This is a genomic window from Tsukamurella sp. II2bb (genome assembly GCF_057815145.1).
In genome coordinates this window covers 788,405-889,115 of the sequence record NZ_JBYPZI010000001.1, presented here as the reverse complement: position 1 = coordinate 889,115, position 100,711 = coordinate 788,405, and the positions used below count along the sequence as shown (strand labels likewise).

Annotated in this window: 100 protein-coding genes, 1 tRNA gene and 2 pseudogenes (1 of these 103 only partly in view); 50 read left to right on the top strand and 53 right to left on the bottom strand. The window is 71.3% G+C overall.

Annotation, left to right across the window (positions count from 1 at the left end; translation table 11 throughout):
- Positions 1-148 precede the first annotated feature (148 nt).
- Together AC21LY_RS04665 and AC21LY_RS04660 are read left to right on the top strand one after the other, a co-directional pair.
- A complete protein-coding gene (locus AC21LY_RS04665; RefSeq protein WP_489045152.1) occupies positions 149-1,489 on the top strand; it encodes a dTDP-4-dehydrorhamnose 3,5-epimerase family protein in 1,341 nt (446 codons plus the stop codon).
- On the top strand, positions 1,486-2,724 hold the full coding sequence (locus tag AC21LY_RS04660; protein ID WP_489045151.1) for an MFS transporter: 1,239 nt from the start codon (positions 1,486-1,488) through the stop codon (positions 2,722-2,724). The genes AC21LY_RS04665 and AC21LY_RS04660 overlap by 4 nt, the downstream gene beginning before the upstream one ends.
- Here AC21LY_RS04660 and AC21LY_RS04655 read toward each other — a convergent pair.
- Complete coding sequence (locus tag AC21LY_RS04655) at positions 2,712-3,380, bottom strand: GAP family protein (RefSeq protein WP_489045150.1); 669 nt, start codon at positions 3,378-3,380, stop codon at positions 2,712-2,714. The genes AC21LY_RS04660 and AC21LY_RS04655 overlap by 13 nt on opposite strands.
- 101 nt (positions 3,381-3,481) lie before the next feature.
- Positions 3,482-4,828, bottom strand: coding sequence for a TIGR01777 family oxidoreductase (locus AC21LY_RS04650; protein ID WP_489045149.1), 1,347 nt, complete (start codon positions 4,826-4,828; stop codon positions 3,482-3,484).
- A 95-nt stretch (positions 4,829-4,923) separates the two neighbouring features.
- On the opposite strand from AC21LY_RS04650, the gene AC21LY_RS04645 reads away from it, so the two are divergent.
- The 6 genes from AC21LY_RS04645 to AC21LY_RS04620 all read left to right on the top strand — a co-directional run bounded on the left by AC21LY_RS04645 (position 4,924) and on the right by AC21LY_RS04620 (position 10,404).
- Complete coding sequence (locus tag AC21LY_RS04645; protein WP_489045148.1) at positions 4,924-6,186, top strand: NAD(P)/FAD-dependent oxidoreductase; 1,263 nt, start codon at positions 4,924-4,926, stop codon at positions 6,184-6,186.
- A gap of 14 nt (positions 6,187-6,200) precedes the next feature.
- On the top strand, positions 6,201-6,920 hold the full coding sequence (locus AC21LY_RS04640; protein ID WP_489045428.1) for a DUF1365 domain-containing protein: 720 nt from the start codon (positions 6,201-6,203) through the stop codon (positions 6,918-6,920).
- A gap of 1 nt (position 6,921) precedes the next feature.
- Positions 6,922-8,208 (top strand): class I SAM-dependent methyltransferase, encoded by a 1,287-nt coding sequence (locus AC21LY_RS04635; protein WP_489045147.1) that lies wholly within the window; start codon positions 6,922-6,924, stop codon positions 8,206-8,208.
- Positions 8,205-8,996, top strand: coding sequence for a DUF1295 domain-containing protein (locus AC21LY_RS04630; RefSeq protein ID WP_489045146.1), 792 nt, complete (start codon positions 8,205-8,207; stop codon positions 8,994-8,996). The genes AC21LY_RS04635 and AC21LY_RS04630 overlap by 4 nt, the downstream gene beginning before the upstream one ends.
- Positions 8,997-9,067: 71 nt before the next feature.
- Positions 9,068-9,634: an ECF RNA polymerase sigma factor SigK gene (gene sigK, locus AC21LY_RS04625; RefSeq protein WP_489045145.1), complete on the top strand. Its 567-nt coding sequence runs from the start codon at positions 9,068-9,070 to the stop codon at positions 9,632-9,634.
- Complete coding sequence (locus AC21LY_RS04620) at positions 9,631-10,404, top strand: anti-sigma factor (protein ID WP_489045144.1); 774 nt, start codon at positions 9,631-9,633, stop codon at positions 10,402-10,404. Before sigK ends, AC21LY_RS04620 begins: the two co-directional genes overlap by 4 nt.
- Before the next feature lie 27 nt (positions 10,405-10,431).
- On the opposite strand, the gene AC21LY_RS04615 is transcribed toward AC21LY_RS04620, so the two are convergent.
- Positions 10,432-11,892 carry a carotenoid oxygenase family protein gene (locus AC21LY_RS04615; RefSeq protein ID WP_489045143.1) on the bottom strand — a complete coding sequence of 487 codons (1,461 nt, stop codon included), beginning with the start codon at positions 11,890-11,892 and terminating at the stop codon, positions 10,432-10,434.
- A 54-nt stretch (positions 11,893-11,946) separates the two neighbouring features.
- Here AC21LY_RS04615 and AC21LY_RS04610 point away from each other — a divergent pair, with 54 nt between their 5' ends.
- A complete protein-coding gene (locus tag AC21LY_RS04610) occupies positions 11,947-12,615 on the top strand; it encodes a TetR/AcrR family transcriptional regulator (RefSeq protein ID WP_489045141.1) in 669 nt (222 codons plus the stop codon).
- Here AC21LY_RS04610 and AC21LY_RS04605 read toward each other — a convergent pair.
- The 4 genes and pseudogenes from AC21LY_RS04605 to AC21LY_RS04590 all read right to left on the bottom strand — a co-directional run bounded on the left by AC21LY_RS04605 (position 12,612) and on the right by AC21LY_RS04590 (position 17,722).
- Positions 12,612-14,009 carry an amino acid permease gene (locus AC21LY_RS04605; RefSeq protein WP_489045140.1) on the bottom strand — a complete coding sequence of 466 codons (1,398 nt, stop codon included), beginning with the start codon at positions 14,007-14,009 and terminating at the stop codon, positions 12,612-12,614. The genes AC21LY_RS04610 and AC21LY_RS04605 overlap by 4 nt on opposite strands.
- The gene (gene purL, locus AC21LY_RS04600; RefSeq protein WP_489045139.1) at positions 14,009-16,276 is read right to left on the bottom strand and encodes a phosphoribosylformylglycinamidine synthase subunit PurL; all 2,268 of its coding nucleotides are present in this window, start codon (positions 16,274-16,276) and stop codon (positions 14,009-14,011) included. Before purL ends, AC21LY_RS04605 begins: the two co-directional genes overlap by 1 nt.
- A pseudogene (gene cysC, locus AC21LY_RS04595) lies at positions 16,267-16,854 on the bottom strand (adenylyl-sulfate kinase); the annotation flags it as partial. The pseudogene cysC and the gene purL, both read right to left, overlap by 10 nt.
- Before the next feature lie 88 nt (positions 16,855-16,942).
- A complete protein-coding gene (locus tag AC21LY_RS04590) occupies positions 16,943-17,722 on the bottom strand; it encodes a helix-turn-helix domain-containing protein (RefSeq protein ID WP_489045138.1) in 780 nt (259 codons plus the stop codon).
- A gap of 106 nt (positions 17,723-17,828) precedes the next feature.
- On the opposite strand from AC21LY_RS04590, the gene AC21LY_RS04585 reads away from it, so the two are divergent.
- The 4 genes from AC21LY_RS04585 to AC21LY_RS04570 are packed head-to-tail and all read left to right on the top strand — an operon-like array spanning position 17,829 to position 21,492.
- Positions 17,829-18,995 (top strand): hypothetical protein, encoded by a 1,167-nt coding sequence (locus tag AC21LY_RS04585; RefSeq protein ID WP_489045137.1) that lies wholly within the window; start codon positions 17,829-17,831, stop codon positions 18,993-18,995.
- Entirely contained in the window at positions 18,995-19,780 is a 786-nt protein-coding gene (locus AC21LY_RS04580) for an SDR family oxidoreductase (protein WP_489045136.1), read from the top strand. Before AC21LY_RS04585 ends, AC21LY_RS04580 begins: the two co-directional genes overlap by 1 nt.
- A complete protein-coding gene (locus AC21LY_RS04575; protein WP_489045135.1) occupies positions 19,773-20,930 on the top strand; it encodes a sulfotransferase family protein in 1,158 nt (385 codons plus the stop codon). Before AC21LY_RS04580 ends, AC21LY_RS04575 begins: the two co-directional genes overlap by 8 nt.
- A 25-nt stretch (positions 20,931-20,955) precedes the next feature.
- Entirely contained in the window at positions 20,956-21,492 is a 537-nt protein-coding gene (locus tag AC21LY_RS04570; protein ID WP_489045134.1) for a SecDF P1 head subdomain-containing protein, read from the top strand.
- 38 nt (positions 21,493-21,530) lie between these two features.
- On the opposite strand, the gene AC21LY_RS04565 is transcribed toward AC21LY_RS04570, so the two are convergent.
- Complete coding sequence (locus AC21LY_RS04565) at positions 21,531-22,874, bottom strand: cation:dicarboxylate symporter family transporter (RefSeq protein WP_489045133.1); 1,344 nt, start codon at positions 22,872-22,874, stop codon at positions 21,531-21,533.
- A gap of 96 nt (positions 22,875-22,970) precedes the next feature.
- On the opposite strand from AC21LY_RS04565, the gene AC21LY_RS04560 reads away from it, so the two are divergent.
- Complete coding sequence (locus AC21LY_RS04560) at positions 22,971-24,530, top strand: sensor histidine kinase (RefSeq protein WP_489045132.1); 1,560 nt, start codon at positions 22,971-22,973, stop codon at positions 24,528-24,530.
- Positions 24,527-25,213 (top strand): response regulator, encoded by a 687-nt coding sequence (locus AC21LY_RS04555; RefSeq protein ID WP_489045131.1) that lies wholly within the window; start codon positions 24,527-24,529, stop codon positions 25,211-25,213. Before AC21LY_RS04560 ends, AC21LY_RS04555 begins: the two co-directional genes overlap by 4 nt.
- Here AC21LY_RS04555 and AC21LY_RS04550 read toward each other — a convergent pair.
- From AC21LY_RS04550 to AC21LY_RS04530, 5 genes are all read right to left on the bottom strand, one after another.
- The gene (locus AC21LY_RS04550; protein ID WP_489045130.1) at positions 25,198-26,037 is read right to left on the bottom strand and encodes an SDR family NAD(P)-dependent oxidoreductase; all 840 of its coding nucleotides are present in this window, start codon (positions 26,035-26,037) and stop codon (positions 25,198-25,200) included. The two genes, AC21LY_RS04555 and AC21LY_RS04550, sit on opposite strands and share 16 nt — an antisense overlap.
- Before the next feature lie 2 nt (positions 26,038-26,039).
- Entirely contained in the window at positions 26,040-27,926 is a 1,887-nt protein-coding gene (locus tag AC21LY_RS04545; protein WP_489045129.1) for an SDR family oxidoreductase, read from the bottom strand.
- An 81-nt stretch (positions 27,927-28,007) separates the two neighbouring features.
- The gene (locus AC21LY_RS04540; RefSeq protein WP_489045128.1) at positions 28,008-28,580 is read right to left on the bottom strand and encodes a hypothetical protein; all 573 of its coding nucleotides are present in this window, start codon (positions 28,578-28,580) and stop codon (positions 28,008-28,010) included.
- Positions 28,567-30,366: an alpha/beta fold hydrolase gene (locus tag AC21LY_RS04535; protein WP_489045127.1), complete on the bottom strand. Its 1,800-nt coding sequence runs from the start codon at positions 30,364-30,366 to the stop codon at positions 28,567-28,569. Before AC21LY_RS04535 ends, AC21LY_RS04540 begins: the two co-directional genes overlap by 14 nt.
- A 186-nt stretch (positions 30,367-30,552) precedes the next feature.
- A complete protein-coding gene (locus tag AC21LY_RS04530; RefSeq protein WP_489045126.1) occupies positions 30,553-30,747 on the bottom strand; it encodes a hypothetical protein in 195 nt (64 codons plus the stop codon).
- 297 nt (positions 30,748-31,044) lie between these two features.
- Between AC21LY_RS04530 and dinB the strand changes: the two genes are divergently transcribed.
- Positions 31,045-32,256 carry a DNA polymerase IV gene (gene dinB, locus AC21LY_RS04525; RefSeq protein WP_489045125.1) on the top strand — a complete coding sequence of 404 codons (1,212 nt, stop codon included), beginning with the start codon at positions 31,045-31,047 and terminating at the stop codon, positions 32,254-32,256.
- Here the strand turns inward: dinB and AC21LY_RS04520 are convergent.
- The 4 genes and pseudogenes from AC21LY_RS04520 to purS all read right to left on the bottom strand — a co-directional run bounded on the left by AC21LY_RS04520 (position 32,253) and on the right by purS (position 35,969).
- Positions 32,253-33,723: pseudogene (locus AC21LY_RS04520) on the bottom strand (amino acid permease). The gene dinB and the pseudogene AC21LY_RS04520 sit on opposite strands and share 4 nt — an antisense overlap.
- Before the next feature lie 61 nt (positions 33,724-33,784).
- Positions 33,785-35,059 carry a M18 family aminopeptidase gene (locus AC21LY_RS04515; RefSeq protein ID WP_489045124.1) on the bottom strand — a complete coding sequence of 425 codons (1,275 nt, stop codon included), beginning with the start codon at positions 35,057-35,059 and terminating at the stop codon, positions 33,785-33,787.
- On the bottom strand, positions 35,059-35,733 hold the full coding sequence (gene purQ, locus AC21LY_RS04510) for a phosphoribosylformylglycinamidine synthase subunit PurQ (RefSeq protein WP_489045123.1): 675 nt from the start codon (positions 35,731-35,733) through the stop codon (positions 35,059-35,061). The genes AC21LY_RS04515 and purQ overlap by 1 nt, the downstream gene beginning before the upstream one ends.
- Positions 35,730-35,969 carry a phosphoribosylformylglycinamidine synthase subunit PurS gene (gene purS, locus AC21LY_RS04505; RefSeq protein WP_489045122.1) on the bottom strand — a complete coding sequence of 80 codons (240 nt, stop codon included), beginning with the start codon at positions 35,967-35,969 and terminating at the stop codon, positions 35,730-35,732. Before purS ends, purQ begins: the two co-directional genes overlap by 4 nt.
- A gap of 140 nt (positions 35,970-36,109) precedes the next feature.
- Here purS and AC21LY_RS04500 point away from each other — a divergent pair, with 140 nt between their 5' ends.
- From AC21LY_RS04500 to AC21LY_RS04490, 3 genes are all read left to right on the top strand, one after another.
- Positions 36,110-36,754: an MBL fold metallo-hydrolase gene (locus AC21LY_RS04500; RefSeq protein ID WP_489045121.1), complete on the top strand. Its 645-nt coding sequence runs from the start codon at positions 36,110-36,112 to the stop codon at positions 36,752-36,754.
- A 77-nt stretch (positions 36,755-36,831) separates the two neighbouring features.
- Complete coding sequence (locus tag AC21LY_RS04495) at positions 36,832-37,188, top strand: YciI family protein (protein WP_489045120.1); 357 nt, start codon at positions 36,832-36,834, stop codon at positions 37,186-37,188.
- Positions 37,185-38,363: an RNA polymerase sigma factor gene (locus AC21LY_RS04490; RefSeq protein WP_489045427.1), complete on the top strand. Its 1,179-nt coding sequence runs from the start codon at positions 37,185-37,187 to the stop codon at positions 38,361-38,363. The genes AC21LY_RS04495 and AC21LY_RS04490 overlap by 4 nt, the downstream gene beginning before the upstream one ends.
- A 25-nt stretch (positions 38,364-38,388) precedes the next feature.
- Here AC21LY_RS04490 and AC21LY_RS04485 read toward each other — a convergent pair whose 3' ends face one another.
- Together AC21LY_RS04485 and AC21LY_RS04480 are read right to left on the bottom strand one after the other, a co-directional pair.
- Complete coding sequence (locus AC21LY_RS04485; protein ID WP_489045119.1) at positions 38,389-39,087, bottom strand: DUF2334 domain-containing protein; 699 nt, start codon at positions 39,085-39,087, stop codon at positions 38,389-38,391.
- A 68-nt stretch (positions 39,088-39,155) separates the two neighbouring features.
- The gene (locus AC21LY_RS04480; RefSeq protein WP_489045118.1) at positions 39,156-39,647 is read right to left on the bottom strand and encodes a glutathione peroxidase; all 492 of its coding nucleotides are present in this window, start codon (positions 39,645-39,647) and stop codon (positions 39,156-39,158) included.
- 82 nt (positions 39,648-39,729) lie between these two features.
- On the opposite strand from AC21LY_RS04480, the gene AC21LY_RS04475 reads away from it, so the two are divergent.
- The 6 genes from AC21LY_RS04475 to AC21LY_RS04450 all read left to right on the top strand — a co-directional run bounded on the left by AC21LY_RS04475 (position 39,730) and on the right by AC21LY_RS04450 (position 46,442).
- A complete protein-coding gene (locus AC21LY_RS04475; protein ID WP_489045117.1) occupies positions 39,730-40,224 on the top strand; it encodes a MarR family winged helix-turn-helix transcriptional regulator in 495 nt (164 codons plus the stop codon).
- Entirely contained in the window at positions 40,221-41,828 is a 1,608-nt protein-coding gene (locus tag AC21LY_RS04470; RefSeq protein ID WP_489045116.1) for a DHA2 family efflux MFS transporter permease subunit, read from the top strand. Before AC21LY_RS04475 ends, AC21LY_RS04470 begins: the two co-directional genes overlap by 4 nt.
- A gap of 126 nt (positions 41,829-41,954) precedes the next feature.
- The gene (gene rocD, locus AC21LY_RS04465) at positions 41,955-43,154 is read left to right on the top strand and encodes an ornithine--oxo-acid transaminase (RefSeq protein ID WP_489045115.1); all 1,200 of its coding nucleotides are present in this window, start codon (positions 41,955-41,957) and stop codon (positions 43,152-43,154) included.
- A 26-nt stretch (positions 43,155-43,180) separates the two neighbouring features.
- Positions 43,181-44,095 carry an arginase gene (gene rocF, locus AC21LY_RS04460; protein ID WP_489045114.1) on the top strand — a complete coding sequence of 305 codons (915 nt, stop codon included), beginning with the start codon at positions 43,181-43,183 and terminating at the stop codon, positions 44,093-44,095.
- A gap of 12 nt (positions 44,096-44,107) precedes the next feature.
- The gene (locus AC21LY_RS04455; protein ID WP_489045113.1) at positions 44,108-45,541 is read left to right on the top strand and encodes an amino acid permease; all 1,434 of its coding nucleotides are present in this window, start codon (positions 44,108-44,110) and stop codon (positions 45,539-45,541) included.
- 1 nt (position 45,542) lies between these two features.
- On the top strand, positions 45,543-46,442 hold the full coding sequence (locus tag AC21LY_RS04450; RefSeq protein ID WP_489045112.1) for a universal stress protein: 900 nt from the start codon (positions 45,543-45,545) through the stop codon (positions 46,440-46,442).
- A gap of 33 nt (positions 46,443-46,475) precedes the next feature.
- On the opposite strand, the gene AC21LY_RS04445 is transcribed toward AC21LY_RS04450, so the two are convergent.
- From AC21LY_RS04445 to purD, 5 genes are read right to left on the bottom strand one after another with little or no spacing between them, the layout of a single operon-like run.
- A complete protein-coding gene (locus AC21LY_RS04445) occupies positions 46,476-48,557 on the bottom strand; it encodes a S9 family peptidase (RefSeq protein ID WP_489045111.1) in 2,082 nt (693 codons plus the stop codon).
- A complete protein-coding gene (locus AC21LY_RS04440) occupies positions 48,554-49,444 on the bottom strand; it encodes a phosphoribosylaminoimidazolesuccinocarboxamide synthase (protein ID WP_489045110.1) in 891 nt (296 codons plus the stop codon). Before AC21LY_RS04440 ends, AC21LY_RS04445 begins: the two co-directional genes overlap by 4 nt.
- Positions 49,445-49,464: 20 nt before the next feature.
- Positions 49,465-50,892: an adenylosuccinate lyase gene (gene purB / locus AC21LY_RS04435; RefSeq protein WP_489045109.1), complete on the bottom strand. Its 1,428-nt coding sequence runs from the start codon at positions 50,890-50,892 to the stop codon at positions 49,465-49,467.
- Positions 50,893-50,926: 34 nt separating this feature from the next.
- Positions 50,927-51,529: a TetR/AcrR family transcriptional regulator gene (locus tag AC21LY_RS04430; protein ID WP_489045108.1), complete on the bottom strand. Its 603-nt coding sequence runs from the start codon at positions 51,527-51,529 to the stop codon at positions 50,927-50,929.
- A 56-nt stretch (positions 51,530-51,585) separates the two neighbouring features.
- Entirely contained in the window at positions 51,586-52,824 is a 1,239-nt protein-coding gene (gene purD, locus AC21LY_RS04425) for a phosphoribosylamine--glycine ligase (RefSeq protein ID WP_489045107.1), read from the bottom strand.
- A 39-nt stretch (positions 52,825-52,863) separates the two neighbouring features.
- On the opposite strand from purD, the gene AC21LY_RS04420 reads away from it, so the two are divergent.
- Positions 52,864-53,265: an HIT family protein gene (locus AC21LY_RS04420; protein WP_489045106.1), complete on the top strand. Its 402-nt coding sequence runs from the start codon at positions 52,864-52,866 to the stop codon at positions 53,263-53,265.
- Between the two features lies 1 nt (position 53,266).
- Here AC21LY_RS04420 and AC21LY_RS04415 read toward each other — a convergent pair whose 3' ends face one another.
- The 4 genes from AC21LY_RS04415 to AC21LY_RS04400 all read right to left on the bottom strand — a co-directional run bounded on the left by AC21LY_RS04415 (position 53,267) and on the right by AC21LY_RS04400 (position 56,806).
- Complete coding sequence (locus AC21LY_RS04415; RefSeq protein ID WP_489045105.1) at positions 53,267-54,658, bottom strand: sensor histidine kinase; 1,392 nt, start codon at positions 54,656-54,658, stop codon at positions 53,267-53,269.
- Between the two features lie 7 nt (positions 54,659-54,665).
- Entirely contained in the window at positions 54,666-55,349 is a 684-nt protein-coding gene (locus AC21LY_RS04410; RefSeq protein ID WP_489045426.1) for a response regulator transcription factor, read from the bottom strand.
- Between the two features lie 120 nt (positions 55,350-55,469).
- Positions 55,470-55,805: a GNAT family N-acetyltransferase gene (locus AC21LY_RS04405; protein WP_489045104.1), complete on the bottom strand. Its 336-nt coding sequence runs from the start codon at positions 55,803-55,805 to the stop codon at positions 55,470-55,472.
- The gene (locus AC21LY_RS04400) at positions 55,802-56,806 is read right to left on the bottom strand and encodes a pirin family protein (protein ID WP_489045103.1); all 1,005 of its coding nucleotides are present in this window, start codon (positions 56,804-56,806) and stop codon (positions 55,802-55,804) included. Before AC21LY_RS04400 ends, AC21LY_RS04405 begins: the two co-directional genes overlap by 4 nt.
- Before the next feature lie 18 nt (positions 56,807-56,824).
- On the opposite strand from AC21LY_RS04400, the gene AC21LY_RS04395 reads away from it, so the two are divergent.
- The gene (locus AC21LY_RS04395) at positions 56,825-57,289 is read left to right on the top strand and encodes a carboxymuconolactone decarboxylase family protein (RefSeq protein ID WP_489045102.1); all 465 of its coding nucleotides are present in this window, start codon (positions 56,825-56,827) and stop codon (positions 57,287-57,289) included.
- A gap of 51 nt (positions 57,290-57,340) precedes the next feature.
- Here AC21LY_RS04395 and AC21LY_RS04390 read toward each other — a convergent pair whose 3' ends face one another.
- The 3 genes from AC21LY_RS04390 to AC21LY_RS04380 all read right to left on the bottom strand — a co-directional run bounded on the left by AC21LY_RS04390 (position 57,341) and on the right by AC21LY_RS04380 (position 58,400).
- Positions 57,341-57,889 (bottom strand): type 1 glutamine amidotransferase domain-containing protein, encoded by a 549-nt coding sequence (locus AC21LY_RS04390; RefSeq protein ID WP_489045101.1) that lies wholly within the window; start codon positions 57,887-57,889, stop codon positions 57,341-57,343.
- A 116-nt stretch (positions 57,890-58,005) separates the two neighbouring features.
- Positions 58,006-58,179: a hypothetical protein gene (locus AC21LY_RS04385; protein WP_489045100.1), complete on the bottom strand. Its 174-nt coding sequence runs from the start codon at positions 58,177-58,179 to the stop codon at positions 58,006-58,008.
- On the bottom strand, positions 58,176-58,400 hold the full coding sequence (locus AC21LY_RS04380; RefSeq protein WP_489045099.1) for a hypothetical protein: 225 nt from the start codon (positions 58,398-58,400) through the stop codon (positions 58,176-58,178). Before AC21LY_RS04380 ends, AC21LY_RS04385 begins: the two co-directional genes overlap by 4 nt.
- A 124-nt stretch (positions 58,401-58,524) precedes the next feature.
- Between AC21LY_RS04380 and AC21LY_RS04375 the strand changes: the two genes are divergently transcribed.
- On the top strand, positions 58,525-59,364 hold the full coding sequence (locus AC21LY_RS04375) for an alpha/beta fold hydrolase (protein ID WP_489045098.1): 840 nt from the start codon (positions 58,525-58,527) through the stop codon (positions 59,362-59,364).
- On the opposite strand, the gene AC21LY_RS04370 is transcribed toward AC21LY_RS04375, so the two are convergent.
- Both AC21LY_RS04370 and AC21LY_RS04365 read right to left on the bottom strand, forming a co-directional pair.
- On the bottom strand, positions 59,365-59,853 hold the full coding sequence (locus AC21LY_RS04370; protein WP_489045097.1) for a GNAT family N-acetyltransferase: 489 nt from the start codon (positions 59,851-59,853) through the stop codon (positions 59,365-59,367).
- Between the two features lie 40 nt (positions 59,854-59,893).
- Entirely contained in the window at positions 59,894-60,772 is an 879-nt protein-coding gene (locus AC21LY_RS04365; RefSeq protein WP_489045096.1) for a crotonase/enoyl-CoA hydratase family protein, read from the bottom strand.
- Positions 60,773-60,814: 42 nt separating this feature from the next.
- Between AC21LY_RS04365 and AC21LY_RS04360 the strand changes: the two genes are divergently transcribed.
- Together AC21LY_RS04360 and AC21LY_RS04355 are read left to right on the top strand one after the other, a co-directional pair.
- Positions 60,815-60,889, top strand: a tRNA-Thr gene (locus AC21LY_RS04360).
- A 14-nt stretch (positions 60,890-60,903) separates the two neighbouring features.
- Positions 60,904-61,071 carry a hypothetical protein gene (locus AC21LY_RS04355; protein ID WP_489045095.1) on the top strand — a complete coding sequence of 56 codons (168 nt, stop codon included), beginning with the start codon at positions 60,904-60,906 and terminating at the stop codon, positions 61,069-61,071.
- Positions 61,072-61,124: 53 nt separating this feature from the next.
- Here the strand turns inward: AC21LY_RS04355 and AC21LY_RS04350 are convergent, their stop codons facing one another.
- Together AC21LY_RS04350 and AC21LY_RS04345 are read right to left on the bottom strand one after the other, a co-directional pair.
- Entirely contained in the window at positions 61,125-62,831 is a 1,707-nt protein-coding gene (locus tag AC21LY_RS04350; protein ID WP_489045094.1) for an aldehyde dehydrogenase family protein, read from the bottom strand.
- Positions 62,828-64,378, bottom strand: coding sequence for a GMC family oxidoreductase (locus tag AC21LY_RS04345; RefSeq protein WP_489045093.1), 1,551 nt, complete (start codon positions 64,376-64,378; stop codon positions 62,828-62,830). Before AC21LY_RS04345 ends, AC21LY_RS04350 begins: the two co-directional genes overlap by 4 nt.
- A gap of 174 nt (positions 64,379-64,552) precedes the next feature.
- On the opposite strand from AC21LY_RS04345, the gene AC21LY_RS04340 reads away from it, so the two are divergent.
- From AC21LY_RS04340 to otsB, 5 genes are all read left to right on the top strand, one after another.
- Entirely contained in the window at positions 64,553-65,728 is a 1,176-nt protein-coding gene (locus tag AC21LY_RS04340) for a PucR family transcriptional regulator (RefSeq protein ID WP_489045425.1), read from the top strand.
- A 103-nt stretch (positions 65,729-65,831) separates the two neighbouring features.
- Positions 65,832-67,259: a threonine/serine exporter family protein gene (locus AC21LY_RS04335; RefSeq protein WP_489045092.1), complete on the top strand. Its 1,428-nt coding sequence runs from the start codon at positions 65,832-65,834 to the stop codon at positions 67,257-67,259.
- A 55-nt stretch (positions 67,260-67,314) separates the two neighbouring features.
- Positions 67,315-67,476, top strand: a complete 162-nt coding sequence (locus AC21LY_RS04330; RefSeq protein WP_170181081.1) for a hypothetical protein — start codon at positions 67,315-67,317, stop codon at positions 67,474-67,476.
- A gap of 6 nt (positions 67,477-67,482) precedes the next feature.
- Positions 67,483-68,928: an alpha,alpha-trehalose-phosphate synthase (UDP-forming) gene (locus AC21LY_RS04325; RefSeq protein ID WP_489045091.1), complete on the top strand. Its 1,446-nt coding sequence runs from the start codon at positions 67,483-67,485 to the stop codon at positions 68,926-68,928.
- Positions 68,925-69,677 (top strand): trehalose-phosphatase, encoded by a 753-nt coding sequence (gene otsB, locus AC21LY_RS04320; RefSeq protein WP_489045089.1) that lies wholly within the window; start codon positions 68,925-68,927, stop codon positions 69,675-69,677. Before AC21LY_RS04325 ends, otsB begins: the two co-directional genes overlap by 4 nt.
- Positions 69,678-69,710: 33 nt before the next feature.
- Here the strand turns inward: otsB and AC21LY_RS04315 are convergent, their stop codons facing one another.
- From AC21LY_RS04315 to AC21LY_RS04305, 3 genes are read right to left on the bottom strand one after another with little or no spacing between them, the layout of a single operon-like run.
- Positions 69,711-70,556, bottom strand: a complete 846-nt coding sequence (locus tag AC21LY_RS04315) for a transglutaminase-like domain-containing protein (RefSeq protein ID WP_489045088.1) — start codon at positions 70,554-70,556, stop codon at positions 69,711-69,713.
- Positions 70,523-71,707: a L,D-transpeptidase gene (locus tag AC21LY_RS04310; RefSeq protein ID WP_489045087.1), complete on the bottom strand. Its 1,185-nt coding sequence runs from the start codon at positions 71,705-71,707 to the stop codon at positions 70,523-70,525. The genes AC21LY_RS04315 and AC21LY_RS04310 overlap by 34 nt, the downstream gene beginning before the upstream one ends.
- Before the next feature lie 10 nt (positions 71,708-71,717).
- A complete protein-coding gene (locus AC21LY_RS04305; protein WP_489045086.1) occupies positions 71,718-72,791 on the bottom strand; it encodes a UDP-N-acetylmuramate dehydrogenase in 1,074 nt (357 codons plus the stop codon).
- Positions 72,792-72,815: 24 nt separating this feature from the next.
- Here AC21LY_RS04305 and AC21LY_RS04300 point away from each other — a divergent pair, with 24 nt between their 5' ends.
- The 6 genes from AC21LY_RS04300 (at position 72,816) to AC21LY_RS04275 (ending at position 77,851) form a co-directional block, all read left to right on the top strand.
- Positions 72,816-73,343, top strand: a complete 528-nt coding sequence (locus AC21LY_RS04300; RefSeq protein WP_489045085.1) for a DUF2505 domain-containing protein — start codon at positions 72,816-72,818, stop codon at positions 73,341-73,343.
- 18 nt (positions 73,344-73,361) lie between these two features.
- Entirely contained in the window at positions 73,362-73,868 is a 507-nt protein-coding gene (locus AC21LY_RS04295; protein WP_489045084.1) for a DUF2505 domain-containing protein, read from the top strand.
- 3 nt (positions 73,869-73,871) lie between these two features.
- The gene (locus tag AC21LY_RS04290) at positions 73,872-74,654 is read left to right on the top strand and encodes a class I SAM-dependent methyltransferase (RefSeq protein ID WP_489045083.1); all 783 of its coding nucleotides are present in this window, start codon (positions 73,872-73,874) and stop codon (positions 74,652-74,654) included.
- A gap of 145 nt (positions 74,655-74,799) precedes the next feature.
- Positions 74,800-75,606, top strand: a complete 807-nt coding sequence (locus AC21LY_RS04285) for a carbon-nitrogen hydrolase family protein (protein ID WP_489045424.1) — start codon at positions 74,800-74,802, stop codon at positions 75,604-75,606.
- Positions 75,607-75,623: 17 nt separating this feature from the next.
- Complete coding sequence (locus tag AC21LY_RS04280) at positions 75,624-76,547, top strand: LmeA family phospholipid-binding protein (RefSeq protein WP_489045082.1); 924 nt, start codon at positions 75,624-75,626, stop codon at positions 76,545-76,547.
- Positions 76,544-77,851, top strand: a complete 1,308-nt coding sequence (locus tag AC21LY_RS04275) for a cytochrome P450 (protein ID WP_489045081.1) — start codon at positions 76,544-76,546, stop codon at positions 77,849-77,851. The genes AC21LY_RS04280 and AC21LY_RS04275 overlap by 4 nt, the downstream gene beginning before the upstream one ends.
- 18 nt (positions 77,852-77,869) lie before the next feature.
- On the opposite strand, the gene deoC is transcribed toward AC21LY_RS04275, so the two are convergent.
- Complete coding sequence (gene deoC, locus AC21LY_RS04270; RefSeq protein WP_489045080.1) at positions 77,870-78,562, bottom strand: deoxyribose-phosphate aldolase; 693 nt, start codon at positions 78,560-78,562, stop codon at positions 77,870-77,872.
- A gap of 10 nt (positions 78,563-78,572) precedes the next feature.
- On the opposite strand from deoC, the gene purU reads away from it, so the two are divergent.
- Positions 78,573-79,448 carry a formyltetrahydrofolate deformylase gene (gene purU / locus AC21LY_RS04265; protein WP_489045423.1) on the top strand — a complete coding sequence of 292 codons (876 nt, stop codon included), beginning with the start codon at positions 78,573-78,575 and terminating at the stop codon, positions 79,446-79,448.
- A gap of 9 nt (positions 79,449-79,457) precedes the next feature.
- On the opposite strand, the gene AC21LY_RS04260 is transcribed toward purU, so the two are convergent.
- The 5 genes from AC21LY_RS04260 to AC21LY_RS04240 all read right to left on the bottom strand — a co-directional run bounded on the left by AC21LY_RS04260 (position 79,458) and on the right by AC21LY_RS04240 (position 83,335).
- A complete protein-coding gene (locus AC21LY_RS04260) occupies positions 79,458-80,510 on the bottom strand; it encodes an alpha/beta fold hydrolase (RefSeq protein ID WP_489045079.1) in 1,053 nt (350 codons plus the stop codon).
- Between the two features lie 23 nt (positions 80,511-80,533).
- Positions 80,534-80,833: a DUF2516 family protein gene (locus AC21LY_RS04255; protein WP_489045078.1), complete on the bottom strand. Its 300-nt coding sequence runs from the start codon at positions 80,831-80,833 to the stop codon at positions 80,534-80,536.
- Between the two features lie 77 nt (positions 80,834-80,910).
- Positions 80,911-81,528 (bottom strand): heparin-binding hemagglutinin, encoded by a 618-nt coding sequence (locus tag AC21LY_RS04250; RefSeq protein WP_489045077.1) that lies wholly within the window; start codon positions 81,526-81,528, stop codon positions 80,911-80,913.
- Positions 81,525-81,905 carry a helix-turn-helix domain-containing protein gene (locus tag AC21LY_RS04245; protein WP_489045076.1) on the bottom strand — a complete coding sequence of 127 codons (381 nt, stop codon included), beginning with the start codon at positions 81,903-81,905 and terminating at the stop codon, positions 81,525-81,527. Before AC21LY_RS04245 ends, AC21LY_RS04250 begins: the two co-directional genes overlap by 4 nt.
- Before the next feature lie 86 nt (positions 81,906-81,991).
- Entirely contained in the window at positions 81,992-83,335 is a 1,344-nt protein-coding gene (locus AC21LY_RS04240; RefSeq protein WP_489045075.1) for a DUF445 domain-containing protein, read from the bottom strand.
- A 50-nt stretch (positions 83,336-83,385) separates the two neighbouring features.
- Here AC21LY_RS04240 and AC21LY_RS04235 point away from each other — a divergent pair, with 50 nt between their 5' ends.
- Positions 83,386-84,240, top strand: coding sequence for a polyphosphate kinase 2 family protein (locus AC21LY_RS04235; protein WP_489045074.1), 855 nt, complete (start codon positions 83,386-83,388; stop codon positions 84,238-84,240).
- A gap of 135 nt (positions 84,241-84,375) precedes the next feature.
- On the opposite strand, the gene AC21LY_RS04230 is transcribed toward AC21LY_RS04235, so the two are convergent.
- Positions 84,376-85,605, bottom strand: a complete 1,230-nt coding sequence (locus AC21LY_RS04230) for a low temperature requirement protein A (RefSeq protein ID WP_489045073.1) — start codon at positions 85,603-85,605, stop codon at positions 84,376-84,378.
- A gap of 76 nt (positions 85,606-85,681) precedes the next feature.
- Entirely contained in the window at positions 85,682-86,431 is a 750-nt protein-coding gene (locus AC21LY_RS04225) for an SDR family oxidoreductase (protein ID WP_489045072.1), read from the bottom strand.
- A 124-nt stretch (positions 86,432-86,555) separates the two neighbouring features.
- On the opposite strand from AC21LY_RS04225, the gene AC21LY_RS04220 reads away from it, so the two are divergent.
- Positions 86,556-87,440: a LysR family transcriptional regulator gene (locus AC21LY_RS04220; RefSeq protein ID WP_489045071.1), complete on the top strand. Its 885-nt coding sequence runs from the start codon at positions 86,556-86,558 to the stop codon at positions 87,438-87,440.
- Between the two features lie 36 nt (positions 87,441-87,476).
- On the opposite strand, the gene AC21LY_RS04215 is transcribed toward AC21LY_RS04220, so the two are convergent.
- The 3 genes from AC21LY_RS04215 to aceA all read right to left on the bottom strand — a co-directional run bounded on the left by AC21LY_RS04215 (position 87,477) and on the right by aceA (position 90,697).
- Entirely contained in the window at positions 87,477-88,229 is a 753-nt protein-coding gene (locus tag AC21LY_RS04215) for a class I SAM-dependent methyltransferase (protein ID WP_489045070.1), read from the bottom strand.
- Between the two features lie 139 nt (positions 88,230-88,368).
- The gene (locus AC21LY_RS04210) at positions 88,369-89,238 is read right to left on the bottom strand and encodes a 3-hydroxybutyryl-CoA dehydrogenase (RefSeq protein WP_489045069.1); all 870 of its coding nucleotides are present in this window, start codon (positions 89,236-89,238) and stop codon (positions 88,369-88,371) included.
- Positions 89,239-89,404: 166 nt separating this feature from the next.
- Positions 89,405-90,697: an isocitrate lyase gene (aceA, locus tag AC21LY_RS04205; protein WP_489045068.1), complete on the bottom strand. Its 1,293-nt coding sequence runs from the start codon at positions 90,695-90,697 to the stop codon at positions 89,405-89,407.
- Between the two features lie 402 nt (positions 90,698-91,099).
- On the opposite strand from aceA, the gene ramB reads away from it, so the two are divergent.
- From ramB to AC21LY_RS04190, 3 genes are all read left to right on the top strand, one after another.
- Complete coding sequence (gene ramB, locus AC21LY_RS04200) at positions 91,100-92,500, top strand: acetate metabolism transcriptional regulator RamB (protein WP_489045067.1); 1,401 nt, start codon at positions 91,100-91,102, stop codon at positions 92,498-92,500.
- 88 nt (positions 92,501-92,588) lie between these two features.
- Positions 92,589-93,113: a carboxymuconolactone decarboxylase family protein gene (locus tag AC21LY_RS04195; protein WP_489045066.1), complete on the top strand. Its 525-nt coding sequence runs from the start codon at positions 92,589-92,591 to the stop codon at positions 93,111-93,113.
- Between the two features lie 2 nt (positions 93,114-93,115).
- A complete protein-coding gene (locus AC21LY_RS04190; RefSeq protein ID WP_489045064.1) occupies positions 93,116-93,466 on the top strand; it encodes a VOC family protein in 351 nt (116 codons plus the stop codon).
- An 80-nt stretch (positions 93,467-93,546) separates the two neighbouring features.
- Here AC21LY_RS04190 and thpD read toward each other — a convergent pair whose 3' ends face one another.
- The 3 genes from thpD to lpdA form a co-directional block, all read right to left on the bottom strand.
- Positions 93,547-94,419, bottom strand: coding sequence for an ectoine hydroxylase (gene thpD / locus AC21LY_RS04185; RefSeq protein WP_489045063.1), 873 nt, complete (start codon positions 94,417-94,419; stop codon positions 93,547-93,549).
- Between the two features lie 158 nt (positions 94,420-94,577).
- Positions 94,578-95,357, bottom strand: coding sequence for a DUF4253 domain-containing protein (locus tag AC21LY_RS04180; RefSeq protein ID WP_489045062.1), 780 nt, complete (start codon positions 95,355-95,357; stop codon positions 94,578-94,580).
- An 86-nt stretch (positions 95,358-95,443) separates the two neighbouring features.
- Positions 95,444-96,826 carry a dihydrolipoyl dehydrogenase gene (lpdA, locus tag AC21LY_RS04175; protein ID WP_489045061.1) on the bottom strand — a complete coding sequence of 461 codons (1,383 nt, stop codon included), beginning with the start codon at positions 96,824-96,826 and terminating at the stop codon, positions 95,444-95,446.
- On the opposite strand from lpdA, the gene AC21LY_RS04170 reads away from it, so the two are divergent.
- From AC21LY_RS04170 to AC21LY_RS04160, 3 genes are all read left to right on the top strand, one after another.
- A complete protein-coding gene (locus AC21LY_RS04170; protein ID WP_489045060.1) occupies positions 96,815-98,896 on the top strand; it encodes a prolyl oligopeptidase family serine peptidase in 2,082 nt (693 codons plus the stop codon). The genes lpdA and AC21LY_RS04170 overlap by 12 nt on opposite strands.
- A 9-nt stretch (positions 98,897-98,905) precedes the next feature.
- A complete protein-coding gene (locus AC21LY_RS04165; RefSeq protein WP_489045059.1) occupies positions 98,906-99,223 on the top strand; it encodes a thiamine-binding protein in 318 nt (105 codons plus the stop codon).
- Between the two features lie 79 nt (positions 99,224-99,302).
- The gene (locus AC21LY_RS04160; protein ID WP_489045058.1) at positions 99,303-99,995 is read left to right on the top strand and encodes a L,D-transpeptidase family protein; all 693 of its coding nucleotides are present in this window, start codon (positions 99,303-99,305) and stop codon (positions 99,993-99,995) included.
- Here AC21LY_RS04160 and AC21LY_RS04155 read toward each other — a convergent pair.
- A protein-coding gene (locus tag AC21LY_RS04155) for an alpha/beta fold hydrolase (RefSeq protein ID WP_489045057.1) crosses the window boundary here: on the bottom strand, positions 99,992-100,711 show its 3' portion. The gene runs 111 nt beyond the window's last position; 720 of the gene's 831 nt are visible here — the last part of the coding sequence; its start codon lies beyond the right edge, outside the window; it ends in the stop codon at positions 99,992-99,994. The genes AC21LY_RS04160 and AC21LY_RS04155 overlap by 4 nt on opposite strands.

Genomic DNA, 100,711 nt, shown 5'->3' with positions numbered 1-100,711 from the left:
CTCTTAGCGGGGCGGTGGGGGTGGTTGTTTAAGGGGTCGAAGTTCTCAGCTGACGCGTCGCCGTGCCGCGGAGCAACTGCTCCGCGGCACGGCATCGTCATCCCGTCCGACGCCCTGACTCCAGCTCGACTGATGAAAGGTCATGCCGATGTCCTTCGTGATTGACGGACTCTCCTGGATCGAGAACTGGCGGATGCCCAACGGCGGCCAGTCGTACGTGGTTCCCTTCCCCACACTGAGGCCTTCGACGATCGTCTTCCACGGCGAGGAGGAATTCACCTACGGACACTACGGGATCCACCTCGGCCAGGCGGACGTGCTGACCTTCCTCGGCGACGAAAGTCAGGTCATCACCGGGCATTTCATCGATTGCCGAATCGACTCACCCACCCGGAACACGATCGAGCACCACACGTGGTCACCCTCCTCCGCTCGTCACCTGCGAATCCCGCCCGGCGTCGCGCACGCCTTCGACGGGCTCGAACGAATCCACACCCTGAACACCTACGACTGCTACCTCCCTGCGGAGGACCAGATCGACAAGACCTCGTGGAATCCCGATTCCGACGTGATCAACGTCCCGATCGACGCGGATCCCCTTGAGGTCGAGCTCTTCCAGCCCAACAGCAAGGCCGCATCCGAGCGGTGGTACCGCTTGCTCGCGAAGCAGCAGTACAACGCGATCAGCGCGAACTCGGAGGAGTACCCCATGACGATGGACGTCTCCTTCGACGACGGACGGTCCCGGAGGATCAAGCTCCGCAAGATCGACTCGAAGAAGCGAAACCCGCATCCTGCCGTCGAGCCGATCGGCGGCATCGAGGGACTTCAGTGGCGGGCGCACCCCATCCTGTGGAGCGGCCCGAATTCAGGGTTCGTGCCGCTGACCGACGCGGCGCCGATGTACTTCATCGACCACGGCACCGACCGATACACGCACGACGCCTACGGGATTCACCTGACCCAAGAGGACCGGCTGACCTTCCTCGGTCCGGCTGACCACACGGTGCGCGCGCACTTCGTGGACGTACGCGAGGGCTCACCGACACTGCATGCAACGGCCACCGTGGATTTCACCCCCTCCGCGGGGCGCTACCTCGCGATCCCCGCCGGTGTGGCGCACGCGTTCGACGGGCTGGAGCGCGTCTTCACGGTGAACAAGCCCACGTCCTTCGTCAGGGCCGAGAATGACGGCGTGGACACCATCGACGGCAACGACGTCATCGACTGGCCGCTCGACCAGCGACCTTTCCCCGTACTGACTCCCCTCACAGTGCCCGCGTCCGAGACGTTCTACCGGCAACGCGCAGCACTGCAGCGGGAACTCGTCAGTCGACCTCCCGCAACCGGAACGCCGGCAGTCCTCATGATCGACGGGCCCGACGGCCGGCCGGTCAAGGTCGCGGTCCGCAAGAAGGTCGCGGTCGGATCGCAGCACCCGGCCGGCTCCGGCGGGAACACGAAGGAAAGGGCACTCCGGAAGGCATGAGCAGCCCACTCCGTAATCGGGACTTCCGATACCTCTGGCTGGCACTCTCATCCTCGCTGCTGGCAGCGGGCGTATGGGTCATCGCGCTACCCCTGTTCACACTCCACCTCGGATACGGACCGACGACCGTCGGCATCGTCGTCGGCTGCGGCCTCATCGGCACTCTGGCGAGCCTGCTCTTCGGCGGCGCGCTCCTCGACAGGCATCCCAAGCGAACGATCCTCGCCTGGTCGGCATTCATCCCCGGGATCGTGCTCTTGGCCATCTGCCTGTGGGCGGAGACCGCCACCATCCCGTGGTACGCCCTGGCCGCGACAGCGGCGATCGTCGGCGCCTGCGACGGCGTGTACGGGCCGGCCAACGAATCCTTGCTCCCCGAGATCGTCGAGAAGGAACACCTCCACGTCGGCAACAGCCTCCAGGCCGTCGTCGAGTCCCTGCTGCTGAAGGCCTTCGGGCCGGCGATCGGAGGCGCGACGGTCGCGCTGGCCGGCCCCGCGCCTGCTCTTGCAGTAGTGGGCGTCCTGTTCCTGGTCACTGCGGCGTTCTCCCGGCGCATCGTGCCGGCCTACGAACCGGCCCCACCCGACCGATCGGCCGGCTGGGGATCGGTGTTCCTGGACATCGGCGACGGCTTCCGGTACGTGGCCAAGACGAAATGGATCTGGACGGCAGTGCTGTGGTCAGCACTAGCGCTCCTCCTTCAGGCGGGGCCGCGATCCGTCGCGCTACCCGTCGTCTTCGGGGAGAAATCGGCGGGGGCGTACGCACTGATCATGGTCGGCTACGGAATCGCGAGCGCCGTGGGATCACTCGTCTCATCGTTCGCGATCCGCCCCGACAACCGATTCGGAACCCTCTTCGCCGCGTGGAGCCTGGGGTCCGTCCCCCTCATCGCCATCGCCCTCCACCCGACAGTGGCCGTGGCTGCGATCGCGATGGTCCTCGTCGGCCTCTTCAACGCCTACGGAAACGTGCTCTGGCAGACCCTGATGCAGCAGGGCGTCCCCGACGAGCTACGGGGACGAGTGACCAGCGTCGACTGGTTCGGCAGCATCTCTCTGATGCCCGTCTCCACCGTGGTGACGGGGCTGTTCATCGACCACGGAGTCGTCCGGCTTCTCTTCCTCCTCGCAGGCACCGTGCCCGTCGGCCTCGCCTTCATCGCGTACGCCGTCATCGCCGAGGACAGCTCAGCGGACTCCGATCTCGCCTGCAGGAGTCAGAGCCCGTGAATGCCCTTGTAGAGCACCATCACGCCGATGACCACCAGGATGCCGGCGACCAGCGCGGCGTGCTGGCGCTCCATCCACTCCTTGAGCGCGAGCATCGGGCCGTCCAGCTTGGCCCCCATCACCGCGTAGGCCAGCACCGGAACGATCACGGTGGAGGCGGAGACCAGGACGAACCACAGCCCGCCGGTCCATGCGTCCGTGCCGGTCAGTCCGGCCGTGCTGATCAGTGCACCGGCCGCGATCGTCATGAACAGCACCTTCGGATTGACCGCCGTCAGTGCGGCCGCGATACCGGCGGCCCGGGCGGGGGTGACGGTGCCGAGCTTGGTCATCCAGGCCGGCGTGTGCTCGTCGTGCGAGCGGGTGAACCACTTGTACAGGCCGAAGACCACCAGCACCGCACCGATCACCAGCCGCACGTACGACGCCCAGGCCGGGTGCGCCCCCACCCCGGGGATGAGATCGGCCACTCGGTAGAAGATCACGGTCAGGGCGATGAGCCCGAACAACCAGCCGATCAGGTAGCCGATGGACGTCGGCCGCGGCTTCGGCGTGTGGAACATCATCACCGCCGGAATGATCGACAGCGGCGACAACGCCACCACCAATCCGAACGGGATCACCTCGGTCAGTACAGACGCCAACGAATCCGCCATCTCATCCCTCATCTCTGGAGAACTGCGGCAAACGTAGCACCGTCACTCCCGCGGCACGCCACCCGGTCGTCGACGTGGCCGGACGGTGCCGGCGTCCCGGATCAGCCGCCCAGCAGATGCGCGAGCGCGCGCTCGACGGTCGGGTGCCGGAACGGGTGCCCGCGCTCCTCAAGCACGGCCGGGCGCACCCGCTGCGAGGCGAAGGCGAGGTCGTCGGCGCCCTCGCGCCCCAGGAGGAGCGCGGGACCGAAGGCGGGCACCGGGAACAGGGTGGGGCGGTGCACGGCCCGGCCGAGGGCGCGCGTGTAGACGGCGTTGCGCACCACGCCCGGCGCGACCGCGTTGACCGGACCCGACAGCCCGGTGTCCCACAGCGCCCGGTGGTACACGTCGACCAGGTCGTCGATGCTGACCCATGGCTGCCACTGCCGCCCGTCGCCGAGGCGGCCACCGAGGCCCGCGCGGAACAGCGGCAGCAGCATCCCCAGCGTCCCGCCCTGCGGCGCCTGGACGATGCCCGTCCGCACCGTCACGACGCGGGTGTCCTCCCCGGCACCGTCGTGCGCGGCGGCCTCCCACCGGCGGACCACCTCGGAGAGGAAGTCCGGCTCGGCGGGCGCGGGCGAGGTCTCGGTGAGCACCTCGTCGCCGCGGTCCCGCCCGTAGTAGCCGACGGCGGAGGCGCTGACGAAGACGGGCACGCCCGCCTGCGCCGCGGCCCGCGCGAGGAGGCGCGTCGGCTCGATGCGGCTCTCCTCGACCGCCCTCTTATGCGCGTCGGTGAACCGGCCGGCGATGCTCGCGCCCGCGAGGTGCAGGACGGCGTCGACCCCCTCGAGCGCCGCGGGGTCCGGGGCGTCGGGGTCCCACCGCCGCTCGTCGGCCGACCTCGGCTCGCCGCGGACCAGGCGGAGCACCCGGTGTCCGCCGGTGCTCAGGAAAGCGGCGAGGTCCGAGCCGACCAGCCCGGAGGCACCGGTGACCGCGAAGGTCGACGGGGTCAGGCCCGCGTTCGCCGCCCGGCGGTGCGCGGCGAGATCACCGGCGAGGCGGCGGTACCGGAAGTCGATGACCTCGGAGAGCAACCGCTCCGGTACGGGCGTGATCACCTCGTCGGTGACCCGCGTCCGGGACGGGTCCACCGGTTCGAAACCGTGGACGTGCCGCCACGGGAACAGGCCGGCGGGGAGGGACCGGAGCCCGTCCACCTTCACCTCGTCCACGAACCGGCGACCGGCGACGTAGCCCGACGGGTCGTGCTCGGCGCGCCACTGCAGCCCACCGGGCAGGTCGATCAGGGTGACGCCGTCCTCCAGGGACGCCGCCTGCGATCTGAGCTTCATCGGCACCCACGGCGCCTGCAGCCGGGCGAAGGCGCCGGGACGGGAGAACCAGGCGAAGACCTCGTCCACAGGAGCGTCGATGACAGCCGATCCGCGAATTCCCATGGACCCACGCTAACCCCGGATCCGGTCGCGCACACGGTGGGAAAAATCTCCCGAGCCCGTCCCATCCGCCCGGGCGCCGGCTCCGAATGACGGGCATGAACAGTGGAAGCAGGCGGTTCGCCGTCGTCGGCAGCGGGGTCAGCGGGCTGGTCGCGGCGCACGAGTTGAGCAGGATCGGGAACGTCACGCTCTACGAGCGGGATCGACGCCTGGGTGGCCACGCCCACACCCACGAGGTGGACTTGGGGCTCGGTGCGCCGGTGCGGGTGGACTCCGGCTTCCTCGTCCACAACGACCGCACGTACCCGGTCCTGTGCCGGCTCTTCGACGAGCTCGGGGTCGCGACCCGCGACGCGGAGATGAGCATGTCCATCCGCGACGACGCGCGCGGCATCGAATTCGCCGGCGGCAAGGGCTTCCGGGGCCTGGTCCCCACGGCGCGGCACCTCGTCGACGCCGGGCACCTGCGCCTGCTGGCGGAGGTGCCCCGGTTCCACCGCCGCGCCCGGCGCCACCTCGACGCCGCCACCGCGGACGTACCGCTCGGCGAGTTCGTGCGGCGCGAGGCCCTCAGTGAACGGCTCGTCCACAGCTTCCTCCGCCCCCTGGTGGCGGCGGTGTGGTCGTGCCCGCCGGACGAGGTGGACGACTATCCGGCCCGCCACCTGTTCCGGTTCCTGGCGAACCACGGCATGCTCTCGGTGGGGCATTCCCTCCAGTGGCGCACCGTCGTCGGCGGATCCGCCCGGTACGTCGAGCGGATCGCCGCCGGGATCGCGGAGGTGCGCCGGGGCGTCGGCGTCCGCTCCCTGTCCCGGACCGGGACGGGCGTGCGGATCGTCGACGATGCGGGCGCCGCCCGGGAGTTCGACGGTGCCGTCGTCGCCGTCCACCCGCACCAGGCCCTGACGCTGCTCGACGCGCCGACACCCCTCGAACGGGAGCTGCTGGGCGCCATCCGGTACACCCCGAATCCGGCGCTGCTGCACACGGACACGTCGCTGCTCCCGCGGAACCGGCATGCCCGGGGTTCGTGGAACCACCTCGCCGCACCGGAACCGGGGAGGGTCTGCGTGACCTACGACCTGAACCTGCTCATGGGCCTGCCCCGCGGCGGCGAGACGGCCCTGGTCACGCTGGGCGGCGCGGATCTCGTCGATCCGCGCCGGGTCCTCGCCGAACTGGACTACGAGCATCCCGCGTTCAGCACGGAGTCGGTCGCCGCGGCGCAGCGGCTCGGCGAGATCTCCGGCCCCGTGGTCGCCTTCGCCGGCGCCTACCACGGCTGGGGCTTCCACGAGGACGGCGCGGCCTCGGGCCTGGGCGCCGCCGCCCGGATCGCGGGAGGCAGGCCGTGACCGGCGCACCCGCGATGTACGACACCGAGATCGGGCACCTGCGTCGCTCCCCGTTCACGTACGGTTTCCGGCACCGCAGCACGAGCTGGTTCATCGACGTCGACGCACCGCCGCGGATTCCGCGATGGCTACGGCCCCTCGCGGCCTTCCGGGCGGCGGACCACCTCGCGCCCGTGGACGACGGCGCCGACACCCTGCGGGGCCGGGTCGAGAAGGCCCTGCGCGAGCGCGGTGTCGCTGTTCCGGGCGGCGCGATCACCGCCCTGCTCAACGCCCGGTGCCTCGGCTACGTCTTCGATCCCCTCACCGTCTACTGGTGCCACGACGAGGCGGGCACGGTGCGCGCGATCGTCGCCGAGGTGCACAACACCTACGGCGGCCGGCACGCCTACGTCCTCGCTCCCGCCGCGCAGACGGGGACGGTCGTCGCGAAGGACTTCGTCGTCTCGCCGTTCCACCCGGTCGACGGGGTGTACCGGCTGCGGATACCCGAGCCGGCCGACCGGCTGTCCATCGACGTGGCGCTCGAACGACCGGGCAGCGCCCCGTTCAGCGCGCAGTGGCGCGGCACCCGCCGCCCGGTCACGCCGCGCCGGATCCTGCTGGCGCAGGCGCGGGCTCCGCTCGCCCCGCTCGTCGTCGCCGCCCGGATCCGCCTGCACGGGATCCGGCTCTGGGCCTCCGGCCTCCCGCTCGTCCCCCGTCCCGCCACCGCCGCACAGGAAGCGAACTGAAGTGACCGCCGACATCGAAGCCCTCCCCTCCCCCGCTCTCGACCTCGCCGTACCGGTCCCGACGGGGCCGTCCGCCTGCCTCCTCGGCCGCGGTGCGCGCGTCCTGCTGCGGCGCGCCGCCGCGCGCAGCGGTGTCGCCCTCATCCCTGCCGACGGCGTGCCGGCCGCGGGGCCGACGATCGTCGTGCGCTCGCCGGACGCCCTGTGCCGCAGGCTGGGAACGGCGCGGCTCATCGGTTTCGGCGAGTCCTACGTGACCGGCGAGTGGGACTCCCCGGACCTCGCCGGGACGCTCACCGCTCTGGCGGAGCGCCTGCCGGTACTGGTGCCCCGATGGCTGCAGTCCCTCCGCGGGCTCGCCGGCGTCGCCCGGCCGGACACCGAGGTCGGAACCCCGGATCACGTGCAGGCCAACGTCTCCCACCACTACGACCTGTCGAACGAGCTCTTCGCCCGGTTCCTCGACGAGACGCTCACGTACTCGAGCGCGGTGTTCTGCGCGGGGGAGATCCCCGACGGTGACCCCGGCGTCACCCGGGCCCCCGAACCGGCGGGGGCGAGCGCGTCGACGCTCGCGTCCGCCCAGCGCGCCAAGATCGACCGGCTCCTCGACGCCGCCGGGGTCGGTCCCGGCACCCGCCTGTTGGAGATCGGGACCGGGTGGGGCGAGCTGTGCCTGCGGGCCGCGGAACGCGGCGCGACGGTGCGCTCGGTGACCCTGTCGGTGGAGCAGCGCGACCTGGCGCTGCGGCGGATCGCCGATGCCGACCTGTCCGAACGGGTCCGGGTGGATCTGCTCGACTACCGCGCCGTCGACGGGACCTACGACGCGGTGGTCTCGGTGGAGATGATCGAGGCCGTCGGCGCGGCGCACTGGGACGAGTACTTCGCCGCTCTGGCGCGACTGGTCGCGCCCGGCGGGCGGATCGCCGTGCAAGCGATCACCATGCCGCACGAGCGCATGCTCGCGAGTCTGGGCACGTACACGTGGATCCAGAAGTACGTCTTCCCCGGAGGCATGCTGCCGTCCACGGCGGCGATCACCGCCTCGGCCGGCCGTGCGGGCCTGTCCGTCCGGGCCCGGCACCGCTTCGGTCCGCACTACGCCGAGACCCTCCGGCTGTGGCGCGAGCGCTTCCTCGCCGAACCCGAGCGGCTTCCACCACCGGCGGATTCGGCGACCTTCCGGCGGCTCTGGGAGTTCTACCTCGCGTACAGCGAGGCCGGTTTCCGGTCGGGCTACCTGGACGTCCAGCAGATCCTGCTCACCCCGGAGGTGTCCCGGTGACCGACTTCCTGCTCGTCACGTCGGCCTCGCTCGCGGCCCTCGCCGTGGTGCAGGCCGTCACCTTCGCGGTGGGCCATCGGATCGGCCGGTACAACGTGGTCGATGTCGCCTGGGGTGTCGGCATCGTGGCCGTCGCCTGGATCGGAATCGCGCTGGGCGACGGTGACCGGCCGCGCGCCTGGATCCTCGCGGCGATCGTCACCGTGTGGGGGCTGCGCCTGTCCTGGCACATGGGCGTGAAATCGGCCGGGAAGGGCGAGGATCCGCGGTACGCGGAGATGCTGGAGCGGGCGGGCGGAGGCACCGTCACCGTCGTGCGCAAGGTCTTCGTCGTGCAGGGCGCGGCCCAATGGTTCGTCTCGCTGCCGCTGCAGGTCTCGGCGGTCGCCGGGCCCACCACGCACCCCTGGACCGTGGTGCTGGCGGCGGGCGTCGTGCTGGCGCTGACCGGTATCGGTATCGAGGCCGTCGGGGATCACCAGCTCCGCGTGTTCAAGGCCGATCCCGCGCACCGGGGCGCGATCATGGATCGCGGCCTATGGGCGTGGACCCGGCATCCCAACTACTTCGGCGACGCCTGCACCTGGTGGGGGCTGTGGTCGGTCGCCGCGAGCGCCTGGCCCGGCGCGCTCACGCTGCTCTCCCCCGCACTGATGACCTACTTCCTCGTGCATGCGACGGGAGCCCGGCTCCTGGAGCGCTTCCTGAGCGACCGTCCCGGCTGGAACGACTACGCCGCACGCACGTCCTTCTTCGTGCCCCGGCCACCGCGCGGAGGATCCCGGTGAACCGCACCGTTCTCGCTCGGTCGTCACGGCCCGGAACCGGTACGGTGCGAAAGGACGAAGGAGGCACGTCGATGACCCGTGCTCGAACCGAGGCCGACGATCTGCTCGTGCGGACGGCCGCCGGTGACGTGGGGGCCTTCCGAGACCTCTACGAGCGGACCGGCCGGCTGGTCTTCGGCACGGCCCTGCGGGTGATCGGCGACCGCGGCTACGGCGAGGAGGTCACCCAGGAGGTGTATCTCGAGGCCTGGCGGAAGGCGGCGGAGTTCGATCCGGCGCGCGGCTCGGCGGAGGCGTGGCTCGTGACGATGGCGCACCGCAGGTCGGTCGACCGGGTCCGCGCCGAGCAGTCGCGGGGTGACCGCGAGAACACCTTCGCGCACGCGAGTTTCCAGCGCCCGCACGACGTGGTCGCGGAGGCGGGCGAGCGCAGCGAGGATTCGGGTGCGGTGGTGGACTGCCTGGACACCCTGACCGCGCCGCAGCGCGATGCGCTGACCCTCGCCTACTACGGCGGACACACCTATCGCGAGGTCTCCGAACGGCTGGAGGCGCCGCTGGCGACGGTGAAGAGCCGTATCCGCGACGGGATCGCCCGCCTGCGGCGCTGCCTCGAACCGCTCGGAGGCCTGTCGTGAGCGACGAGACCGGCCGGAGCGACGCCGAGCTGATCGACGACGCCGAGGTCTACGCGTTGCACGCCCTCGATCCCGCCGAGCGGGCGGAGGTCGAGGCCGCGCGCGCCGCCGCCGCACCGGATGTGCGCGCGGACTTCGACTCCCGCGTCGCCGCGGTCCGGGAGACCATGGCCGTCCAGGCGGACCGGTACGCGGTCGAACCGCCGGCCGAGGCCTTCGACCGGGTCCTCGCGCAGATCGTCGACGATCCCGGAGTCACCCCGCTCCGCCGCCCCCGCGGCGTGTCCCGGCGGAGCCTGCGCGGCGCATGGGGCCGTGGCGCCCGCATCGCGGCCGCGGCCGCGGTGGTCGCCGTCGCGGTGGCCGCCGGCGTCGTGATCGGGCGCACCGTCCTCCCCGGCCGGTCCGGCCCGGCACCGTCGGAGACGCAGATCGTGCTGGCGGCACCGGACGCCCGGACCGCGCAGGCCCGGGTCGGCGACGCGACGATCTCGTTCATCTACTCCCGGGAGCGCAACGCCGGCGTCGTCCTCATGAACGACGTACCGCCGCCGAAGGACGGGACCGTCTACCAGATGTGGCTGATGGATCCCGGCGGCGGTGCCCGCTCGCGCGGCACGATGACGCAGGCGGACGTGCGGCCCACGACCACGGCAGCGGTGACGTCGATCGACGGTGCCACGTCGTTCGGCATCTCGATCGAGCCGCCGGGCGGTGCCGCGGCACCGTCGGACCGGATCGTGACCACGCTCCCGATCGCGGCGCGGTGATCCCGGACCGCGACGGGCGCACTCGGGTCAGGCCGTGGGAAGCCAGTTCCCGTGGAATCCGGCGGGAACCTGCTGCGGCAGAGCGACGGAGGCGATGTCGTCGAGGGTCTGCGCGTCGAGCACGGCCAGCCTGGTGGTGGCCTCCCGGCGGTCGGTGACCAGGCCGAGCAGGGCACCGTCGGACTGCGGGGCGGTCTCCGAGCGCGGGACGAAGACGAACTCGCCGAGCGAGATGTCGGCGCCGAACCGCCGGACCGTGGGCTCCCCACCGGACGACGGGACGCGGCCGAGGATGCCGCCGAACAGGTCCGTGCTCTCGCTGCCGACGACCCAGCCGTCGCGGTGCGCGGCGGTCAGGTAGCGCTCGTCGATGCGCGGGAACTCGACGCTCGCATCCCACAGCATCTCCCGCTTGCACACGCGCGCACGGGGATCGAGCGTCCATCGCTCCAGGTGCTGCCCGCCCTCGGTGGGTCCGCGGCGATCGCCGTCGAAGGTGCGCTCGTGCACCACGAGATCGACGACGACGGTGCCGTCCGCGCCGTCGTGCGCGTTCATCGGGTGGTAGACGTAACAGGGCTCGACGTCGATCCAGACGACGTCGGCGTCGCCGCCCTCGCGCGGCATGATCCCCACGCGCGGCCGGTACCCGGTGTTCCAGCGATAGGGCAGCGATCCGGATCCGCTGCGCGGCAGCCGGTGCGCCATCGGCCCGGGCATCGGCACGCGGCCCACGATCGCCCCGAGGGCGAGCGAGACGAGCGGCCGCAGCGGGCCCGGCACGGAGCGGGCCGTCGCGGCCCGGGTGTCGAAGGTGACGGGCAGGTCGTAGACGATCACCGAGCTGCGCGTGAGCGAGAAGGCGTGCATCATCGGGCTGCCGCCCACCGTGATGTCGACGGTGCGCCGGGCCCGCCCGTCCGTGCCGATCACGGAGTACTGCACGGTGTTCCCGCGGCCGAAGTGATACGAGATCGCGTGCAGCTCGCCGGTTTCCGGGTCCTCGATGGGGTGGGCCGTGTACCCGCCGCGGATGGTGCCGTCGAAATCGCAGACGTCCAGGGTGTCGAGCTCCTCCGAGAGCTCCGCGCAGGCGAGCCCGGCCTCGACGAGCGCGAGGGTCCGGCCCTGCCAGCCGATCACGTTGGTGTTGGCTCCGGTTCCGTGGAGGAAGCTGCGCCCCTCCTCCGACGGTGCGCGGCGCCCCAGCCGGGCGGCGACGGGCGCGGAGTCGACCCAGCGGTTGCGGTACCAGAGGGCCCTGCCGCCGGAGAGGCGGATGCCGTGGACCATGCCGTCGCCGGTGAACCAGTTGTAGGTGTCGGGGTCGACGTCGGCGATCGGGTTGGGACCGTTGCGCAGGTACCGACCGTCGAGCCAGTCGGGCAGCGTGCCGGTGATCTCGAGGTCGCGCTCCGTCAGTTCGGACCGGACGGGAGCGTACTCCCCGGCGAGGAAGGGATTGGTGGACGGCGTGATGGTGGTCATGAGAACCTCCGAGACTTGCCTATAACGATGTTATAGGGAGACCATAACGCCGTTATGGACGACGTGCAACCCCCCGCCGGCCCCGCGGCTCTCCATGAGAAGCTGCTGTCGATCGCCCACCGCATCGTCGATGAGGAGGGCGTCGACAAGCTGACGGTGCGCCGCCTCGCCGCCGAGGCCGGCGTCTCCACCATGGCGGTGTACACCCGCTTCGGCAGCGTCGGTGCGGTCGCGGCGGCCGTGCGCGACCGCGGCTTCCACGACTTCGCCGATCTCATGGAATCGGTGGACGCGACCTCGGATCCGCTGGCCGACCTCGACGTGCAGGGCCTGCTCTACCTGCGCTTCGCCGCCGAACATCCGCACCTGTACAGCCTGATGTTCCAATACACCTCACCCGAGTGGGCGGCCGGCCAGCGCGCCGAACTGCTCCAGCACAGCGGCCCCGCCGAGACCGCGGCGGGCGCGCGCGCCTTCGACGCGATGCGCTGCAGGGTGCAGCGGGCCACGGACGACGACGATCCCGACCGCGTGCTCGTCGGCGCCGGCCAGGCCTGGGCCGCCGTGCACGGGATCGCGATGCTCACCATGGCGGGTCAGCTCGCCGGCACCCGGGATGCGGTCACCGATGCGATCATGGTGACCCTCGCCGTGGGTAACGGGGCCACGCGCCCGGATGCCGAGGCCGCCCTCGCCCGTGCCCGGGAGCGCCTCGCGGACTAACGGCGCGCCGCGGCCGCACCGCCGGACCGGCGGGCGTGGAGCGTCCCGGCGATCCAGAGCAGCAGCACGACCGCCGCGGTCGAGAGCACCTGCTCCCGGACACCGTCGTTGGCGACGGCCAGCACCACGATGCCCAGCAGCACCACCAGGACCGCCCACGAGAGGTACGGGTAGCCCCACATCCTCAGCGGGAGGCGGGTCCCATCGCGCTCGGCACGGCGGCGCAGCACGATCTGCGAGGCGATCGTCGCCAGCCAGGTGACGATGAGCGTGGAGCCGACCACGGCGAGCAGCCGGTCGAGCACCTCCGAGCCCCACAGGTAGGTCGCGGGCACGGCGAGGAAGCCGATCACCGAGCTGGCCAGGACCGCACGGACGGGCACGCCGGAGGCGTTCGCGCGACCCGCGGCCGCGGGCGCCATGCCCCGCTCGGCGAGCGAGTACAGCATCCGGGAACTGCCGTACAGGTTCGCGTTGAGCGAGCTGAGCAGCGCCACCACGATCACCACGCCGAGCGTCGTGCCGACCGCCGGCAGGCCCGCGACGTCGAGGACCGCGACGAAGGGCTTCTCAGCGACCGCCGGCTCGTTCCAGGGCAAGGCGAGCAGGATCACCGCGACGCTGCCGACGTAGAAGACCAGGATCCGCCAGACGGTGGCGCGGATCGCCCGCCCGACCGTCCGCTCCGGGTCGCGGGTCTCGGCCGCCGCGACGGCCACGATCTCGATGCCGCCGAAGGCGAAGGCCACGACCAGCAGTGCGGCGACGACGCCGCCGATCCCGTGCGGCGCGAGATCGGTGAGGTTGCCCAGCCCGGGCGACGGTGCGCTCGTCCAGCCGAGCAGGTAGCCCACGCCGATGATCAGGAAGAGCGCCACGAAGACGACCTTGACCAGCGAGAACCAGAACTCGAACTCGCCGAAGCCGCGGACGCCGGCCAGGTTCAGGGCGGTCAGCCCGACCATGAAGACCAGCGCCCAGGCCCACACCGGCGGCCCGCCCGGAAGGAGCCCGTTCAGGATCGCGGCGGCCGCGACGGCCTCGGCGGCCACCACCAGACACAGCTGCACCCACCACAGCCAACCGACGGCGAAGCCCGCGCCCGGCCCCAGCGCCCGCCCGGCGTAGTAGGAGAACGCGCCGGGGTTCGGATCCGCGGCCACCATCTCGCCGAGCATCCGCATCACGGCGATCACCACGAGGCCCGCCACCGCGTACGCGACGAGTACGGCGGGCCCGGCGAGGGCGATGCCCTTCCCCGAGCCGACGAAGAGCCCGGCGCCGATCGCCGAGCCGAGGCTCATCATGATCAAGTGCCGGGCGCGCAGCCCCGCGTGCAGCCCCGGTTCGGCCGGGCCGCCGGCGTCCGTCCGTTCGCCCGACGGTGCCGCCATCAGGCGAACAGCGCGGGCAGGGTGCCCTCGTGCGTCGCGCGCAGATCGGCGAGCGTCACGCTGAACCGGCCCTGGACCTCGACCGAGTCGCTGCCCTGGTCGACCACGCCGATCCGCACGGCCGGGAGTTCCCGGGCGTTGCACATGGCCGCGAACCGGGTCTCCTCGGTGCGCGGCACGGCGACGAGCACGCGGCCCGTCGACTCCGAGAACAGCTGCACGAACGGATCGGCCCCCTCGGGCAGGATCAGGCGGCAGCCCGTCTCGCCCGCGAGCGCGGCCTCGACGACGGCCTGCCACAGGCCGCCCTCGGACAGGTCGTGCGCGGCGGAGACGAGGCCGTCGCGCGAGGCGGCGGTCAGCACGTCGGCGAGCAGCTTCTCGCGCTGCAGGTCCACGCGGGGCGGGACGCCGCCGAGGTGGTCGTGCTCGACCTGCGCCCAGATGGAGCCGTCGAACTCGTCGTGCGTGTCGCCGAGCAGGTACAGGGTCTCGCCGGGCTCGGTGCCCAGCCCCGTCGGGATGCGGCGGCGCACGTCATCGATGACGCCGAGCACGCCGATCACCGGGGTCGGGAGGATCGCGGTCGAGCCGGTCTGGTTGTAGAAGCTGACGTTGCCGCCGGTCACGGGGATGCCCAGCTCGACGCAGCCGTCGGCGATGCCGTGCACCGCCTGCTGGAACTGCCACATCACGCCCGGATCCTCCGGCGAGCCGAAGTTCAGGCAGTCGGTCACGGCCTTCGGGGTGGCGCCGGTGACGGCGACGTTGCGGTAGGCCTCGGCGAGCGCGAGCTTGCCGCCGGTGTACGGGTCGAGGTAGGTGTAGCGGCCCGAGGCGTCGGTCGAGAGGGCGATGCCGCGCTGGGTGGTCTCGTCGATCCGGATGACGCCACCGTCGGCGTGCTCGGCGAGCACGGTGTTGCCGCGCACGTACCGGTCGTACTGCTCGGTGATGAACCGGCGCGAGCACAGTGCGGGCGAGGCGAGCAGCTTCAGCGCGGTGGCGCGCAGCTCCTCGTCGGTCTGCGGACGGGCGAGCTTCGCGGAGGTGGCGGCGATGAGCTCGTCCATGAACGCGGGGCGCTCGACGGGGCGCTCGTACACCGGCCCGTCGTGGGCGATGGTGCGCGCGGGGGCGTCGACGACGGTCTCGCCGTGCCAGGCGATGACCAGGTGCTCGCCGTCGGTGACCTCACCGATGACGGTCGCGAGCACGTCCCACCTGTCGCAGACGGCCATGAACGCGTCCACGTTCTCCGGCGTCACGACGGCGCACATGCGCTCCTGCGACTCGGAGGAGAGGATCTCGGCCGCGCTCATGCCCTGGGCACGGCACGCCACCTGGTCGAGATCGATGAACATGCCGCCGTCACCGGCCGCCGCGAGCTCGGAGGTCGCGCAGGACAGGCCCGCGCCGCCGAGGTCCTGGATGCCCACGACGAGCTTCTCGCGGTAGAGGTCCAGGCAGCACTCGATGAGGACCTTCTCCATGAATGGGTCGCCCACCTGCACCGACGGCAGCTTCTTGGGCTTCTCGTCGGCGTCGAAGCTCTCGGACGCGAGCACGGAGACGCCGCCGATGCCGTCGAGGCCTGTGCGGGCGCCGAACAGGATGATCTTGTTGCCCTTGCCGGAGGCGAAGGCGAGGTGCAGGTCCTCGGTGCGCAGGACGCCCGCACACAGCGCGTTGACCAGCGGGTTGCCCGCGTAGGAGGCGTCGAAGACGGTCTCGCCGCCCACGTTCGGCAGGCCGAGGGAGTTGCCGTAGCCGCCCACGCCGCGCACCACGCCGTCGAGCACGCGGCGGGTGTCGGGCGCGTCGGCGGGGCCGAAGCGCAGCTGGTCCATGACGGCGATGGGGCGGGCGCCCATGGCCATGATGTCGCGGACGATGCCGCCGACACCGGTCGCCGCGCCCTGATAGGGCTCCACGTAGGACGGGTGGTTGTGCGACTCGACCTTGAAGGTGACGGCCCAGCCGTCGCCGATGTCGACGACGCCCGCGTTCTCGCCGATACCCGCGAGCATGGTCGCGCGCATCTCGTCCGTGGTCGTCTCGCCGAAGTAGCGCAGGTGCACCTTGGAGCTCTTGTAGGAGCAGTGCTCGGACCACATCACCGAGTACATGGCGAGCTCGGCGTCCGTGGGACGGCGGCCGAGGATCTCGCGGATCCGCTGGTACTCGTCGTCCTTGAGGCCGAGCTCGCGGTACGGCTGGTCGACGTCGGGCGTGGAGGCGGCGTGGGAGACCGTGTCTACGTGCACCCGCCCAGTTTAGAGTGCCAGTACTCCAGCACCACCCGCGCCTGGTCGGCGGGCTCGCCGTCGGAGGGCCGGAGCACGATTTCGGGGTTCGACGGTGCCTCGTAGGGCGCGCTGATGCCGGTGAAGTCGGCGAGCTCTCCGGCGCGGGCGCGGGCGTACATGCCCTTGGGATCGCGGCGCTCGCACAGCTCGACCGGTGTGTCGACGAAGACCTCGTAGAACGGCAGGCCGGCGTCGGCGTGCTGGGCCCGGATCCGGTCGCGGCCGGCCCGGTACGGGCTGATCAGCGAGGCGATCGCGACGGTGCCCGCGTCCGCGAGGAGCTGCGCCACGGCGCCCACGCGGCGCACGTTCTCCTCCCGGTCGGCGGCGGAGAAGCCGAGATCGGCGTTGAGCCCGTGCCGCAGGTTGTCACCGTCGAGCCGGTAGGCGGGCACGCCCCGGGCGACCAGCAGCCGCTCGAGCTCGCAGGCCACCGTCGACTTGCCCGACGCCGAGAGCCCCGTCAGCCAGACGGTGCCGCCCCGGGTCGGCCGCTCGTCCCGCGTGACCGCCGCACAGTGCCACACCACCTGCGCCATCGCGCCTCCTCCGGTCCATATCTGTACCGACGCCCGTCGGCCGCCGAGAAGATAGAACGCGTTTCACCCCCTGTCAACGCGTCCGTCACCGCGCCAGCCGCCGGCACGCCCCGACGAGCGCCGCCCCGCGCTCGCGCAGCTCGGCCCCGGTGTGCTCGGCGTCGAGATGCAGGCTGGCCACCATGACCTGGCGGCCGGCACCGTCGAAGACGGGGGCCGACAGGACGGAGACGGGGTGCGGCCCCTCCTCCGCGCCGGCGGGCAGCAGGCGCGCGCCGAGCGCGGCGACCACCTCCGTGAGGTCGCCCCTGGTGGCGACGTCGCCGGCCGCGACCACCCGGCGCATCCTCTCCCCGGTCGCGGTGCGCCGCTCGACGAGGTAGCCGTCGGCCCGGACCTGCACGATCAGCGGGTCGGCGCTCGTGAACCCGGGATCCCACAGCCGGTACATGAGGGCACCGTCGGCCGCCGCGAAGCCGTCGCCCGGGCGCATGCCGGGCGCGACGCCGGCCACGTCGAGCACCGTCACGCGACCGCCGAGCACGGCCGTCACCGACGCCGGGACCGCGAACCGGCGCGAGAGCGCGGCGAGGACGGCACCGCCGACGGGCGCCGCGCGCAGTGAACGCCGGGCGGCTCGCCCGACCGGGACTAGGCCCGCACCGAGTCGGTAGGCGCCGTCGGCGTCGCGCATCACGTGCCCGCGCTGGGCGAGCACGGTGACGATGCCCAGGCAGGTCGGCTTGCTCACCTCCGCGCGGCGGGCCAGCTCGGAGAGCCCGAAGGCGCGGGCGGGCTGCGCCGTGAACACGTCGAGGACGGCGAGCACCCGTTCGGTGGGCGGCGAGGTGCGCGTGGTCGGCATGGATTTCCCCGTTCCCTGGACAACATAGGAGAACACGTTCTAGCGTGCGTCGACCGTATCGCGCCGGTACAGATCTGTACCGCGTTCCGCTCGACGAGAGGTGCCGATGCACACCGACCCGCTCACGGCCGCGATCGCGGAGGCGGAGGCCCTGGTGGCCGCCGCCCCGCACATCGAGTCCGAGGCCGACCTGCTGGAGGGGCTGCAGTACCTCGCCCAGGGCGTGGCGGCCTGCGTGCACACCGCCTTCCACTTCGACCGGGACCACCCGTTCCTGCTCAGCGGCACCGGGCCGTTCACCAAGATGGGCCTGGACAACCCCGACACGCTGTACTTCGGCGCGCGGGTCGACGGTGCCCACGAATACGTGGTCACGGGCCGCCGCGGCACCACCGCCGACATCAGCTTCCAGGTGCTCGGCGGCGGCGAGTACACCGACGACAACGTGCCGGCCAGCACCGTCGCCTTCGACGACCGCGAGCTGGCCATCGGCGCCGACGGACGGTTCGAGGTGCGCTTCGGTCCGGGCGAGCCGGTTCCCGGTGCCTACTACCGGCTTCCGCCGGGCACGGCGCAGTTGGTGATCCGCGAGGTCTTCGACGACTGGTCTGCGCGGCGCAGCACCTTCGCCATCGCCCGCGCCGACACCGCGGGTACCGCACCGCCCCCGGTGACCGCCGAGCTCATGGCGAAGCGGTACGCCGCCGCGGGCAAGCAGCTGGTCAACCGGGTGAAGACCTGGCTGCAGTTCCCGAAGTGGTTCTACGATCCGCTGCCGGTGAACACGCTGACGGCCCCGCGCCTGACGCCCGGCGGCCTCGCCACGCAGTTCTCCTCGGTCGGTCACTACGAGCTGGCACCGGATCAGGCGCTGGTGATCACCGTGCCCCGTGGCGAGGCGCCCTATCTGGGTTTCCAGCTGGGCAGCCTCTGGTACATCTCGCTGGACTACATCCACCACCAGACCTCGCTCAACGGCGCTCAGGCGCAGGTGGATCCGGACGGGATGATCCGGATCGTGGTGAGCGAGAGGGACCCCGGTGTCACCAACTGGGTCGAGACGCTCGGGCACCGTCGGGGATACCTCCAGTTCCGCTGGCAACGCACCGCTTCCGCACTCACCGCCGCCGACGGCCCGACCGCGCAGGTGGTCCCGTTCACGGAGGTCGCCCGGCACCTGCCCCACTACGAGTCGAACCGCATCGACGGTGCCACCTGGCGCACGCGGATCGCCGAGCGGCAGCGCCTCGTCGGCGAGCGGATGGTCGGCTGATGCCCGGACCCACGGCCGGGTTCGGCCTGGACGGCAGGGTCGTCGTCATCGCGGGGGCGGGGCCCGCCCTGGGCGCGACCCTCGCCCGGCGGTTCACCGACGAGGCGGCGCGCGTCGTCCTCGTCGCGCGGAACGCGGAGCGGCTGGAAGCCCTGGCCGCCGAGATCGACGGCGCGGTCGCGATTCCCGCGGACATCACCGACGAGGCCTCGCTCGCCGCGCTCGCCGCGCAGGTGCAGGAGCGGTTCGGCGGCGCGGATGCGCTGGTGAACAACGCCTTCACCTATCCGTCGATGCAGCGCCTGACGAAGACCGATCCCGCGCACATCCTTCAGAGCGTGAATCTGATGGCGCTGGGCGCGCTTCGCTCGACGCTGGCCTTCCGTGAGCAGCTGGCCGCCGGGCAGGGTGCGGTCGTGAACGTGAACTCGATGGTGATCCGGCACTCCGAGCTGCGCTACGGCGGCTACAAGGCGGGCAAGACGGCGCAGCTCGCCCTCGCCCAGTCGCTGGCCACCGAGCTCGGCCCCGAGGGCATCCGGATCAATTCCGTGGTGCCCGGCTGGATCTGGGGCGACACCCTCAAGGCGTACTTGGAGTACCGCGCGAGCACCAAGGGCGTCACCGTCGAGGAGGGCTACGCCGAGGCGGCGCGCAACTCCGATCTGCGGCGCCTGCCCACCGAGGACGAGGTGGCCTCGGCCGTCCTGTTCCTCGCCTCGCCCCGCGCGTCCGGCATCACCGGCCAGACGCTCGACGTCAACTGCGGAGAGTTCCATGTCTGAGATCACCGCCTCCGTCGGCACGGTCGACGATCTGCACGAGTCGGCGATGCGCCGCACCGGCCTGCGCGACTTCGGCGACCCGTCGGACGGCTACCGCGAGGCGCTGCAGGTGCTGCTCGACTCCTACCGGGAGGAGGCCGCCCTCACCGAGCTCGGTTCCAAGCTCTCCCGCGTCTTCCTCCGCGGCGCGCTCTCGGCGCGCCTGATCAGCGAGGCGGCGTTCGCGGCGAACCCGGGCCACCGGGAGACCGCGATCGAGCGGCCGATGTTCGTCACGGGCCTCCCCCGCTCGGGCACCACCGCGCTGCACCGCCTGCTCGACGCCGACCCCGGCAATCAGGGCCTGCAGATGTGGCTGGCCGAGGTACCGCAGCCGCGGCCGCCGCGCGCGAGCTGGGCCGAGAACCCCGTCTACCGGCTCCTCGACGAGCAGTACGCGCAACACCACACCGAGCACCCCGAATTCATGGGGCTGCACTTCATGTCGGCGGCGGAGGTCGAGGAGTGCTGGCAGTTGCTGCGCCAGTCCGTGCACTCCGTCTCGTACGAGTGCCTCGCCCACGTCCCGTCGTACGCGAGGTGGCTCGCCGAACAGGACTGGACGCCGGCGTACCGCCGGCACCGGCGGAACCTGCAGCTGATCGGCATGAACGATCCGGGCAAGCGGTGGGTGCTCAAGAACCCCAGTCATCTGTTCGCGCTCGACGCCGTCCTCGAGGTGTACCCGGACGCCCTGATCGTGCAGTGCCACCGGCCGGCCGAGACGATCATCGCCTCCGTCTGTTCCCTGGCGCAGCACGCCACGCGGGGCTGGTCCAGGGCGTTCACGGGCGCGACGATCGGTACCGATCAGCTCGACACGTGGTCCCGTGGCCTCGTCGCCTTCGACGAGGCCCGTGCCCGGCACACCGCCGCCGGCCGCGGCGGGCAGTTCGTGGACGTGGACTACCGCGACCTGGTGGCCGACCCGCTCGGCACCGTCGGGAACATCTACGGCGCCTTCGGCCTGGAGCTGACCGACGGTGCACGACAGGCGATGTCGGCCATGCACGACACCAGCCGCTCCGGCGCCCGCCGCCCCAACCACACCTACTCACTCGCCGACTACGGCCTCACGGAGGACTCCGTCCGCGCAGCCTTCCACCGCTGACGCCCGAAGCCCCTACCCTCGGGGTATGACGTATCGAGGAGGACTCCGAACCGCGACTACCGCGACCGTCATGGCGGCCGCCCTCACCGCGACCGCGTGCGACCAGGCCGGGCAGGACGCACGAGAGAGTCCCAGTAGCAGTGCGTCACCCGAGGCGGTGGCGCTGCAGCTGCGCCTGGTCACCTCGACCGAGCCCCTCGGCTCGCGGACCTGCCCCGCCGCGCCCCCGGCCCCGTCGGCGCCGGCGGAGCTGTGCGAAAGCACCGGCCCGATGCTCTACCGGCTGGAGCCGTCGGTGACGCGATCGCCGGCAACGGAGGCGGGCGCGGCCGAACGCTCCGGACGATGGCTGGTCACCTTCCAGCTCGACGACGCCGACGGACGCGCCGTCGCGGAAGCGACGACCCGCAACATCAACAAACAGCTCGCGATCGTCGTCGGGGCGCGCGTCGTGTCCGCGCCGGTGATCCGCAGCGGCATCGGGGGCGGATGGATCCAGATGTCGGGCGACTTCACCGAACAGCAGGCCCGCGACCTCGCCGCACAGCTGAAGCCGTCCTGACCGCGGGCGGTCGGGACGGCTTCCGCAGGGCGGGGCGATCAGTGCACGGTGGTCACCTTCGCCTCGGCGGCGGGCCCCTCGGCACCGTGATCGTCGACCATCGTCGTCTCGTCGAACGGATCCTGCCGGTCGAGCACGCGCCGGGTCTGCGCCAGGTCGACGGTCGAGGTCCACGTGCCGATGAGCAGCGTGGCGATCGCGTTGCCGGAGAAGTTGGTGAGCGCCCGGGCCTCGGACATGAACCGGTCGATGCCCACGATCACGCTGACCCCGCCGAGCAGCTCGGGGCGGTGGCTCTGCAGCCCGCCGGCCAGCGTCGCGAGGCCGGCACCGGTGACGCCCGCGGCCCCCTTCGAGGCGATCATCATGAACAGCAGCAGCGAGAACTGCTCCGCGTAGCCGAGCGGCGAGCCCATCGCGTCGGCGATGAACAGCGACGCCATCGTCAGGTAGATCGCGGTGCCGTCCAGGTTGAAGGAGTAGCCGGTGGGCACGACGATGCCGACGGTGGTCTTCTCCACCCCCGCGTGCTCCATCTTGGCGATGAGCCGGGGCAGGGCCGACTCGCTCGACGACGTCGCGACGATGAGCAGGTACTCGCGCCCCAGGTAGCGGGCGAGCTTGAAGACCGACAGCCCCGTGACGAGGCGCAGCAGCGCCCCGAGCACCACGAAGACGAACAGCGCGCAGGTGATGTAGAAGGCGAGCATCAGCCAGCCCAGCTGGATGACGGCGTCGAAGCCCGTCGCCCCGACCACCGCCGCCATCGCGCCGAAGGCGCCCACGGGCGCCAGCCACAGCACCATCACCAGCACGCGGAAGACCAGCTTCTGCAGCACGCCGACCGCACGCACCACGGGTTCACCCGCGGGCCCCATGGCCTGCAGCGCGAACCCGACGAGCAGCGCGACGAACAGGGCCTGCAGCACGCTGCCGGCGGTGAGCGCGGAGAACAGCGTCTCGGGCACGATGCCCTGGATGAAGCCCCAGGTGCCGCCCGCGGCGTGCGCCTGGTCGGCGTACTTCGCGCCGACGGTCGGGTCGGCGTGGATGCCGAGGCCGGTGCCGGGCTTGAGCAGGTTGCCCACGACGATGCCGATGCCCAGCGCGAAGGTCGACATCCCGATGAAGTAGCCGAGCGCCAGGCCGCCGATCCTGCCGACGCTGGCCGCGGCGCGCACCGAGCCGATGCCGAGCACGATCGTGCAGAAGATCACCGGGCTGATCATCATCTTGATCAGGCTGACGAAGAGATCGCCGAGCGGTTTGAGTCCCTTCCCGAACTCGGGGGCCACCAGGCCCACGGCGATGCCCGCCAGCACGGCGATGATCACCGCGATGTACAGCCAGTGGGTTCTGTCTCGTTTGCCTTGCGCCGCCATGGGTCCTCCTTGATCGATGGGCTGTGAGGCTGATTCGATCCTGCGAGAACTGTGACCTGCGGCACAGCTTGTGTTCATTGTGTAAACGTCTTCACTGTGAGGAAAAGAACCCGCAGTGTCGCCGCGCAGTCCTTCCTGACCCAGGTGGCGATCCTGCTGACGGTCGCCGTGGGCGCGTCATGGCTGGTCGTCACGCAGGCCCGGGACGACGGTGACCGCACCGCGCGCGAGCAGACCCGCGCCGCCGCGGTCGCGCTCGCGGCGTCGCCGTCGACGGTGGCGGCGCTCGCCGCGCCGGACGGTTCCGCCGTGCTGCAGCCGGTCGCGGAGCGGGTCGCGGCACTGGGCGGGCTCGACTTCGTCGTGGTGATGCGGCCCGATCGCACGAGACTCAGCCACGCGGATCGCGACCGGATCGGCGGGAAGTACACCGGCTCCATCGACCGGGCGCTCGCCGGCGAGACCTTCACCGAGACCTACGCGGGCAGCCTCGGCCCGTCGATCCGCACCGTCACCCCGGTGCACGACGCCTCCGGTGCGCTCGTCGGGCTCGTCTCCGCCGGCGTGACCCGCGCCCGGCTCGGCGACCAGGTGCGCGCCGCCCTGCCCCGGATCCTCGCGGTGGTCGCGGCCGCGCTGCTGCTGCTCGTGGCGCTGTCCGCGCTGGCGCAGCGGCGGCTGCGCCGGCAGACGCTCGGACTCTCGGCGCACGACCTGCGCGGCCTGTACGAGCACCACGACGCCGTCCTGCACACCCTGTCCGAGGGGCTGATCGTCTTCGACGCCGACGCGCCCGACGGTCCGGCACGGGTGGTCAACGACGAGGCCCGCCGCCTCCTGGACCTGCCGGACGGTGACATCCGCCAGCGCGACCTCCCGACCTCGCTCCGCGGTGCCGCCGACCTCGAGGACGAATTGCACGTGACCGGCAGCCGCGTGCTCCTGGTGAACCGGCGCCCCGTCACCGGCCCCACCGGGCCGCTCGGCACCGTCCTCACCGTGCGCGACCGGACCGAGCTGCAGACGGTGCTCGGCGAGCTCGACACGGCCCGCTCCCTCGCCGACGCCCTGAGCGCGCAGGCGCACGAGCACGCCAACCGGCTGCACTCCGTCGTCACCCTGATCGAGCTCGGCGAGCAGGACGCCGCGGCCGACCTGGCGGTGGCCGATCGTTCGGCCGCACAGGGGCTGATCGACCGGCTCGCCGGCGATCCCGCGCCGTCGGCGGTCGGACTTCTGGTGGCGAAGGCCGCGGCGGCATCCGCGCTCGACGTGGAGCTCACCGTGGCGGAGGGCACCGACCTCGACCGGGCACCGCTGGCCGACGTGCAGCTGCTGACGCTCCTGGGGAACCTGGTGGACAACGCGATCGACGCCGCCGGGCCCGGTGGCTGGGTGGAGGTCACCGCGGCGTCCGCGGGCGACGCGTGGGAGCTGCAGATCGCCGACAGCGGCCCGGGAATGTCGGCCGGCGAGTTCGCCCGGGCCAGGGAGCGGGGTTACTCCACCAAGGACCGCAGCGGCCGCCTCCACGGCGGCGGGCTCGGTCTCGCGCTGGTCGACCAGGTGGTGCGGCAGGCGGGTGGCACGATCGAGGCGAGCCGCGCGCCGTCGACGGTGACGGTGACGGTGCGCCTGCCGGAAGGAGAACGATGACGATCCGGGTGCTGGTGGTCGACGACGAACCGCAGATCGCCCGCGCGCACGCCGAATACGTCCGGCGGGTGGACGGTTTCGCCGTCGCCGGGGTCGCGGGCACGGCCGGTGCCGCCCTGCAGGAGGTTCGACGGTGCGCCGTCGCCGGCCCGCCCGTCGACCTGGTGCTCGCGGACGTGGGCCTGCCGGACCGGAGCGGGCTCGAACTCGCGGCCGACCTGACCGGCGTGCATCCGCGGCCCGACGTCATGGTGATCACCTCGGCCCGCGACATGGAGACCGTGCGCGGCGCGATGGCCAGCGGTGCGATCCTCTACCTGATCAAGCCCTTCACCTTCGCCGCCTTCGCGGACCGGCTGCGGCGCTACCTCTCCTTCCGGGAGGCGCTCGGCGGCGGGGACGTGGGCCAGCGCGAGGTCGACGCCGCCTTCGCCGCGCTCCGCGAGGCGCCCGCGGAGACCGTCGCCCCGAAGGGGCTGGCACCGTCGACCTTGGAGGCGGTGACGGGTGCGCTGCGGCACGCCGACGGTCCGCTCGGCGCCGCGGAGGTGGCCACCCGGACCGGGGTCTCGCGCGTCACCGCGTGGCGCTACCTCGAGCGCCTTGCGGACGACCGGCTGTGCGAACGGATCACCGAGTACGGCGGCCGCGGGCGCCCCGAGGTCCGCTACCGCTGGCTCTGAGACCCGCCAGCGACGCCCCGCTCGTAGTCGGCGCGCGCGGCGCGGTCGGCGGAGCGCACCTGGTCCGGCACGAGGAGGCGGTCCATCAGATCCCGCACGGGTTGCGGTGCCAGGGTCTGCAGGCGGTGCAGCAGGCCGACGGTGCGCGGCACGTGCACCTCGAACCGCGGTCGGGCGATGGTGTCCGCAACGGCCTCGGCGATCCGCTCGGGCGTGAGCATCGCTGCGGCCCCGGTGGTGGTCCCGGCGGCCAGGGCGGTGTCGACCACGGCGGGCATGATCACGCTCAGTTCCACACCGGTGCCGCGCAGTTCGCGGCGCACGGCGCGGAGGTAGCCGTAGATCCCGTACTTCGTGGCGCTGTAGGTGGCCTCGCCCGCCGGACTGAGTTTCGACGCGGCGGACGCCACCGTCACGATGTGCCCGCGGCCGCGCCCGAGCATCCGCCGCGCGGCCAGCCGGGTACCCAGGATCGGTCCCACGAGGTTCACCGCGACCTGCCGCCGCACCGACTGGGCACCCTCGTCCGCGAACGAGCCCACCCACATCACACCGGCGTTGTTGACCAGGACGTCGAGCGAACCGTCGGACTCCGCGGCGGCGAGGAAGGCCTCGAACAAGGCCTCGTCGGTCACGTCGAGCGCAACCGCCTCGGCGCGACCGCCGGCGCGACGGATCTCCTCGGCGACGTCAGCTGCGGCGTCCGCGTCCCGGTCGCCGATCCAGACCTGCGCGCCCCGCGCCGCCAGCAGCCTGCAGGTTGCCGCGCCGATCCCGGCGCCGCCGCCGGTGACGGCGATCCGCCGCCCGTGTACGCCCGCCATCGTCACACCCCCACCGCGTGGGTGGCCTTCGCCGCTGCGGAGTCGGCAGAGGCGAGGTACTCCTGGTGCAGCACGCGGCGCGTCAGTCGCGGCGTGAAGCCGCGGCCCAACGCCGCGAGGGCGCCGAGCGGAGTCTCCCAACGTGTGGGGCGTCGTTCGATGGCGCGCACCACGATCCGCGCGGCGCGCTCCGGGCTGATCGCCCGCGCACCGTCGTACGCCTCGGTCGGAGCGATCATGGCGGTCCGGACCAAGGGCATGTGAACGTTCGTGAACGTGACGTGCTCGCTGAGGGTCTCGGTCGCGGCGACATCGGCGAAGGCGTCGAGCGCGGCCTTACTCGCCACGTACGCCGAGAACCGCGGGCCGCGGGCGGAGACGCCGATGCTCGAGACGTTGACGACGTGGCCGAAACCCCGGGATCGCATGTGCGGGAGGAGCGCCAGTGTCATCCGGACGGCACCGAAGTAGTTGACGTCCATGGTGCGCTCGTAATCGTGGAACCGGTCGACGGAGGCTCGCACCGACCTGCGGATCGACCGGCCCGCGTTGTTGACGAGGTAGTCGACGTGGCCGTGCTCGTCGAGGATCCGGGCGACGGTGCCGTCCACGGCGTCGCCGTCGGTCACATCGCAGACGTAGGCCGCCGCCTCCCCGCCGCGGGCGCGGATCTCCTCGACCGCGGCATCGAGTTCAGCCGCGTTGCGGGCCAGGAGGATCACCCGGGCGCCGCGGTCGGCGAGCACGCGCGCGGTCTCTCGGCCGATGCCCGCCGAGGCGCCGGTGATCACCACGTGCCTGCCGGCGATCGGGTCCCGCCGCCGCAGCCGAGCGGGGTCGAGCTGCTCGCGCCAGTAGGCGAACAGGCGGGGCCCGTACTCGCACAGTTCCGGAACCTCGATCCCGGTGCCCGCAAGGGCTTCTCGGGTCCGCTCCGCGGTGAAGACCGCGGTGAAGCCGAGGTTCTCGAAGGCCCTCGGCGGGATGGCACACTGCTTGAGCACGGTGTCACGGAGGACGCGCGACCTGCCCGTTCCGCTCGCCCGGATCACGGAATCGACGGCGCGGTGCGGGATCCGGCCCACGGCGGGCGGCGCGCCGGCGGGCCGGGCGATCGCGCGGTAGACGTCGAGGACGCTCTGCGGCCGCGGGTTCACCAGGTGGTACACGCGCCCGGCACCGCCCTCGCGCAGTAGCAGTTCGACGAGTGCCTCGGCGACGTAGTCCACGGGCACCACGTTGGTATCGCCGGTGTCGGGCAGAACCATCGGGATCACCGACGGCACGCGCCGCAGCCTGTCGAAGAGCGGGAAGAAGTAATACGGCCCGTCGATCTTGTCCATCTCGCCGGTCCGCGCATCGCCGACCACGATCGCCGGCCGGTAGACGCGCCACCGCAGATCGGCGGCCTCCCGGACCAGCTTCTCGGACTCGAACTTGGTCCGGTGGTAGGGCGAGGGAAAGCCCTGCCCGAGGTCGAAATCGTCCTCGGAGAAGCGTCCGCGGTGGTCCCCGGCGACGGCGACCGAGGAGACGTGGTGCAGCTCGGCGCCCGCGCGCCGCGCGAACGCGATGACGGCGCGCGTGCCCTCGACGTTGACGCGTTCGTTGGCCTCGACGCCGGCCGCCATGTCGTAGACGGCGCCGAGGTGCACGACCGCGTCGACGCCCGGCGGCTCGGCGGCGAGTCCGAGACCCGGCGCGGCCAGGTCGCCGAGGAGCGGCCGGACCCTCGCCTCCCCCCAGCGGGCGCGCCACTCGTCGAGTTTGCCCGCCGACGACGGCCGCACCAGCAGGTGCACGACGGCGCCGGAGTCGCGCTCCAGCAGCAGGGGGACGATCCGGCGGCCCAGGAATCCGGTGGCGCCGGTGATGAGATAGGTGTTCACGTGCGACTCCTCGGGGAGGCTCTCAGCAACTGACTTGAAAGTAACCTTACTCTCTAGTCAGTTACAGGCAACACCTGCTCCTCAGCCGTCCGCCACCGCCACGAACTCGGAGACCAGGACGTGCTGCGGCTCCTCGGAATCGTCGTACCCCGAGTACCGGATCACGGCGAACTGAAAGCCCGCCACCCCGTCGGCCCCACCGCTCTCCCCACCACCGGCGAGCACCTGTGCGCGCACGAATTCTCGCAGCAGGCGATAGACCGGCGAGACCATCACGTCACCGGCACCGCGAGAGGCGAGCACCCCCGCTTCGGTGCACGCATCGGACAGGGCCTTGTCGCGCCGGCGCTCGGGGAAGAAGACGGCGTGTCGCCAGGTCCTCGGCCGCGACGGGACGGTCTCGACCCAGTCCGTCACAGCACCGTCGGTCCCGCGGATGCGGTGCACGATGTGGAAGTCGTGCCGCGCGGGCTCGGGCGCGAAGAAGCGCCAGTTCGGGATGAGGATCCCGATCGGATCGAGTCGCCGAGCCCGGTCGAACATCTTGTTGGGATGCTGCGCCGACGCGGTCGCGAGCAGCGCCGCCGCGAGCCCCCACTCGACCGCCCGCGCCGCGGCGCCCCGCCGTCCGCCTGCCCCGTCACGCCGGAGCACGCCGACCTCCCACGGTCGTCTCCGCCGCGATGAAGTCCCGGATCGCGCCCGCGACGCGCACCGCGTGGTCACGGTCGTAGAGCAGGCCGTCGTGATCCGCTCCGTCGATCACGACGCGGCGCCACCGGGATCCGGCTGCGGCGTACTCGTCCTGGAGTTCGCGGTGGACGGGATCGTTCGCCTCGCTGATCCTCGCGGTGATCACCAGCCGGGGGACGTCGGTCGTCGGCTGCGCGCCACCGCATGCCTCGAAATCGGCTATCAGATCACGCCATTCGCGTCGCGCCGTGACCCATAGTCCGGGCTCCCGGAAGCGGTCCAGAGCGAGCGCGCGGACCTCGCGCGGCAGGCGGTCGAGCGCCGCGGGGCGCTGCGCGAGCGGACCGAGCCCCAGGCGCATCGACGCGAAGATGATGCCGAGCGCGGAGCCCAACCGGCGGGTGCCGGTGGCCTGCACCGTCGATCGGCGCAGCTGGCCGGGATGGCTCGCGTCGAGGAGGGTGACCCCGCCGACGGCCGGCCCCGCCAGGGCGGCCGCCCGGAGCGCGAGGTAGCCGCCGATCGAGTGCCCGACGAGGTGCACGGGCCGGCCGGCGCCGATCTCCCGCGCCAGGTCCGCAAGGCGCTCCACCTCCGCGGTCAGACCCGGTCCGGTGGGCGGCCGGGCGGCGCGATCGACGACGACCACGCGGTGATCGACGGCGAGATCGGCGACCACCCACTCCCATCCCTCCGGAACGGCACCGAGACCGTGCACCAGGATCACAGCGGGCGCGCCGGAATCGGTCGGCGCCCCGGCGAGCCGGTACCGCACCGCTCCGCCGCGGGTGGACAGCGTCCGTTCACCGCCACGGCCCGCGCGGACCCGGCGCCGCCGGCGGAGGTTCTCGACGGCGAGCACTGCCGCCCCGGCCCCGGCGGCCAGGGCGACGGTCCGCGGAAACGCATCGCTGCGCGGTGATCCGCCCGCATGGTCGCCGCCCGGCGCGAACCGCCGGTCGGTGGCGTACAGGAGCGGTGGGTACATCGAGGTGAAGGCCCAGAGGAACCGGCCCAGGCCCATCACCCGGGTGTTGGCGAGGTGGAAGACTCCCATGGCCAGGGCGAAGAAGGGCGCGGGACGCCCGCGGAACAGATGCGCGGCGGGAAAGAGGCACTCGCAGGCCAGAACGCCGCGCTCCAGTAGCGCCGTCGTTCGCGGATGGTCGTGAAACATCCTCCACGCCAGGGGATCCCCGTAGGTCTTGGTGCGTGTCACTTCGATCACCGCCCGGCCGGACCGCCACACCGGGCTGGTCAGTTTCACCCATCCCGATGCGCCGTAGGAGAGCGTGGCCTGGGCCGCCAGGTACCACAGACACGCATCCACCCACCGCGGATCCCGGCTGCGGACGCGCGCCAGGGCACAGGTCGCGGAGACGAGGAAGGAGACGTGATCGGCGCCGTCCGCGCCGAAGTGGTTGCGCGGCTGCATGACCGCGGAGGAGAGGGCCAGCGCGGCATCCGCCGCGCAGCGAACCCGCCCGGGCGAGCGCGAGAGCACGGCGGCCGACGCCGCGAGCCGGAGCACGTGCAGAGCGGTGGTGGCGGCGGGCCCGGAGACGGCGTCGATCGGCCGGCCCAGCAGCGGGGCGCGGGTGAGCAGGCCCTCGCGGTCGATGCTCCAGTCCGCGAGGCCGCCGGGGCGGCGGTCGATGTCGCGGGCGAGGTACTCGGCGGACGCGACCGCGTGGCACAGGGCCGCGAGCCGCTCGGCTCCGCCGAGCGCACCGTCGCGTCCGATCACCGGTCTTCTCAGTGGGTTTCGTGGCAAGCGAGAAGTCATATCGCGGACCGGGTGGGGGGGGGGAGGGAGAGGGGGGGGGGGAACAGCGGACGGAAAAGAGTAGTTGGGGGGGGTTTGGGGAGGGGGGAGGTGTAGTGTGGGGGGGGGGGTCGCGCCCCGCAGGACGCGGGGCGCGACCCTCAGCGCTCAGAACGCGCCGGCCGCCGCGGCGAAGTTGGCACCGCCGCCCATGCCCGCGACGTCGACGCCGCCACCACCGCCGGCCGCGAAGCCCACACTGGTCACGGGGGCGGTCGCGCCCACGTACGCCGGCTGATCCAGGTCCACGGGGGTCTCCGCCAGGACAGCGCTGCGGTTCACCTTCGAAATCATCTCGGTCATGAGAAATCCCTTCGTCTCCGCCGCCGAGCGGCGTCGTCGGATGTGGGGTGAACGCTCCCGTTCCGCTGCTCGAATTCGGGAACGGCGCGAACCTAACTCCGCCCGCCGACGAGCGTCAACGGGTCGGGCACGGGAAGGCATCCCGGCAGCGCCGCGACGGCCGCCGCCGCACCGCGCTCGAACTGGATGTTTTGCTTCGGCTTTACCTCTCCGGACGGTGACGGAGCACGGTTGCCCTATCCTCAACCCGGCATGTGCGTCAGGTCACTTGTCGGACCTCGGCGCGATACTGCCGCCATGAGCATGGACGTGCGGGCCGAGGCGTCGATCCTGCATGCCGACCTCGACTCCTTCTACGCCTCTGTGGAGCAGCGCGACCACCCCTGGCTGCGCGGCAGGCCCGTGCTCGTCGGCTCCGGCGTGGTCCTCGCCGCCAGCTACGAGGCGAAGGCCAAGGGGGTCCGCTCCCCCATGCCGCACCGCGAAGCGCTCGCCCTCGCACCGTTCGCGATCACCCAGCCGCCGCGCTTCGAGGCGTACCTGGAGGCCAGTCGCCGCGTCTTCGAGATCTTCCGGGACACCACCCCACTGGTCGAGGGCCTGTCGGTCGACGAGGCCTTCCTCGACGTGGGCGGCCTCCGCGCGATCAGTGGCACCCCGGTGCAGATCGCCGCGCGGCTGCGCGAGCGGGTGCGCGCCGAGGTCGGCCTGCCGATCACCGTCGGGGTGGCACGCAGCAAGTTCCTCGCCAAAGTGGCCAGTGCCGTGGGCAAGCCCGACGGCCTGCTGGAGGTTCCGCCCGGCAGGGAACTGCAGTTCCTGCACCCGCTGCCGGTCCGCCGGCTGTGGGGTGTGGGCCCGAAGACCGAGGCGCGCCTGCACGAGGTGGGGATCGCCACCGTCGGGCAGATCGCGGAGCTGGGCGAGCACCGGCTCGCCGCGTTCCTCGGGAGGGGCACCGCGCGACACCTGTACGCGCTGTCGATGGCGCACGATCCGCGCCGGATCGACACGGGTAGGCGCCGCAAGTCCATCGGAGCGCAGCGCGCCCTCGGCAGGCGGACGAAGTCGGAAGCCGAGATCGAGGCGACCGCGCTCGCGATCGTCGACCGCCTGGGCGAACGCCTGCGCGCGGCCGGGCGGGTCACGCGCACCGTCGAACTACGGCTGCGCTTCGACGATTTCGCCTCCGTCACCCGGTCCCGCTCGCTGCGCGAGCCCACCGATCACACGGAGGTCGTGCTCGCCACCGCGCGCGCCCTGCTCGACGATGCGATGCCGCTGATCCGCGAGCGCGGCTGCACGCTGATCGGGCTCTCGCTGGCGAACCTGGAGAACCACGGCGCGGTGCAGTTGGCCCTGCCCTTCGACGGCGGTGAGCACGACGCCGACCTCGACCTCGCGATGGACTCCCTGCGCAGCCGGTTCGGCCGCGCGGCCGTCACGCGGGGCTCCCTCCTGTACCGCCCGCTGGGCCCGGACGCGCCGATGCTCACCGAGCAGGACTAACGGGCGAGCCGCCACTTCGCGGCCTCGGCGCGCTCGGCCTCGGCCCTGCGCGCGAACTCCTCGCGAGCGAGACGGTGCTCCGGCGTGCGGCGAATCACCAGGTAGGCGGCGCCGACGATGAGGAACCAGATGGGCGTCACCAGCATGGCCTGCAGCGTGTCGGTCTCGCGGGTGAAGGCCCAGAGCAGGAACACGAAGAAGGCGAAGACGATCCACGGCATCACGGTGCCGAGCGGCATTCTGAAGGCGCTCTCCGCGTGCGCCTGCGGGCGCCGCGACCGGTAGACCAGGTAACTCGCGAGGATGATCGTCCAGACGAACATGAAGCACAGCGAGGAGACGGTGGTGACCACGGTGAAGCCCGCGGACTTGTCCAGGCCGAAGGCGAGCAGCACCACCGAGGACAGCATCATCACGGCCGTGAGGAAGAGGGCGTTCTGCGGCACCTTGCGGCCGGAGAGCCGGGCGAAGATCTTCGGGGCGTCCCCCTCGGTGGCAAGGCCGTAGACCATGCGCGAGGTGGAGTAGATGCCCGAGTTCGCCGACGACATGGCCGAGGTGAGCACGACCGCGTTGACGAGATGCGCCGCGGCGCCGAGGCCGGCGAGGGTGAAGAGCATGACGAAGGGCGACTCGTCCTTGGTGAACCGATCCCACGGCACGACGGACATGAGGATCACCAGCGAGCCGACGTAGAAGAGCAGGATCCGGATCGGGATCGCATTGATCGCGCGGGGCAGGTTCTTCTCGGGGTTCTTGGTCTCCGCCGCCGCGGTGCCCACCAGTTCGATGCCGACGAAGGCGAAGACCGCGATCTGGAAGCCCGCGACGAAGCCGGTGAAGCCCTGCGGGAAGACGCCCCCGTGCTCCCAGAGATTGGCCAGCGAGGCGCGGGCACCGTCGTGCTCGAAGCCGGTGATGATGAGGACCGCACCCACGATGATCAGCGCGACGATGGCGACGATCTTGATCATCGCGAACCAGAACTCGGTCTCGCCGAAGGCGCGGACCGTCGGCAGGTTGAGGCCGATGAGCAGCACGATCACCGCGACTGCGGGGATCCACGGCGGAATGTCCTCGGCCCAGAAGGTGATGTAGACCGAGGCGATGACGACGACGTCCGCCACGGCGGTGACCACCCAGCAGAACCAGTAGGTCCACCCGGTGAAGTGCGCGGCCCACGGACCGAGGAGGTCACCGGCGAAGTCCGAGAAATTTGCGGTAGCCCGTGCGGCTGAGCAGCAGCTCGCCCATCGCGCGCATCACGAAGTACAGCATGAAGCCGATCACCATGTACACGAGGATCACCGACGGTCCGGCGACCGAGATCGTCTTGCCGGAGCCCATGAACAGACCGGTGCCGATGGCGCCGCCGATCGCGATGAGCTGGATGTGCCGGTTGCTCAGGGCGCGGGTGAGGTGCTCACCCTCCTCCAGGTTCGACGGTGCCGTGGGCGAAGTGGTCATGAGAAGCGACACTAACGGATTCCGGTGAGTCGCGATTCACTCGGGGCGACGGTGCGAGGCGCTACCGCGCAGGGGCGAGGAAGGCCGCCAGCGCCGCCGCGTAGGAACCGACGTCCGCGGAACCCATGAGCTCGCGGGCGCTGTGCATGGCGAGCTGCGGGGCGCCCACATCCACGGTGGACAGGCCCGTACGGGCGGCGGTGATCGGGCCGATCGTCGAACCGCAGGGCAGGTCCGCGCGGTGCACGTAGCGCTGCAGCGGCACCCCCGCCTGCTCGGCCGCGATCGCGAAGACGGCCTCCCCCATCGCATCCGAGGCGTAGCGCAGGTTCTGGTTGACCTTGAGCACCGGCCCGCCGTTCACCGCGATGCGGTGCGCCGGCTCGTGCCGGTCCGGATAGTTCGGGTGGGTCGCGTGCGCCATGTCGCCCGACGCGCACACCGAGCGGCTCATGACGCGGAGGAAGTCGTCGCGGTCGCCGCCCGCGGCGAGCACGAGCCGCTCGAGCACCGTCAGGAGCAGGTCGGAGGCGGCGCCGCGCTCCGAGCCCGAGCCGACCTCCTCGTGATCGAACAGTGCGAGCACCGGCGTGACCCCGTCGACCGCGGGCGCGGCGAGCAGCGCCTCGGTGCCGGCGTAGCAGGTGCCCTGGTTGTCGAGCCGGGGCGCCGAGAGCAGGTCGCCGTCGACGCCCACGACGCGGCTCGGCGCGAGGTCGTGGATCATCAGCTCCCAGCCGAGGACCCGCGCCGGGTCGACGCCCGCCGCGGCGGCGACGTCGTCCAGGAAGGGCTCCTTCGCGCCCACGCCGCGGACCGCGTTGACGTGCCGCTGCGGATCCAGTTCGACGCCCTTGCGGTTCTCGGAGAGGTGGATGGCGAGCTGCGGCACGCGGAGCACCGGCTCGTCGATGCGGACCAGGACGGTCTCGGCACCGTCGGCGCCGCGGACCGCGAGCCTGCCGGAGATCCCGAGGTCCCGGTCGAGCCAGGAGTTGAGCCAGGCCCCGCCGTAGGGCTCGAGCCCGACCAGCGCGAGCCCGGCGGATTCGAGGTCGGGGTGCTGCTTGACCCGCAGGTTCGGGCTGTCGGTGTGCCCGCCGACGATGCGGAAGGCGCCGCTCGTGCCGAAGCCACCCGTGTCGAAGGCGACGATCGAGCCGCCGCGGATCACGTAGTGCGTGCCCGCCGCCGGCCAGCGATCACCCTCGGCGAGCTCGGTGTACCCGGCGGCGCGCAGGCGGGCCGCGACCGTCGCCACCACGTGGAAGGGCGACGGCGAGGCGTCGACGAAGGCGCAGAGTCCGTCCGCCGTCGCTCCCGTCAGGCCCGCCATCAGGCCGAGAGCACCGCGTCCAGCGCGGAGTAGAAGATGCCCAGTCCGTCGTCCGACGGCCCGGTGAGCGCCTCGGTGGCGTGCTCCGGGTGCGGCATGAGGCCGACGACGCGGCCGTCGGCCGAGGCGATGCCCGCGATGCCGCGCATGGCGCCGTTCGGGTTGCCGGCGGCGTAGCGGAAGGCCACGCGGCCCTCGCCCTCGAGCTCGTCGAGGGTGCGCTCGTCGGCGACGTAGCGGCCCTCGCCCGACTTGAGGGGCACCAGGATCTCGGCACCCGGCTCGTAGCGGGAGGTCCAGGCGGTGTTCGTGGCCTCGACGCGCAGCCACTCGTCGCGGCAGATGAAGTGCAGGCCCTCGTTGCGCACCAGCGCGCCGGGGAGCAGGCCCGCCTCGCAGAGGATCTGGAAGCCGTTGCAGATGCCGAGCACCGGCATGCCCCTGCCCGCGGCCTCGATGACCTCGGTCATCACGGGCGCGAGGGAGGCGATGGCGCCGGCGCGTAGGTAGTCGCCGTAGGAGAAGCCGCCGGGCACGACCACCGCGTCGACGCCCTGCAGGTCGTGGTCCTTGTGCCAGAGCGAGACGGCTTCGCCGCCCGCCCGCTCCACCGCGCGCGCCGCGTCGACGTCGTCGAGCGTGCCGGGGAAGGTGATGACGCCGACCCGCGTCATGCGTTCACCCGCGTGATGGTGAAGTCCTCGATGACCGTGTTCGTCAGCACGTCGGCCGCGATCTGCTCGAGCTGCTCGTCGCTGAGATCGCCCTCGACCTCGAGCTCGAACCGCTTGCCCTGCCGCACATCCGCGACACCCGCGAAGCCGAGGCGGTCGAGCGCGCCGACGATCGCCTTCCCCTGCGGGTCCAGGATCTCGGCCTTCGGCATCACGTCCACCACAATCCGTGCCACGTTGCGGCTCCCTCTCGATTCGACCGCGCGCTCGGGTGTCGATCGCGCTTCCACGGGTAGTTTACGTGCGCGCACGACCGGACGGCCGAGCACGTCGTAACAACCACCCTGGCCCGCCGGAAAAGGGCGATACTGGGGGCATGCGACTCACCCACTACCGCCATTCCTGCGTCCTCGTGGAGATGTCCGAGACCCGGGTCCTGTTCGACCCGGGCACCTTCTCCCGGGGCTTCGAGAGCCTGACCGGGCTGGACGCGATCGTCGTCACCCACCAGCATCCCGATCACATCGATCCCGACCGGATCGGCGCCCTGATCGACGCGAATCCCGAGGCCCAGCTCTTCGCCGACCCCACCACCGCGGCCGCGCGCGGCGGCCGATGGATCGCGGCGGTCCCCGGCCACGACTACGGCATCGGCAACCTCATCGCCCGCGCGGTCGGCGGGGAGCACGCCGTCATCCACCCCGACATCCCGACCATCGACAACACCTCGATCCTGCTCGGCGACGAGGAGCGGATCGGCCGCTTCTTCCACCCTGGCGACGCCCTCTTCGTCCCGGACGTCGCCGTCGACGTGCTGGGCCTGCCGGTGAACGCCCCCTGGTGCCGGATCAGCGAGACGATCGACTTCTTCCGGGCCGTCCGGCCCGCTCACGCGGTCCCGATCCACGACGCCCTGCTCACCCCGGAGGGCGCGGGGGTCTATCTCGGCCGGCTCGCGGACATGCGGCCCGACGGTGCCGAGTTCGTGCGGTGGGGAGCCGAGGACACCGTCGCGATCTGATCCGGCGTCACCTGTCCCCTCCCGCGTTCCCCGTTCGTCTTCTTGACGAGAACATCCCCGGACTGAAAAGGAACGCCATGAAATACGCAGTGCTCATCTACCCGAAGCCCGGCAGCCACCAGGCCCTGCCCGCCGAGGAGTACCGCCACGTGAACGCGGCCTATCTCGCCCTCCGGGACGACCCGCGCTGCCTGGGCGGCGCCCACCTGCAGCCGGCCGAGACCGCGACGACGCTGCGTCCCGGACAGGCCGAGCCGCTGATCACCGACGGCCCGTTCGCGGACACCCGCGAGGTGCTCGGCGGGTACTACGTCATCGAGGCGGCCGATCTCGACGACGCGCTGGAGTTCGCCGGGCGGGTGCCCGCGATCGGGCTGGGCGGGTCGGTCGAGGTCCGGCCTCTCGTGGCCACCCCCGTCGAGGACGCGTTCTGATCGAGGACGTCTTCCGGCGCGAGTGGGGCCGGGTACTCGCCTCCCTGATCGGCCTCCTCGGCGACTTCGACCTCGCCGAGGAGGCCGCACAGGACGCCTTCGCGATCGCAGCCGAGCGCTGGCCGCGCGACGGGACGCCCGCGAACCCCACCGCGTGGCTCGTGGCCACCGGGCGCAATCGTGCGATAGACCGCCTGCGGCGCGAGCGGACACTGGCGGGCAAGCAGCGCCTCCTCCTCGACGATCGGACCGGGGTGCACATGGACGAGGTCGATCTGGACGCCGGGGGTATCGCCGACGAGCGGCTGGAGCTGATCTTCACCTGCTGCCACCCCGCGCTCGCGACCGAGGCGCAGGTGGCGCTGACGCTGCGCGCGCTCGGCGGCCTCACCACGGCGGAGATCGCCCGGGCGTTCCTGGTCGCGGAGGAGACGATGAAGCGGCGGATCAGCCGGGCGAAGGCCAAGGTCCGGGCGGCCGCGATCCCCTTCGCGGTGCCCGCCGACCACCTGCTCCCCGGCCGGCTCGCCGCTGTCCTGTCGGTGATCTACCTGATCTTCACCGAGGGCTACTCCGACCGTGCGGACCTGGCCGCCGAGGCCGTCCGGCTCGGTCGTCTCCTCGCCCTGCTCATGCCCGACGAGCCCGAGGTGTCCGGGCTGCTGGCGCTCATGCTGCTCCAGGAATCCCGGCGTGCGGCCCGGGTGGTCGACGGTGAGCTGGTACCGCTGGCCGAGCAGGATCGGCGGCGGCACGACCGGCAGATGGTCGCCGAAGGACGCGCGGCGCTCGATCGGGCGATGACTCTGCGCCCGGCGGGCGGGCCCTACATCCTCCAGGCCGCGATCGCGTCGCTGCAGGCGGAGGAGCGGATCGACTGGCACGAGGTCGAGGCACTGTACGGGGCCCTGGAAGAGATCACCCGGTCACCCGTGGTGACTCTCAACCGCGCGGTCGCCGTCGCCGAGAGCGGGGAGACCGAGCGGGCGCTCGGCATCGTCGACGCACTGACTCTCGACGGCTACCGCTACACGCACTCCACCCGCGCCGAACTGCTTCGCAGGCTGGGCCGGACCCCCGAGGCGCGGGCCGCGTACGAACGTGCGCTGCTGCTGGCGGTCACCGAGCCGGAACGCCGCTTCCTCTCCCGCCGGCTCCGCGAGACGACCGGCTGAGACGGCGCGCCGAGACGGTCCGGCGCTACGCCGGGACGAGCGTCTTCGCGCGATGGCCGTACGCCCGCGGGACCGCGTCGTGCAGCAGCGCCAGATCCACCGCGTCGAGCAGGGTGCGGGTGACCGTCGAGGACTCGAGGCGCCGGGCGTCGACGGCCAGGCGGAGGGTGCCGCCCCGTCGGGCGATGCGATTGGCCTGCGCCAACAGGGCCCGGCACCACCAGGGCTCGCTGAGGAAGCCGTCGCCGATGCCGAGCACGCGGGCCTTCTCCTCCGCGCCCGTGCGGAGATCGGTGATCGCGGTGTAGCCGAGGTGGACCCGGAAGCCCGCTGCGGGCAACGCGAGCACGGCGCCGGTGGAGGCGTTCCAGTGCGGCGCGGCGAAGACGCGGGTGCGCAGCCCGGCCTTCTCCAGCACCCGGTCGGCGGCGGCGAGGCGCAGCTTCGCCTCGTGCGCGCCGAGGGTGGAGAACTCGGCGCGGCGGCGCTTCGTCGCGGCCTGGTCGTAGCCGTGCAGCACGATCGCGTCGCCGCCGGCGCGGCGCTCCCGCAGAAAGGCCTGGGTCGACGGGTCGTCGACCAGCCGGTACCCACCCTTGAGCCGGGGCGCCACCAGCAGCGAGACCGGCACGCCGCGCGCGTCCATCTGGGCCGTGAACCGCTCGGCGGCCCCGCGCGTGGCATCGGAGAGGGCGGAGACGGAGACGTACAGCGGCGAACTCATGTCCGCAGTGTGCGCGCCCGAGGTGTCCCGCGCGGGGACGCCGGGTTGCGTGTCGCTGAACGCCGCGATCAGGCCGGGAGAACCGCCTCGATCGCGCCGACCACCTCGTCGGACTCCGGCTCGGTACGGGGGCGGAAGCGCTGCACCGTGGCGTGATCCGGGGCGACGAGGAACTTCTCGAAGTTCCACTGGACGTCCCCCGCCTCACCCTCCGCGTCGGCGGTCTTGGTCAGCTCGGCGTAGAGCGGATGCCGGTTCTCACCGTTGACCTCCGTCTTCTCCAGCAGCGGGAAGGTGATGCCGTAGTTGGTGGAGCAGAAGGCGGCGATCTCCTCCGCCGTACCGGGCTCCTGCCCCTTGAACTGGTTGCACGGGACGCCGAGCACCGTCAGACCGCGGTCGGCGTACCGGGTCGCGAGGGCCTCCAGGCCCGTGTACTGCGGGGTCAGGCCGCACTTGCTGGCGACGTTGACGACGAGGACGGCGCGTCCCGCGTAGTCGGCGAGGGAGGTGGGGGCACCGTCGAGCGTGCTGAGGGCGATGGCATCGAGAGCGGTCATGGGCACGACCCTACGCCGGGATGTAACGCAGGACACATCATTCTCGTTTGCGCAATGGTTGCGTCAGAGTTACCGTTTTGGGGTGCAAGCAACTCCCGGGGACGTGACTCCCGAGGCCCTCACCGAGGTCTTCGGGGAGTTCATGGGCCGTCTCATGTGCAATGTCACACAGGAGAGCCTGGGCACGATGCTGTCCTCCGACATCACCGCGCACCAGTTCCACATCCTGCTGCAGCTCGCGGCCAGCGAGGCGCCACTCCCGATCAACCGGCTCGCCGATGACCTGGGACTCTCCGTCGCCGCCACGGGACGGAACGTGGAGAAACTCGTCCAGCTCGAGATGGTGGACCGCCGCGAGGACGCCTCGGACCGCCGGATCAAGAACCTGACGATCACCGACCTCGGGCGAAAAACGGTTGCGTCCGCGGTCAGCGACAAGCACCGTGAGGTGCTGGGGTTCGCGGAACGGCTGCCGACCGAGCTCCGCACCCGCCTGCACGACGTGATGGTCGAGATCCTCGACGAGGGCCTGATCCCTCCGAACCCCTTCTTCACCGCAATGAAAGAGAACGCATGAGTACCGAGAACACGCTCGACAAGAGCGAGATCCCGCACGCGGGTGAGGGCCTCGACCGCCGCGTCCTGATGGTCGCCGGTGTGGTCGTGCTGGGCGCGATCATGTCGATCCTCGACATGACGATCGTCGCCGTGGCGCAGAACACCTTCCAGTCGCAGTGGAACGCGACGCCGGCCACCGTCGCCTGGACGATCACCGGGTACACGCTGGCCCTGGCCGCCGTGATCCCGCTGACCGGCTGGGCCGCTGACCGGTTCGGCACCAAGCGGCTGTACATGATCGCGACCAGCCTGTTCGTGCTGGGCTCGGTCCTGTGCGCCACGGCCGGCGGCGTCACCGAGCTGATCGTCTTCCGCGTCCTCCAGGGTCTCGGCGGCGGCATGCTGATGCCGCTGGGCATGATGATCCTCACGCGCGCAGCGGGTCCCGAGCGGATCGGCCGCGTCATGGCCGTGCTCGGCATCCCGATGCTGCTCGGCCCCATCGGCGGCCCGATCCTCGGTGGCTGGCTGATCGAGTCGTTCTCGTGGCACTGGATCTTCCTGATCAACCTGCCCATCGGCGTGCTCGCGATCGTCTACGCCTGGTTCGTCCTGCCCAAGGACGAGCCCGTCGCGGGCCAGTCCTTCGACCTCGTCGGCTTCCTGCTGCTCTCGCCCGGCCTCGCGCTGTTCCTGTTCGGCGTCTCCTCGATCCCCGAGGCGCAGCACGATTCGTCGCTGTACGGCCAGCGGGTCATCCCGACGACCATCGTGGGCCTCGTGCTGATCGTCGCGTTCGTGTTCTGGGCGCTGCGCGCCAAGCTGCCGCTGCTGGATCTGCGACTGTTCAAGAACCGGAACATGACGGTCGCCATGATCACCTTCGCCATGTTCGCCATCGCCTTCTTCGGCAGCTCGATCCTGTACGCGCAGTACTTCATCGGTATCCGCGGCGAGACCACCCTCATGGCCGGCCTACTGCTCGCGCCGCAGGGCCTGGGCGCCATGATGACGATGCCGATCGCCGGTGTGCTCACCGACAAGATGGGTCCCGGCAAGTTCGTGATGACCGGCCTCGGCCTGATCACGCTGGGCATGGTGGCGTTCACGCAGCTCACCGCCGACACCCCGTACTGGATCCTGCTCGGCTCCCTGCTGGTCCAGGGCCTGGGCATGGGTATGACGATGATGCCGACCATGTCCGCGGCGATCCGCACCCTCGCGCCCGAATCGATCTCGCGGGGCTCGACGCTGACCAATATCGTGCAGCAGATCTCCGCGTCGATCGGTACCGCGATCTTCTCGGTGCTGTTCACCAACTGGCTGACCAACGCCGGCCCGTCGATGCCGACGCCGCAGGGCGAGGCCCACACCGGTGCCCTGGCCTTCGCTCTCAACTCGAGCCCGACCGCGCGCGAGGGCGGCATCGCGATGTTCCAGGGCGAGAGCGGCTTCGGCAAGTTCCTGCACGAGAACCTGCCGTTCGCGGCGGAGGCCTTCGGGAACACCTACTTCGTGGCCGCGATCCTGGTGGCGCTGTGCATCATCCCGGCGTTCTTCCTGCCGCGCACCCATGCCGCCGACACGGAGGCCGCGGAGCGCCAGATGGTCATGCCGCACTGATGCCCCGTCCCCGATGACAGATCCGGCCCGGTCCCACCAGGACCGGGCCGGATCGTCGTATCCCGCCACCGCCCGCACGCCGCGCAACCGCTCCAGGACGGCGATCCGGGTTCTACTCTTACTGCCATGGCGAACCCGGCGTCCCTCGAGCACATCCGCACGGCGGAGACCTACTCGGCGCACAACTACCACCCGCTCCCGGTGGTGCTCGCCGAGGGCGAGGGCGCCTGGGTCACGGACGTGGACGGCAACCGCTACCTGGACGCGCTCGCGGGATACTCCGCGCTGAACTTCGGGCACCGTCACCCCCGCCTGGTGGCGGCCGCCGCCGAACAGCTGGGCAGGATCACCCTGACCAGCCGCGCCTTCCACAACGACCGGTACGCCGCTTTCGCACAGTCGCTCGCCGGGCTGACGCGCAAGGACAAGATCCTGCCGATGAACTCCGGGGCCGAGGCCGTCGAGACGGCGATCAAGCTGGCCCGCCGCTGGGGTTCCGAGGTCCGCGGCATCGACCGGCCCGAGATCATCGTGATGGACGGCAACTTCCACGGTCGCACGACCACGGTGATCAGCTTCTCCGACGACCCCGTCGCGCACGACCACTACGGGCCCTACACGCCCGGCTTCGTCCGGGTGAAGTTCGGCTCCGCCGCCGCGGTCGAGGAGGCGATCACGGACCGGACCGTCGCGGTGCTCTTCGAGCCGATCCAGGGCGAGGCGGGTGTGCTGATCCCGCCCGACGGCTTCCTGCGCGAGCTGCGCGCGCTGTGCACCGCGCGCGGCATCCTGATGCTGGCCGACGAGATCCAATCCGGCCTGGCCCGGACGGGCCGCACCTTCGCCTGCGACCACGAGGACGTGACACCGGACGTCTGGATCCTCGGCAAGGCGCTCGGCGGCGGCATCGTGCCGCTCTCCGCGGTCGCCGCGAACGACGACGTCATGGGCGTCATCACGCCCGGCAGCCACGGCTCGACCTTCGGCGGCAATCCCCTGGCCTGCGCGATCGGCACGGAGGTCGTCGCCCTGCTCGCGACCGGCGAGTTCCAGCGCCGCGCCGCCGAGCTGGGTGCGCGTCTCGCCGGCCACCTGTCGACGGTGCCCGGCCTCACCGGCGTCCGCAGCCGCGGGCTCTGGGCCAGCCTCGACGTCGATCCCGGCCTGATGACCGGGCGTGAGCTGTGCGAGCGGCTGCTCCGTTCGGGCGTGCTCGCCAAGGAGACCCACGGATCCACGATCCGGCTGGCGCCGCCGCTGGTGATCGACGACGCGGACGTCGACCTGCTGGCCGAGACCGTCGCGACCTGCCTGCCCCGGGCCTGACCGAACCCATCGAGAGGAATGACCCCATGCAGCAGGTGAGTCTGATCGGCGCTCCCACCGACATCGGCGCCTCGACCGTCGGTGCGCGGCTCGGACCGCAGGCGCTGCGCATCGCGGGACTGGTGCCGACGCTGGAGCACTTCGGCTGCGCGGTGCGCGACTGCGGCGACCTCGCGGGCCCCGAGAACCCGCAGCAGGCCCCCGTCGACGGCTACCGGCACCTCCCCGAGGTGGCCGAATGGAACCGCACGCTCTTTCAGGCGGTCTCGGCGGAACTCGCCGACGGGCGCCTGCCCCTCGTACTGGGCGGAGACCACTGCCTGGCGATCGGCTCCATCACCGCCGTCGCCGACCACTGCCGGCGCACCGGCAAGAAGCTGCGGGTGATCTGGGTCGACGCGCACGCCGACTTCAACACCGCCGAGCTGACCCCCTCCGGGAACATCCACGGCATGCCCGTCGCCTGCCTGACCGGCCACGGGCCCGACGCGCTGACCCGGATCGGGGAGCACTTCCCCGCGATCACGCCGGACGAGATCAAGCAGATCGGGCTGCGCAGCGTCGACGAGGGCGAGAAGACCTTCCTGTTCGAGCAGGGCGTCGAGGTCTTCGACATGCGCTACCTGGACGAGTTCGGCGTCCGCGAGACCGTGCGGCGTGCGCTGGCGGGGGTCGACGAGAACACCCACCTGCACCTGTCGCTCGACCTGGACTTCGTCGACCCCGAGGTCGCGCCCGGCGTCGGCACGCCCGTCCGCGGCGGCCCCACCTACCGCGAGGCGCAACTGTGCATGGAGCTGCTGGCCGACACCGGGCTGCTCGCCTCCATCGACCTGGTGGAGCTGAACCCGGCGCTGGACGTGCGGAACACCACCGCGGAACTCGCGACCGACCTGCTCGAGTCGCTCTTCGGCAAGAGCACACTGCTGCGCGTCAGATAAAGGACTTCAGCCATGCCCACTCTCTCTCAGCAGCTGCTCCGGCGGAAGCCGATCGCGCGCCCCGAAGGCGAGGTGACGCTGGAGCGCACCATCGGCCTGTTCCAGCTGACCCTGATCGGCGTCGGCGCCACCGTCGGCACCGGCGTCTTCTTCATCATGTCCGAGGCGGTGCCCATCGCCGGCCCGGCGGTCATCATCTCCTTCGTGATCGCGGGCATCGTCGCCGGCCTCACCGCGCTGTGTTACGCGGAACTCGCCGGCGCGGTGCCCGTCTCCGGCTCCACCTACTCCTACGCCTACGTGACGATGGGCGAGGGCACGGCGATGGCGGTCGCCGCCTGCCTGCTGCTGGAGTACGGCGTGTCCACGGCCGCCGTCGCGGTCGGCTGGTCGCAGTACGTGAACCAGCTGCTCACCAACCTGTTCCACGTCACGCTGCCCTCCGCCATCGCGAACGCCCCCGAGGAGGGCGGCATCGTCAACCTGCCCGCCGTCATCCTCATCGCGCTGTGCGCCGTTCTCCTGATCCGCGGCACCAGCGAGTCCGTGACGGTGAACGCGATCATGGTCTGCATCAAGATCACCGTGCTGCTGTTCTTCATCGGCGTCGGCATCACCGGCTGGAACGCCGACCACTTCGCGAACTTCGCGCCGGAGGGGATCGTGGGGGTGTTCGGCGGGGCCGGCGTCATCTTCTTCTCGTTCATCGGCCTGGACGCGGTGTCCACGGCGGGCGACGAGGCGAAGAATCCCAAACGCAATCTGCCGCTGGCGATCATCGCCGCACTGTTCGTCGTGATCGCTCTCTACGTGGCCACGGCGGCCGTCGCGATCGGGGCGCAGGAGCCCAGCAGGTTCGCAGGGCAGGAGGCGGGCCTGTCGGCCATCCTGGAGGACATCATCGGCTCGTCGTGGCCCGGCACCGTGGTCGCCGTCGGCGCCTTCCTGTCGATCTTCAGCGTGACGCTGGTGGTGATGTACGGGCAGACCCGGATCCTGTTCGCGATGGCCCGTGACGGCATGATCTCCCCGGTGTTCGCGAAGGTCGACCCGCGCACCATGACCCCGGTCCGCAACACCGTGATCGTCGGCGTCGTCACCGGGATCCTGGCCGGTGTGGTGCCGATCAACTTCCTCGCGGAGTTGACCAGCGTCGGCACCCTGGTCGCCTTCTCGGTGGTGGCCGTGGGCGTGATGATCCTGCGCCACCGCAACCCCGACATGGAGCGGGGCTTCCGGGTGCCCCTCTACCCGGTGACCCCGATCCTCGCGCTGCTCGGGTGCGGCGCGATCATCTTCGAACTCAAGCCGATCACCATCGGCGTCTTCCTGGTCTGGACGCTGGTGTTCATGGCCTTCTACATCGCGTACGGCCGCCGCCGTTCGGTCCTGGAGACCGGCCGACCGGTCCTCGCGGAGGGCGCCCCGACCCTGAAGGAGCACTGACATGCCGCTGCTCGTCGGCGTCGATCCCGGCCGGTCCTCGGCCCCCGCGCTGCATCTGGCCGCCATGCTGGCCCGGTCCGCCGGAACCGACCTGGTGGTCGCGGTGATCATCGGCCGCTCGTGGCTGCCGTCGATGGCCAGGATCGATCAGGAATGGCAGGACCACACCCGCGCCGTCGCCGACGCCGCGCTCGAATCCGCGCGCACCGTCCTCGGCGACGGTGCCCGCGCGAGTTACGTGGTGCACGAGGCGACCTCGACCAGGCGCGGCCTCGCCGAGCTCGCCGAGCGGCACGACTGCGAACTGATCGTGATCGGATCCGCCGCCGACGGACCGGCCGCGCGGACCTCGCTCGGCTCGGTCTCGAACGCCCTCTTGCACGCGTCGACGGTGCCGGTCGCGATCGCGCCCGCCGGCTTCACCGCCCCGCCCGACGCCACCGTCGATCGGGTCACCGCGGCGTACGGCGGTTCCGATGCCGGTGCGGACCTGGTGGTCGGGGCCGCGGCCGTGACCGCCCAGGTCGGCGCCACCCTGCGCATCGCCGCCTTCGCGGTGCGCCCGGACGCGGATTTCGCGCTCCGCTCCGGCGCCGGGGGACGATCGGAGGATCCGGTTCTCGCCGAATGGGCGCAGGAGATCCGCACGCGCGCGGAGGCGGTGCTCGCCGATGTGGCGGCGCTGCCGGACAGCCCGCGGATCACGGACACCGTGGTGGGGATCGGCGATACCTGGGCCGAGGCGCTCACCGCGATCGCGTGGGCGGACCGGGACGTGCTGGTGGTCGGCTCGTCGGCCCTCGCCCCCGTCGCCCGGGTCTTCCTCGGCTCGCACGCGACCAAGGTGGTCCGCAACTCCCCCGTCCCGGCGATCGTGGTGCCGCGCCGCGCCCTGGGCTGACCGGGCGCGGGCCGGTCGGGGGCCCGGGACCGATCAGGCGAGGTGGGTCAGCACCCAGGCGTATTCGAAGGCGGTCTCCCGCCACTTCGCGTACCGCCCACTGACCCCGGCGTGCCCGGCGACCATCTCCGTCTTGAGCAGGATCTGCTCGCCGGTGGTGGTGTGCTCCAACAGCTTCGCGACCCACTTCGCCGGCTCGGTGGGCAGCACCCGGGTGTCGTTGAGCGAGGTGGTCACGAGGATCGCCGGGTACGGCTTCGCGGCGACGTTCTCGTATGGCGAGTAGTCCCGCATGTAGCGGTACACCTCGGCGCTCTCCAGCGGGTTCCCCCACTCGTCCCACTCCCCCACCGTGAGCGGCAGGCTCGGATCGAGGATCGAGGTGAGCGGGTCCACGAAAGGGACGTCGGCGACGATGCCGGAGAACAGCTCCGGCGCCAGGTTCGCCACCGCGCCGACGAGCAGGCCGCCGGCGCTGCCGCCCATCGCGACCAGCCGCTGCGGCTCCGCCCGCCCGGTGGCCACGAGATGCCGTGCGACGTCGACGAAGTCGGTGAACGTGTTCCGCTTCTCCAGCTGCTTGCCGTGGTCGTACCAGGCGCGGCCCATCTCGCCGCCGCCGCGCACGTGCGCCACGACGAAGGCCACGCCGCGGTCCAGCAACGAGAGCCGGGCGACGGAGAACCACGGGTCCAGGGTCGCCTCGTAGGAGCCGTAGCCGTACAGCAGGGTCGGGGCAGCGCCCTCCCCTATGCCCTTGCGGCGCACCACGGACACGGGGATCTCCGCCCCGTCGCCGGCGGTCACCCAGATCCGCTCGGCGGTGTACAGCGAGGCGTCGTAGCCGGGCACGTTCGCGCGCTTGAGCACCGTCTGCTCCCCCGTGACGGGGTCGAGCTCGAGGACGGTGCCCGGCGTCACGAAGGACTCGTACGCCAGGCGCAGCCGCGGCGCATCCCACTCGGGGTTGGCGGCGGGGCCCAGGTTCACGAGCTCCTCGCCCGGATCCCACTCGGCGAACTCCGGTGCGGCCGTGGCCTCGGCCAGCGCGAGCCGGGGAAGGCCGCCCCGTCGGTACCCGAGGGCGAGCCGTCGGGCGTAGGCGTCCACGTACTCCAGGCGCACGTCGTCGCTGTGCGGGACAAGCACCGTCCAGTCCTCCGGCGCGTCGACGGGGGCCGAGGCGAGCTCGAAGTTGATGCCGGTGCGGTTGTGCAGGAACAGGAACCGGTCCTCACCCTCAAGCACCGCGTGCTCCACGGAGTACTCGACGTCCTCCTCGCGCGGGCGCAGGACGCGGAACTCACCCGTCGGGTCCGTCGCGTCGAGCACCCAGGTCTCGGAGCTCAGCGTCGACGAAGCGGCGATCATCAGGTACTTCTCGCTGCGCGTGAGCCCGATGCCGACGCCGAAGCGTTGATCCGTCTCGTGGAAGACGCGCACGTCCGCGGCGGCGGCGCCGATCTCGTGCCGCCAGATGCTGTCGGCGCGCCAGGCGTCGTCGACGGTGGTGTAGAACAGGTGCCGGCCGTCCGGGGCCCAGGTGGCACCGTAGAAGACGCCCTCGACGGTGTCGGACAGCAGCTCACCGGTCGCGATGTCCTTGACCCGCAGCGTGAACCGTTCGTCGCCGGTGGTGTCGAGGGAGAAGGCGAGCAGGGCACCGTCGGGCGAGACGGCGGCGGCGCCGACGGCGATGTACTCGTGCCCCTCGGCCTCCTGATTGAGGTCGAGCAGCACCTGCTCACCGGGCAGGGGTTCGTCGGAGAGGACCGGCGGGCTCCAGTCGTCCGGTCCTGCGATCGGTGCGCGACAGTGGATCCCGTACTGCTTGCCCTCGACGGTGCGCGCGAAGTACCAGAACTCGCCGCGGCGCTGCGGGACCGACATGTCGGTCTCCTGCGTGTGCGCCTTGATCTCGCCGAAGATCGCCTCGCGCAAGGGCTCGTGGCCGGCGGTGGCGGACTCGGTGTACGCGTTGTGGGCGCGCAGGTAGTCGAGGACCTCCTCGTCGTCCTTGTCGGCGAGCCAGGCGTAGTCGTCGATCACGGTGTCGCCGTGGAAGGTGCGCGCCGACGGCACCTTCTTCGCGACGGGTTGCACGGCGTCCGTCATGCGGCCCCGCCCGGCCAGTCCGCGAAGCTCAGGCCCGAGATGCGTTCGTACGCCTCGATGTAGCGGGCGCGGGTACGCGCCACCACCTCGTCGGGGAGGGGCGGCGGCGGGGTGCCGGCATCGGTGGACCAGCCGGATTCCCGGGTGAGCCAGTCCCGGACGATCTGCTTGTCGAAGCTGGGCAGCGCCTTCCCCGGCTCGTACAGCGCACCGTCCCAGTACCGGGAGGAGTCGGGCGTGAGCACCTCGTCGGCGAGGAGGAGGTCACCGTCGGAGCTGCGTCCGAACTCGAACTTGGTGTCCGCGAGGATGATCCCCCGCTCACGTGCGATGTCGGCGCCGCGGGCGTAGACGTCGAGGGTGAGGTCCCGCAGACGCGTCGCGAGCTCGAGGCCGTGCTCCTCGGCGACCCGCTCGAAGGAGACGTTCTCGTCGTGATCGCCGACGGCCGCCTTGGTGGCCGGTGTGAAGATCGGCGGGTCGATCCGGCTGCCGTCGACCAGGCCGGGCGGCAGCGGCACGCCGCACACCTGCCCGTTCGCGCGGTACTCCTTGAGGCCGGAGCCCGTGAGGTAGCCGCGGGCCACACACTCCACCGGCACCATGTCGAGGCGGCGGGTGACCAGCGCGCGGCCGAGCACCGACTCGGGGATCCGCGGATCGTCGGCGGGGCCGGCCAGGTGGTTCGGCACGCCGAGCGCGTCGAAGTAGAACACCGACATCGCCGTGAGCACGCGCCCCTTGTCCGGGATCGGCGTGTCCAGGATGTAGTCGTAGGCGCTGATCCGGTCGCTCGCAACGAGCAGCAGGTGCTCGGCGTCGACCTCGTACAGCTCGCGGACCTTGCCCGAGTAGATCGGCGTGTATTCGCTCAGTTCAGGACGCACTCCGCCACCCTATCGCCCCGTCAGAGGATGGGGGCGGGGGTGTAGCCGGCGGCGTCGGGGTGCTTGGCGACGAGCGCCTCGACGTCGGCGACGACCTGGGCCACCTGGGCCTCCGCGGCGCCGGTGAAGGCGGCTCGGTCCGCCAGCGCCTCGTCCAGCTCCGCGCGGGACAGGCCGAGCCGGGAATCGCCGGCGAGGCGGTCGAGGAGATCGGGCTCGCGGCCCTCCTCCCGCATGGCCAGGGCCACTGCGACGGCGTGCTCCTTGATCGCCTCGTGCGCGACCTCGCGGCCCACACCCTTGCGCACCGCCGCCATGAGCACGCGCGTGGTGGCGAGGAAGGGCAGGTAGCGGTTCAGCTCGTTCTCGATCACCGCCGGGTAGGCGCCGAACTCGTCGAGCACCGTCAGGAAGGTCTCGAAGAGTCCGTCGATCGCGAAGAAGGAGTCGGGCAGGGCCACGCGGCGGATGACGGAGCAGAAGACATCGCCCTCGTTCCACTGCGAGCCCGCCATCTCCGCGGCCATCGAGCCGTAACCGCGCAGGATCACGGTGAGGCCGTTGACCCGCTCGCACGAGCGGGTGTTCATCTTGTGCGGCATCGCGGAGCTGCCCACCTGGCCCGGCTGGAAGCCCTCGGTGACCAGCTCGTGCCCGGCCATGAGCCGGATCGTCGTGGCCATCGACGACGGTCCCGCCGCCACCTGGACCAGCGCGCTCACCACGTCGTGATCGAGCGAGCGCGGGTACACCTGGCCCACCGACACGAAGGACTCGGAGAAGCCCAGGTGCTCGGCGACGCGCGACTCCAGCTCGGCGAGCTTGCCGGCGTCGCCGCCGAGGAGGTCGAGCATGTCCTGGGAGGTACCCATCGGGCCCTTGATCCCGCGCAGCGGGTAGCGGCCGATGAGGTCCTCGAGCCGGGCGATCGCCACCAGCAGCTCGTTGGCGGCCGACGCGAAGCGCTTGCCCAGCGTGGTGGCCTGCGCCGCGACGTTGTGCGAGCGCCCCGCCATCACGACCGACGAGTACTGCGCCGCCCGCTCCGCGAGCCGCGCCGCCACGGCGACGGCGTGGTCGCGGACGTACTCCAGCGACCGGAGCACCTGCAGCTGCTCGACGTTCTCCGTCAGGTCGCGCGAGGTCATGCCCTTGTGGATCTGCTCGAAGCCGGCGAGGTCGCTGAACTCCTCGATCCGCGCCTTCACGTCGTGCCGGGTGATCCGCTCGCGCTCCGCGATCGACGCGAGATCGACCTGGTCGACGACCTTCTCGTAGGCCTCGACGGCACCGTCGGGCACGTCGATCCCGAGGTCGCGCTGCGCCTTGAGGACGGCGATCCACAGCTGCCGCTCCAGCACGATCTTGTACTCGGGCGACCACAGCTCGCGCATGCGCGGGCTGGCGTAGCGGTTGGCGAGGACATCGGGGATGCGGGGAGTGCTCACCCTCGGATTCTCTCATGTGCGCGGGCGGGGCCCGTCACGGAAGGGCGGGCGCCAGATCGTCGACGACGGTGACGAGCGCCTCGCGGACCGCGCGGGAGATGTCGGCCCCGTGCGTGGTGAAGGCGGCGAGGGCAGCACCGTCCTCGATCGCCATCAGCCGCTCGACGTCCGAGGCCGTCGCGCGGCGGCCCGACCGGGTGAGCACCTCGGCGTGCAGCTCCGCCAGGACCGCGCGCACCCCGGCCTGCAGGCGGGTGAGTTCGGGGTCCCGGGCGCACAGCACCATCCGCTCGTAGCGGGAGACGAGGGCACCGCGCTCCGCCGGTGTGTCACAGGTGAAGAAGACCGCGGCGAGGAGCTTCGCGAGGGCCGAGTCGCCGCGCTTGCGCCGGCTCACCGCGTCCACCCGGGCCCGGACCGCGGCCACGTCCAGCTCGCCTGCGTAGGCGACGGCGTTCGAGAGCAGGTCGCCCAGCGACTCGAAGTAGTAGGTGGTCGCGGCCAGAGGGATGTGCGCGCGGTGCGCGACGGCCCGGTGCCGCACCGATTCGAATCCGCCCTCGACGAGGAGCTCTCCGGCCGCCGCCACGAGGGCCGCGCGCCGGCGCTCACCCTTGGGCGTGGTCGCGGCTGTCATCTGAGACATGCTGCCAGCACGCCCCGCTCGGTCTGAGGGTTTCCAGCAAATAACCCCTACTGCAAGGCCTGGTGACCGATGTCCGTCCGGAAGTGACTGCCCGGCAGTTTGATCCGCTCGAGCTTGGCGTAGGCGTCCGCGCGGGCCGCGGCGAGGTCGTCGCCGACACCGACCACGTTGAGAACCCGGCCGCCGTTCGAGACGAGCCGTCCGTCACCGTCGACGGCGGTCCCGGCGTGGTAGATCCCCGCGCCCTCCGCGCCGGTGATCACGTCGCCCTTGCGGGGCGTGCCGGGGTAGTTCTCGGCGGCGAGGACCACGGTGATGGCGGCACCGTCGCGCCACCGGAGCGGCGCCAGCGCGCCCAGGCCGCCCGTGGCGGTCGCGTGCAGCGCCTCGCCGAGCGGGGACTCCAGCAGGCTCAGCACGGCCTGCGTCTCGGGGTCGCCGAAGCGGCAGTTGAACTCGACCACGGCGGGCCCCTCGGCACCCATCGCCAGGCCCGCGTAGAGGAGCCCGGAGAAGGGCACACCGCGGCGCGCCATCTCGCGGGCGACCGGCCGCACCACGGTCTCGACGATCTCGTCAACCGCACCGTCGGCGAGCCACGGGAGCGGCGCGTAGGCGCCCATGCCGCCGGTGTTCGGCCCGGTGTCGCCGTCGCCGACGCGCTTGTGATCCTGCGCGGGCAGCAGCGGCACCACGTCCTCCCCGTCGACGAGGCAGAACAGCGAGACCTCGGGTCCGTCGAGGAAGGACTCGAGCAGCGCGGGACGGCCCGACTCGATGAGATCCGCGGCGTGCGCCCGGGCCGCCGCGCGATCGGCGGTGACGACGACGCCCTTGCCCGCGGCCAGGCCGTCGTCCTTGACCACCCAGGTGGGACCGAACCGGTCGAGTGCGGCGTCGATCTGCGCCGGGCTGTCGACGATCTCGCTGCGCGCGGTGCGCACGCCGGCGGCGTCCATGACGTCCTTGGCGAAGGCCTTGGAGCCCTCGATCCGCGCCGCGGCGGCGGACGGCCCGAAGACCGCGATGCCGCGGGCGCGCACCGCATCGGCCACACCCAGGACGAGCGGAACCTCGGGGCCGATCACCACGAGATCGGCGCCGAGCCGCTCGGCCAGCGCCGCGACCTCGTCGCCGGAGGAGGCGTCCACCGGGTGATTGGTCGCGATCGCCGCGGTGCCCGGGTTGCCCGGGGCGGCGTGCAACTCGGTGACCTGGGGGTCGCGGGTCAGAGCGTCGATGAGGGCGTGTTCGCGGCCGCCGGTGCCGATGACGAGTACTCGCACCGCCATGACACTACCGGTGGCCTCCACTAGCCTGGCGGCATGGCATCCGTGTTCTCGAAGATCATCGCCGGTGAACTCCCCGGGCGGTTCGTGTACCAGGACGACGCGGTGGTCGCCTTCCTGACCATCGCCCCGCTCACGCAGGGACACGTGCTCGTCGTGCCGCGCGCGGAGGTCGATCACTGGGAGTCGATCGACGACGAACTGTGGAACCACATCAGCACCGTCGCGCGGAAGGTGGGCCGGGCGGTCAAGCGGGCCTTCGACGCGCCGCGCGCCGGCGTCGTCATCGCGGGACTGGAGGTGCCGCACCTGCACGTGCACGTCTTCCCCGCCTACGCGCTCACCGATTTCGACTTCGGCCAGGCGGATCCCAATCCGTCGGCCGAGTCGCTCGACGAGGCGCAGACGAGGATCGTCGAGGCCCTCGCGGCCGAGTGAGCTACCGGGGCAGGCGGACCGTGAAGGTCGCGCCCTCCCCGGGCGCGGTGTCGACGGTGACGGTGCCCCCGTGCCGCAGCGCGATGCCGTGCACGATCGACAGCCCGAGCCCCGCGCCCCCGCTGCCGCGGCTGCGCGAGGAGTCCGTGCGGTAGAAGCGCTCGAAGACGCGCGCGGCCTCGTCGGGCTCCATCCCGGGCCCCGTGTCGGAGACGGCGAGCACCACGGCACCGGGCTCGGTGGCGATCCGCACCCGCACCGACGCGTCGTCGGGCGTGTGCCGCAAGGCGTTCGAAACCAGGTTGGTCACCACCTGGTGCAGGCGGTCCCGGTCGCCGGTCACCTCCGCGGGCTCGTCGGCGACGAGTTCGATGTCGCGCTCCGGCTCGCGGGCCTGCGCGGCGTGGACGACGTCGTCGGCCACGGCGACCAGGTCGACGGTGTCCTCCGCCAGGGGCCGCCGCGCGTCGAGCCGCGCGAGCAGCAGGAGGTCCTCGACCAGCAGGCCCATTCGCTCCGCCTCGGCCTCGATGCGGGACATGACGAATCCGACGTCGTCGGTGGCGCCCTGGCGGTAGAGCTCGGCGAAGCCGCGGATGGAGGTGAGCGGGGTGCGCAGCTCGTGCGAGGCGTCGCCGACGAACCGGCGCATCCGCTCCTCGTCGGCCCGCGCCTGCTCCTCGGACGCCGCGACCCGGTGGAAGGAGTCCTGCACCTGGTGCAGCATCGTGTTGATCGACGAGGACAGCCGCCCGACCTCCGTGTGCGCGGGCGCCTCCGGGACCCGGCGGGTCAGATCGCCCGCCGCGATAGCCTCCGCGGTGGCCTCGACCTCCTCCAGCGGGCGCAGCGATCGGCGGACCACCAGGTAGCCGAGACCGCCCGCGACGACGAGGACGCCGCCGCCGATGAGCAGCTCCAGCGCGATCATCGCGCGCAGGGTCGCCTCGACGTCGGTGAGGGTCACGGCGACGTAGGCGACACCGTACTGCGAGGTCGACTGCACCACTCGCCATCGCGGGCCCCGCCTGTCCACGGAGTGCACGGTCACGGCCTCGCCGTGGAGATCGTCGAGGCCGCTCAGGTCCGGCTGCTCGGTGAAATCCGGGTTGCTGATCCGCAGCTGGGTGCCGTCGGGGAGGAAGACCGCCTGGTAGAAGCGGGTGGGCGGGGGCTTGCCGCGCACCGGCTCGGGCAGGTTCGGCTTGGGCCGGGCCCAGGTGTCGGCGGCCTGCCGCAGCGTCTGGTCCTCCCGGGAGAGGAGGCGGTCCTGCATCGCCGCCGTGAGTGCCGTGCCCGACGCGAGCAGGCCGAGCAGGACCAGGCCAACCACCAGGGCGACCAGCGAGAAGCGCAGCGGTATCCGCGCAGCGAGCCCGGGGCGCGAGGCCATTGCGCGCCTACCGGGGTTCGCGCAGCACGTAGCCCACGCCGCGCAGGGTATGGATCAGGCGGGTCTCGCCGGTGTCGACCTTGCGGCGCAGATACGAGACGTAGGACTCGACCACGTTCACATCGCCGCCGAAGTCGTAGTGCCAGACGTGGTCGAGGATCCGCGGCTTCGACAGCACCACCCCGGCGTTGACCATGAAGTAGCGCAGGAGCGTGAACTCGGTGGGCGAGAGCGAGACCAGCTCGCCCGCCTTCCAGACCTCGTGGGTCTCGTCGTCGAGCTCCAGGTCGGCGAAGGTGAGCCGGGTGCTCGTCTCCTCGTCGCCGAAGCCGCTGCGCCGCAACAGCACGTTGACCCTGGCCACCACCTCTTCGAGGCTGAAGGGCTTGGTCACGTAGTCGTCGCCGCCGAGGGTGAGGCCGGCGACCTTGTCCTCGACCGAATCGCGCGCGGTGAGGAACAGCGCCGGCGCCTCGATGCCGTCCTGCCGCAGCCGCTTGAGCAGGCCCAACCCGTCCATGCCCGGCATCATGATGTCGAGCACCATGACGTCGGGCCGGAAGGTGCGGACCCGGTCGAGCGCCGCCGGGCCGTCGTGGGCGACGGCCACCTCGAAGCCCTGGAACTTGAGGCTGACCTGCAGCAGCTCCCGGATGCTCTGCTCGTCGTCGACCACGAGGACCCGCGGCATGGCTTCATCATTCGCACTGGTCACCACGCCATAGTGCACCTCGGGACGACGGCGGCGCTGACGACTCGCTGTCAGTTCCCTGTGAACGCCGTCGCGGCGGGTCTTGCGGGCGCCGCGGGGTCAGCGCAGGGCGGCGAGGACCTCCGGGGTCACGGGGTCGGCGAGGTCCTGCACCTCCGGGTGCTTGATGATGTACCGCTTGACCAGCGGGCAGACGGGGACGACGCGCCGGCCGGCGGCGCGGGTGTCCGCGAGGGCCTCGCGGATGAGCACGCCGCTGAGTCCACGGCCCGAGAACCTCTCGTCGAGCTCGGTGTGCGGGAAGATGCGCTGCTCGCCGCGGTCGAGGAAGAGGGTGAAGCCCGCGAGCGCACCGTCGACGGTGATCTCGTAGCGGCCCTCCGCGTCATTACGGGCGACGGTGACGTTCTCGGTGGTCTCGCTGTTCTCGCTCATTGCGGGTTCCTCCTGCGGGGCTTGAGCCGGGTCGTGGGGAGCGGCGGCGCCGGCAGGTACTGCTCGTCACGCCATCCGTTCACCCTGCCGAAACGCGCCGCACGCGCCTGCCATTCCGCGCGGAACTCGACGATCTCGTCGTGGCTGCGACCGACGAAGTTCCACCACATGACGATGTCCTCGTCGAACGGGACGCCGCCGAGCAGGACCACTCGCGCGTCCTCCTCGGTGGGGTTGTGCAGGCGGAGCCCGCCGAGCCCCGGGCCGGCGTAACCGAGATCGCCCCGGGTGAGGGAGACACCGTCGACCTTGAGACGCTGCGTGTCGAGCAGGACGCCGTGCTCGAAGGCCGGGTCGACGGCGGGGCTGACCCGGGCGCCGGGCCGCAGGACCAGCTCCGCGCCCAGCAGTGGGGTCGCCGTCACGATCGGCGACGCGCTGCCCGCGAACTCGCCGATGAAGACGCGGGCGGTGCCGCCCGGTCCGCCGGGGCGGACGTCGGGCAGGTCGACGGCGGGCGGCGCGTAGTGCTGGAAACCGTGGGGCGCGTTGCGCGCCCGATCAGGCAGGGCCAGCCAGAGCTGGACGCCGTGCAGGCGGCGCGTCTGCGGGGTGGAGACCTCCGAGTGGCTGATCCCGTAGCCCGCGGACATCAGGTTGATCTCCCCCGGCAGCACCGGCGCCTCGACGCCGGCGCTGTCCCGATGCTCGATCTCACCCTCGAACAGCCAGCTCACCGTCTGCAGGCCGGTGTGCGGATGCGGTGGCACGTTCATGCCGCCGGAGCGGTCCACCTCGTCGGGGCCGTAGTGATCGGCGAAGCACCACGCCCCGATCATGGAGCGCTCGTGCGTGGGGAGGGTGCGGCGCACCGTCATCGCGCGGGGGCCGCCGAGGGGCACCTCCCGGGCCCCGATCACCTCGATCCCGGCACCGGGGGCCGGGCCGTCCACCGAGGCCCCGCACTCGACCTCGTCGGGCTGGCGGTCGACGTTGCTCATGGCCGCTAGCCTAGTGCCATGCCAGCCCAGCGCGTGCGGATCGACAAGGCCTCCCCGCGGATCTACAAGCAGCTCATCGCCGTCTCTACGGAGGTGGCCGAGGCGGCCGCGGCCGCCGGGATCGGCCGTGACGTCGTCGAATTGGTCAACCTGCGGTGTTCCCAGCTCAACGGCTGCGCGTTCTGCCTGGACCTGCACGCGCGCGCCGGGCGCGCCGCCGGGCTCACCGAGCAGCAGCTCGACGTCCTGGCCGCCTGGCGCGAGGCGCCCGCTCTGTTCGACGACGTGCAGCGCGCCGCGCTGGAGATCGCCGAGCTGGTCACCGCGCTGCCGCCGCAGCACGCGGCCGATGTCGCCTACGACCGCGTCACCGACGTGCTCGACGAGGAGCAGACGTCCGTGCTCATCTGGGCCGCGGTGACGATCGGCGCCTTCAACCGCGTCTCCGTGATCAGCGGCTACGAGGTGCGGCGACGCGTCTGAGCGCCGCGTCGGAGGGCGTGCGGCGAAGGACGGTGCAGGGCCTCGCGCGCGCTATGCGAACTCCTGCACCAGCGTCGCGCAGAAGGCGGGGAGGTCGTCGGGCCGGCGGCTCGAGATCAGCGACCCCGGGCCGCTCCGGCAGACCGCGACCTCCTCGTCCACCCAGGTCGCGCCCGCGTTGGTCAGGTCCGTCCGCAGACTCGGATACGAGGTCAGGGTCCGGCCGGCGACCACGCCGGCCTCGACGAGCGTCCACGGCCCGTGGCAGATCACGCCGATCGGTGTGCCCGACCGAGCGATCTCCCCGACGAAGCGCACCGCGGCCGCGTCGGTCCGCAGGAAGTCCGGGTTCGCGACCCCACCCGGCAGCACCAGCCCGTCGAAGGAGGCGGGGTCGGCGTCGGCCACCGTCTGGTCGACGGGGAAGCTGTCACCGCGGTCGAGGCGGTGGAAGGCCTGGACCACACCGGAATCCGTGGAGACGAGCCGCGGGGTGGCGCCCGCCTCCTGCAGCACCCGCCACGGCTCGGTCAACTCCACCTGCTCGGTTCCCTCCGGCGCCGCGAGGAACGCCACCGTCCGGCCGTCGAGTGCACCCATGCTGAACTCCTTCCGTCCGCTGTCGATTCGTCCGGCGGGTACCCGCCCGGCCGCATACCGAAACAGGGGCCGGACGGTCGGGGCGGGCGGAGGATCGCGGTGCGCCGCCGCTCAGCTCAGGCGGGGAGGCGGCCCTCCGCGACGTCGAGGACCCACCTGATCGGCTCCTCACCACGCCGCCGGGCAACCTTGACCAGGATCTCAGCACTCAGCCGCCGCGACACGGGGGTATCGCCTCGCAACTCGAAGGTGGCCTTAGCGCGTTCGTCAGCGCTGTTGTAGTCACTCACACCACGCCTCCGTTCGTTCCGGTCCCAGTATCGCTCACGCGCTGCCGTTCGGCCACAGCGTGAAGGATCGCATCCTCACTCGCCGTGAGCTGGGCTTCGTCCGCGAGCGCGCTGATCACAGCAGTGCCGAACTCCTGGGCCGCGAGGTTCTCACTCTGATTCACCTGTTCGGCCGCCCACTGGTAGCGACGCCACCACTCGGTACGCATGTCGTGCCGCATGCGGTGCACCCGGTCCTGCGCTTCCGACCGACTGCGCTGAATCAGCGTCGTCGCCGGTTCCCCAGGGGGAACTCCGCCCCTGGGCGGATGCCGCCGCGCCGATGACGTGGTTGGGTCTTCAGACATGACGGAACGGATCACGGAGTTCACCCGCGCGGGCCTGACCTTCCCGGTGGTCGACAGCGGACCGATCGACGGACCGATCGTCGTCCTGCTGCACGGCTTTCCGCAGACGCCGACCTCGTGGGCGGCGACGGCCGAGCACCTGCACGCGGCGGGGTACCGCACCGTCGTTCCCTGGCAGCGCGGGTACGCGCGCACGGCGAGCCCCGCACGACGGTGGCAGTACCGCAGTGCCGAGCTGGTCGCCGACGTCGCAGCGCTGCTGCGGCGGACCGGTCCGGCGCACCTGGTGGGGCACGACTGGGGATCCTCGACGGCGTGGCTCACCGCCGCCGAGCATCCGCAGCTCGTGCGCACGCTCACCGCCGTCTCGGTGCCGCACCCGTTCGCCTTCCTGCGGGCGTTCCTGCGCTCGGACCAGGCCGTGAAGTCGTACTACATGTACCTGTTCCAGGTCCCGGCCGTGCCGGAGATCCTGGCCCGCCGGTTCCCGGGGCGCTTCGAGGCCTTCCTCCGCGCGAGCGGGATGCCCGACGGTGCGGTGCGCACCGTCGTCGACGAGGTGCTGACCCCCGGGCTGCTCGGCGGCGGGCTGAACTACTACCGGGGCATGCCCTTCACCGCGGTCCGGCCCGGCACGGGCGCCCGGGTCGCCTGCCCGGTGACCTACGTCTGGAGCACCGATGACATCGCGCTGACCCGGGCCGGTGCCGACCTCGCGGGCGAGTACGTCGACGGGCCGTACCGGTTCGTCGTGCTCGAGGGCGTGAGCCACTGGATCCCCGACGAACGGCCCGAACAGCTCGCGGCGGAGATCGTCGCGAACGCCGCGCGGGCGTGACTAGAGGATGCGCTGCATGAGCACCAGGTCCAGCCAGCGACCGAACTTGATGCCCACCTGCGGCATCTGACCGGTCACCCGGAAACCGAGCTTGCGGTGCAGCGCCACCGAGGCGTGGTTCGACTCCTCGATCGCGGCCACCACGACGTGCACGTCGGACTGCTGCGCGCGCTCGATGAGCGCATTCATGAGGGCCTCGGCGATGCCACGGCGGTAGTAGCCGTCGGCGACGTACACCGAGTTCTCGACGGTGTACCGGTAGCCCGACTTGGCGCGGAACGGACCGTACGTGGCGTACCCGCCCAGGTCACCGTCGACGATGGCGACGAGGACGGGGAAGCCCGCGCCCTGGCGCTCGGCGAGCCAGGCCTCGCGCTCGGCGAGGTCCGCCTTCTCCTCGGACCAGATGGCGGTCGAGTTCTCCACGGCATCGTTGTGAATGGCGAGGATGGCCGGAAGGTCGGCCGGCTGGGCGTCGCGGATCTCCATGGCCACAGCGTAGGCCCGCGCCCGGCGCGCCGCGCGAAGACTATTCGGCGACGATCCGCGGCAGCTCGGAGGCCTTCGACGTGAACTCCGGCGCCCGCTTGCCGAGGAAGGCGGCCACGCCCTCCTTACCGTCGCCGATCGAGGTGTAGTACATCCCGAGCGAGTCCATGAGGTGCTGGTCCAGCGGCTTCGCGGCGCCGAGGCCGCGGTAGATCAGCTGCTTGTTGATCGCGACCCCGGCGGCGGAGCGGCCCTTGACCCACGAGCGGGCGAGCTCCTGCGCCGCGGGGACCAGCTCGTCGGGCTCGTGCAGGCTGCGGACCAGCCGGCCCTCGCGCGCCTGCTCGGCGGTGAGGATGTCGGCGGAGTAGACCCACTCCAGAGCCTGCGCGGGGCCGACGATGCGGGGCAGGAACCAGCTCGAGCACGCCTCCATCACGATGCCCAGGCGGCCGAAGACGAAGCCGATGCGGGCCTTCGTCGAGGCGAGGCGGGTGTCCATGGCCAGCGTCATCGTCGCGCCGATGCCGACGGCGGGCCCGTTGATCGCGGCGATCACGGGCTTGGGGAGCGCGTAGATCGCGAGCGTCAGCTTCCCGCCGGTGTCGCGGACGCCGTCCTGGTAGGGCGCCTCGTCGTAATGCGCGGCGAACTCCTCGGGGGTGGGCAGGACGGACTCGTCGAGGCCGAAGACGTTGCCCTCGCCGCTGAGGTCCATGCCGGCGCAGAAGGCGCGGCCGGCGCCGGTGACGACCACGGCGCGGATCTCGTCGCTGTGGGCGTGCACCTCGAAGAACTCGGTGAGTTCGCGGGCCATCGTGACGCTGAAGGCGTTGAGCTGGTCCGGACGGTCCAGCACCAGCGTGGCGATGCCGTCGTCGTCGATGCTCCAGCTGATGGTCTGATACGAATCGCTCATGCCGGTCACGATATGCTGTGCACCGTTGACCGTGAGGTCCACGCCTCCCTAGCTCAGTGGTAGAGCACCGCTCTTGTAAAGCGAAGGTCGTCGGTTCAATCCCGACGGGGGGCTCCACGAAAGGGGCGGCGATGTCGACGACGATGCAGGTCCTGCTGATCACCGCGCTCATCTTCGGCCTCGTCGCCGTCCTCTTCGGCCTGGTGTACCTGTGGGAGTACAAGCTCAAGGGCACCGAGCTCGAGAAGAAGATCGACGATGTCGCCGAGCGGCTCAGCGATCGGTTCTTCGACCGCTGACGCCCCGCCCGGATGGACCGGACGGGGCGACGACGCGGTGACCGGGTGGCCCGTCAGCCGCGCAGGGCGGACGCGAAGATGCCCGGCAGCTTCAGCCAGGACGGGTTCGCGGCGAAGTCGGTGAGCCGCTCGCCCGTCACCGCGCCGGTCCGGTTGGTGACGAACCACGGCGGCTTCGGCGACATCGACAGCTCGCCGCCGGCGACCGACCGCGGCGCCGGCCGGAACGGGCCGCGCACGACGGTGCGCTCCACATCGTCGAGGAGCAGGGCGTTGTGGACGACGCCGATCCCGCTCTGCACGTCGTCGACGGTGTGACCGGGGAAGGCGCCCCAGGAGGCACGGGCGGTCAGGTAGCCGACGCCGGTCCAGGCGTTGACGGCGACGGTGCCGTACCGCAGGTCGGCGATGGCCTGCTCGAAGCGGTCGCCGAGGGCCTTGATGGTCGCCGGATCCGCGACCAGATTCACCCCCAGGGTGCCCTCGAACTCCTCGTTCGCGACCCGGACCGCGGAGGCGAGGAAGGTCGCGGCGTCGCCCGGGAGCTCGAGCACGCCGTAGACCGGCGCGAAGTACTCGGTCCGCAGGGCCTCCTCGGTGCCGTCCGCGGCGAGTCCGAAGACGAGGGTGCGGGCGCCGTCGGGCCCGACGGCGTGCGCCTGGTTGCCGTAGCCGGCCCGGGCGGCGGCGACGCGGTCCGCCGACCCCGGGTAGTAGTCGCGGCGCGACGGTGCGCGGTCGAAGGCCGCGCGCAGCTCGCGCAGGAACTGCTGCTTCTGCGGCCACTCGGCGCTGATGACCGCCACCTGGGAGGCGACGCAGTTGTACCCGTTGTTGTGCAGGCGCTGCGTGGCGAGGTGCTCGGCCTGGAACTTCAGGTCGGCGGCGGACCACTCGCCGGGCACGACGATGGTCGGTGAGACGCCGCCCAGCTCGCTGGTGATCGTCTTGTCCATCAGCGGACGGTTCTCCGCCTTGCGCTGCGCCCCCTCGGCACCCGTGCCGAAGACGATGGCGTCGTGCGTGCGGGCGCTGCCGGTGATGTGCACCGTCGTCACGCCGGGGTGGTCGACGAGCGCCCCGCCGACGTCCGCGCCGCCGGTGACGATCCGGACCAGGCCGCGCTCGATGAGCGGCGCGAAGGCCGCGCGGTAGACGTCGAGCAGCGGGTCGGTCACGGGGTTGAGCTTGAGCAGCACGACGCGGTTGTCGGCGTAGAGCTGGTAGAGCGTGTCGAGCGGCGGGATGGAGAAGATGTTGCCCGCGCCGAGCACGCCGGCGATGCCGTGGGTGATCGTCGGGTCCAGCTCGCCGAGGCCCGCGCGGTCGCGGACGGCCGAGGCGTCAACACCCGGCACTGTCCACACCTGCGCCGAGAAGCCGCTCATCAGCAGCTGGTCGAACACGCTGTGCGGTAGCACCTCCACGGCGGAGCGACCGCCGGGCGCGGACACGATCCGGAAGCCGTCGACGGGGCTGCGCCCCTCCTCGAGCGCCTGCAGCGAGGCGGCCAGCGCCTCGCAGGCGGTGATCACGGAGTACGGGCCGGAGAGCCACTCCTCCCCGAGCAGCGTGGAGTCGGCGGGCAGGCCCTTGATGCTGGCAGCGATGTCGACCCAGCGCCGGGCGACGGCGGCGGTGGCGGTGCGGATCTCGTCGAGCAGGGCGCGGCGCTCGGCGAGCGAGGTCGCGGCCCATGTCCGCTCGCCCTGTTGCAGGTCGGCGACGGCGGCGTCGAGGATGCTCTCTGTGGTGGTCATGCGTTCTCCTTGCGGATCAGGTCGGCCGCCTTTTCGGCGATCATGATGGTGGGCGCGTTGGTGTTGCCGCGCACGACGCTCGGCATGACGGAGGCGTCGACCACCCGCAGGCCGCGCAGGCCCTTGACCCGCAGGTCGGGGTCGACGACGGTGCCGATCGCGCACGTCGAGGTGGGGTGGTAGAGCGTCTGCCCGTAGCGCCGGGCGAAGTCGAGCAAGGCCTCGTCGGAATCATCCGCGGGAGCGCGGAAATCACCGGTGATGACCTCCTGCAGCGCGGGCTGCTCGGCCATCCGCACCGCGATCCGCAGGCCCTCGATGATGCTGCGCCGGTCCTCCTCGGTGCCGAGGTAGTCGTGGGTGATCCGCGGTGCGGTCGCGGGATCGGCGGTCCGCAGCGTGAGCGTGCCGCGGCTCGTCGGCTTCACGACGCACGGCCCGAAGGCGAAGCCGTGCTCGGTCGCGGCGCCGAGGCCCTCGTCGTAGAACAGGACCGGAGCCAGGTGGAACTGGACGTCGGGCGTCGTCTCCCCCTCGCGCGTGGCGAAGAAGCCACCCGCCTCGCCGATGTTCGAGGTCAGCGGGCCGCGTCCCTCGGTCTGCAGCAGCGCGACGTTGTCCGGCGACAGCGCCGTCATCAGGGACTCGCGGTCGGTCCGGTAGTTGATCAGCGTCATCAGGTGGTCCTGCAGGCCCTCGCCCACGGGGAGATCGGCGACGACCTCGAGCTGGAAGGCCTCCAGCTGCGCGGCCGGGCCGACGCCCGAGAGCAGCAGCAGGTGCGGCGAGCCGTAGGCGCCGGCCGAGAGGATCACTTCCCGCCCGGCCTCGATCGTCTCGACCTGCCCACCGCGGAGGACCTCCACGCCGGTCGCGCGGTCACCGTCGAAGACGATGCGCTGCGCGAGCGCATCGGTCATCACGGTGAGGTTCGGACGCTCCGTCGCGGGATGCAGGTAGGCGGCGGCGGTGCTGCACCGCATGCCGTCGCGCTGGGTCAGCTGGTACCGGCCGACGCCGAGCTGCTCCTTGCCGTTGAAGTCGTCGTTGCGCTCGAACCCGGCCTGCTCGCCTGCGGCCACGAAGGCCTCGCCGAGCGGGTTCATCGAGCGGCTCTCGGCGACCCGCAGCGGACCGCCGGCGCCGTGGAACTCGCCGGCGCCGCGCTCGTTGTCCTCGGACCGGAGGAAGTACTCGAGGACGTCGTCGTACCCCCAGCCGGTCGCGCCGTTCTCGGCCCACTCGTCGTAGTCGGCGCGGTTGCCACGGATGTAGATCATCGCGTTCATCGAGGAACAGCCGCCGAGCATCCGGCCCCGCGGCAGGTATGCGCGGCGGCCGCCGAGGCCGGGCTCGGGCTCGGAGTCGAGGTCCCAGTCCCAGGCGCTCTTGAACAGCGAGGGGAACGCGGCCGGGATGTGGATCTCCTGCGCGGTGTCGGGCGACCCGGCCTCGATCAGGGCGACCGACACCCCCGGGTCCTCGCTCAGCCGTGCCGCGAGCACGGCACCCGCCGATCCCGCACCGACGATGACGTAGTCGTACATATCGAACCGTCCTCTTCCGCCCGGCCCGTGTGAGCCGGATCACTTCACCTCCATCGAGTCTGACTGCCGCCGCGCCGCCGGCGCATCGTGCGCGAGCTTCGACTGCGGAGCGCGAGTGTTGTGCCGGCGCACAACGACGGGGGCGCCCCGCCGGGCTACCATCGATGTGTGGTGATGATCACAGACCAGCCGGCCCTCTCCCCCGCAGCGTTCGCCCGACAGCTGGTCGCGGACCTGGAGCCGCTCACCGATGAGCTGGTGGGCCGCATCCTCACGGGCGAGCACGCCTACGCGGAGAGCACATTGCTCAGCCCGGCGGAACTGCGCGAGGCTGTGCACGCGAACCTCGACTCGGTGCTGCGGCAGCTCTGCGGCGAGCCCGACCACGACCTGCACGCCGCCCGGGCCACGGGCCGGCTCAAGGCCGAGTACGGTTTCCCGCTCGCCGCGTTGCTGCACGCCTACCGGCTCGCGGGCCGGCTCGTCTGGGACCACATGCGCGCCGCCTGCAGGGAGAACCCGGAGCTGCTCCCGGACATCGGCGCCGACGTCTGGCGGATCATCGACGACTACTCGACCGCCGCGACCGAGGAGTACGGCCGCGCGGTCGCCGAACGCACGAGCCGGCACGCCGAACTACGGCGGGTCGAGCTGCGCGCCCTCCTCGACGGCGTCCTCGAGCCCGGCCGGCTGCACGCCGCGGCGCAGACCCTGCAGCTGCCGGCGTCGGGCCTGTTCCTCGTGGTGTGCGCCGAGGCGGGCGGAGACCGCGAGCCGCTCGCCGGGGTCGAGCACCGCCTGCGCGACAAGTACGTGACCTCGTACTGGACGTCCGAGGTGCACACGCGCGTCGGCCTGCTCAGCCTGAGCACCGAACACTCCCTGCCGGAGGTGCTCGACCTGCTCCGGCGCGAGGCGCGCGGGCGTGTGGGGGTCAGCGCACCCTTCGCCGTCCCGCTCGGCGCGCGCGATGCGCTGCGGCAGGCGGAACTCGCCATGAGCAGCCTGTTCCCCGGCGAGACGACCACCGAGACCTACGGCCGCTCGGCGCTGCCCCTCGCGCTGGCGCACTCGCCGGACGCCGCCCGGGAGCTGCGGGACGCGGTGCTCGGCCCGGTACTCGAGCTCCCGGAGACCGACCGGGACGCCCTCATCGACACCGTCCGGGCCTGGTTCGACTGCGGCGGGTCGCTCGCCGCGACCGCGGAACGGCTGCACTACCACCGCAACACCATCAATCACCGCCTGCGCCGCATCGAGCAGCTCACCGGTCTCGACCGGTCGGACCCGCGGGCCGCCGCGGAGCTCTACACGGCCGTGCTCGCGGACCGCCTGTTCGGGCGCGAGTAGCACCCTGGAGTACACGGGCGACGCGTCGGTGGGGTCTGGCACAGTAACGGACGAGGTCCGTGCGACGACGGCCAGGAGAAACCGACGAGGAGGTGCCCCCACGATGAAGCCCGCGTTCCGCGATCACCTCGCGCGCGCAGTCCAGGCCGTGACCGGCCGGAACGCAGCGACCGTCGACACCGCGGGGATGCCCGTCCTGACGCCTCTGCAGCCCGTCGACCTGCGCGACAACGAGACCGTCGGCGAGGTCCTCGAGGTCGCGATGAAGGTCGGCGAGGTGCTGCTGGACTCGGGCACGGGCGCCGTCGACACCGAGGCGCAGGTGCGGTACGTCGCCGCGACCTACGGCATCGACGACGTGACCGTCACGGTCACCTACAACGCGATCACCGTCTCCGTGCAGCGCGGGCGCGGGCTGCCACCGTCGACCTACACGCGGACCGTCGCGCAGCGTTCGCTCGACTACACGCGACTCTCCCAGGTCGACACCCTCGTGCGCCGCATCGGGCGCGGGCGGATCCGGCCGGACCAGGCCCTCGCCGCCCTCGAGTCGATCATGACCGCGGGACATCCCTACCCGCGCGCCGTCGCGACCTTCGGGTGGGCGCTCATGTCGGGCTCGCTGACACTCATGCTGGGCGGCGCGCTCAGCCTCGCCGCAGTCGCGTTCGTGACCACCGCGGTGATCTACGTGGTGAACGTCCGGCTGAGCAGCTGGGGGCTGCCCTACTTCTTCCAGCAGGTGGTCGGCGGCTTCCTCGCCACCCTGCCGGCGGCGCTGATCTACCGGCTCTCGATCGAGTTCGGCTGGGACGTGCAGCCCTACCGGGTGATCGTCGCCGGCATCATCGTGCTCATGGCCGGGCTCTCGCTCGTGGGCTCGGTCCAGGACGCCATCACCGGCGCCCCGGTCACCGGCGTCTCCCGCTTCTTCGAGGTGGGCGTGTTCACCGCCGGGGTGGTGGCCGGCGTCGGCATCGCGCTGCGGGTCGCCAGCGAACTCGGGGCCACCCTGCCGCCCCTGCAGCAGCAGCCCTTCGACTACGCGCCGCTGCCCGTACTCGTGGTGACGGGCGGCGTGGCCTCCGCCGCCTTCGCGCTCGCCGGCTACGCGCAGATCCGCGCGCTCACCGCGTCCTTCCTCGCGGGCTGCTTCGGTGCACTGGTCGCCGGGTTCACCCTGGGCCTGGGCCTCGGCCCCATCGTCTCGTCGGTGATCGCCGCCACCGGCGTCGGCCTGGCCGGCGGTCTCCTCGCCCGACGGGCCGTGGTCCCCCCGCTGATCGTGGCCGTCGCGGGCATCACCCCGCTCGCGCCCGGCCTGGCCGTCTACCGCGGCCTCTCGGAGCTGATGGAGGGGCAGACGACCTCCGCGGTCGCCAACATGGCCACCGCGCTCACCGTCGGCTGCGCGCTCGCCGCGGGGGTCACGCTGGGCGAATGGGTGGCGCGCACCATCCGGCGCCCGCACCTTCCGCCGAACCTGCGCCCGCATATCACCGGGATCACCTTCCGCCGGGTCCGCGACTGAAACGTTTCGCGGCTAAACTGTCCCTGCACGACATTGCCGAAACGAAGGTGCGTTCATGCCCCCGAAGACCACGCAGGACATCAGCGAAGACGAACTCGAGCCGGTTGCGGACGAGACCGCCTACCAGGCGCAACGGGTCGTCGCGGCCTACGCCGAGGACGCCGACGAGTGCCGGATGCTGCTGTCGATGCTCGGCATCGGCCCCAAGGAGGCGTAGGACTCCATGGCCGCTGCGGCGTTCGGAACATCGGATTTCATCGTCGTGGCCAACCGGCTGCCCGTCGACGTCGAGAAGGCGCCCGACGGGACGCTGACCTGGAAGGAGTCCCCGGGCGGCCTCGTCACCGCGCTCAAGCCGATCCTCGGCGCCCGCAACGGCGCCTGGGTCGGCTGGCCCGGCGCTCCCGACATCGGCGGTGAGCCGATCCCCGGCGAGGACATGCTCCTCATGCCGGTCAAACTCAGCGCCCAGGAGGTCGAGGAGCACTACGAGGGCTTCTCGAACGCGAGCCTCTGGCCGCTCTACCACGACGTCATCGTCAAACCCGAGTACCACCGCGAGTGGTGGAACACCTACGTCGAGGTGAACCGTCGCTTCGCGGAGGAGACCGCCAAGGTCGCCGCCGAGGGCGCCACCGTCTGGGTGCAGGACTACCAGCTGCAGCTGGTTCCGAAGATGCTGCGCATGCTGCGGCCGGACGTCAAGATCGGCTTCTTCCTGCACATCCCCTTCCCACCCGTCGAGCTGTTCATGCAGATGCCGTGGCGGCGCGAGATCATCGAGGGCATCCTCGGGGCCGACCTCGTCGGCTTCCACCTGCCGGGCGGCGCGCAGAACTTCCTCTACCTCGCCGGCCGGCTCGCGGGCTACCCGACCAGCAAGAGCTCGATCGGCGTGCGCTCGAAGTTCGGGGTGGTCACCGTCGGCTTCCGGTCCGTGCGGGTGGGCGCCTTCCCGATCTCGATCGAGTCCGCCGAGCTCGCGGCCACCGCGAAACTGCCCGAGACGCGCAAGCGGGCGCGGACCCTGCGCAAACAGCTCGGCGACCCCGAGAAGATCCTGCTCGGCGTCGACCGGCTGGACTACACCAAGGGCATCGACGTGCGCCTGCGCGCGATCGGCGAGCTGTACCAGGAGGGCCGCCTCGATCCGGCGCGGCACGTCTTCGTGCAGCTGGCCACCCCGTCGCGCGAGCGGGTGGAGTCCTACAAGGTGATGCGCGACGACATCGAGCGACAGGTCGGCCGCATCAACGGCGACTTCGGCAACGTCGGCCGCCCCGTGATCCACTACATCCACCGGCCGGTGCCGCGGCGGGAGCTGCTGGCCTTCTTCGCCGCCGCCGACGTCATGCTGGTCACGCCGCTGCGCGACGGCATGAACCTGGTGGCCAAGGAGTACATCGCCTGCCGCAACGATTCCTCGGGCGCGCTCGTGCTGAGCGAGTTCACCGGCGCCGCCGCCGAACTCCGCCAGGCCTATCAATGCAACCCGCACGACCTCGAGGGCGTCAAGAACGCCATCGACGAGGCCGTGCACCAGGACCCCGAGGAGGGCAAGCGCCGCGTGCGCACGATGCGCCGCCAGGTGCTGCAGTACGACGTCGACCGCTGGGCCCGCTCCTTCCTGCAGACCCTGGCCGGCACCGTCGACGAGACGCGGGCATGAGCCTGCGCGCTGCGCTGGAGCGGTTCGCCGCGCTCCGGACCGTGCTCGTGGCGACGGACTACGACGGCGTGGTCTCCCCGATCGTCGCGAACCCCGCCGCCGCCGTGCCTCTCCCCGGGACCGTTCCCGCGCTGGAGGCGCTGGCCGTCCTGCCCGGCGTGAGCGTCGCGCTGGTCTCGGGCCGCGACCGCGCGACGCTGGTCCGGCTCTCCGGCACGGGCGATCCGATCGTCACCGTCGGGAGCCACGGGGCGGAATGGGCCGAGGGCTTCGAAGCGGCGCTCTCCGCCGACCAGGTCGAACTGCGGTCGACGGTGCTCTCCGACCTCACCGCGATCGCCGAGCGGTTCCCGGGCGCGGCCGTCGAGCCGAAGCCGCTGGGCGGCGCGCTGCACGTGCGCAACGTACCGGCCGGGGCCTCGGCCGTCGACGCGATCGAGGAGGCCCGACGGGGCCCCGCCGCCCTGCCCGGCGTGCACGCCACCGACGGCAAGGCCGTGCTGGAGCTGACCGTCCACGACGCCTCGAAGGGCCGCGCGCTGCAGACGCTGCGGGAGCGGACCGGCGCCGACGGGGTGCTCTACCTCGGCGACGACGTGACGGACGAGACGGCCTTCGTCGTGCTCACCGGACCCGAGGACGTCTCGATCAAGGTCGGCGACGGTGCCACCGCCGCCCGCTTCCGCGTCGACGGCCCGGCGGACGCCCGCGCGGTCTTCGAGGATCTGCTCGCGCTGCGCCGCGACTGAGTCCCCCGCCTCCGCCCGCCGGGCCGCGCCCGCTCAGGCGATCGGGACCAGGGTGTGGGGGTCGTCGGCGGGGAGGGGCGCGGCGGACTCGGCGGTCACCGTCAGGCGCTCGAAGCGGATGGAGCCGCCGTGGTTGTCGAGGAAGGCGATGTCGGCGGCGTCGCGGCCGGTGGCGATCCGCACCATCGCACCGCGCGGGGCGAGGCCGGTCGCGTCGAGCACCCACCACCGGCCGTCGATCATGACCTCGGCCACGGCGTGGAAGTCCATGGGATCGCAGCCGGGCGCGAAGACCGCCGTCATCCGCGCGGGCAGTTTCAGGGCGCGGAGCAGTGCGATGGTCAGGTGCGCGTAGTCGCGGCACACGCCCGCGGAGGCGAGCAGGGTGTCGGAGGCACCGTCGGCCGAGCGGCTGACGCCCGGCAGGTAGTCGAGCCGGCCCGCCACGAAATCCCGCACCGCCACGGCGCGTTGCGCGTCGCCGGTCACGCCGGCGAACTGCTTGGCGGCGAAGCCGTAGAACCGGTCCACCTCGCAGTACCGCGAGGGGCGCAGGTACAGCGACCGCAGGTACTCGTCGACGGGCTCCGGCGCGGCGAACCCCGCGACCTCGGCGCGGTACTCCAGTACCGCCCTACCGGGCCCCGCCTCGACCCGGTGGATCCGGCCGCCGTGCGGGCCGACGACCTCGCGGACCGGCAGGGCCGCACCGTCAAGGGTGACCTCGAGCCTCTCCTGCACCCGCAGGCCCGGCACCCGGGCGACGGTGGCCTGGTACTCGAGCACCGTGGGTGCGAGGACGGTGCACGCCACGCGCGCGGACATGCTCCGCGCGCCCGGGGCCGTTACTTCTTCGGTAGCGCCGACATCGATAGCCACGTCGGCCAGTCTAGGGTCCAGTCGTAGATGTCCCCGTCGGCCGCCGAGAGCTGGATCGACGTGCCAGTGACCTCGACCGGATCGCCGAAGAGGGCACTGGCGAAGTAGCGCTGCGCGTCCGCGAGCGAGAGGTTGATGCAGCCGTTGGTGACATTGGTGCTGCCCTGGTTCCCGACGGTCTGCGGGTTGGCGTGGATGAACTCGCCGTTGTTGGAGATCCGCACCGCGTAGCGCTCGTGCACGTTGAAGTACCCCGCCGCGGGGTTGGACATGTAGAAGTCCTCGTGCTTCTCGCTGACGACGTGGATCCCGGACCGCGTGACGTTGCGCGGCAGGTCGCCCTCGCCGTACGAGCAGGGGAGGTCGAGGTACACCTGGTCGCCGCGCATCACCTTGATCCGGTGCGACGGTGCCGAGGCCTTGACGATCTGCGACCGCCCGACGACGAACGAGCTGCTCACGTCGCTGGCGCCGAACTTCCCGTCGCCGTGGTCGAGCCCGTACAGCTTCCCCTTCATCGAGACCTTCGTCCCCGGCTTGTAGTACTCCCGGGGGCGCCAGTGGACGCGGGATCCGTTGTCCTCGGGCAGCCAGGCCCACGCCCCCTCGGTGGGCGGGGTCGTGGTGATCTCGAGCGCCTTCTCGACCGCGGCCTTGTCCTCGACGGTGCCGGCGAACTTGAGGATGAGCGGCGCCGCGATCCCGACCTCGGCGTCGTCGGCGATGTTGATCTGCACCGACATCGTCGCCGACGGCGAGACGACGGAGACCTCGCCGTCGAGGCTCGACCAGGTGCCGCCCTCGCCGTCGGCCGCGCCGGACCAGCGGTAGGTCGCGCCGAAGCCGAGCGGCTCGGCGGCCGAGTAGGTCACACCGTCGGGCGACGCGGACAGTTCGACCTTTTTGCCCGTCTGGGTGTTGGTCAGGGCGACACCGGGCCGGAACCGGCCGCCCTTCACCCGCACGGAGACGGTCTCCCGCGGCCCGATCTTCTTCCCGCCCGCCGGCGTGTACTCGAACGTGGGGGCAACGGCCCTGGTCTCGGCGGTGCCGCCGTCCCGGGTGCAGGCGGTCGCGACGACGGCCACCGCCGCCGCGGCGCCGCCGAGGAAGGCACGCCGAGCCAGCGGCGCGCGAAACATATCGAGCATTTGATGAATTCTAGAGGCGCGGCCGAGGCAGTTCCGCACCCACGAGCACGGGCTCCGGGAACAGCTCGACACCGAACCGGGCGAACACCCCATCCCGGACCTCGCCGGCGAGCGCGAGCAGCTCCGCCGTCGTGCCGGTACCGCGGTTGGTCAGCGCCAGTGTGTGCTTCGTCGACAGCGAGACGCCCGTGCGGCCACCGTCGTAGCCCTTGTGGAACCCGGCGCGCTCGATCAGCCAGCCCGCCGAGAGCTTCACGCCGTCCGGCGCGGGGTACTGCGGCGTGCTCTCGCCCGTCGCCTCCTCGATCCGCCGCACCGTCTCGGCCGCATCCCGCGCCGGCACCACCGGGTTGGTGAAGAAGGAGCCGACGCTCCAGGTGTCGTGGTCGGCCGGGTCGAGGACCATGCCCTTGCCCCGGCGCAGCGCCAGCACGTGCTCCCGCGCGCGGGCGGGGTCGACGGTGGCGCCGGGCTCGGCCCCGAGGACCCGCGCGAGCTCGCCGTACCGGATCGGGGCGGAGGCACCGTCGGAGAGGGAGAACCGCACGCGCAGCACCACATCCGCCGGGCCGGAGCCGGCGGCGCCGGGCGCGTCGTGCTGCTTGAGGCGCGACGTGCGGTAGCCCAGGCCCAGCGTCTGCGGCGCGACCCAGACCGTCTCGCCGGTGGCGCGGTGGTACAGCTCGACGGCGTCGAGCCACGCGGACACCTCAACGCCGTACGCGCCGACGTTCTGCACCGGCGTCGCGCCCGCGGAACCCGGGATGCCGGAGAGGCATTCGAGCCCGCCGAGTCCGGCCTCGACCGACGCCGCGACGACGTCGTCCCAGACCGCGCCGGCGTCGGCGGTGACGACGGTCCCGTCGATATCGATCCCGTCGTGGGCCAGATGGACGACGGTGCCGGCGAAGCCCTCGTCGGCGATCACCAGGTTCGATCCGCCGCCGACCAGCAGGACCGGCTCGCCGGCGGCGTCGCACCGCGCGACCGCCGCCGCGACCGCCGCGGCGGAATCGCACCGCTGGTAGCTGCGGGCGGGGCCGCCCAGGCGGAGCGTCGTCAACTCCGATAGCAGTTCAGGCACCCCGCAACGGTAACGTGTCTCCTCATGACCACCCGTCTCGAGCGCTCGCTCGACTACGCCACCAGTCCGGCCGCGCTGCACGCCGCGTTCACCGACGACGCGTACTGGCCCGCCCGTGTGGCCGAGGTCGGCGGCGAGGGCGCCCGCGTGGCGGAGCTGACCATCACCGGCGAGGGCGCCGGACGCTCCGTGCGCGTCGTGGTCGTGCACGTGATCGGCGAGGACAAGCTGCCGCCCGTGGTGACCGCGGTCCGGCCCGGCGGCCTGGAGATCCACCGCGTCGAGGAGTGGGGCCCGTTCGACGGGACCCGCTGCGCAGGGCGTTTCGCCGCCGACATCCAGGGCGTCCCGGCACAACTGTCCGGCACGGCCGTCCTGGAGGCGGACCCCGGCTCCGACGGCTCGGCGGCCCGCATCACCGCCGACGGCGAGGCCAGCGTGTCGATCCCGTTCGTCGCGAAGAAGGTCGAGTCGCTGGTGGTCGAGAACCTCCAGGAGCTCATGGAGAGCGAGCGGGACTTCACCCTGCAGTGGATCGCCGAGCACCCCTGACCGGTAAGGTCTCCCCACATGGCACGACGTCTCAGCTACTCGGCGCGCTTCCCGTTCCCCGCCGAGACCTTCTACGCCGCGTACTCGAACAAGGAGTACTGGACGGAGAAGATGACCGACTTCCGCAACCTCACCCCGCTGTCGGAGCTCACCGAGTTCGACGTCGACGACGAGGGCATCACGGTCGTCCAGAAGCAGAACCTGCCGCACGAGTACCTGCCGCCGATCGCGCAGGGCGTGGTGAAGAAGGACATGATCATCACGCGCGAGGAGTTCTACGGCGCGTGGGACGGCGAGAACTCCATCGGCGACTACAAGGCGTCGATCCCCGCGGGTCCCGGTTCGCTCAAGGGTGAGGCCTCTCTGTTCAACACCGAGACCGGTTGCACCATGCGCTACACCACCGTGGTGAAGGTCTTCGTGCCCTTCGTCGGCACCAAGCTCGAGCAGCTCATCCTGATCAACCTCGTGGACCTCTTCCGCGCCGAGGCCGAGTACCTCAAGTACTGGGTCGACAAGAACTGACCCGTGCCGCCTGAGGGTCGCATCACCCGCGGCACCACCGGGCTGAATCGCCTCCGGCGCAGCGATCGCTGGTCGGTGCACTCCCCCGCGGTGGTGGCCGCGCTCGACGGGCCGTCGCCGCTGGCCGTCGACGTGGGCTACGGCGCCCGCCCGAACACGACCCTCGAGTGGGCCTCCTGGCTGCGCCGCGTGAACCCCGGCGTGCGGGTCACGGGGCTGGAGATCGACCCCGCGCGGGTGGTCCCCGGCCGCGACGGCGTCGACTTCGCCCGCGGCGGCTTCGAGCTCGCGGGGCTGCGCCCGAACCTGGTGCGCGCGTTCAACGTGCTGCGGCAGTACGACGAATCCGAGGTCCGCGGCGCGTGGGCAACGGTGGCCGGCCGCCTGCAGCCGGGCGGGATCTTCGTCGAGGGCACGTGCGACGAGCTGGGCCGACGGTGCTGCTGGCTCACCCTGGGCGCCGCGCCGCCCGGCACGACCCCGGTGCCGCGCACGCTGACGCTGGCCTGGCACCCGGGCTTCACCGAGCACCCGTCGGACCTGGCCGAACGGCTGCCGAAGGCGCTGATCCACCACAACGTGCCCGGGACACGGATCCACGACCTGCTCACGCTCGCGGACCGCTGCTGGGACGAGGCCGCGGGCTACGCGCCCTACGGCAACCGGGTGCGCTGGCGCGCCGCGGGCGCGTTGCTGGCCGAACGCACCGACGGCGCCGCCCGACCGCCCCGCCGCCCGGTGCGCGACAACGTCCTCACGGTCGACTGGTCCTCCGTCGCGCCGTAGCGGCTCACGATGTCGGGTTTCTGCGGGCTGGAGGTGGCGTGGCGCGCGTCCGCCCCTCAGAAACCCGACATCGTGAACCACCGGAACGCCGACGACCGCGCCTCGCTATCGAACCGGAGTCAGTAGGGTGGTGCGCATGACATCGCTGACCGTCGCGCTGGCACAGATCGAGGCCACCACGGATCCCGCGGCCAATGCCGCGCTGGTCGAGGACGGACTGCGCCGCGCCGCGGAGGCGGGCGCCGCGCTCGCCGTGTTCCCGGAGGCCACCATGTGCCGGTTCGGGGTGTCGCTGAAGCCGGTCGCCGAGCCGCTCGACGGGCCGTGGGCCGAGCGCGTCGCGGAGGCCGCGCGGGCGACGGGCGTGCACGTAGTGGCCGGGATGTTCACGCCGGGCTCGGACGGTCGGGTCCGCAACACGCTGCTGCACGCCTCGCCCGGCGGGGACCGGGACCACTACGACAAGGTGCACCTCTACGACGCCTTCGGCTTCGCCGAGTCGCGCACCGTCGAACCCGGCGACCGGGCGGTCCTGGTGGACGTCGGCGGCGTTCGCGTCGGCCTGAGCACCTGCTACGACCTGCGCTTCCCCGCGCTCTACCAGGGGCTGGCGGACGCGGGGGCGCAGGTGATCGTGACGCCCGCGTCGTGGGGCGACGGTCCGGGCAAGCTCGACGCGTTCACCACGCTGGCCCGCGCCCGCGCGCTGGACTCGACGACCTACGTGGTGGCCGTCGACCAGGCGCGGCCGTCCGATCCCGAACCCGGCACCGCGCCGCGCGGGGTGGGCGGCTCGCTCGCGGTCGGGCCCGACGGTGCGGTGCTCGCCTCCGCCGGCCAGGCGCCGGAACTTCTCGTCGTCGACCTGCCGCTCGCGCGCGTCGACGAGGTGCGGGCAGCGCTGCCCGTGCTCGCCAACCGTAGGGACTTCACCGTCCCGTCCCAGGGATGAGGAACAATCTAACGCCGATGGACACGAACCCGAATCTCCCGCAGAACCCCGGCCCGCAGCACTCGGGCCCGCAGGACGGCCTGACCCGGCCGATCGAGTCCGCGGCGCGCCCCTCGGGCGCGCACGAGCGGCCCGAACCCGGCCAGCAGCCCCCGGTCCCGCCGACGCAGATCCCGCCCACCGGACCGTCGGGCCCCGGCGGCCCCGGGAAGCCGGCCAAGAAGCGGTCCACGGGCAAGCTCATCGGACTGACCGCGGCAGGACTCGTCGCGCTGCTGGTCATCGTGCTCGTCGGCTCCGAGCTCTACATCCGCAATCACGTGCAGAACTGCCTCGCGGACAACATCAGGAAGGGGACCAGCGCGCAGAACGTCGACGTCGCCTTCGAGAAGACCCCCATGCTGCTACAGAACGCGAGCGGCAAGATCCCGTCGATCGACATCCAGATCGACGGCTTGGAGGGCACCCCGGGGCTCGACGCGCACCTGCTGCTCAAGGGCGTCGAGCCCAGCGGCGAGAATCGGATCGACGAGGTGACCATCCTCGGCACCCTGACCGCCGACGGCATCAAGAACAAGGTCGCGCAGGTGCAGGTCCTCAGCGACCCCAAGGTCACGCTGAACGCCGCCCAGAACCAGATCGAGATCAGCGGCACCGCCGTGATCTTCCCGGTCACGGTGAACCTCAAGCCCACCATCAAGGACAACAAGGTGGTGCTCACGGCGAGCAAGGCGTCGGTCTTCGGCATCGGCGTCCCCGACGACCTGGCGCAGCAGCTGATCACCGCCGTCGCCGGCGTCCCCACCCCGAAGGGGTTGACCGCGAGCGACCTGAAGATGACCGACCAGGGCGTCACGCTGCGCTACTCCGGCAAGAACGTACTGCCCAAGGACATCGAGAGCGGCAACGACGTCGGCGCCACCAACTGCTCGGTGCTGTGAACCCGCTGCGCGCCGCTCGCGCGGACCTGCGGTTGCGGGTCCGCTGGGCGGTGCTGCACGGGCTGCCCCGCTACGCCCTCCCCCGCCGCGCGTCCCGTGGAAACACCATGACAGAACTACTCCTGGGGTACTGCGGCGAGCCGGGCGGCCAGTACGCCCGGCTCGACCGGATCCGCGAGCAGGGCCGGATCGTCGGCAGCGAGGTCGGCGCGGCGACGGCGGATCACGCGCTGTGCCGGGCGGTCCTGCGGGACCCGCGGTTCGCGACCATCCAGCCGAGGGACTTCGGCTTCCCGCGCCCGCTGATCCCCGTCATCGAGCGCACCGATCCGCACCTGCCCAACCCCGTCGAGCCACCGTCGATGCTGGTCTCCGAGCCTCCGGCACACACGGCGTACCGGCATCCGATCGCGCGGACCTTCACCCCGAAGGCGATCGCGATGCTCACCGACCGCGCCCGGACGGTGAGCGAGCAACTGCTCGACGAGCTCGCCGCCGCGCCCCGGCCGGACCTGGTCTCCGGTTACGCCGCGCGGCTGCCCGTCGCGATGATCGGCCGGCTCCTGGGGCTCCCCGAGGCCGACGACGAGTACATGCTCGAGTGGGGCGAGGCCGCCGCGCCGCTGCTCGACCCCGGGCTCGACTGGCCCGTCTACCGGCAGGCGCAGCACGCGCTGCGCGGCCTCGACGACTACCTCACCGCGCACTTCTCGCGGGTCCGCAGCAACCCCGGCGCCGACGACCCGTTCGCCCTGCTCGCGGCGAGCGGCGAGCTCACCGACCGCGAGCTGGTGACGAACGCCGCCCTGCTGATCGGCGCGGGCTTCGAGACCACGGTGAACCTCATCGGCAACGGCATCGTCGCGCTGCTCGAACACCCCGCCCAGCTGGATCGACTGCGCGCCGAGCCCGAGCTGTGGCCGAACGCCGTCGAGGAGATCCTGCGCTACTCCAGCCCCGTCCAGCGCACCGCGCGCGTGGCGCGGGAGGCCGGCGAGATCGAGGGCTTCGCCTTCGCCGAGGGCACCGTGATCTCGCTGCTGCTGGCGGGCGCGAACCGCGACCCGGCCGTCTTCGACCGGCCGCACGACTTCGACGTCGCGCGACCCGAGGCGAAGAAGAACGTCTCCTTCGGCTACGGCATCCACGCCTGCATCGGCGCCGCGCTGGCGCGGATGGAGGGCGTCGTCGCCCTGTCGGCGCTGTTCGAGCGCTACCCCGGGCTCGCACTCGACGGGCCCGGCACCCACCGCGGGCTCTCGACGCTGTACGGCTGGGCGTCCCTGCCCGCCAAGCTCGCGTAGCCCGACGGTGCCGGGGGGCTACTCCGGGAAGCCGGCGAGCACGGCGCGGGTGCCGGACAGGCCCAGCCGGTTCGCGCCGGCGTCGATCATCTCCTGCGCTGCCTCCGCGGTGCGGATGCCGCCGGAGGCCTTGACGCCCACGTCGGGTCCGACGGCCGCGCGCATGATGGCGACCGCCTCGGCGGAGGCGCCGCCGGACGGATGGAATCCGGTCGAGGTCTTGACGAAGGTCGCGCCGCCCTTGACGGAGCGCCGGCACACCTCGGCGAGGAGGTCCGCATCGCCGAACTCGAGGAGCGCCGCGGACTCGACGATCACCTTGAGCACCGGGTCGGCGCCGATCGCCTCGCGGACGGTGATCACATCGGAGAAGACGCGGTCCAGCTCGCCGGCGAGCGCGAGCCCGACATCGATCACCATGTCGACCTCGTGCGCGCCCTCCTCGACCGCCATCCGCGCCTCGGCGGCCTTGATCAGAGAGTGGTGCTTACCGGACGGGAAGCCCGCCACGACACAGGTCTTCGGCGCGCGCGGGTCCGCCTGCTGCGCGTCGATCGCCGCCCGCAGCGGCAGCATCGACGGGGACAGGCAGACGGCGTAAACGCCGAGGTCCAGGCCCTCGGCGTAGGCCGCGGCGGCCGCGGCCTCGGAGGCCTCGGGCTTGAGCAGCGTGTGATCGACGAGGGCGGCGACGTCAGAGCGGGTGAGCACGTCTGAGACGATACCGGTCGTGACGCGCTACGTTCTGACTCTGGGCTGCCCCGACACCACAGGGATCGTCGCCCGCATCTCGACCTTCCTCGCCGACGTGGGCGGATGGATCGTCGAGGCCGGCTACCACTCCGACCAGGACTCCGGCTGGTTCTTCACGCGCCAGGCCGTCCGGGCCGACAGCGTCGCGCTGTCCCTCGACGAGCTGCGGGAGCGGTTCGCCGCCGAGGTCGCGACCGAGCTGGGCCCCGAGACGGAGTGGCGACTGACCTCCACCGCGGAGCGCAAGGACATCGTCGTCCTGGTCAGCAAGGAGGGCCACTGCCTGCACGACCTCGTCGGCCGGGTCGCGACGGGCGAGCTGAACGCGCGGATCGCCGCGGTGATCGGCAACCACGAGGACCTGCGCGATTTCGTGGAGCGGCTGGACATCCCGTTCCACCACGTGCCCTTCCCCGGGGCGGGCGAGGACAAGTCCGCGGCCTTCGCCGAGGTCGCGCGCCTGACCGATCAGTTCGATCCCGATGCGGTGGTGCTCGCCCGGTTCATGCAGGTGCTGCCGGCCGAGCTGTGCACGGCGTGGGCCGGCCGGGCGATCAACATCCACCACAGCTTCCTGCCGAGCTTCGTCGGCGCGCGGCCCTACCACCAGGCCTTCGCGCGGGGTGTGAAGCTGATCGGCGCGACCTGCCACTACGTCACCGCGGACCTCGACGCGGGACCGATCATCGAGCAGGACGTCGCGCGCGTGGACCACGCCGACGCCGCCGCCGACATGGTCCTGCGCGGCCGCGACATCGAGAAGGTCGTGCTGGCCCGCGGCCTGCGCTGGCACCTGGAGAACCGGGTGCTGGTGCACGGCCGCAAGACCGTCGTCTTCTCCTGACGCTGGGCGCTACTCCGGCGTGCCGGAGGCGACGGGGCGGCCGTCGAGGATCGAGTCCAGGAGGGTGTTGAGCTTCTCCGGCTGTTCGATCGGCAGCATGTGGCCGGCGTCGCGGACCACGGCGAAGCGGTCCAGCTTTCCGGCCACGCGGAGTTCACCGGCGATGACGTCGGCGTCCGCGGGCGGGGTGAGGTGGTCGAACTGGCCGACCACGACCGAGGTGGGGATCGAGATCTTCCGCAGGCCGGCCGTCACGTCGGCGCTCGCGAGGACGTGGCCCCACTCGGCGCGCACGTCGGACGGGCACGAGGCGACCATCTCCTCGGTGTAGCGGACGGCGCCGTAGGAGGCGTAGCCGCACAGCGCGGCGTACCGGATCACGGCGGTGTGCAGGCGGTTGTGCCGCACCGGGACGTTCGCGCCGAGGACCCCGTCGCCCAGCTTCTGCGTGAGCCGGGGCGCGAGCCGCGGCAGGGCCGCCAGCGGCGTCGCCCCGGCGAACCCGGCGACGGCGTCCCGGGCGTAGGTGGAGACGAGCACCGCGTGGTGCGCGCGCTCGGCGACCTCGTCGGTGTACTTGTCGGCCCAGGCCATGATCGTGATGGCGCCCATGCTGTGCCCGACAAGCAGCGCCGTGCGTCCGGCGGGGACGTGGGCCGCGAGGACGGCGTGCAGGTCGTCGGCGAGGACGCCGGGCGAGTAGGCGAAGGCGCCCGGCTCGGACTCGCCGTGGCCGCGCTGGTCGTAGGCGATCACGCGGTGGCCGCGGCCGACGAGGTGCTCGACCTGCCGCGGGAAGGTGGAGAGGTTGCAGCTCCAGCCGTGGATGAGCACGGCGATCGGCCCGTCCTCGGGGCCCCAGACCCGGGTGTGCAGGCGGGTGCCGTCACCGGAGACGACGGTGCCGTCCTCGTGCGGTCCGTCGTAGTCCTCGATCAGCTTGGCGTTCGCCGGCTCGGCCGGCGACGAGAGCGCGTACGCCGCGATGCTCGCGGCGATCGTGGCGGCGCCTGCGCCGAGCACGCCCGCAGCGCCGACGACGAGCTTCCTGGAGATCTTCATGCCGACACCTTACTAACGAAAGCTCAATAGCGGGGTCGCCGGACCTCGTCCAGCTTCGGCTTCGCGTCGAGGAGGTAGACGAGGATGCCGACCGCGCCGATCACGGTACCCATGTAGTTCAAACCTGCCAGCACCAGCAGCTCACACGCGACCAGCGCGATCACCCAGTAGTTCTTCTGCCATTTCCCGGCCGCGGTGAAGGCGTCGGCCGGCGCGCGCAGGGCGTGGATGAGGCAGAACGCACCCGTCGCGAGCAGTGCGACCGTGATCACGACCGAGGCGGCCAGGCTGAGTGTGCCGAATCCGTAGAGGAGGACGTCCATGACACCAGCCTAAAGGCCGGACGCCCGGCGGCAGTGCCGCCGGGCGTCCGGGGTGGAACATCACAGCTCAGCGAGAATCAGGCGTCGGCCTTCTTCGGTGCGGCCTTCTTCACGGCGGCGGTCGCCTTCTCGGTGGCCTCCTTGACGGTGGCCTCGGCCTTCTCGGCGGCGGCCTCGGCCTCGTCGCTCGCGCGGCCGACCAGCTTGGCGGCGCGCTCGCCGACCTGCTTGGTGGCGGTCGCGACCTGGCCCAGCGAGGACTCGGTCAGCTCGACGGCCTGGTTGTAGGCCTTGGTGGCCTGCTCGGTCGCGTCCTCGATCACGGAGCCCGACTTGATGCGCTCGAAGGTGCTCTCGCCGCGCTCGGCGAGCGACTCGTAGATGTCGGTGGCGACCTGGATGTAGGCGGCGGCGACCTTGCGCAGCTCCTCCGGGGTGAACTTGGCGCGCAGCTCGTCGACGTCCTTGGGCAGGCCGTCGCGGGCCTCGGTCAGCTTCGCCTGCGCGGAGCCGGCGGCCTCCTCGACCTTGGCCTGGGCCTCCTCAACCTTGGTCTGGAAGTCCTTCGACGCGTCGGTGGCGGCGGCACGCAGCTTCTCCACGACCTCGGAGACGGCCTCGTAGGCGTAGTCACCGGCGCCGAGGGCCGCGAACAGGGGGGTCTTCAGGTCTTCGAGGGTGTTCTGCTCGGTCATGGCACGTTCTCCTTCAATGCGGTCTCGTTCTCGCGGCAGAAGCTCTCGTAGATGTCGAGAAGAGCCTGTTTCTGCCGCTCGTTGATGGCCGTGTCCGCGATCAGCGCATCGCGCACCGGGGATTCCGGTCGCTCCTCGAGGATCCCGGCCTGCACGTAGAGCACCTCGGCCGAGAGCCGCAGTGCTTTGGCGATCTGCCCGAGCACGTCGGCCGACGGTCGTCGGAGCCCCCGCTCGATCTGGCTGAGATACGGGTTGGAAACCCCCGCCCGCTCGGCCAGCTGCCGGATGGACACCTCCGCCGCGAGACGCTGCGCCCGAATGAACGCTCCGATGTCCGAGCCCGAATTCTGCACGGTCTCTTCGTCGCTCGTCATATCCGGTCTCCCGTCTGCGCGGCTGACACCACGCTAACAGCTAGTGCTAGCTCCTGCAAGCAGTTAGCTAGCAGGCTGAGTGAAATTCAGAAGAACATCTGAGTGATCGAGTAGATCACCAGGCCGGCGATGGAGCCCACGACGGTGCCGTTGATCCGGATGAACTGCAGGTCACGGCCCACGGCGAGCTCGATCTTGGCCGAGGCCTCGTCGGCGTCCCAGCGCGCGACGGTGTCCGTGATGATCGATGTGATCTGGCTCGCATAGTTCTCCACGAGGTGCCGGACGGACCGATCGACCCAGAAATCGACCTTCCCGCGCAGCACCTCGTCGTCGCGCAGCCGCACCCCGAACCGGGCGGCGGACTCGCTGAACTTCTCCCGCAGCGTGGACTCCGGATCCTCCACGGAGGCCTCGATCATCCGCTTCGCCGCCCGCCACGCGGCCTGCGCCGCGGTGCGCACCTCTTCGCGGCCCATCAGCTCGGCCTTGACGTCCTCGACCTTGGCGATGGTGCGGGGGTCGTGCTGCAAGTCCGAGGCGAAGTCCCAGAGGAAGGTGCTCATCGCGTGCCGCACCTCGTGGTCGGGGTCGCTGCGCACCTTCCACGTGAACTCGACCAGTTCGCGGTAGATCCGCTCCCCCAGCAGCGAGTTGACGAACTTGGGCGACCACTGCGGACCGTCGGTGTCGACGATCTTGTCGATCACGCCCTGGCTGCCCAGGGCCCAGTGGTGGGCGCGCTCGGCGAGCAGATTGATCAGGGGCAGCTGGCGCTGCTCCTGCAGCAGCGTCTCGACGAGGCGCCCGATGGGCGGGCCCCACTCCGGCTCGGCGAGCCGCTTGATGATGGTGGAGTTGAGCACCGCCTCGACGTCCTCGTCGCGCAGCACCTCGCTCATCACCTTGACCAGCTTCGCGGCCTCGCCGCCGAGCTTGCTCGAGTTGGCCGGATCGGCCATCCAGTTCGCGACGCGGCCGCTCAGCTCGAGCGAGCCCACCTTCTCCGCGATCACGTCGGGGGTGAGGAAGTTGCTCTCCACGAAGCCGCCGAGCGCGTCGCCGAGCTGGTCCTTCTTGCGCTTGATGATCGCCGTGTGCGGGATGGGCAGGCCCAGCGGGTGCCGGAACAGGGCCGTGACCGCGAACCAGTCCGCGAGGCCGCCGACCATGCCCGCCTCGGCCGCGGCCTTGACGTAGCCCACCCACGCACCGGCGATGGGCAGGCCCGAGCCCTTGGTGTCCAGGTACTCGCAGAACAGGTAGACGATCGCGGCGCCGACCAGGAAGGAGAGGGCGAGCGCCTTCATCCTGCGGAGGTCGCGCTTCTTCTGCTCGTCGGGCGTGCCCCCGAACGGGCTCGCCGGGGCATGGGAGGCCGGACTCGTCCTGGGCGGCTGCGGGGCTCCCGCGGAAGATGACACCGTCACGAGTCGATCTTGCCCGAAGATCACCACCCCTCGCCGGATAGGGTGACTCCATGGCGAACGACAACGGCTGGTCCGGTTCCGCATCCGCAGCCCTGCGCTGGCGGCCGGGTTCCCTGGTCCGGGACATCGACACCTCCGGCAAGCCGGGCTTCGACGGTGACAAGGCGCTCGGGAACGGGCTCCTCGCCGAACGCGGTGAGCGGCTCTCGGAGCTGCAGGAGCTGCTCTACGCCAACGGCCGCTCCGGAGATCACCGCTCGGTGCTGCTGGTCCTGCAGGGCATGGACACGGCGGGCAAGGGCGGCATCGTCCGGCACGTGCTCGGCATGGTCGACCCGCAGGGCGTCAAGACCGCCTCGTTCGGCAAGCCCACCGAGGAGGAGCTGGCGCACGACTTCCTCTGGCGCATCCACCAGCAGACACCGAAGGGTGGCCAGATCGGCGTCTTCGACCGCTCGCACTACGAGGACGTGCTGGTGGTCCGCGTGCACGACCTGGTCCCGCCGGCCGTCTGGGAGCCGCGCTACGACATCATCAACGACTTCGAGGCAGACCTCATCGCCGCGGGCACGACGATCGTCAAGTGCGCGATGTTCGTCTCCCTCGACGAGCAGAAGAAGCGACTGGCCGAGCGGCTGGACCGCCCCGACAAGTACTGGAAGTTCAACCCCGCCGACATCGACGAGCGCGCCTACTGGCCCAAGTACCAGGAGGCCTACCAGGCCATGCTGGACCGGACCAGCACCGACGGTGCCCCGTGGCACGTCATCCCCGCCGACCGCAAGTGGTTCAGCCGCCTCGCCATCACCGAGCTGCTCATCGAGGCCCTGGAGTCGCTGAACCTCGACTGGCCGCCCGCCGACTTCGACGTCGAGCACGAGAAGGCCCGCCTCGCGCAGTCCTGACCACCCGCGCCCCTCAGGTCCGACGGTGCGCCGCCGGCACCGTCGGCGCTCCCTAGCGGGACGTGCAGCGCCACGGCGAGTCGTGCACTCCCCATGTCCATGGACATAGGGAGTGCGCCACCCCTATAGGGAGCGCTATGCCAGGCGCTCGGCCCGGCGCTTGCCGGACCACAGCTCCTCGACGACGACCTGGATCAGCAGGGCGATCGCGCTCCACACGAGCGCGGCCAGCGGAGTGGCGCCGGCGGCGACCGCCACGACGCCCGCGCCGAGTAGGGCGAGGGTGATGCCGACGGTGACGGCACGGTGGCCGTCGACCCCGGTGAGGTAGGCGTCCATGATCTCGATTCCCAGCACCGCGACGGCGAGCGGCACGACGAAGGCCGCGGCCACGACCACGTTGCTCACGTGCGCGTGATGGGAGATGCCGAGCGCCTCGACGTGCAACCCGGCACCGAAGGCGGCGACCGCCATGAAGATCACGATGTGCCCGTAGCCCCAGGGGAAGCACTTGTCCGGGTCGCGCACCAGCGCGTGCCCGACGGGGATCGAGAAGTAGATCCACCAGATCGACAGGTTGAGCACCATCGCCGCCCCGCCGAGCACGGCGATGTCCACGCTCCAGCCCTGTGTCGTGAGCAGCGCCTGCAGCGCGACGACGGTGCCGACCACGCCCTCGCCGAGGGTGATGATGGTGAGCAGGCCGTACCGCTCGGCGATGTGATGCGGGTTCCACGGGGTGCGCTCGCGCCGTCCGGCGAGGTAGGGCCCGCCGAGCTCCATGACGAACAGGACCAGGCCGAGAACGAGGAATTGGCTCAGTGTCAGCGGGGCGAAGGCGCTGACCAGCCAGCCGACCTGGGCGAGTGTGATCGCGAGGATGTAGGTGACCGCCGCCGCGCGGTACCGCCTCGACGAGAGCGCCACCCGCGTCCACTGCGCGAGCAGCGCGACGCGCATCACCACGTATCCGATCACCAGCACCGTGTTGTTCGGCTGCTCGCGGGCGGTGATCGAGGCGAAGAAGGGCTCGACACCGAGCGCCATGATGCAGACGCCGAGCATCTGCAGCATCGTGACGGCACGGAAGAGCCAGTCGTCGGTATCGAAGGCTGAGGCCATCCAGGTGAAGTTGATCCACGCCCAGACCGCGGCGAAGGCACAGAGTCCGAAGCCGAGGAAGGCAGCCAGGTAGTGCGCCTCCGCCACGGCGTCGGCCAGCTGCACCCCCGCGAGGGAGAAGACCACGACGAAGGTGAGGTCGAAGAACAGCTCCAGCGTCGTCGCCGTGCGCCCCTCCTCCTGCGGGTCGCGCCCGGTCATCCGGGTGAGGCGGCGGCGCACCGCCGACGATCCCTCGCTCACTCGATACTCCTTCAGTCACGACCCGCAGAAACGTCGGGCTCATCGTAGGCCGGACGCGGGCACTCGCACGCGGAGCTCAGCGGGTGGTGTAGCCGCCGTTCGCGAACAGGGTCTGTCCGGTGATCCAGTGCCCGTCGGTGGCGAGGAAGTCGACGATCGGCGCGATGTCCTCGATGTCCGTCAGGCGGCCGCCCATGCCCTGCGACTTGTGGAACTCCACGCGCTCGGGCGTCTCCTGGCCGTAGAAGAAGGGCGTGTCCATCGGTCCGGGGGCGATGGCGTTGACGGTGATGCCGCGACCGGCGAACTCCTTGGCCGCGGCGCGGTTGAAGTGCTCGACCGGCGATTTGCCGCCCGCATAGGTGGAGTAGCCGTCGGTGAAGGCGCCGAGCAGCGCCGTCACGATCGTGATCAGCGTGCCGTCGTCGTTCAGTGTCCGGCCCGCCTCCTTGATGAAGAAGTAGGCGACCTTGGCGTTGATGTCCAGCATCGAGTCGTACTCGGCCTCGGTGGTCTCGAGGATCGGCTTGCGCAGCACTTTGCCGACGGTGTTGACGGCGACGTCCACACCGCCGAACTCGGCGACAGCCGCGTCGAACAGCTCGGCGACCTTGGACGGTGCCGTCAGGTCGCCCTGGAAGAGCAGCGCCCTGCCGCCCGCGGCCTCGACGGCGCTCGCCGTCGCACGCGCCTCGGCCTCCGACGACGTGCTGTTGTAGTGCACCACCACGTCGGCGCCGAGGCCGGCGAGGTGCCGGCTGACCAGGCCGCCGAGGTTCTTGCCGCCGCCGGCCACCACGGCCGTCTTCCCTGCGAGCTTCGTCATGTCTTCTCCTTCGTCGGTATGCGGTCGAAATGTGCGCAAGGCCCAACGTAGAGACGAGAAGAACAACCTACAATCGAATGTTTTCGGACTATTCACCAATGCTATTTGTGAATATGCTGCTCGGGTGATCACCCCCGAACTCCGTCGCCTGGAGCAGTTCGTCGCCGCGATGGAGGAGCCCTCGCTGGCCGCCGCGGCCGCCCGGCTGCACCTGAGCCAGCAGGCGCTCTCGGCCGCGCTCCGCCAGCTCGAGCGCGAGCTCGGCACGCCGCTGTTCACGCGATCCGGGCGGCGACTCGCCCCGACCGCCGCGGCCCGCACGCTGTACGACGGTGCGCCCGCCCTCCTGTCGGGTGCCCGGCTCCTCGCCGCCCGCGCCCGGGACGCCGGGGCCTCGCGACGGCCGCCGTTCGTCGTCGGCCGCAGCCCGGCCGTGACCGCCGACGAGACCTACGAGCTCCTCGAGCCGCTGATCGCGCGCGACGATCCGCCGTCCGTCACCGTGCGCGAGCTGTTCCCGTCCGCGATGGTGGACGAGTTGCGGGCGGGCACCGTCGATCTCGTGCTGCGGCGCGGCGTCGCCCTTCCCGACCAGCTCGCCGGGGTCACGCTGACCTATCACCCGCTGCGGGTCGCGCTGCACCGCGACCACGACCTCGCCGGACGCGCGGTGCTCGCGCTGGCCGACCTCGCGGGCATGCCGATCGTGGTGTGGGCGCCGCCGCACGCCTCCTTCTACACCGACTTCCTGGTGGCGCAGTGCCGGCGAGCGGGCTTCGAACCGGACCTCGTGGTCAACCGGGTGCAGGGCACCCCGCCGGCCACGGCGGTGCTCGCGACGCCGCACGCGGCGGCCTTCGTCACCGGCGCGACGGGCGCGCGCTACGGGGGACGGGTCACCGTCGTCGAGCTCGACGATGCCCCGCAGGTCCCGGTCCAGGCCCTGTGGCTCCCGCACACGACCGACCCGCTGCGGGCCGCACTGCTCGCCGCCTATCCCCCGGCATGAACGCCGCGGGGGGCTTCGGCCGGCGGGCGGATCCGATCAGCCGGGCTTGCGGGCCGTGACGAACTGGCCCTGCCCGCTGATGGTCTGCTTGATGTCGATCATCGCGTCCTCGCGGAGCCAGCCGGTGATCTCCTCCCGGCCGAACCACCGGAAACCCGAGACGCGCTCGGCGGTCGACGAACCGAGCACCGAGGTGAGCGGGGTCTGCAGCGAGGTGAACAGCGCGACCCGGCCGCCGGGCGCGGCGACCCGACAGATCTCGCGGACCGCGAGCCGCGGCGCGGGGATCAGGTAGAGCGCGGCGAGGCAGACGACGGTGTCGAAGGCACCGTCGGGGAAGGGCAGCTCCAACGCGCTGCCCCGGACGTAGACGACGCGGTCGCCGGCGTTGTCGCGCACGGCGCGCTGCAGCATCGCGTCGGAGACGTCGAGCCCGACCACCACGCCCTCGGGACCGAGCTTGCGCGCCAGGGGCTTCGTGTACAGCCCCGGGCCGCAGGCGACGTCGAGGATCTTCTGGTCACCGCGGCCGGCGAGTTCCTCCAGGAGCACGTCCTGCCTGCTCAGCGTGCCCGAACCGCCCAGGCTGAACAGGCGCGTGAACGCGGGCCGCCACGCCTTCTCGTAGACGGCGGCCAGCGCGGGGTTGTGCATGAGGGCGTTGCTCAGCCCCGTCGGCCTGGCGCTGTCCGGCGCGAGCACGTCGAGGTAGCCGTGGGTGCGGTCCGGCGCGCGGCCGATCCGGGTGGGGTCGAGCATCGCCTCGACCCGGTCCATCGCGCTGGTCATGCGGCTCACGCTAGCGCGCTCCGCGCCGCCCCGGGCCCGGACCGGGCACCGTCGACCCCTCCTCCTGACGTAACAGCGTTAGTCCGGACGGCTTCCTGGGGAAACGTCTGCGACTAACGCTGTTACGTCGGAGCGGGGGCTACTTCGCGGGGTACTCGTAGATCCCGCGGCCGGACTTCTTGCCGACGTAGCCGGCCTCCACGAGGCGCAGCAGCAGCGGCGGCGCGGCGTAGGTGGGCTCCTTGTACTCCGCGTACATCGCGTCGGCGATGAACTTCACGGTGTCCAGGCCCACGAGGTCGGCCAGCTTGAGCGGACCCATGGGGTGCGCGCAGCCGAGCATCATGCCCTTGTCGATGTCCTCGGCGGTCGCGAAGCCCGACTCGTACATGCGGATCGCCGAGAGCAGGTAGGGCACCAGCAGCGCGTTGACGATGAATCCGGAGCGGTCCGTGGCGCGCACGACCTGCTTGCCCAGTACCTCGGAGGCGAACTGCTCGGCGCGAGCGGCGGCGGTCTCCGAGGTCGAGAGCGAGCTGATCACCTCGACCAGCGGCAGCACCGGTACCGGGTTGAAGAAGTGCAGGCCCAGCACGCGGCCGGGGTTCTTCGTGGCGGTCGCGATGCGCTGGATCGGCAGCGACGAGGTGTTGGACGCGAGCACGGCGTCGGGGTCGGTGACGACCTCGTCGAGCTTGCCGAAGATCTCGGCCTTGACGGCCTCGTTCTCGACGATCGCCTCGACCACCAGCTGGCGGTCGGCGAAGTCGGCGAGATCGGTGGTGAACGTCAGGCGCTCGGCGGCCTGGTCGCGCTCACGCTCGGTGATCTTGCCGCTGGACACGGCACGGTCCAGCGACTTGAGGATGCGGGCACGGCCGCCGGCCGCGAGCTCCTCGGTGGCCTCCCAGACCAGCACGTCGGCACCGGCGCGCGCGGAGACCTCCGCGATACCGCCACCCATCTGACCGGCGCCGACGACACCGACCCGCGAAACTACTTCAGACATTTCCGCCTCTCCGAAACTTCTGCCGATATGCAGGCGGCCCGCAACGTCGCGTTGCGGGCCGCCTGTCAGATATGGAGCACGTTCTGGGCGTACCCCAGTGGGGTTACCTTCGTCTCACCTCACGCACTCGTCACGACGCGAGACCGGGCACCTCCAGACCAATTTCCTAGTGGAACTGGCCTTCCTCGGTCGAGCCCTTCAGCGCCGCGGTGGACGTGTTGGGGTCGACGGTGGTGGCGATGCGGTCGAAGTAGCCGGCGCCGACCTCACGCTGGTGCTTGGTGGCGGTGTAGCCACGCGCCTCGGACGCGAACTCGCGCTCCTGCAGGTCGACGTAGGCGGTCATGCCCTCGCGGGCGTAGCCGTAGGCCAGGTCGAACATCGAGTGGTTGAGCGCGTGGAAGCCGGCCAGCGTGATGAACTGGAAGGTGAAGCCCATCGCGCCCAGCTCCTTCTGGAACTTGGCGATGGTCGCGTCGTCCAGAGCCTGCTTCCAGTTGAAGGACGGGCTGCAGTTGTAGGACAGCAGCTGGTCCGGGAACTCGGCCTTGACGCCCTCGGCGAACTTCTTCGCGACCTCGAGGTCCGGAACGCCGGTCTCCATCCAGATCATGTCCGCGTACGGCGCGTAGGCCTTGGCGCGGGCGATGCAGGGCTCGATGCCGTTCTTGACGTTGTAGAAGCCCTCGGCGGTGCGCTCACCGGTGACGAAGGGCTTGTCGCGATCGTCGACGTCCGAGGTGATCAGGGTGGCGGCCTCGGCGTCGGTGCGCGCGATGACGACGGTGGGCGTGTTCGCCACGTCGGCCGCCAGGCGGGCCGAGGTCAGGGTGCGGATGTGCTGCTGGGTGGGGATGAGCACCTTGCCACCGAGGTGGCCGCACTTCTTCTCCGAGGCGAGCTGATCCTCCCAGTGGGTACCGGCGGCACCCGCGGCGATCATGGCCTTCTGCAGCTCGTAGACGTTGAGCGCGCCACCGAAGCCGGCCTCGCCGTCGGCGACGATCGGCACGACCCAGTTGTCCACCGAGTTGTCACCCTCGATGCGGGCGATCTCGTCGGCACGGAGCATGGCGTTGTTGATGCGGCGCACCACGGCCGGCACCGAGTTGGCCGGGTACAGCGACTGGTCGGGGTAGGTGTGGCCCGAGAGGTTCGCATCGCCGGCGACCTGCCAGCCGGAGAGGTAGATGGCCTTGAGGCCGGCGCGCACCTGCTGCACGGCCATGTTGCCGGTGAGGGCGCCCAGCGCGTTGATGTAGGAGCCGTCGCCCTTGGTGACGCCCTCCCAGAGGATCTCCGCGCCACGGGTCGCGAGCGTGTTGGCCTCGACGACGCTGCCCTGCAGCTCGGCGACCTGCTCAGCGGTGTACTCGCGCGTGATGCCCTTCCAGCGCGGGTTGGTGTCCCAATCCTGCTGGATCTCGGCGGCGGTCCTCGGCTGTCCGACGGTGCTCATTGGCTCCCCGTTCTTCTGCTTTAGTCGATAACGATCTGATCGGCTGCCGGAAGCTGAGCGGGTTATCGCTAACCCGATTCGCAGTCCCAGCGTTGCGCCTTCACCCACTGTGCCACACGTAAAGACGCAGGCCAAGACGGTCGTTGATGCCAAATCAAGCCATGAAATCACCGCGATCTTGCTAAGTCTGCGAAGGTCCACGCCGCGCACAGCCGGAAAAAGTACGCCCGTACTGGGAGTTTGCGCGCGCCGGACACCGAGCCCTTCCGCCCGCTTTCCGACGCTCCGCCGCGGCCCGGCCGGGCACCGTCGGGGTTCGAATGTGACACACCTCACTGCGAAGGCGTCCACTCGGTCCCGGAACCTGCCGGTAGCTGGGCTTCCACCGGTAAAATTCGCTGTATGTCCAAGACCTTCGTTGGAGCGCGTCTCCGTGGCCTGCGCAAGGAGCGCGGGCTCTCGCAGGCGTCGCTCGCGGAGGCGCTCGAGATCTCGCCGTCGTATCTGAACCAGATCGAGCACGACGTACGCCCCCTCAGCGTGCCGGTGCTGCTGAAGATCACCGACGTCTTCGGCGTGGACACCTCCTTCTTCAACACCCAGGACCAGACGCGCCTCATCGCCGAGCTGCGCGAGGTCACCATGGACGTTGACGCGCCGACCAGCACCGACGAGCTGTCCGAACTGGCCCGCGATCATCCCGGGTTCGCCCGCGCGATGGTCGCCCTGCACCGCCGCTACCTCGGCGTCGCCGACCAGCTCGCCCAGGTCACCGACGGCCGCAACGACCCCGGGGCCCGCGGCGCCATCCCCAACCCGCACGAGGAGGTGCGGGACTTCTTCTACCAGCGGCAGAACTACTTCCACGAGCTCGACGTCGCGGCCGAGGAACTCACCGCACGGATGCGGATGCACAACGCCGACGTCCGCACCGAGATCGTGACCCGCCTCGAGACGGTGCACAACGTCTCGATCCGCCGCCGGGTCGACCTCGGTGAGGCGATGCTGCACCGGTACGACCCACGGACCCGCGTCCTCGAGATCAACCGGCACCTCTCCACCGGACAGCAGGTCTTCAAGATGGCGGCCGAGCTCGCCTACCTGGAGTGCGGCCGGGAGATCGACGCCCTCATCGACGGTGCCGCCTTCGGCTCCGACGAGGCACGCCGGCTCGCGCGGCTCGGGCTCGCCAACTACTACGCGGCCGCCGTCGTGCTCCCGTACACGCAGTTCCACGGCGCGGCGGAGGAGTTCGAGTACGACATCGAGCGTCTGTCCGCGTTCTTCTCCGTGAGCTACGAGACCATCGCGCACCGGCTCTCCACGTTGCAGCGCCCCAACCTGCGCGGCGTGCCCCTGTCCTTCGTCCGCGTCGATCGCGCCGGCAACATGAGCAAGCGGCAGAGTTCCACCGGCTTCCACTTCTCCGCCTCGGGCGGCACGTGCCCGCTGTGGAACGTCTACGAGACCTTCGCGTGGCCCGGCAAGATCATCACGCAGATCGTCGAGATGCCCGACGGGCGCAACTACCTCTGGGTGGCGCGCACCGTCGAACGACGGGCCGCGCGGTACGGCCAGCCCGGCAAGACCTTCGCCATCGGCATCGGCTGCGAGCTGCGGCACGCCCACCGCCTCGTCTACGCCCGCGGCCTCGACCTGGGCGAGCCCAACCCCACCCCCATCGGCGCCGGCTGCCGGGTCTGCGAGCGTGGCGGCTGCCCCCAGCGCGCCTTCCCCGCGATCGGCAAGGCGCTCGATATCGACGAGCACCGTTCGACGGTGTCCCCCTACCTCGTCCGGTAGGGACGTGCCCCCGACATCGCCGCCGGCCGTTCCACGGTGTCCCCTTACCTCGTCCGCCGGGCGGTAGCGTGGCGGTAGCGTCGGGACCATGACACCGCGCGTGACACCCGGCGGACTCCGCCAGCTCGGCCCGATCAACTACGCCATCGCCCGGATCGGCGCGACGGCCATCCGCGCCGACGACATGCACCTGTTCTCCACCCTCGGCCGCACCAAGCGACTGTTCCTCGGCTGGCTGGGCTACTCCGGCATGCTCATGCCCTTCGGTGCACTCAAGCGCTCGGAATCGGAGACGGTCATCGTCCGCGTCGCCCACCTGCGCGGAAACGACTACGAGCTGGGACACCACCGCCGGATCGGCGCGCAGGCCGGACTGACGCAGACGCAGTTCGAGCGCATCATCGACGGCACCGGCTGGGACGAGCGCAGCGCGGCGCTGCTCGACGTGGTCACCCAACTCGTCGAGGACAAGGCGGTCTCCGACGGGGCCTGGGCCCGGCTGGCGACGTTCTACGACGAGCGCAGGCTCGTCGAGATCGTCATGCTGGCCACCAACTACGACGGCCTGGCCACCGCCATCGACGTCCTGGGCATCGAACCGGAGCGGCGCTGATCATGCACGTGCACAAGGTGATCCCCAACATCGCGGTCGACGACATCGCCGCCGCCCGCGGCTTCTACGCCGATTTCCTCGGACTCTCCGACGTGGAGTTCGATCTCGGCTGGGTGGCACGCCTCTCCTCCCCCGAGCACACCGCCAGCGTCCAGCTGGTCACCGGCGACCGCACCGCCGAGGTCGACTCCGACCTGTCCGTGATGACCGACGACGTGGACGCCGCGTACGCCGAGGCGCAGCGGTCCGGCTACGAGATCGTGCACCCGCTGACCAGCGAGGAGTGGGGGCCGCGCCGGTTCTTCGTCCGCGCCCCGGACGGCACGGTCGTCAACGTCGTCGGCCACCACTGACCGTCTCGAAAGTCGAATCCAGCGGCGCACGGAGGCGTCATACGTCGCGTCACGCCCCTGGATTCGACTTTCGAACGGCATCAGCGCGCCGCCAGGTACTCCGGGCGACGGGCGTCGGCGGCGAAGGGCTCCTGCAGGCCGTTGGAGACGGCGTTGAACACGACGAACAGGTTCGACCGCGGGTACGGCGAGATGTTCCCGGCGGAGGCGTGCAGGCAGTTGCAATCGAAGTACAGCGCACTGCCCGCGCCCCCGGTGACCTGCTCGATCCCGTACTCGTCGGCCATCGCCGCGATGTCGCTCTCCTCCGGCGTCCCGAACGGCGGCCGGTAGGACTTGAGCGACTGCAGGTGGTACTCGCCGGGCGTCCGCCCGACACAGGAGACGAACCGACGGTGCGAGCCGGGCATGATCATCAGCGAGCCGTTGAAAGGCGTGTTCGGCGTCAGCGCCAGCGAGACGCTCACCGCGCGCGGCGCGGGCATGCCGTCCTCGGCGTGCCAGGTCTCGAAGTCGCTGTGCCAGTAGAAGGGCCCGCCGGCGAAGCCCGGCTTGAGATTCACGCGGCTCTGGTGCACGTAGACCTCGTCGCCCAGCAGTTGCCGGGCGACTCCCACGACCTCCTCACGGTCGATGATCGCCGCGATCCGCTCGCTGAGCGAGTGCACCGCGAAGACCGATCGCACGCTGCCGTCGGTCAGCTCGCGGATCACGCGCTCGTCGTCGCCGAGCCGGGCGGTCACGGCGTCGATCTCGGCGCGCACATCGCGGATGTCGTCGGCGCTGAGCACACCCTCCACACTGCGGAAACCGTTGGCCGCGAACCGGTCGACGGCGTCCTCGGACCAGGGGCCGGGCCTGCCGGGCCAGACGACGGGGTCGTGTCGGTCACCGATCACGCTCTCATCGATACGAGTCGGGTAGTGGTCGGTCAGGGTCGCTGCGTAGGTCATCGATTCCTTCCGTCCGGGCAGTGCGCTTTCCACTGCATGCCTCGCGGCGCGGACGTGACGACGGTGACCGATGCCCCTTCTCGACCCGGCGCCGTGGCACTGCCACGCCGCGTCACCGACGATGCCAGGGAGCGGATCGACTTGTCCACTTCGGCAGGTCAGTCCCACCAGAACGACCAGTGGGTCCACTCGCTCAGGCCGGCGCGGAAATCGTCGGCGGCAAGGCCCTGATCGATGTTGTCCGGGCAGTACGCGTAGTGCTCCCGCAGCAGGGCGTCGATCTGCTCGGCCGATTCCGGCCGGTGCCCCACCTGCACGAGGAGCGTGTCGAATCCGATGCCCACCAGCACCGCACCGAACCGGTCCTCCCACGACCGGAGCACCGCGGCGTGGTCCTCGCCGGACAGGTCGTGGTTCACCGCACCCATCCAGCCGAGCGCGGCCGGCACGTCGGCGGGCCGCGTGACCGGCACCAGCAGCAGGCCGCCGTCACCGCCGGTCTCGAGGGATCCCGCTGCGAGGTCCGCGCCCGGCACCGCAGGGGCGAGGGCGGTCACCGGCGGCACGCTCGGCTCGTCCTCCGTGTCGTCCGGATCCTCGGCGGCGTGGTCCGCGCCGAGGCGGGTCAGCACGGCCAGCGCGTCGGGGACCTCGTCGCCCGACGGTCCCACCACCTCCCCGTCGCCCCAGGGCCGGTCGAGGTCGTCGTCCTGGAGACCTCTCGCCTGGAGCGGCCAGAGTCCGGTCCGCGGGAAGGCGTCGGCCAGAGCGCGGATCAGTTCGTCCAGACGGTCGGCGGGCAGGATCTGCGTACTGATCCAGGCGACGGCGGCACCGTCGCCCTCGCTCGCCTCGACCAGCCTGCCTGGAGGCAACGTGACGCCGCCCACCGCACCGGCGTCGGGGGCGGGCAACTGGCCGGGGGTGGCGCGGAACATCGTCGTGACTCCTGGGTTCGAGGGGAGGATGCACCGCGGCCCGGCACCGTCTTCACGACGATGCCGGGCCGCGGGAGGAGCGGTTCCTACAGGTTGATCATGTGGCCGGCGAGGCCGTGGATCGACTCCTGCAGCGCCTCCGACAGCGTCGGGTGGGTGTGCACGTTGCGCGCCAGCTCGTTCACCGTGAGGTCCCACTTCTGGGCCAGCGTGAGCTCGGGCAGCAGCTCGGAGACGTCGGGGCCGATGAGGTGGCCGCCGAGCAGCTCGCCGTACTTCGCGTCGGAGACCAGCTTGACGAAGCCGACGGCGTCGCCGAGGCCCTGGGCCTTGCCGTTCGCCGAGTACGGGAAGGTCGCGGTCTTGACGTCGTAGCCCTCGTCGCGCGCCTGCTGCTCGGTGAGGCCGAACGAGGCGACCTGCGGCTGGCAGAAGGTGGCGCGCGGCATCATGCGGTAGTCGCCGAGCGTCTGGGTCTCGGCGCCGGCGATGGTCTCCGCCGCCACGACGCCCTGCGCCTCGGCGACGTGCGCCAGCTGCAGCTTCGCGGTGACGTCGCCGATGGCGTAGACGCCGGGGACGTTGGTGCGCATGTGGTCGTCGATCGCGATGGCGCCGCGCTCGGTCAGCGCCACGCCCGTCTTCTCCAGGCCGAATCCCTCGACGCGGGGTGCGAAGCCGATCGACATGAGCACCTTGGAGACGGTGATCTCGCCCGGGCCCTTGGGGCCGGTGTACTTCACGACGACCTGCGAGCCCTGATCGTCGACCGATTCGACCTTGGTGGAGGTCAGGATGTTCACGCCCAGCTTCTTGTACTGCTTGGCGATCTCCTTGGAGACGTCGGCGTCCTCATTGGGCAGCGCGCGGTCCAGGAACTCGATGATGGTGACGTCCACGCCGTAGTTCTTGAGGACGTACGCGAACTCCATGCCGATCGCGCCGGCACCGACGATGGCGATCGACTCGGGCAGGTCGCGGGTGAGGATCTGCTCCTCGTAGGTGACCACGTTGTCGGACAGCGTCACGCCGGGCAGCAGGCGCACCGTCGAACCCGTGTCGATGATGATGTTGTCGCCGGTCACCGTCTGGTCGCCCACTTGGATGGTGTGCGCGTCGACGAACACGCCGTAGCCGTTGATCTCGGTGATCTTGTTCTTCTTCATCAGGAAGTGAACGCCCTTGACGATCCCCTCCGACACCTTGCGGCTGCGGTCGAACGCCGCACCGAAGTCGAAGGAGACATCGCCGGAGATGCCGAACAGCTTCGCCTTGTGCGTGAAGGTGTGCGCCAGCTCGGCGTTCTTCAGAAGCGCCTTCGACGGGATGCAGCCCACGTTCAGGCACACACCGCCCCAGTACTTCTCCTCGATGACCGCGACCTTCTGCCCGAGTTGGGCGGCGCGAATTGCGGCGACGTAGCCTCCTGGGCCGGCGCCGAGAACAACAGTGTCAAAGTGATCAGCCACGGCGTTCAGCCTAGCCCTAGTGTGGACTTCATGGACCAGTACGCATGGCTCGAAGAGGTCGAATCCGCCACCGCACTCGATTGGGCGCGGGAGCGCAACACCGCGAGCACCGCGCGCCTGACCGGACCACGGTTCGAGGAGATCCGATCGGACGTCCTCGCCATCCTCGACACCGACCAGCGCATCCCCTACCCCGTGCGCCGCGGCGAGTACCTGTGGAACTTCTGGCGCGACGCCGACCACCCGTACGGGCTGTGGCGCCGCACCACGCTCGAGTCCTTCCGCACGGAGAGCCCGGAGTGGGACGTCGTGATCGACGTCGACGCCCTCCGCGAGGCCGAGGGTGAGAACTGGGTGTGGGGCGGGGCGGCCGTCCTCCGCTCGCCCTCGCCCGACGGTGCCCGCTACGACCGCGCGCTCGTCTCCCTCTCCCGCGGCGGTGCGGACGCCACGGTGGTGCGGGAGTTCTCCATCTCCCGCCGGGAGTTCGTCGACGACGGCTTCTCCCTCCCGGAGGCGAAGAGCCGGATCTCGTGGATCGACAAGGACACCGTGTACGTGGGGACCGACTTCGGTCCGGGCTCGCTCACCGATTCGGGGTACCCGCGGCTGGTGAAGCGGTGGCGCCGCGACACGCCGCTCGGCCACGCGGACCTGGTCTACGAGGGCCACCACTCCGACGTCTCCATCGGCGCCGGGTACGACGACACCCCCGGCTACGAGCGGCATTTCGTCTCGCGCGCCATCGACTTCTACAACAGCGAGATCTACCTGCTCGCGCCGGACACGCTGGCGCTGGAGCGGATCGACGTCCCGACCGACGCCGACGCGGACGTGCACGAGTCGCGGCTGCTGGTGCGCCCGAAGTCCGCGTGGGACCTGCCCGGCGGGCGCGTGGAGCCGGGTGCGTTGGTGGCCTTCGATTTCGACGCCTACCGGGCGGGCTCGCGCGAGTACAGCACCGTCTTCACCCCGGACGCGCACACGGCGCTCGCGGGTTACTCGTGGACGAAGAACTACCTGCTGCTCTCGACGATGCGGGACGTGCGCTCGGAGCTGCACACTCTCGAGCCCGGCACCTGGGAGGAGCGGGAGACGCGCGGTTTTCCGGAGCTGGCCGAGATCGGCGTGTACTACACCGATCCGCGCGAGGGCGACGAGATCTTCGCCACCGCCAGTGGTTTCACGCTGCCGCCCACGCTGCTGCACGGCACGGCCGGCGGGTCCGTCGAGCCGCTCAAGTCGGCGCCCGCCTTCTACGACGCCACGGGCGTCACCGCCGAGCAGTTCTTCGCCACCAGCGACGACGGCACGCGGATCCCCTACTTCGTGGTGCGCAAGCCCGCGGACGGGCCGCAACCCACACTGCTCTACGGCTACGGCGGCTTCGAGGTCTCACTGACCCCGGATTACACTGCGGTGTCCGGGGTTTCGTGGATCGAGCGTGGTGGCGTCTACGTGCTGGCGAACATCCGAGGCGGCGGCGAATACGGGCCCGACTGGCACACGGCGGCCCTGAAGGAGAACCGCCTGCGCGCCTACGAGGACTTCGCCGCGGTCGCGAAGGATCTCGTGGCCCGCGGGATCACCACGCGGGAGCAGCTGGGCGCGCAGGGCGGGTCGAACGGCGGACTGCTCATGGGCGTGATGTACACCCGCTATCCGGAGCTGTTCGGCGCCATCGTCTGTCAGGTGCCGCTGCTCGACATGCGGCGCTACCACCAACTCCTCGCGGGGGCATCGTGGATGGCCGAGTACGGCGATCCGGACGATCCCGCGCAGTGGGCGTACATCAGCGAGTACTCGCCGTACCAGAACCTGCCCTCCCCGGAGGCGGACCTGCCCGCGCTGCTGGTCACCACGTCGACCCGCGACGATCGCGTCCACCCCGGCCACGCCCGCAAATTCGTGGCGGCCCTGCGCGACCGCGGCATCGCGGTGGACTACTACGAGAACATCGAGGGCGGCCACGGCGGCGCGGCCGACAACAAGCAGGCCGCGTTCAAGTCCGCCCTGGCCTACGAATTCCTGTGGCGCGAACTCGCGCCGGCCGACGGCACACCCGACTAGGAGGAAACCATGCTCGCAGCGTTCTCGATCAGCCCGATGGGCAGCCTCGACGGCACCGGCGGCGCCGCTGACGGTGGCGTGGCGGAGGCGGTGGCGGAGGCCGTGGCCATCGTCCGCGCCTCCGGCCTGCCCAACGAGACCACATCGATGTTCACCACCATCGAGGGCGAGTGGGACGAGGTGATGGCCGTGATCAAGGCGTGCGTCGACCGCCTCGCCGAGTCCGCGCCCCGCGTCTCCCTCGTGGTCAAGTGCGACATCCGCCCCGGCCGCACCGGGGAGCTCACCGCGAAGGTCGAGCGCGTCGAACAGCACCTCCGCGGCTGAGCGGGGCTGGCGCCGCAGGCACCGTCGGGTTCCCGGCACCCGATCGCGCAGCACCGTCGGACATGCCATACTGTGACGCATGTTTCTCAAGAGGCGTCAGGTGCTGGTGGGACTCGCTGCGCTGCCGGCCGCCGCGGTCGCCTCGTCGCTGACCGTCCCGCAGGCCGCAGCCGCCGACGCCGACAGGGCACTGCTCGACGCGGCTGTGGCCGCGGTGCCGACGGCCCGGGAGGTCATCACGGTCGCGGCACCGTCGTTCTCCTCGACGGACGCCCAGGTCTCGGCGTGGGCGCTCCTCGCCCAGGGCTGGACCAAGGTCTACGGACCGGTGCCCGGGAAGGTCGGGCAGCAGGGCATCGGCGAGGGCAAGGACGGTGTCCCGCGCACCCCGTTCGGCGTCTTCCGCCTCGACCAGGCCTTCGGCCGACAGGACAACCCCGGCACCACGATGCCGTACACCAAGGTGACGAAACAGCACTGGTGGGACGGCAACGTCGCCTCCCCCACCTACGACCGCATGGTGGTCCAGGCGCAGAGCCCCGGCCCCGAGAGCGAGAACCTCTACGAGATCGGCCCCGTCTACGACTACGCCGTGCACTTCGACAACAACCCGAGCCACACCCCGGGCAAGGGCGGCGCCATGTTCCTGCACGTCACCGACGGCAAGCCCACGCTCGGCTGCGTCGCGATCAGTCGTGAGGGCATGGTCACCCTGCTCAGATGGCTCGCGCCCGCACACAACCCCGTGCTGGTCACCGGCCTCGCGCGCTAGACCTTCTGCGCGATCCACCCCGACAACACCGGAACGACGGCCCCGGGGGACAGGATCCACTGGTTGTGCCCGAGCGGATCCGCGATCCGCCGATGCGTCGACGAGGGGAACTTCTCCCCCACGAACCGCGACTGCCGCTCCGAGACCAGCTCGTCGCCGGCGATCGACATCGTCAGTACCGGGGTGCGCGTCCCCGCGATCCGCGCCTCGTAGTCCACGTCCGCGCCGTCCACATTGAAGTCGCCCGTCTGCACCAGGTGATCGAAGTCGCGGACGATGCCCTTCGGCACCTCGCCGAGCCCGTCCGGGCCGGACCAGTGGCCCCGTCGGGCCGCCGCGCGCGCGGCGACGGACGTCCCGATCCGGCGGGCGGCCCCCGACAGCCCGTCCAGCTTGTAGTACCCCGTGCCGCAGGCGACCAGGACGACCCCGGCGAGGTTCCGCCGGGCCCGTGCGGCGTACATCGCGCCCATCAGCCCGCCCAGGCTGTGCCCGAGGAGGATCCGCGGCGCGTCCGGGAACTTCTGCCGCGCCAGCGCCGAAACGGCGGGGTAGTCCTCGACCACCACGTCCTGGAAGCCGTGGGTGCCCGCGGCGCCCCGGGGACGGGAGTCGCCCTGGCCCCGCAGCTCGGAGACCACCGCGTTGAACCCGGCGTCGATCAGCGCGCGCCCGAAGTCGTCGAAGTAGCCGGCGGGCACGTTCACGCCGGGCCA

What these genes read in the sequence shown, in the direction of transcription:
- AC21LY_RS04455 (WP_489045113.1), top strand. Translation starts at nt 44,108, where the DNA reads ATGCCCACTCTCTCTCAGCAGCTGCTCCGGCGGAAGCCGATCGCGCGC.
- AC21LY_RS04215 (WP_489045070.1), bottom strand. Translation starts at nt 88,229, where the DNA reads ATGACCAGCGCGATGGACCGGGTCGAGGCGATGCTCGACCCCACCCGG.
- rocD (WP_489045115.1), top strand. Translation starts at nt 41,955, where the DNA reads ATGGCGAACCCGGCGTCCCTCGAGCACATCCGCACGGCGGAGACCTAC.
- AC21LY_RS04395 (WP_489045102.1), top strand. Translation starts at nt 56,825, where the DNA reads ATGCCAGCCCAGCGCGTGCGGATCGACAAGGCCTCCCCGCGGATCTAC.
- AC21LY_RS04330 (WP_170181081.1), top strand. Translation starts at nt 67,315, where the DNA reads ATGCCCCCGAAGACCACGCAGGACATCAGCGAAGACGAACTCGAGCCG.
- AC21LY_RS04450 (WP_489045112.1), top strand. Translation starts at nt 45,543, where the DNA reads ATGCCGCTGCTCGTCGGCGTCGATCCCGGCCGGTCCTCGGCCCCCGCG.
- AC21LY_RS04590 (WP_489045138.1), bottom strand. Translation starts at nt 17,722, where the DNA reads ATGCCGACCACGCGCACCTCGCCGCCCACCGAACGGGTGCTCGCCGTC.
- AC21LY_RS04555 (WP_489045131.1), top strand. Translation starts at nt 24,527, where the DNA reads ATGACGATCCGGGTGCTGGTGGTCGACGACGAACCGCAGATCGCCCGC.
- AC21LY_RS04400 (WP_489045103.1), bottom strand. Translation starts at nt 56,806, where the DNA reads ATGAGCAACGTCGACCGCCAGCCCGACGAGGTCGAGTGCGGGGCCTCG.
- AC21LY_RS04225 (WP_489045072.1), bottom strand. Translation starts at nt 86,431, where the DNA reads ATGACGAAGCTCGCAGGGAAGACGGCCGTGGTGGCCGGCGGCGGCAAG.
- thpD (WP_489045063.1), bottom strand. Translation starts at nt 94,419, where the DNA reads ATGACCTACGCAGCGACCCTGACCGACCACTACCCGACTCGTATCGAT.
- AC21LY_RS04195 (WP_489045066.1), top strand. Translation starts at nt 92,589, where the DNA reads ATGACACCGCGCGTGACACCCGGCGGACTCCGCCAGCTCGGCCCGATC.
- AC21LY_RS04495 (WP_489045120.1), top strand. Translation starts at nt 36,832, where the DNA reads ATGAAATACGCAGTGCTCATCTACCCGAAGCCCGGCAGCCACCAGGCC.
- otsB (WP_489045089.1), top strand. Translation starts at nt 68,925, where the DNA reads ATGAGCCTGCGCGCTGCGCTGGAGCGGTTCGCCGCGCTCCGGACCGTG.
- AC21LY_RS04295 (WP_489045084.1), top strand. Translation starts at nt 73,362, where the DNA reads ATGGCACGACGTCTCAGCTACTCGGCGCGCTTCCCGTTCCCCGCCGAG.
- AC21LY_RS04485 (WP_489045119.1), bottom strand. Translation starts at nt 39,087, where the DNA reads ATGAGTTCGCCGCTGTACGTCTCCGTCTCCGCCCTCTCCGATGCCACG.
- AC21LY_RS04380 (WP_489045099.1), bottom strand. Translation starts at nt 58,400, where the DNA reads ATGCGGCACGACATGCGTACCGAGTGGTGGCGTCGCTACCAGTGGGCG.
- AC21LY_RS04250 (WP_489045077.1), bottom strand. Translation starts at nt 81,528, where the DNA reads ATGACCGAGCAGAACACCCTCGAAGACCTGAAGACCCCCCTGTTCGCG.
- AC21LY_RS04405 (WP_489045104.1), bottom strand. Translation starts at nt 55,805, where the DNA reads ATGAGCGAGAACAGCGAGACCACCGAGAACGTCACCGTCGCCCGTAAT.
- AC21LY_RS04370 (WP_489045097.1), bottom strand. Translation starts at nt 59,853, where the DNA reads ATGGAGATCCGCGACGCCCAGCCGGCCGACCTTCCGGCCATCCTCGCC.
- AC21LY_RS04655 (WP_489045150.1), bottom strand. Translation starts at nt 3,380, where the DNA reads ATGGCGGATTCGTTGGCGTCTGTACTGACCGAGGTGATCCCGTTCGGA.
- AC21LY_RS04610 (WP_489045141.1), top strand. Translation starts at nt 11,947, where the DNA reads ATGGACGACGTGCAACCCCCCGCCGGCCCCGCGGCTCTCCATGAGAAG.
- AC21LY_RS04160 (WP_489045058.1), top strand. Translation starts at nt 99,303, where the DNA reads ATGTTTCTCAAGAGGCGTCAGGTGCTGGTGGGACTCGCTGCGCTGCCG.
- AC21LY_RS04235 (WP_489045074.1), top strand. Translation starts at nt 83,386, where the DNA reads ATGGCGAACGACAACGGCTGGTCCGGTTCCGCATCCGCAGCCCTGCGC.
- AC21LY_RS04550 (WP_489045130.1), bottom strand. Translation starts at nt 26,037, where the DNA reads ATGGCGGGCGTACACGGGCGGCGGATCGCCGTCACCGGCGGCGGCGCC.
- AC21LY_RS04530 (WP_489045126.1), bottom strand. Translation starts at nt 30,747, where the DNA reads ATGACCGAGATGATTTCGAAGGTGAACCGCAGCGCTGTCCTGGCGGAG.
- AC21LY_RS04500 (WP_489045121.1), top strand. Translation starts at nt 36,110, where the DNA reads ATGCGACTCACCCACTACCGCCATTCCTGCGTCCTCGTGGAGATGTCC.
- AC21LY_RS04640 (WP_489045428.1), top strand. Translation starts at nt 6,201, where the DNA reads ATGTACGACACCGAGATCGGGCACCTGCGTCGCTCCCCGTTCACGTAC.
- AC21LY_RS04335 (WP_489045092.1), top strand. Translation starts at nt 65,832, where the DNA reads ATGAAGCCCGCGTTCCGCGATCACCTCGCGCGCGCAGTCCAGGCCGTG.
- AC21LY_RS04245 (WP_489045076.1), bottom strand. Translation starts at nt 81,905, where the DNA reads ATGACGAGCGACGAAGAGACCGTGCAGAATTCGGGCTCGGACATCGGA.
- aceA (WP_489045068.1), bottom strand. Translation starts at nt 90,697, where the DNA reads ATGAGCACCGTCGGACAGCCGAGGACCGCCGCCGAGATCCAGCAGGAT.
- AC21LY_RS04480 (WP_489045118.1), bottom strand. Translation starts at nt 39,647, where the DNA reads ATGACCGCTCTCGATGCCATCGCCCTCAGCACGCTCGACGGTGCCCCC.
- AC21LY_RS04355 (WP_489045095.1), top strand. Translation starts at nt 60,904, where the DNA reads ATGTCGACGACGATGCAGGTCCTGCTGATCACCGCGCTCATCTTCGGC.
- AC21LY_RS04515 (WP_489045124.1), bottom strand. Translation starts at nt 35,059, where the DNA reads ATGGCGGGCCTGACGGGAGCGACGGCGGACGGACTCTGCGCCTTCGTC.
- AC21LY_RS04615 (WP_489045143.1), bottom strand. Translation starts at nt 11,892, where the DNA reads ATGACCACCATCACGCCGTCCACCAATCCCTTCCTCGCCGGGGAGTAC.
- AC21LY_RS04445 (WP_489045111.1), bottom strand. Translation starts at nt 48,557, where the DNA reads ATGACGGACGCCGTGCAACCCGTCGCGAAGAAGGTGCCGTCGGCGCGC.
- AC21LY_RS04190 (WP_489045064.1), top strand. Translation starts at nt 93,116, where the DNA reads ATGCACGTGCACAAGGTGATCCCCAACATCGCGGTCGACGACATCGCC.
- AC21LY_RS04410 (WP_489045426.1), bottom strand. Translation starts at nt 55,349, where the DNA reads ATGCCGCGGGTCCTCGTGGTCGACGACGAGCAGAGCATCCGGGAGCTG.
- AC21LY_RS04280 (WP_489045082.1), top strand. Translation starts at nt 75,624, where the DNA reads ATGGACACGAACCCGAATCTCCCGCAGAACCCCGGCCCGCAGCACTCG.
- AC21LY_RS04165 (WP_489045059.1), top strand. Translation starts at nt 98,906, where the DNA reads ATGCTCGCAGCGTTCTCGATCAGCCCGATGGGCAGCCTCGACGGCACC.
- AC21LY_RS04415 (WP_489045105.1), bottom strand. Translation starts at nt 54,658, where the DNA reads ATGGCCTCGCGCCCCGGGCTCGCTGCGCGGATACCGCTGCGCTTCTCG.
- AC21LY_RS04390 (WP_489045101.1), bottom strand. Translation starts at nt 57,889, where the DNA reads ATGGGTGCACTCGACGGCCGGACGGTGGCGTTCCTCGCGGCGCCGGAG.
- purQ (WP_489045123.1), bottom strand. Translation starts at nt 35,733, where the DNA reads ATGACGCGGGTCGGCGTCATCACCTTCCCCGGCACGCTCGACGACGTC.
- AC21LY_RS04570 (WP_489045134.1), top strand. Translation starts at nt 20,956, where the DNA reads ATGACGTATCGAGGAGGACTCCGAACCGCGACTACCGCGACCGTCATG.
- ramB (WP_489045067.1), top strand. Translation starts at nt 91,100, where the DNA reads ATGTCCAAGACCTTCGTTGGAGCGCGTCTCCGTGGCCTGCGCAAGGAG.
- AC21LY_RS04210 (WP_489045069.1), bottom strand. Translation starts at nt 89,238, where the DNA reads ATGTCTGAAGTAGTTTCGCGGGTCGGTGTCGTCGGCGCCGGTCAGATG.
- AC21LY_RS04350 (WP_489045094.1), bottom strand. Translation starts at nt 62,831, where the DNA reads ATGACCACCACAGAGAGCATCCTCGACGCCGCCGTCGCCGACCTGCAA.
- AC21LY_RS04645 (WP_489045148.1), top strand. Translation starts at nt 4,924, where the DNA reads ATGAACAGTGGAAGCAGGCGGTTCGCCGTCGTCGGCAGCGGGGTCAGC.
- AC21LY_RS04575 (WP_489045135.1), top strand. Translation starts at nt 19,773, where the DNA reads ATGTCTGAGATCACCGCCTCCGTCGGCACGGTCGACGATCTGCACGAG.
- dinB (WP_489045125.1), top strand. Translation starts at nt 31,045, where the DNA reads ATGAGCATGGACGTGCGGGCCGAGGCGTCGATCCTGCATGCCGACCTC.
- AC21LY_RS04180 (WP_489045062.1), bottom strand. Translation starts at nt 95,357, where the DNA reads ATGTTCCGCGCCACCCCCGGCCAGTTGCCCGCCCCCGACGCCGGTGCG.
- AC21LY_RS04255 (WP_489045078.1), bottom strand. Translation starts at nt 80,833, where the DNA reads ATGGACGTCCTCCTCTACGGATTCGGCACACTCAGCCTGGCCGCCTCG.
- AC21LY_RS04565 (WP_489045133.1), bottom strand. Translation starts at nt 22,874, where the DNA reads ATGGCGGCGCAAGGCAAACGAGACAGAACCCACTGGCTGTACATCGCG.
- AC21LY_RS04300 (WP_489045085.1), top strand. Translation starts at nt 72,816, where the DNA reads ATGACCACCCGTCTCGAGCGCTCGCTCGACTACGCCACCAGTCCGGCC.
- AC21LY_RS04345 (WP_489045093.1), bottom strand. Translation starts at nt 64,378, where the DNA reads ATGTACGACTACGTCATCGTCGGTGCGGGATCGGCGGGTGCCGTGCTC.
- AC21LY_RS04660 (WP_489045151.1), top strand. Translation starts at nt 1,486, where the DNA reads ATGAGCAGCCCACTCCGTAATCGGGACTTCCGATACCTCTGGCTGGCA.
- AC21LY_RS04430 (WP_489045108.1), bottom strand. Translation starts at nt 51,529, where the DNA reads ATGACAGCCGCGACCACGCCCAAGGGTGAGCGCCGGCGCGCGGCCCTC.
- AC21LY_RS04420 (WP_489045106.1), top strand. Translation starts at nt 52,864, where the DNA reads ATGGCATCCGTGTTCTCGAAGATCATCGCCGGTGAACTCCCCGGGCGG.
- AC21LY_RS04260 (WP_489045079.1), bottom strand. Translation starts at nt 80,510, where the DNA reads ATGAAGATCTCCAGGAAGCTCGTCGTCGGCGCTGCGGGCGTGCTCGGC.
- AC21LY_RS04605 (WP_489045140.1), bottom strand. Translation starts at nt 14,009, where the DNA reads ATGGCGGCACCGTCGGGCGAACGGACGGACGCCGGCGGCCCGGCCGAA.
- AC21LY_RS04375 (WP_489045098.1), top strand. Translation starts at nt 58,525, where the DNA reads ATGACGGAACGGATCACGGAGTTCACCCGCGCGGGCCTGACCTTCCCG.
- AC21LY_RS04340 (WP_489045425.1), top strand. Translation starts at nt 64,553, where the DNA reads ATGATCACAGACCAGCCGGCCCTCTCCCCCGCAGCGTTCGCCCGACAG.
- rocF (WP_489045114.1), top strand. Translation starts at nt 43,181, where the DNA reads ATGCAGCAGGTGAGTCTGATCGGCGCTCCCACCGACATCGGCGCCTCG.
- AC21LY_RS04665 (WP_489045152.1), top strand. Translation starts at nt 149, where the DNA reads ATGTCCTTCGTGATTGACGGACTCTCCTGGATCGAGAACTGGCGGATG.
- AC21LY_RS04585 (WP_489045137.1), top strand. Translation starts at nt 17,829, where the DNA reads ATGCACACCGACCCGCTCACGGCCGCGATCGCGGAGGCGGAGGCCCTG.
- sigK (WP_489045145.1), top strand. Translation starts at nt 9,068, where the DNA reads ATGACCCGTGCTCGAACCGAGGCCGACGATCTGCTCGTGCGGACGGCC.
- AC21LY_RS04365 (WP_489045096.1), bottom strand. Translation starts at nt 60,772, where the DNA reads ATGAGCGATTCGTATCAGACCATCAGCTGGAGCATCGACGACGACGGC.
- AC21LY_RS04325 (WP_489045091.1), top strand. Translation starts at nt 67,483, where the DNA reads ATGGCCGCTGCGGCGTTCGGAACATCGGATTTCATCGTCGTGGCCAAC.
- AC21LY_RS04310 (WP_489045087.1), bottom strand. Translation starts at nt 71,707, where the DNA reads ATGCTCGATATGTTTCGCGCGCCGCTGGCTCGGCGTGCCTTCCTCGGC.
- AC21LY_RS04580 (WP_489045136.1), top strand. Translation starts at nt 18,995, where the DNA reads ATGCCCGGACCCACGGCCGGGTTCGGCCTGGACGGCAGGGTCGTCGTC.
- AC21LY_RS04470 (WP_489045116.1), top strand. Translation starts at nt 40,221, where the DNA reads ATGAGTACCGAGAACACGCTCGACAAGAGCGAGATCCCGCACGCGGGT.
- AC21LY_RS04650 (WP_489045149.1), bottom strand. Translation starts at nt 4,828, where the DNA reads ATGGGAATTCGCGGATCGGCTGTCATCGACGCTCCTGTGGACGAGGTC.